The organism is Deltaproteobacteria bacterium (genome assembly GCA_023382265.1).
In the GTDB taxonomy this organism is placed as follows: Bacteria; JAMCPX01; JAMCPX01; order JAMCPX01; family JAMCPX01; genus JAMCPX01.
The window spans coordinates 1-97,502 of sequence record JAMCPX010000015.1 but is presented as its reverse complement, the minus strand read 5'-3'; the positions used below and the strand labels follow the sequence as shown (position 1 = coordinate 97,502).

The following is a 97,502-nucleotide window of genomic DNA, read 5'->3' as shown; positions in this document are numbered from 1 at the left end:
TCCGATACTAAACATCAAACATGAAAAGCGGAACAAAAGAACTGGATTGCTGCTTTCGCAGGATGACAATTTAATTATTGCATTTGTTTTACTTCTCATTACTTACTTCCATTCATATCTTTATGGAGTCCGTAAAATCTTTTAAATTTGATTTGATAGTACCATCGTAAACTGTCCAGCCAATTTGTAATTTCATTCCGCTAATTATGGTTTTATCATGTTTGATGTTTAGTATCGGATCTTTATTAAACAACTCTTTGATTCTTGATTTCACATTACCGGTTTCATTATTATCAATATCGTAAGCCGTATAAATGTCTACCTTTATGAGTCCTTTAAAATCATTATACATATACTCAAATATCGATACCATGTCATCATAGATATTTGCCCGATCATTATTAATAATGAGATTTATAAGTCTTATGATCTCGGGTGTAAAATCAATCCGTTTACAGACGTTAGTTAAGACCGCTGTTTTTTTTGTTTTATCCACAAACTCATCCAGGAAAAATCTTCTCAAATCATCATTATGTTTGAAAATATCCTCCAGCGCACGCAACTGCTGCACGTATAGATCTAAATTGCCGTTTCCCATGCCTATTTGAAAGAGGGCCTTTGCATATCTTTTACCTAAATTCATTTTAAATTCCTTATAAAGGTATCCGTGATTTTTTCTTGTGAATTTTTATCAATTGATCTCTCAATGTGTTCTTTTGTCAAATCATAAATCTGCTTTCTTACTTCTTCTGCAATCATCTCCTTTGCCTTCTCGACTTCGCCTTCCACCAATTGTTCCGATTCCTTTTTTAAACGCTCTATCATTGCATTGCCCTCCGCTGATATTGTTTGTTTTTCTTTCTCCGCGTTTTTACGCATATCATCCATAATCTCTTTTCGGGTTTGATCAAAACGATTCAACTGTTCTGCCGCATCGTTATACCTTTCTGTAGCCCTCTGTTTAAGATCCTGTGCATCATTAATAAGTTTTTCTATACCATTTTTTCGTTTCTTAAACATTTCCGTACCATGAAACCTCTTATAAAGATAAACAAATCCCGCGACCATTATAATAAAATTTATGGCAGACCATAACAGATTCATGGTAAAAAAGTTACCCTCTGCCCCGTATGCGATCGAGGGTATAAGCAAAACCGATGAAGCTATAAACCAGAGTATGCTCATTTCAAAAGTATCCTGTTTGATATCGCCGGGATCAATGTTTTTAAATCTGCACCGATTTTTTTTATTATATCATTTTTCTCTATATCTATAGAAGAGATCACTTTTTCAAGTTTTCCCTGAACCGTTTGATGTGTTTGTTTTATTATTTCATCCATTTGATTATTTGCAAATGTCAGCTGTTCATTCTTTATTTTTGCAGCTTCTTTTAAAGCCTCATCCAGCTTTTCCCTAAACATAAATTCAAGCTCTTCTGATTTTTTATTCAGCTCTTTCGCTTCTTCTATAGCTTCTACAGTCTTAGAACTGCGTTTTTTATAAACTATTGAAAACGGTTTGAAGAATAATAAATACAAAGAAATCCATACGATCAAAAAAATGATGCCCTGTATGCCGCTTAGAATAACATCTTTTAACGTTATATGCATTTTATATTTATCTCCAGCAATTATATTTATAAAGTAGGGGCGACCCAGCGGGACGCCCCTACTTTTGTTACAGAATGCAAATCGGATTGTCAAGATTTTTGCATATTTATTCTGTTTAACCTGAATTAATGAATCGAAAAATATAAAAAAAACAGCACATGAATGAAACACGGAGTCTTTTGCACTCCTTTTGCTTCACTTTTTTATGCCATCAAAGTTCTTTTATTACACCACTCTTCTGCAATGTGCTGATAATGTCAAAACCCTGCTGCGGATTTGGGTTCAGCAAAAAAGCCGAAGTAAGTATATCATTTTTGCCGTTAAATATCCTTGATATTTCTTCTTTTTCTTCCTCTGTATTAAAGTTATATTCTTGATTAATTTTAAACCGCTTTTTTAAATCCCCCACCATTGGTTCCAACCTCCTGATCTCATCAAGCAACCTTAATCCCTCCATTAAAATGGTTTGCGTATCGGTATTGATTCTTGGTTCCCCTACGACATCCTTGAATTTTATATCAAATTCCCCGTCCGTCAGACATAATATCCTGTATGCTGCGGATTCGTGGGTAATGTCACCATAATAAGCATCGATGATCTTACCCTTATCGAAAAGTAACCAACCGATTTCATGCCCGTCGTTTATCTGCATTGCACCCGATTTTCTATTCAATTCCAGCATCTGGATAAGTTCTGATATGGAGATATCGTGAAGATTACCAATGAACTTTGTCTTCCTATCTCCGTTAGCCTGTATCCTGTGCAAATTGACCAAACCGCTTGTAGTATCAGCAGTACTGGGTTTTAAATCTATTATCTTAAGTAAGAAAAGAGTACGAATAAACTTATATCCATCTTCAGGAATTATTCCACTTTTGGCAATCAGTTCATATACCGTCCTTTTTCCATTTATAAGGTTCATAATCCTGTTAAACGATGATGGAAATTTAAAATTTTCAACATTAAATATATTGTCAACAGTAAAAATTGCAATTCCTCCTGCTTTCTCTATACCTTCTTTTATACCGCCGATATCGTTTTTAGCGTTTATTCCTTCAAAGAGTATAATTGGGAATTGTTCTTTTATTGATGTGAGTTCTTTTATTCCGCTATGTTTTTCTTCTTTTGTATACTCCGCCTTTTCCCATGAAAACATATCAACTATCAATCCCTTCATATAATCCGATACAATTTGTTCGCGTGTATCATCATTTATCGCACCAAGCATTATTAAGGCTTCATCTATTTTCTTACCGGTTTTATTCATAATATCCGTTGCCGCATCTATTGTGCTTGCAGAGGCAATGCCCTGATTGACCAGCCATTTATCAAATCTATCGTCATCATTATTACTTATGGCAAAGACAGGATTACCTGCATCCCAGTAAATCTCTTTGATAATTCCGCCTTCTTTGTAAAAAGAAGTTTTTCCTGTCCATAATATGTGTGCAAGTTCCGATAAAACTTCTTCCACCGATGTAACTTGCTGCTTTTCAAGCTTCTCGCTTGGCAGTTCATAAGTTTCTGCTATTTTAATAAGCGATATAAAATCATTTTCACTTACTGACTTCTTAATAAGCCCGAATACACCCCATCGCTTCTTAACATCATCATACTTTGTTTCAGGAATATCGTTCATTAAAACTATAAATTTAGCGTCTCCGCCATGAGGGGTATTCTTCATACGTTTAACGAGCTGATAACCGTTCAAACCGGTTAGTAAGCTATCCACGATAACAAGCTTGTATGTATATTTATGTATAGCATCTAAAGCTTTAGTTGGAGAATCGGCGATATCGTAAATATAGCTATTGTTGCTTAATAGTTTTCCTAATTGTTCCCTAATATCTTTTTGCCACACAACAACTAAAAGCTGGTGTGATCTCATCATAACCTATATCCCTTTTTTAAAATAAATCCCCCGTTTTAGAGAAAAATTATATATCTTTAAAGAGAACTGGTCAAGTAAATAGAGTTTAGGTTTTTAATACTTCTATCAGTCTGTTGAATAATATTCTTGCTGGTAGAATACCCGGTATTACAAATATAAAAAATATCTGAAAAAATCAAAAACGTGATAAGAGCCCGGTCATAATATTTATAAAGATCCTTTACCCTTGTCTCCTACATAGGCTTTTAAAAATAACTTTAACCTTCCGAGATCAATATTTTCTATTCTGTCATTAAGATCTATATTAGCAGCATCACTCCATTTTTTAATTTCTTCCTGCGTACCTGTAGATTTTAAAGCATTTTTGAGCATCTTTCTCCTTGCATTGAATGCAGGCTTAAGTATGCGGAGCAATATTTTTTCTTCATCACATTCAAGTAACGGCTTATGCACTTTAAGCCTTATTACGATAGAATCAACATCGGGAACAGGGAGAAATGAATTTCTATCGACCGTTCTTATTATCTCCGCATCGTAATGCAATTTACGCATAATTGAGAGCAAACCATAATATTCATTATATTTTTTATTTTCAGGATCTGCGAAAACCCTTAATCCAACCTCTTTCTGAAGCATTATGACTATCACGGATACCAGTTTATGGTTATCAAATAGCATTCTTAATAAAGGGCTTGATATGTAATATGGTATATTCCCGGCTACTTTTACAGGCTTCTTAAAATATTCGTTAAACCTGAATTTAAGCATATCCTTATTAACGACCTTTAATACGTTCTCATCATGAAAATATTTTTTCATATATTCACTATACCTTTTATCGATTTCAACTGCTGTAAGATTTTGTCTGCCTCCTTTAAACTTTTTAAATTCATTTATTATAGCAGATGTTAACACACCGATTCCGGAACCTACTTCGACGATTTCATCATCCCGTAATATATTTAATGCATTTACGATATCTTTGACCACCTGCTCGTCAACGAGCAGGTATTGCCCGAGTGATCTGTGGGGCTGAAGCTCAAGTTCCTTCAGGAATGCGCGTGTTATTTGCATAGCCATCTATATTTATATTACTTACCTTACCAAGCTTGTACAATTGATACCCGAGAAATGCAATCATTGAGCCATTATCCGTGCATAAGTCTGTACGGGGTATGTACACATTAAAGGATTTTTTGTACTCGTCAAATAGCTGCCTTAATCTTGAATTGGCAGCCACGCCGCCGGAAACAGCAATACTATTTATGCCTGTTTGCTCCGCAAGAGCTATAGTTTTCTTAACAAGAACATTCTGCACTGCCTCCTGAAAACTTGATGCTATCAGTGTCGTATCTTCTTGCTTTAAAGGTTGCTCAATCTTTTTTATATGCCTTATAACTGCTGTTTTTATACCACTGAATGAAAAGTTATAATTATCTTTTATCATAAGAGCCATCGGGAATTTTATTTTTTTTTGTATCTTTGATTGCATTGAGATATTATCTATAACAGGACCGCCGGGATAACCAAGCCCAAGGCTTTTTGAAACCTTGTCATATGCCTCACCTGCTGCATCATCAACCGTTTTCCCTTTCAGCTCTACCTCACGGAAATCTTTTACGGTATAAAGCTCTGTATGCCCACCTGAAACAACAAGCCCTACGTATGGGAAATGTATGTCCGGGAATTCTATCATTGGAGAGAATAGATGAGCTTGAACATGATCAATGCCTATTAAAGGTTTATCGATCGCGTATGCAATCCCTTTTGCAAAATTGAGTCCTACAAGTACCGAGCCAATCAAGCCGGGTCCTATTGTAACAGCAATACCATCCACATCCTGCAATCTTATATGTGCTTCCCTGCATGCCTGTTCTGTTAGATGACCAATGGCCTCAAGCTGCATTCTTGAGGCGTACTCGGGAACAACACCCCCAAACCTGCCGTGTACTGTTATCTGACTTGAGATGATGTCAACAACGATCTTTCCGTCTCGAAGAACCGCAACACCCGTTTCATCGCATGAGCTTTCTATTCCAAGTATAATCATTTTATTCTTTATTTATACTGCTTAACTCTGCCGCTTTCATAGCCTTATTATTTCTATTGTCCTTATTATTATTCACTGCCGCATACATTCAATAAATGTGTTACGGACGTTCTGCCCGTCATGGGTAACAGCTATCGCATGATTCCACCGCCATCAACCACAATGGTCTGGCCTGTAACATAAGCCGATGAATCCGATGCAAGATATATTGCAGTACCGGCGATATCATCCGGTTCGCCCAATCTTTTGATTGCAAGTCCTCTCAGTGCCTCTTCTGCAATGATCGGGTCATTATAAAGTGCCTCTGCAAATTTGGTTTTGATTATACCGGGAGCTATGGCGTTCACCCTGATATTGATAGGTGCCCATTCCTTTGCGAGTACTCTGGTTAGCATAATGACGCCAGCCTTGCTTATACTGTATGCTCCGAGTCCAATATCGGGCTTGATGCCTGCAACCGATGCCATATTTATGATCACGCCTCCGCCTCTGTTCATCATGACCGGCATTACTTCTGCACTCAGAAAGAAAAATCCTCTCAGATTGACCTCAAATATTTTGTCCCATGCCTTTTCATCTACATTAATAATAGGACCAAATACCGGATTTGTACCCGCATTATTAACAAGGATATCGATTGTCCCATAATGTTCTATTGCCTTTCTAACGAGTGCTTTTATATCGTCCATCTTCCCGGCGTGTGCTGCAATTGCATACGACTCGCCGCCGGCTCTGTTTATGGATTGTGATACTTTATCCAGATCAGCCTGTTTTCTGCTTGAGAGCACTGCCCTTGCGCCGGCTTTTACAAACGCTCTCGCAATGTGTTCTCCAATGCCGCGGCTTGCACCCGTAATAAGCGCCACCTTACCATCAAGTCTGAATTGTGTCATTTTCCCTCCTTCGGAAAACAAAGCATAATAGAAATTGAGTTAAAAGTCATACTCTATAAACCCAAAAATGCAATAGAAAAATCTGCTTGTTATTTCAATACTGCTATATGCCTGCAGGATAACTCTTTAAAATTTCATTTTATCAAAAAGGACACAATAATTTAAGCCAGACATAAATGATCACTATATTGGCAAACGTTAAAGGTATTCCGAGCTTGATAAATTCAATAAAGCTGATTGCATTATCATGATTCTTTTCTGCATTCTGGATAATAATCACGTTGCTTGCAGCGCCAAGGATCATAAGATTACCGGCGAGTGTGCTTCCCGCCGCAAGCGCTATATAATTCTTAAACGATGGGTCTGTATGCATAAGTATAGGCAAATACAGGGCAACGAGCGGAACATTAGATATCAACTGGCTCACAACAATCCCTATGATGAGGATTGAGCCGATTGAGGTTATATTCAAGTCTTCGGTTGAAATCATTTTTTGAAAAAATCCCGTGTTCCATACACTCTTCATTAAAACGAACATGGCTGCAAAAAAAATAAGCGTATGCCAGTCAACATCTCTGAGTATCTTTAATCGTTTTTTGCTGAACATTAAAACTGGTAAAGCTCCCAAAATTGCAATATACGTAAGTCTGAAATCCATACCTCTTATTGTGTAAGATATAAAGATCTTTGATATGATAAGCACGGCAACTATGCATAATGAAACCTTGCTGAGTATCTTTAAATTGTGATCTTTAATGGGCTCTTGAGAATGATTTAATACCCTTTCGTGAAAATCTTCATTATAAAAATATCTTATTATGAGGTATGCCGTAAAAAGGCTTACAAGTGTTGGTATGAAGAGGTATTCAAAGAATACGGTGAACGGCTCTTTAAAATCGCCCTTTACGGCAATAAGCAGATTTTGAGGATTGCCGATAGGGCTAAGCATACTGCCTGTTGTCACTCCAAATGCAAGGGCAAACAAGAGCGGTTTTGAAGATATTTTATGTTTTCTTGCCAGATGCAGCACGACGGGCGTACCTATTATGGCAATAGTATCATTCATCAAAAATGCGGATGCAATACCTGAGATGAATAACACGTAGAGTAAGAGTTGAGCTTCATTCTTTGTCCTTTTGAACAATCCATAAGAGATGTGGCTGATATAACCGCTCTTCTCTAGAGCCTGTGCAATAACAAACATACCAAACAAAAAAAACATTACATCCATGTCAATTGCACTGACTGCCTCATAAGGCTTTATAGAGCCTGTGAGTATAACAACAACTGCACCGCCAAGCATTATTTGCCATATCTCAAGCTTTATGTTAAGAATATTCCTTACTGATATGAGTATAAAAACAATGAAAAGGACTACGATGGGGGCTTGATGCATATAAAATCAGTTAACCACGACTATACAATTGGCGAGTTTTTTTGTTCATTCAGCACCGTGATTCGTCTGCAACACCAGCACAATGGACCGGCTAAAACAGGGCGGTTCACCGAATCGTCCCTATAATAAAATATCAATGTTTGTGTCCTATATGGCTAATGTATTTGAGTTTTTGTTATAATAACTGTATGAAATACGAACTACGCCATTTAGCCTCTATACTCATGCTGCTCCATAACTGTGGAGCCCTGATAAAATAAGATTAACTCCCAGATATGTAAATATGACAAACAAAAATCCAATTATCGAAAAGATTGCTGCTGCTTTCCCGTGCCATCCCCAGCCGTATCTAAGATGCAGATAAACAAGATATACGAGAAATGTGATTAAAGACCATGTTTCTTTAGGATCCCAGCTCCAGTATCTGCCCCATGCATAATCAGCCCATGCAGCACCGGTTATAATCCCAATGGCGAGTAACACCTCACCAATCCCGATAAGTTTATAGCTCATGTCATCAAGTATATGAGGTGAAGGCAGATAAGACAGGCTCCTGCCGTTTGTATGCTTAATGTACCAGTCGTTTATTAAGTAAAATATTGAGGCACCAAATGCAACCGCAAATGCGGCATAACTGAAAAAGCTTGTTATAACGTGCGCAAAAAGCCAATTACTTTTTAGTGCAGGAACAAGCGGCTCTATCCTGTCACTCACATTTGGGGATAATGATGCGTAAGCCATAAATACAAACGCTGTAAGAGATATAGGAAAACCAAGCTTCCTGATCTTATACTTTAAATCAACAATGATATACATAAGTGCAATTGTCCACGATAGGAATATAAGAGATTCATAAAGATTCGTTATCGGTATATGACCATACTGAAGGTGATATGATTCAATCCATCGTGCTATAAGTCCTGCCGTTTCAATAAGCCACGCACTTATAAATACAACAAACCCGGCTATATCAAGGTATTTCTTTTTAAACACTAAACCAAAAAGGTATAAAAACATTGCTCCTATATATACAAAAGTTGCAATGCTTAACAATAAAGTATTTAAATGGGGCTGTGCGTGCATCATTTTATTTTACTCCTTTCTTAATTTCATTTACAAGATTGCTGAATTCATACTCAAAAGATACCTTGTTTCTATCCGAGACCCCTGCAATTAACAAGTTTCCTGTTTTTTCCGAAGATACGAATATCCAGATCCTTCGTCTGTAACCAAAGAAAGACATGATCAAACCGATGACAAGTAAGATTGCCCCGGTTGCCACATAATATGAACCCGGATCTTTTGCTACCTGTAAACCCGTATAGAAACTTGTATTAGCCTTTACAAATTGTATCTTATACCCGTCAATCGCTTCTGCCCCGTGAAAATCAGGATATTTTGCCAGATAGATTGTTGTGTTCTTTAGCTTATTACCTTTATAAACTCCAACAAGTATAGTTGGTCCAAACCCCTGGTAATTAGCCGAATAATCAAGTACCCTTATGTATGAGTTATTTCCTACGTGATAGGATTGATTGAGGTTAAGAAGCACATTATCTTTTTCATCATTTTGTTTATCATCTACTATAAGATCAAAATTACTCGCGCCTGTCTGGCCATAAGAGGCTTGATAAATCGTAATACCCTTGTATGTCAACGGCTGATTTACATCTATGACCTTGTGCGCAACCACATTTGAATTTATAAAAAGGCTGAGATCGCTCTTATAGGCTTTTGGGACACCCGAATTATAAAATTCAACATTAAACTTATTGCATGTGATTGTAAACGGCAGGTTGATCATCTTGCTGCCTCTTAAGGATTGGACTACTTTCGTCGAATCCCCTGGACTCAGATTAACATACCCGTCAAAACCATAAAATGCGCCGACAAGTACTCCTATGAATACAAGAATCAGGCTAAGATGTGTTACATAAGGGCCAAACCTTACAAATCGCCCCTTTTCAAGATATAAAAAATCACCATCTTTCGTGGTAGTATGGATTGGCTCTTTATATATCATTTTAAGCTTATTCTTAAGAGAATCAACAATCTGTTCAGGCTGACCTTCATACTTAATAGTTTGTTTGTCTTTAAATGAGTCAAACCCATTTAAAGGGATTTGTAACTTTGGATCGGAAAACATTTTAAAAATAGAAGGGAGCCTTTCCAGGCTGCATACAATTACATTTACAATTAAAAGTATCAGTAATAGCTCAAACCATAATGAATGATACATATCAAAGATATCAAAAAAATTCAGTATTCTATAACCTGTTTCACCAAACTGCTGAATATAGGCTTGCGTTGGCAGTCCCTGTTGAATAACAGTGCCGATAATGGACGTTGCCACTATCACAAGTATTATAAATACAGCTAATTTAACCGAACTGAAAAATCTCCATATTTCATCTAATATCTTATTAATCATTACCTTTTTCCTCTGGATTAATGATACATACCATTTTTTTTATTTAATTTTTTCTTATAAGGGTTTCCTAATTCAATGTCAATTAAAATTATTTCAATTGTCATTTAAAATTCAAAAATGGACTAATGTTTTACGGTATTAATTAGCTTATAAAGAAACTGGTATAAGGAAAACTTCTTGGTATTCATAATATCAAAATTCAAGATTTAAAGAGTCCATCTTTCAATGTTAACCAACAGAAGAGGGGTGGTGCAGACCCGCGGAGGGGACCGAGATCTGCACCGTTTTTTTAGTTGCGGAGGGGTTTATTATTCATTAACATGTACTGTAATCTATCCTGTGTCTTTTGCTGACCACACAAGCTTAAAAATGCTTCCTTTTCCAGATCTATTAAACGATCTTCTGTAACAATTGTTCCCGGCGGAACATCTCCACCGCTTATGACATTTATAAGTTTGTTGGCAATAAATTCATCATACTCCGATATATAACCGCCATCCTTAAGATTTCTTGCACCCAACTTTAGAGTAGCAATACCTTCCCTCCCTGAAACGGGAACATCGATCTTTGGCTTTGACTGTTTAAATCCTTCTCTTACCATTGCAAGTACCATTTGTTTTGCATCATATATCAAATTATCTTTGTTAAGAGTAATATAATCACTTGGTTTTAAAAATCCATACAGTTCCATTGCTTCTTTTGCGCTCATTGAAACCTTTGCCATACCTATGGTCTCAAATGTGTGAATAGCAGCTTTTATTGGATCCGGTTTTACAACATTATCACCAAGCGCCCTTAAGTATAACTCTTTTGTACCGCCGCCGGCCGGTATTACACCAACACCCAATTCAACAAGTCCCATGTAGAGTTCTGCATACGCCCTTATTTTGTGAGCATGCATACTTACCTCACAGCCGCCGCCAAGTACCATATTAAACGGCGCTGCAACAACTGGTTTTGGCGCATATTTCATCCTCATATTAACATTGTGTAATCCATCTATCGAAGCTTCTAATGACTTCCAGTCCTTATTCTGTGCTGCCATTAATATTAAAAATATATTAGCACCTGCGCTAAATGTATCACCTTCATTTGCAATAACCATACCCACAACATCTCTGCGTGATTCAATCATATCTAATCCATTATTCATCATCGCTATGATATCATCATCTATGGCATTCATCTTCGAATTAAATTCCACACATATAACACCATCCCCGATATCAATAATTCCGGCACTACCATTTTCTTTTAGAATCAAACCCTTCTTTTTATAGCTATCGAGAGATATGATATTATCTCTTCTTGTAATTGGTTTGTATGTATTTGTTTTTAGATCAAAATAATATTTTTCACCACCAACATCAACATAGAACCTTCCGTAACCCCTTTCTATTACCCTTTTTATGGTATCCGGAACCTTTACTCCTTCTTTCTCCATCTTTTCAATAGATTCCCTCACGCCGATTGCATCCCATGTTTCAAAAGGACCAAGTGCCCAGTTAAAACCCCATTTCATTGCATTATCAATATTAACGATATCATCGGCTATTTCTGGTATTCTGTTTAAAGAATAAACCAATGTATCTTTTGTTACTTTCCACGCAAATTTAGATGCCCGGTCATCTGCATAAGACAGTATCTTGATCTTTTCTTCCGGTGTTTCTGCATTCTTTGCCATACCGAGAGAATCATACTTGAATTTTTGAGAGTCCTTATATTCCATTGTGTTATAATTAAGAACAAGTTTTTTTCTTCCCTTTTCATCTTTTATTTTTTTATAAAATCCCTGTCCTGCCTTATCTCCTATCCAGCCCTTCTCTACCATTTTATTTATAAATTCCGGGACCTTAAACACATCTCTTTTCTCATCATTTGGGGTGTTTTCATAAACATTATCAGCAACGTGAACTAGTGTATCAAGACCTACCAGATCACCTGTCCCAAACGCAGCGCTTCCAGGTCTACCCATCGGCTTTCCGACTATTGCATCAACTTCATCTATGCCATAGCCTTCATCTGCCATTGTTTTCATGGTATCAAGCATTGAATAAACCCCAACCCTGTTTGCTATAAAATTGGGCGTATCCTTTGCAAAAACAACCCCTTTACCGAGTACATTTTCTGCAAAATCGTGCATAAATGCCACTACTTCGTTTTTTGTTTCATCTCCAACTACAAATTCAAGCAATTTCATATACCTAACAGGGTTAAAAAAGTGCGTTATCATGAAGTGTTCTTTAAACTCTTTACTTCTGCCTTCTGACATGTCTTTTAGTTTTATACCGGAAGTGTTGGATGATACTATTGAACCCGGCTTTCTTTTTGCTTCAATAAGGTCAAAAACCTTTTTCTTTATATCAAGTCTTTCTGTTACCACCTCAATAACCCAGTCTGATTGATTTATAAAATCAGGGTTATCCTCGATATTACCTGGCGTTATATATGAGATATCTTTCTGCGAATATATTAAAGCAGGCTTTGATTTTTTTATGTGCTCAATACCGGAAAGGGCAAGTCTATTCCTTACCTTTGGATCTTTTAATGTTAATCCTGCTTTTTTTTCGTCATCCGTGAGCTCTCTTGGTACTATATCAAGCATATATGAATATATACCAGCATTCGAAAGATGTGCGGAAATACCCGCGCCCATTACACCTGCACCTATTATTGTAACTTTTTTTATTTGATAGGTCATTATATGCCTCCTGTTTTTTATCTTTCTAAGATAGTAGCTATACCCTGACCACCACCGATACACATTGTGCCAAGACCTATGTTAAGGTCTCTCTTGATCATCTCATACAACAGTGTTGTAAGTATCCTTACACCCGAGATCCCAAGTGGATGCCCTAATGCTATAGCCCCGCCATTTACATTTACTATATTTGGATCAAAACCGAGTTCTTCTATCGACGCTATCGATTGAGAAGCAAAAGCCTCGTTTATTTCTGCTAGCTGAATGTCTTTTACATTCATCTTTGCCCTTTCAAGTATTCGTCTTGTAGCGTATATAGGTCCAAGACCCATAACCTCCGGCTCCAATGCCCTAACCGCTGTTGCCCTGATTTTTGCAAGCGGTTTTATACCAAGCTCTTTTGCTTTTGATGAGGACATCAACACCATTACAGCAGCCCCGTCATTTGTTGGCGAAGAATTACCGGCAGTAACCCTGCCATTTATCCTAAAAACAGGTTTTAATTTTGCGAGTGTTTCAACGGTTGTGTCTGCCCTGGGACAATCGTCTTTATTTACTAAAAAACATCCTTTGGGAACATTTTTACCGTCATATATATCGACATCACCAGTTTCCTGATTAACTGTTACAGAAACCATCTCATCTTTAAATCTTCCTGTTTCCTGGGCATTTATCGCTTTTACGTGAGAATTATAAGAAAACTTATCCATACTTTCTCTTGTAATATTATATTTATTTCCATATCTATCTATAACTTTCTCTGCCGTTTCACCCATTGATATGTAAACATTCGGCAGTGTAGTGCCTTCTTGAACAAATCTTATATTTGGTGTTGGTTTGTTGCTCGTCATTGGTATCATTGTCATACTTTCTGTTCCTCCGACAATAAATATATCACCGGCACCGCCCATAATTTCATACGCTGCTTTATGAAGTGCAGTCATGGCTGAACCGCAAAATCTATTTATTGTTGCCCCTGGCACTTCTATCGGCAGTCCGGCAAGGATTGAAGCTACCCTTGCTACATTCATCCCTTCTTCAGCCTCTGGAAATGCCGAGCCGCATAGTACATCTTCAATTCCCTTATAATCGAATGCTGGTAATTTTTTTAAAACAGCTTTAATTGCAGTAGCAAATAAGTCATCGGGCCTTGTTTTAACAAAAACCCCTTTTTTAGCTCTGCCTATAGGCAACCTTGCAGCTGCTACAATCACAGCCTCTCTACCATTATCTTTCATATTGCCTCCTTAATGAATGATTATTCATTCATAACCATGCATTTGTATACAAGTCAAGCTTATCTTAAATTTTATATTTAACCATATTGATAATGGTGGTATTGGACAGACTCAAATTATACAATCAATTCAATAGTACTTTTATTGCATATGCTACTATGAGAAGAGATTTCTGAAGCACCGATATGCGGATAAAAAATTGCCGTATCAGAATCTGGATAATGGATGGGATATAGCTGAGACCTTTTCAAGTGATGACATTGACATCACTCTTACCCCCTCGGCTCTCAGCGCGGTTAATTACTCCGATCTGAACACAATCGCCTGTACACCTTAAAAGTGATCTGAAAGCTGTACAAAAAAACCCACCCCCTATACTAAAGAATAGGCATCCTGCAGGGCATTAACCCAACTTCCTTAGCAAATATAATACCCAAAATGAGTATGAGTGATGTATGAATCCCGGTAGTTCTTATTTTCGGCCTTCATCTACTTGACGAAAGCCCAATATTGTCATACATTTGTAATACAAAGGAGATGTCTATGTCCAATAAAGTGGCTGTGTCCGTACGTTTGAACGTTTCTCAGATGGGAGAGGCGAGGAAGCTTGCGCGTCTTCTCGATATAAGTGAATCCGAGGTGCTGCGGCGCTCTCTTGAAAGAGGATTGCAATTCCTTGTTCAGGGCAGACCGGAGGATGAAGTTATCCATGAGCGTCTGGCTGCAATCAGCCTGAAGAAAAGCTCGTTTCTTTCCGAGGAAGAATTTCGGGAAAAGTACGCACGTAAAAAATGACGCCTTTCGATCTCCTTATATACCGACCTGCAGAAAAGGATTTCAAGCAACTGCTACGAGACAATCCCGATCTCCGTACCGATATTCTTGATAAAGCGTTCCACGCTATCAAAAATAATCCGTATACCGCCGGCCGCCCCAAAAAAGGGTATTTAAAAGACGTATACGCTTATGATCTTAAGAGTCGTAATGTTGCCTATAGGTTGTGCTATATTATCGAAGCGAAGCTACATACGGTTTTTATTATTTCTCTGGGAGTCCATGATCTTGCTTATCAAAAGGCCGAAAATAGAGTAATCGGTGCCAAACGTATGCTTTCAAACAAAAGATGATAAAGCAGCGGGGAATAAGGAGGCAGCTCACGAAACGGAAAGCTTCCTGGGGGCTCCCATAAGAAAGATTATGTCATCAAATGGCTTCCATATACTATACGGTATCAGTGAGGGCTCCACCAAGACCTCATTACCACCTCTTAAACATCCCATCCAAGGCGCTGCCCTGCCCGCAGATTGTCCCGCTTTTGATGCCGATTATCCTCCGTACTCGGAAAAATCCAATGATTCTTGACAATTATTAAGAGCTGTGATTGTTTGTAATTGTTAATTACGAATGTGAAAGCTACTCCATTCACCTCCGGAAACAGATTTTTTAAGTTTTTAAAACCCGGCAATGAGTTAAATATATAAATAATAATTAAATTTGGGAGGGCCTGATGAAAAGCTTTGCAGGTGTGCGGCACACACACTCACATACAGTAAAGTGTGCTGTTCTTGGGTTGTTTGTTAGTCTATTATTCTTTTCTGGTATAGCACAAGCTTCGAGTTACAGCGTTCTGGTAGGAGGAAGTATTCAATCAACCAATTCTTTCATTACCTACGGCGCAGGAGCAAATCTTCATACAAATGGAAATCTTAAAAACAATGGTCTGTTTAACGTAAGCGGAGATGTAGAAATTGTTGGTTCATTGTTCACTGCCAGTGGCACGCATCCTGTTGTTACAGCAGGCAATATTATTCTTCCCACACAATACCCGGTATGTATTGGGCACCAATAGATGTATGGATACATCCGAGTGGAACGTGTAATCAGTGCCGTGCTATTCCACCATTACAAACAGGTTCTGGCTCAGGGGGCTGGACATGTAATATATCTGACTCCTCTACAGGTCCTTACGATTTCTTGGTCTATATCTTTCTTATAGGGATATTTATACTACGGAGAAAGATATATGAAAAACAATAAAATATACCTGCTTTTGCTATTTATTGTTGTGGGCTTATTTTATGGATGTCCGTCTACGTATGAATACAAGCCTTCTCCTTTTATAATAAGTCTATGGTATGATGCGGGGGCAAACGAACTTTATGTGCTCAAGGGAAATAACATCCTTGTGTTTAATGATGCAAGCACAGCAAATGGTCATGTAACTCCAGCTCGTATAATATCTTTACAAATAAAACCTCCATCGACATCTTACTGGGGGCTTTGGAATTTGTGGCTGGATAAGGCATCGAATCAATTGTTTATTGCTTCTCAATATACTAATGAGATCTATGTATTCACTAATGCAAGCACAATAAACGGTAATATAATCCCAGCTCGTGTCATCTCTGGAACATCAATAAATGGCCCTAAAGATTTATGGCTGGATTCTAACTCTGATCAACTATATGTTGGAGAATCTAATAATAGTATTCTCGTATTTACCAGCGCAAGCACAATGAGTGGTGATGTAACTCCAGCTCGTGTCATTTCTGGGGCGGCAACTGAATTAAATTATCCTACAAGCTTATGGTTAGACTCTAATTCTGATCAGCTTTATGTAGCGTCTGGTTACTCCAACACCAGTATTCTTGTATTTACCCAAGCAAGTACGGCGAATGGAAACGTAGCTCCTGCACGCAGTATTAGCTCAACAGATTTTTACGGTTTACCATGCTGGATTTGGTTAGATTCTCTATCTAATCAGCTTTATGTGACATCTGGTTATGTCAGCGCTGGTGTTTTTGTAATTACAGATGCGACTATAGCAAATGGGAACGTAGTTCCTACTCGTAAGATTACTGCAACTCAAGTATTAGGGGGATTAGGGGGACCTTTTTGGGTTGATTCAACATCCGATCAACTCTATATAACCCATCAAGGTATCAAAGAACCCGGGAGTATTCTCGTGTTTGATAATGCAAGCACAATTAACGGCGACGTTACACCATCGCGGGTGATATACCCATAAAGTTTTTATAGGAGGCACTCATGAAAAGTTACATGCTCAAGCTGTTACCCCTGTTTATCATAGCCTTGTTCATATTGACAGGCTGTCCGGCCAGCCACACGTCCAGTAATGCACAAAACGTCAGGACCTTTTCTGTAGGTAATTTCCCCTTTAAAATTGCAGCGGATTCTTCGGGCAATGTGTGGATCCTTAATTACAAGGATAATACTGTTACAAAATTAAACGATTCACAGGGCGTTATCGGCACTTATCCTGTTGATCCATCATCTTCTAACCTTGCAATCGATGCACAAGGCGATGTGTGGGTAACAAGCGTTCAAAATAGTTCTATCAAAGAGCTAAGCTTTTCGGGAAGTACCATAGGGGACTACAATGCTGGCTTTGACCCTCTTGGTATTGCCATAGATGCGGCTGGTAACGAGTGGATAGCTAATGGAACTGACACGGTGACCGAATTGAATTCGAACGGTGGCCTTCTCGGTACGTATACTATGGGCGTCAATCCTGTTGATCTTGTGATAGATGCAAGGGGCGATATCTGGGTATCAAACACCGGAGATAACACCGTGAGTGTCCTGAGTCCTACGGGTACATCCCTGGGCACATTTGGTGTCGGTGTAACTCCAACTGAGATAGCAATCGACAGCAAAGGCAATGCATGGGTCGTGGACTATGGAGACAACACGGTTACAGGGATAGGCTCAGGCGGGATCACTTCAGGCACGTACGGCACGAACGCGGAACCTGACCATGTTGCTATAGACCCGTCGGGAAACCTTTGGATACAGGGGGACCATGATGTCATGGAGATGGCGCCTGGCGGTACGCCAATCGCAACCTATACCATGGGAACATGTCCGTGCGATATGGCAGTGGACTTCTCGGGAACCGTATGGGTGGTCGACAGTACCAACGACAAGGTTAACGCGTTAACCGCAGACAAGGGCATCGTCAGAACATATGATGTAGGGCTTGCCCCGGTTGGCATGGTCATAGATGCACACGGAAACGGCTGGGTGATTAACGCTGGTAGCAACACCGTGACAGAGCTTCTTGGCATTGCACAAGGTTCCCAGTATCGGCCTTACAAGGGCCCGCAGTGGATTGGCGGCGGAAACTGGTAATTACAACATCCTGCAGGCCTCGTGGGTCCTATTGCTGGCAGTTACTATCTTCTTGGAGGTAGCGAAATATGCAAAGCGGCACTAAGCACAGTTTTCTATGGGTATTTGTATGTTTCATTATGGCCATCTGGATGAAGGGCCTAGTTACTGTGGACCACATTCAATCGTTTTTTCCACTGGCGGTACTGCTTATTTATTAGGCTTCAACCAATTATTAGCGATCGATCCGCAGGGCAATATAATATTTATTAATGAGTTTAATGGGGGGGCTTTAAATCCAGAGGGGACGTTTTCAGACATGATAGACATTTCTAAGAACAATAACGATATATGGGAAGTCACTTCCGATTTTTACGGGTACCTTTCTATTTTAACGATATCTAACTCACAGAATAATTTTGTAACACAAACAACTACAGATTTTTATGAGTCAACCTCTGTAAAGGTTTCACCATCTGCGGATATAGGTTGGGCCGGCGGATTAAGCAGCACTAGTAATACCATGCTGGAGGCTTTAAATGTAAGCGGCCAAACTTTAACGTCCTTTACGGTGCCCGGAAATCCTACATCGTATAGCGGATGGATTTTTAACGTAGTGAAGATCGCAATCTCGCCTATCAACGGTACTGTATGCGCATGGTCACCCGGATATTTGTCAGGATACTCATTTACAGGACTTGTATACGAACCTTATCCTGTAAACATTTTAGAATCTTTTAGTCCATATATTATAGGTTGTGGTACAAACGAAAAATGGATAGTCGTAAATCCGATCACAAATGATATATGGATGGGGAACCCTGCTACAACAACCGTACTTGCGTTGTCGCCGAATGATGCTGTCAAATTTCATAAAAATCTTGATATCTATGTATCCACAATGGCTGTATCTCCCAAAACAGAGAATGTATGGATCGGAAGCAACAACAAGATAGATGTGCTTGATCCCTACGGTAGTCTAATCAAGCAATTAACTTTCAAGAACCTGAGATGTATTACCTATATAGCAATATCACCATTGAATGATACGGTATGGGTGGGCAATGAAACCAATACGTACAGTACTGATAAAAACATTTTTATCCTTGTTGATAATGGGAACATCATTAATAGTTTTCATGTGCCGGTCGCGTGTTTTGGGCCTATGGTGTAATATAGCCCCTAAGAAACTTGACTATAAGCTCTTGACACAGGCCGAGATTAAGATCGCGCAATTGATAGACAACTATAAACAATGCTCTCCTGTACCAAAAACGTCCGTTTTTGGTACAGTATTCACTGTCGTCTGACATCAGTACAATAAAATAATGACCTTCCTTCATTGTAGCTAATAACATTATATTTAATTTTAATATCGTCTTTATTTAGTGTCCCTTTCGGGGATGGTTGAAACCCCTCGCCTTCAGGCGAAGCAACTTTCAACGAAATGGGCGAAGACCATGAGCTAATATTCTTTGTTTCTTGTTTTAAAGCCGACTTCAAATCGGCAGACTTATGAACCCATCGGCTTAAAGCCGATGGTCATTGAGTTGTCAAATATATGTAGCGGTCAGTAACATATTTTACTGAAACGCATATTCAACCCATCCCTTAAAAGCAACATTCGTTTTTTGCATATATCATCGTAGGGCATGGGAAGTACACAAGCTTTGCAGACAGACAGTAATAATGGGGGAGGAAGCCCTCTTTTTTTTGGGGGGGTTATAATAATGCAGCTTAAAGCCTGGTTTTAGTGCCTTAAATTTGCTCACTTTTTGATCTGATTTTTGTCCAATCATAGGGTGCAGTCCATCTCTTTCCACAGAATTTACAAGACAGTGTAGCAGTTTTGGATAATCAAAATGAGGTTGTAGCAAAAACGGTAGCAGTATAGGGTTTACGAATGCAGGAATCAGCTAACTGTTTGAAAAAAAATGCGCCCGGTGGGATTTGAACCCACGACCTGCGGATTCGAAGTCCGACGCTCTATCCACTGAGCTACGGGCGCAATTATGATGAAATATACCATCAATCATAAAAATGCAACGGCGTTTGATATCTTACCCCCCATTTTTATCTTTGTAATAGAATTAATTTATGTATGTCCCATTTTTATAATCAATATAGCTTCAGATAAGAGGCAGAATGCACCATTTTCTATAAAACTTGCTTTTATTAACGTTTTAAATATAGGCTAAATATACATCTTAATTTCACAGGAAGGAGTTACTTATATGTCTTCAAAAAAGGCTATTGTAAGCGTATCAAACAAAAAAGGTTTGGAGGAGCTTAGCAAGGTATTAAAAGAAAAAGGTATAGAGATATTGTCCACGGGCGGAACTTCAAAATTTCTAAAAGATAAAAATATACCTGTTACGGATGTTTCAGAATATACGGGATTTCCTGAAATGCTTGATGGCAGGGTTAAAACACTTCATCCTATGATACACGGCGGCATACTTGCAATAAGAAAAAATGATGCACATATGAAATCCATTAAAGAGCATTCTATCAGCCTTATAGATATGGTGATCGTAAATTTGTATCCATTTAAAGAAACAACTAAAAAAGAAAACGCTTCTTTTGATGAGGTTATTGAGATGATAGATATAGGCGGGCCATCAATGATTCGTGCAGCGGCAAAAAATTTTAAGGATGTAATCGTCATAGTCGATCCAGAAGATTATCAATGGCTTATTGAACGTATCAGGAAGGATGACATTACAGAACAGGATAGACTCAGGCTTGCCACAAAGGCTTTTAATCACACGGCATCATACGATAGTTTTATCGCAAACTGGCTCAATCAAAAAATGGAAAAGGAAAATATAGAACACTTGCATCTTACTTTACAAAGGGTTCAATCCATGAGGTATGGTGAAAATCCACATCAAAAAGCAGGACTTTATACGGTCGTTGATTATGACAGCCTTGAGCCTGTGAAATTTGAGCAGCTGGGAGGTAAAGAGCTTTCTTACAATAACATACTGGACATGGATGGCGCCTATGCACTTTCTCATGAATTTGATAAACCCGCATGCATAATTATAAAGCATACAAATCCCTGCGGTGCTGCTATCGGCTCTACAGTTTCAAAGGCTTACGAGATTGCGTACAAAACAGATCCGGCATCAAGTTATGGAGGTATAATCGGGTTAAACAGGGAGTTTGATGAAGATACTGCTAAACTCATAGCCGATACATTTTACGAGGTTATCGTTGCCCCATCATTTTCAAAGCAGTCGATAGAAATACTGTCAAAGAAGAAAAATCTCAGGCTTATAAAAGTATACTCCTCTAATCTGATAGACAGGACTAAGATGGAACTTCGGCAAACAGCCTTTGGCACGCTCATACAGACAAAAGATGATATATCTTCCGATACTAGAAATGCAAGGGTTGTTACGAAAAGGGAACCCACAAAAGATGAATTAAGAGACATGGACTTTGCAATGAAGATATGCAAGCATACAAAAAGCAATACAATCATTATAGCAAAATCCGAACAGCTTATAGGTGTTGGAGCCGGACAGATGAGCAGGGTTGACTCTGCAAAAATTGCCCTGATGAAATCAAATATCAGTACAAAAGGTGCTGTTGCGGCATCCGATGCGTATTTTCCATTTTCTGACGGCTTAAATGTACTTGCGAATGGGGGTATTACAGCAATCATTCAGCCGGGTGGTTCTATAAGAGATGAAGAGGTAATAAGGGCAGCTGATGAAGCGGGTATTGCCATGATATTTACAGGCATAAGGCACTTTAAACATTAATTCACAAAATCGGTTAAAAACTAAATCAACCTTTTGGGATAATATGGAATGAGGTAATTATGAATATTCTCGTTGTAGGTTCCGGGGCAAGAGAACACGCTATAGTCCACAAATTAAAGCAGGATGGTATCAAAAATATTTACTGTGCACCTGGTAACGCAGGTATCGATGAACTTGCCACCTGTGTACAGATAAATCATGATGATATCAACGGACTTATAAATTTTGCAAAGGAGCAGCATATTAGCTTAACAATCGTCGGGCCTGAGATATCTTTATCTCTTGGTATTGTTGATGCATTCAATGAAAACGATTTAACGATTTTTGGACCTACAAAACAGGCCGCCATGATAGAGTCCTCCAAGTTTTTTGCAAGACAAATAATGCACAATTACCATATACCGCAACCAGGATTTGAAATGTTTGATAACTCCAATGAAGCTATAGATTATGTAAAAACGATATCTTACCCTGCTGTGATAAAAGCCGACGGACTTGCTGCGGGCAAAGGCGTTTCTATTGTTAATACAAGAGAAGAAGCAATTGCTGTAGTAAAAGCGATGATGGAACAGCGAATTTTCGGCGATGCCGGGAAAAAAATACTTGTAGAAGAGTTTTTAAATGGGGTTGAATCAAGTTATTTTGTCATATCAAACGGAAAAGGTTTTGTTAAATTAGGTAGTGCAAGAGATTATAAGAGATTAAACGATATGGATAAAGGACCGAATACCGGCGGCATGGGCTCTATTTCACCGTCCGACAAAATAACACCCGCAATGGAAAAAAAGGTGATTGATAAAATCATTACCCCTCTTATGGATGCGTTTAAACAAGAAAGTATAGTTTATAAGGGCGTAATCTACACCGGATTAATGATCGTTGATAACGAGCCGTATGTCCTTGAGTTCAATGCAAGATTCGGAGATCCTGAAACACAGGCAATCATACCGAGAATAATCAGCGATCTTTCAAGTATACTCGTTGATAGTGCAAAAGGCAAAACATTTACTGAAACAATAAAAACAAAAGAAGAAGTATCTGTGTGTGTTGTGATGGCTTCTAAAAACTATCCTGAACATCCGGAAACAGGTAAGATAATAAATGGGCTGAGAGACGCAGTAAAAAAGGATACTTTTATTTTTCATGCCGGAACAAAAAAAGAAAAAGGTTCTATAATAACAACAGGTGGAAGAGTGCTTGCTATCACGGGTATAGGTACCGATTATGAATCAGCAAGGGAAAAGGCATACAGATCCATTGGCAATATAGTGTTTGAAGGCGCGAATTACAGAAAGGATATAGGTTTATGAAATACACAGGTTTGATATTTAGTAATCATCAAGTGAATGTCTTCATTACCGGCTAATATTTTTTATGAGTAGTGGGTACATCGATATTCACTCACACATCCTTTCTGATATTGATGACGGCGCATCATCGGCAGATGAATCCTTAGAAATGATCAATGCCCTTATAAGTATGGGCTTTTCAACATCTTATGCAACGCCACACAACATGCCCGGCAGGGATCAAAGCGATCTGCACTTAAAGGCACAAACAAGGCTAAATGAGCTTTCAAAATGTCTGCAAGATAAAGGTATTAACTATGAACTTTTTTTAGGCGCTGAAAACTATTTCGACATGTCTGCGGACATTGAAAACTATGATGATTACTTTATCCCCTTGGGTAAATCTGGGGTATACCTTGTTGAATTTCCTTTTGTTGGTGATATAATAAATCACGTAACAAAACTCCATGAAACGGGATTAAAATGTATAATTGCACATGCAGAAAGATACATGAGCATTATATACGAGCCTGAAAAGGTATCCATGTTAAAGGATGCAGGCTTCATTATACAAATGAACCTTGGCAGCCTCATAGGATTATATGGATTGGACGTTATGAAAACAGCAAGATACTTATTAGAGAAAAATATGATTGATATTATTGCAACGGATACGCATAATTCCATACATATTAAAGAGCTTTTGAGGAAGGCATTCAAAAGGCTTAGTACATTTATTCCAGAAGAAGAACAAATAAGGCTTTTACTCGAGACACCGGCAAAACTTCTGGGGAATATAAAAATATGAACATTGAGAAAACCCTTAAACAGGATTCATCAAAGACCGATGAAGAATTGATAAGCCTTTGTAAGGCGGGTGATAAAAAATTTTACCATGTGTTAGTGGAAAGATACAAAGATATGATCTATAATCTTATATCCCGCTATACAAAAAATCCGGACATAGCAGATGAGATAACACAGGAGACATTCGTCAAGGCATGGAAGGCCATTAACAGTTTTGAGGGACGATCTAAATTTTCTACATGGCTAATAACAATAGCTGTAAATAGAGTAAAAGATGAGCTTAAATATAAAAAACGGTTCACCACTTTAGAATTCGACAGTATAAGTAATAATAATCCTTATGAATCGTCTAATGATATGAGAGGGCCTGAAGAGATGGTTATGAATAATGAACTCGGCGCACAATTGAAAAGTGCTATAAATAACTTGCCCGGCATTTATAAAGAGGCTTTTCTTTTAAGACATGTTGAATTATTGTCTTATGATGAGATTTCCGATATTACTAATACAAGTTCAGAGACTGTTAAAGTAAGGGTATTCAGGGCAAGAGATATGCTAAAAAAGATTTTATACAAAGAGGAAAAGGATGGATAACCGTATACACCTTTATATAGACGGTGAACTAAAAGGTACAGAGAAAGAGGCTTTTGAAAAAGCACTGAGCACCGACAGCGTATTGCGCGAAAATTATGAAAAGATGCTCGGCATCCTGCAGCTTATGCGTGATCAAAATTCAACATTAAAAGCCCCTGAAGGTCTTACGGATAAAGTTATGGCCGCAATAGAACAGGGATCATCAAGCAGTATTGTAAGACAATTATTAAAGATCGCGGCTATTATTTTAATAACGGTACTTGCCGGTACAGGTATTTACACTTATGTTCATGGAAGAAACGATATGATCAGGGTAACACTAAATGTAGTACTACCAAAAGCAAAAACAGTTGCTGTCCTTGGGACATTCAATAAATGGGGTGAAAAGCCCATAATGCTGAAAAAAGCGGGTAAAGGGTTATTCATTGTAACCTTGAAGCTGAAACCCGGTATTTATCAGTATGTGTATCAGGTTAATGGACAAAAGATTATATCCGATCCTCATGCAAGGATGTTTACGGATGATGGTTTTGGACAGGTAAATGCAATCCTTATCGTAAGAGCAAAAGCTTCATCAAGCCCTGTTTCATGATTGTTTAACCCAAAAAATGCAATAAGAGAATCTGTTCATTCTCATCAAGAGTATGATTCTCCTCCAAAGAAGATCAACCCTGTGATCCACCTTAAATTAGATGATTTTTTGTTTTAAACAAGGCACAGGGGCTTAAATTTTTAAGCCCCTGTAATTTCATTGCATTGGGGATTAATTTTTATTTTTATCCACGAGCTTTTCTTTCTTAAGCCATGGCATCATTTCTCTCAATTTCTGTCCGGTCTTTTCTGCAAGATGCTCTTCACCATTTCTTGTAAGTGCATTGAATACTGGTCTGTTCGCCTTGTTCTCAAGAATCCATTCCTTTGCAAAACTGCCGTCCTGAATCTCTTTAAGTATTTTTTTCATCTCACATTTAACATCGGCGTTTATAACCCTCGGACCTCTTGTAAGATCTCCAAACTGGGCTGTGTTACTCACCGAGTATCTCATATTGGACATACCTCCCTCGTATATAAGGTCAACAATGAGTTTCATCTCGTGTATGCATTCAAAATAAGCCATCTCAGGGGAGTAACCTGCATTAACGAGTGTTTCAAAACCACCAAGCATGAGCGATGTAACACCACCGCAAAGTACAGCCTGCTCACCAAACAAATCTGTCTCTGTTTCTTCTTTAAATGTTGTTTCTATAATGCCTGCCCTGCCTGCACCAATACCCGATGCATAGGCAAGCCCGATCTCTTTTGTATCACCGGATGGGTCCTGGTGTACTGCTATCAATGACGGCACTCCCCTATCCTTTGTGTACTCACCCCTTACAAGATGACCCGGCCCTTTAGGAGCGACCATAAACACGTTAACATCGGATGACGGAACGATCTGACCATAATGAATGTTAAAGCCATGGGCAAATGCAAGATATGCACCCTTTTTGAGGTTTGGACCTATCTCATTTTTATAAACATCAGCCTGCAGTTCATCCGGCAGCAGGATCATTATAACATCAGCCTGCTTTACGGCGTCCGCAACATTGTACACCTTAAATCCCGCGGCTTCAGCCTTTGCCCATGATTTACCTTCTTTTCTACCGCCTATAATAACATTCATCTTGCTGTCTTTCAGGTTGTTGGAATGTCCGAATCCCTGACTTCCATAGCCGATAATGGCTATCGTTTTGTTTTTAAGCGGTTTTATATCTATGTCCTTATCGTAATAAACTTTCATGCTACCTCCTTTTATATTCTAAATTTTGATTTTGTTAAATTTCGTTCCCATCTATGGGTCATCTTCCTCTTGAGCTGCCATTCCGGCTTTCATTGGGATTACAAGAAAGGCTAATAAGAGATATGTTGATCATGTTTATTGTCGTTTTAAGCTTTATCTGTTGACTTTGTCATTATGCTGTATGGATCTTTGAATGGCAACCTTGCCTGTTCTTACAATATCCTTTACACCAAGAGGGTTCAAAAGATTCAATACGGCATGTATCTTTTCTTCGTCACCTGTCAGCTCTATTACAAACGTATCTGGGCTTACATCAACGATCTTACCTCTGAATATATCAACAAGCCTTAATACCTCTGTCCTGTTTTCTCCGGATGCCGAAACCTTTACGAGAACCATCTCTCTTTCCACATGGTCTGTGATAGTGAGGTCGGTAACCTTTATAGTATTTATGAGTTTGTTTAACTGTTTTAAAATCTGTTCTACAATTTTGTCTTCACCGTTGGTTACTATCGTCATCTTAGATATGGAGGGATCCAGTGTTTCTGCAACACTTAAACTCTCTATGTTATAACCTCTGCCGCTGAACAACCCTGCAACTCTTGCAAGTACGCCGAATTTATTCTCCACTGTAAGCGATATTGTATGTCTCATCATTCACCTCTAAGCCAATAACATCTTTTTAAGTGCAGCCCCTGACGGTACCATAGGATAAACGTCTTCCTCCTCCTCAACATGAAAATCAATCAGTACCGGGAGTTTACTCTTGAGTGCTTCCTTTAATACCGTTAGAACCTCACCTTTCCTGTCCACTGAATAGCCTTTGGCACCATAAGCATCGGCGAGTTTTACAAAATCAGGCTTATGAGACATATCTGTGTATGAATATCTCTTGCCGTAAAAAAGGCTCTGCCACTGTCTGACCATTCCGAGATAGTTATTATTAAGGATCGCTACGACAACGTTCACCTTGTACTGCACGGCTGTTGCAAGCTCCTGAATGTTCATTTGAATGCTCCCGTCACCTGCAATATCTATTACCGCTGCATCTGGCATGGCAACCTTTGCACCGATGGCTGCGGGAAAACCATAACCCATGGTCCCGAGTCCGCCTGATGTTACAAAGGTCCTTGGTTTGCTGAACTTATAAAACTGTGCTGTCCACATCTGGTTCTGACCGACCTCCGTTGTTATAATGGCATTGCCCTTTGTCAATTCGTAAATCTTTTCTATTACAAACTGTGGTTTCAGCTTGCCGTTCTCCTTGTATGTGAGCGGATGGGATTCCTTCCACTGGTTTATAAGTGTCTTCCAGTTATTGATTTCTTTTACAAAGCCTTTAAGCCTCTTATTCTGCTTTAAAAACTTATTCATTTCAGAAAGGATGCTCTTTGCATTACCTACAATAGGTATGTCCACCTCTACGTTTTTACTGATGGATGTCGGGTCTATATCGATATGCACAATCTTTGCCTCTGGTGCAAATTCATTTATATCACCAGTTACACGGTCATCAAACCTTGCACCTATTGCCACTAGCATATCGGTGTGCGTAACAGCCATGTTTGCCGCATAAGTCCCGTGCATGCCTAGCATACCCAAAAACAAAGGATGCTCGCCCGGAAAGCCTCCAAGCCCCATGAGAGTATTTGTGACCGGTGCATTTAACAACTCTGCGAATGTAAAAAGCTCTTTTGATGCGCCTGAGCTTATAATACCCCCGCCTGTGTATATGACCGGTTTTTTTGAATCAAGGATCATATCTATTGCACGTTTGATCTGACCAGTATGGCCTTCATACGTCGGCTTGTAGCCTGGAAGTTCAATATCATCGGGATAAAAAAACTCAGTTGAATCTACCGTAACATCCTTCGGGATATCAACAACAACGGGTCCTGGCCTGCCTGTCCTTGCTATATAGAACGCCTCTTTTACAGTCTTTGCTATGTCCTTAACATTCTTAATAAGAAAATTGTGCTTTGTGCATGACCGTGTTATGCCGACGATGTCCGCCTCCTGAAATGCATCATTCCCAACCAGATTTGTAGGTACCTGTCCTGTAAATACAACGATAGGAATAGAATCCATGTATGCCGTAGCCAGACCTGTTACCGTGTTTGTGGCACCGGGACCGGATGTTACAAGACATACACCGACCCTGCCCGTGGCCCGGGCATAGCCGTCAGCCATGTGAGCCGCTCCCTGTTCATGCCTGACAAGAATGTGCCTTATATCGCTGTGGTAAAGCTCATCATATATGTACAGCACCACTCCACCGGGGTATCCAAAGATTGTGTCTACACCTTCTTTTTTCAGACTTTCCACAAATATCTTTGCGCCATTCATCTTCATTTTTATCTATCCTCTCAAGCTTTTAACACCGCACCCGTATTTGCAGATGTTACAAGCTTTGTGTATCTTGCAAGCCAGCCTCTTTTAAATCTGGGTTCCGGCGGCTTAAAACCTGACATCCTTTTTGCGAGTTCCGTTTTATTCAGGTCAAGTTCAATAGATTTTTTCTTTAAATCTATTATAATACTATCCCCATCTTTTACAAACGCAATTATGCCGCCGGCAGCTGCCTCAGGGGATACATGCCCTATGGAAAGCCCCCTTGTTCCGCCGGAAAACCTTCCGTCCGTAATAAGCGCAATCTTATCACCCATGCCCATACCTGAAATAGCGGATGTTGGGGATAACATTTCTCGCATGCCTGGTCCACCCTTCGGGCCCTCATACCTTATAATAATTGCATCTCCTTGCTTGATCTCCCGTTTCATTATCGCCTTCATTGCGAGTTCTTCAGAATCAAATACCTTTGCCTTACCTTCAAAATACTGTATAGCTTTATTTACGCCGGACAACTTTATAACAGCCCCATCCGGTGCCAGGCTTCCTTTTAATACGGCAATACCGCCCGTTTCTGAATAAGCCTTATTAAGCGGCCTTATAACATCATCATCATAAACAGTCCCTCTCCCGGCCATCTCAATAATTGACTGTCCTGAAACTGTAGGATTATCTTTTAACTTATCCTTAAGTCTGTTAAGTACGCCGGGAATACCGCCGGCATACTCAAGGTCCTCCATCATATAATCTCCTGACGGCCTTATCTTTGTTAGGCTTGGTGTTATGCTGCTGATCTCATCAAACAATTCAAGAGGAAGTTCAATCCCTGCCTCATAAGCAATGGCAGTAAGATGAAGCACGGTATTAGTTGATCCGCCGAGGGCCATATCAATCATAATGGCATTCTCGAAAGCATTTTTTGTTAAAATCTTCCTTGCTGTTACGTTGTTATTTATTAATTCCACTATCCGTTTACCCGTTTCATAAGCAATATGCCTTTTTTTTGATGATACAGCAAGTGCCGTACCTGCACCGTAAAGAGACATACCGAGTGCTTCTGTAATACATGCCATCGTGTTTGCAGTATAAAGACCCTGGCACGAGCCTTCCCCGGGGCATGCACCAATCTCCATAGCCACAACATCGTCATCCGTAAGCTCGCCCCTGTTGTACCTGCCTACAGCCTCAAATGCATCATGAACAAGATCCAGACGTTCATTCTTATATCTTCCCGATCTTCCTGAAAGCATTGGTCCTGCTGTCAGCACAATCGCGGGGATATCAAGCCTTGCAGCAGCCATAAGCATACCGGGCGTGATCTTATCACAGTTGGTGAGCAGGATCATTCCATCCAGCCTGTGCGCCTCTATCACAGACTCTATAGAATCGGCTATAAGCTCACGAATCGGCAACGAATAATGCATGCCTATATGACCCATTGCAATACCATCGCATATACCCGGAATGCCGAATAAAAAGGGTCTGCCGCCTCCTGCATAAACACCATTCTCAAGTGCCCTTTCAAGGGTTCTCATACCGACATGTCCGGGGATGAGATCGGTAAAACTTGTTGCAATGCCTATAAATGGCTTCTCAAATTCTGATCTTGCAACGCCAGCTGCGTGCAGGAGTGCACGATGAGGCAGCCTCTCTATACCTTTGAATTCATCACTTCTCATCCAATTTACTCCTCAATCCACTCTTTGAGAGTATCTCAAACATCTTATCCTTTCCCGATAGTTTTAGTTTTTGAATTTCTTTTCTCTCCGTATCATCTTCCGGAGAAAGATAGGGTTTTTTATCAAACTCTTTTAACCGTTTCTCATATTCTAAATGTTGTTCCCATAATTTTTTTATTTCCTGATTTGTCTCAGCAAGTTTTAAGATGATCAAACGTTCTTTTTCTTCCACTATTTATACCTCCTTTCTATTTTGTTTCTATCGTATATGAAAGTTATTTAATTATGTCAATTATAAAAATACAATGGCTTCAATCATGTTAATATATTCCCAAGATATTGGAACTTGCTTGACATTAAACAATGTGTATGTTTACTAATGCAAGATCATTAATGGAGAATAAATATGAAAAGAACATATCAACCGCATAACAAAAAAAGAAAAAGGACTCACGGCTTTCTTGAACGTATGGCTACACGTTCAGGCAGAGAAGTATTGAGCAGAAGGAGAGCAAAAGGAAGACATCAACTTACCGTAAAAATAGGTGATAAACCATTTTAAAGAAACTTGGTTTATCTAAAACAGAAAAACTAACATCTCATAATGATTTTGAGACAATAAAAAAGAATGGTAAAAAGCTTTACACATACAATTTTATTATTCTATACAGAAAGAATGATCTTCCTCTTCCAAGATTCGGGATTATAATAAGTAAAAAAGTAGGCAATGCAGTGAAGAGGAACAGGTTAAAAAGGCTGATAAGGGAATTTTTCAGGACTAATAAAGATAAGATTGCGGTTAGAGATTATGTGTTTATTGCGAAAAAAGGCTCTGATAAGATTAATTATAATGATATAAATAATGAATTATCGAAACTATTTACAAAAGCTAAATAAGCTAACGAGTCTCTTATTTATTAAATTGATAAAAGTATACAGGATTACAATTTCTCCATGGACGGGCGCATCCTGTAGATTTAATCCAACATGTTCTGTATATTCAATTGAGGCGATAGAAAAATACGGCATTGCAAAAGGTGGTTTTATGTCTATAAAAAGAATACTCAAATGTCATCCTTTCCATCCCGGCGGGAACGATCCGGTAGTTTAATATGGAAAAAAGAGTCCTATTAGCTATAGCCGTATCGTTTCTTATTATTTTTCTATATCAATGGTTCCTTGCTCAACAACAGCAAAAGACTGTCCAACCTCCTGCTAAAGCACAATCGGTTCAGCAATCGTCCAAACCATTAGCAAGCGAAGAGATTTCAAAAAATAATATCAAATCATTTTATAATACTAACCCAATAACAGGTAACATAATAACTGTAACTACCCCACTCTATCAGGCTGAGTTTTCAACCAACAATCTAACAGTTAAGCACTGGAAGCTGTTAAAATACAGCACTGGGTTGAACAAGAATAGCGGATCAGTTGATCTCATAGGCAGCATACCCGGCATAGTTTATCCAATGTGGGAGAGTTTTGAGGGCTCAAGTTTTTCTATTCCATCTTCGATTTATTACAGATGCTCTTCATCTGCAATAAATGTTTCTAAAAATGCCAGAGCAAGCCTCTCATGCTCATATAAAGGAAACAATGTCGATATAAAAAAGATAATATCATTCTACGGTAATTCTTACACAGCTACGGTTGAAATAGAAATTACAAATCTCTCTAAAAATCCTATCACAGAAAGGCTTGGCATTAACTGGAGCGGACTAACAGGTGAACTTGGTTCAAAATACGACATTTCCGACGGCATACTTTTGCTTAACAATTCAAGGGAAACCATAGAGGCAAAAAGTTTGGATTTATCGAAATCTTTTTACAATACTATAGATTGGTTTGGGCTTGAAAACAGATACTTTGTACAGGTCATTATAACAAACAACGATAATGAAAAAGCTCATCTTTATGTGGCAAGAACAAAAGGAACAATACAGGATAATATGATTCCATTATTATTTACCTATATTTATAATCCTGTAACAATCGCCCAAAATAAAACTTGCGAAAGGACATATCTTGTTTTCCTTGGACCAAAAGATATCAATGTATTAAGGAATGCAGGATTTAATCTGAGTAAAACTCTATATTTCGGCTGGGCAAATTCTATAGCAAAGCTATTTCTATATATACTTAAATTTTTAAATAACTTTATCCATAATTACGGCTGGACCATTGTTATATTTACGATATTGATAAAGATAGTTTTATTTCCGCTTGGTCAAATAAGCTACAAATCAATGAAAAAAATGCAAAATCTGCAGCCAAAGCTCAAGGAAATACAGGAAAAATACAAGGGCGATAAAGAAAAATTATACAGAGAAACTACATCGCTGTATAGAAGTAATAAAGTAAACCCTTTCGGCGGTTGCCTGCCGATGTTGATACAGATACCCGTTTTTATAGGATTATATGAACTACTTCTCAATTCTATAGAACTAAGACAGGCACCTTTTATATGGTGGATAAAAAACTTATCTGTCCCGGATACAATTGCTGTTATCAGTTTATACGGCGAACAAATAGGCATACACGTACTACCTTTGATTATGGGAGCTTCCATGTTCTTTCAGCAATTGTTAACGCCTATGACAATGGATCAAACACAAACAAGAATGCTGTTATGGATTATGCCTATAATGTTAACTGTAATTTTTTGGGGTTTACCTGCCGGACTTGTTCTTTACTGGACAGTAAACAATCTATTCAGCATAGGCCAGCAATATTATATATTAAAAAAATATTGATGAAGCATATTAGTATCTCCATACTTATGTTTTTTTTCCTGAGTGATTGCGTTTATACGCCCAAATGTACTCCGGTCCCGTCAAATGCAATGGATGGTCCTGTTTCTATGGTAATGATGCCCGGTAACATGCTGTACGTTGTAAATAGTAATCAAGATACAAAATATTGCTCAAGCTTTATTTCAAAGATATCCCTTTCAAATCCAATCAAGCCTGCTTATACCGGAGCAATAAAGTTAAACTACAATGGTTCTGATATATCTTTATTAGGCAGCTCATATCTTTCAGATAATGGACTTTTATGGATTACCGACAGATCAAATAATAGGGTTTTAATATTTGATACCTCTGTTAATGCAATCACCGGAAGTGTTGCGGTTGATCAGGATCCCATATCCATAACGTCGGCAGGGAACGTTAATGGAGATCAACTCTTACTGGTATGCGATATGGTATCAAATGATGTTTCTGTTGTTTCTGCATATCAGAAAAAAGAGCTGTACAGGATTGATCTTACAAATAACGGCTCAGGCGTTCTGCCGCTATTCGCTGCTGTTATACCATTCCCCATATCTGTTAATAACCAGGCACCTGATACGTACGGATATATAACACGGGGTGATGATAACAATATCTCGGTAATATCATTGAATGACCAGTGCGAGTTTAATCCAATGTATCCCAGTTCTGCCAGCCAGCCGGTATTTAATACTGTTACACCCGATAATACTGCAACTATGTCTTCTGTTAAAACCGTAAACTGCCAGACAAAATCAGAATTATGGACAATAACATTTAGTTCAGAAACTAATGATTTTGATGCCGAAGGTTCTGTTTCAGGTTTAATGCAAAAACACCCTCAGATAGGAATACCGTACACATCTGATAACGGTTATGTAAATTTTACCATATACCCTCCCAATCTTCCTTATAAAACGGGTGATAACTTTACTTTCTATACTACAGCTTCAACAGGTTTAATAAATATACCAAACCTTCCCGGCACAGGTACAGCTACTGCAATACCTGCAACAAAAGATGCTGTAATAACGCCTGATGGAACAAAGCTTTTCGTGAGCTATACAGGACTTGATAGTATCGTAGTCATCTCTACGGCGGATAATACTATTGAGAGATACATAAAAGTAGGAAAATCTCCTGATGCATTACTTTTAAGCACCGATGGATCCACATTGTACGCAGCATGCTTGAATTCCGGTTCAATATATGTGATCAATACGAATTCGGAATCCGTTATAGCAAGGATAGGTGTTGGCAACGGGCCGTTTGCAATGGCTTTATCACAGGATCAACGCTACCTTTATGTTTTAAATTATATCGATAATTCCATTGACGTTATTGACTTAAGTGATTTTTCACTTGTGGATACATTAAAATGATAAAAAAAATTTACATACTACCGGTGTTTTTAGTTTTATTGGTATCCGCCTGCTCAAATCCATCAACTTCCACAGGTAATTTCACGTATCCTTCAACAATGACAATTGGTTATTTACCTGTAACCGGCATCAGAACATTGTTTGTTGCAAACACATTTACAGGTACGGTCTCAGAAATAAACACATCAAACAATAGTGTTATACCGGTAACAACGCATTCAGGCGTTTATAATGCAATACCTCTTAATATGTACCCTGCGGCTGTTGAATTTAACAACGGGTATCTTTATGTTGCAGGTTTTACTCAATCAACGGGTCTGCTTGAAGCAATTAATCTATCAACAAATTCTGTAATAACTACAACCACACTTAAAGGATATCCTGTTATGAGTACAATCATAACAGGCACATCAAAACTGTTTGTGATTGATAGTTATAAAAATAGCTTTTACCTTGAAGCTTTTACTGTTGGTAATTTTATAACCCCAAGTGCCGGCAGCCCTGCTACTTTAACCTTTACACCATCTTCTATGACATTATCATCCGATAATAGTAAACTTTTTATTTCCTATATGCTGCGGCCTGTTATAGGCATATTCGATCCCGATTCGCTTAATCAGATATCAAATGTAACCGTTGATAATCCTGTAACATCTATGGAGGCAATGAATAATGGTAATACTATTTTATATGCAACAGTCCTATCGGGAACAAGCTATTATTTTGAAGCCATCAACACATCAAACTGGACAACGGCTTATGAATTCAGTGTTACAGGAATACCTGCAAATTTCGGGATATCAAGTCAGAGGTTTCTTCTTGACGATAACCATTTTTCGTACATAGGCGTAGTACCTAATGAAGATGGTTATATAACATTTCTGAATATAGATGACGGATGTAATATCTCAAATACAGCAAGCAGCTATAATGGTTTACAATTAACAAGCTCAGTACCTGCCTCAAACGCACCATCTTTACAATCAATAACAACAAACGATTGCACCACACAAACAGAGACATGGAGTATTGTGTATAGTTCAAATGAGAACAATTATTTTGTCACCGGTACAGCTTCCGGACTACAACCCTATCCTGCAAGACAGAGTTTATTCTTCGACAGTCTCGATGATTCGGTATCTTTTTATATATCTCCGGGTAAAACATTGCTTAACAACGGAGATGAATTCGTTTTAAATACAATAGCTGCAACGGGTATAAAAGCACTCATAGGGCTTGGCTTACCATCAAATGTATTGGTTGATCCTTTAACCAATCAAGCATACGTAACCGATATTTTATCAGATTCTGTTTATGTTATTTCTATTCAAACACAGGCTATAACAGCAACAATAAAGTAAACCTGCCCCATACATGTTTGTCCGTGGGCTATTCATACAAAAATGATTGGTCGTGCGATGCATAAGCTTAGCGGACTTTAACCCCGCATTTCCTGAGACGATCTATGGACGGATGATCCTTAAACCGAAAATATGGTCCTAGAGAGATTCGAACTCTCGTTTTCGCCTTGAGAGGGCAACGTCCTGGGCCTCTAGACTATAGGACCAAAAAATGGTAGATTAATACAAATACACTAAATATTATTGCATAGTCTTTGCGAGCAAGTAAAAGCAATCTACAGCTATTAGGGAATTGCTTCGTTATGGTACAAAGTGCCATTTTTTGCAATAACACTTCACCTAATCTCTATTAGTACCAGTATGATTGTTATAAGATTTTTGTCAAGAAACATGTAAAAGCCCTTTTGCATGGATACCGTTATAAAGCTTTTCTACTTCATTCAATACGTCGTGAGGCTTAATTGCGTCAAGACATTTTAAATCATGTTTACATCTTTTGGGAACGCATTTCCCGCACCCTGCATCCTTTTTTATCCATACATTTATCTTACTGCCGGGAGGTTCCCAACTTACCGGATCACTTGGCCCATGGATTGTTACGGTAGGTGTACCCATTGCAATTGCAATATGTTTAATGCCGTTATCGTTGCCAATGTGCATTACGGCAAGTTTTATCAATGCCCCAAGCTCTTTTATCGTGGGTGTCTGCGGAGAAAGATGCGGTTTATTTTTCATCATATAAATGATCTGCTGTACGTAAGCCTTCTCTCCTGGTCCCCACAAAAAAATGAGTTTTGCATGAAATCTTTCTATAAGCATATCTGAAAGCAACGCGAATTTTTCTGCATGCCATTGTTTATAGGCTCTTCTGCTTACAGGAGAGATAGTAAATATGGGACCGGGAATGGTATTTATGCTTTTTATGAATTCCTGGGCGAATATCCGTGCAGACTCGGGTATGAATAAGTCAAGGGATATGTCATCGCCGTTTATATCTATTGCCTTAAGCAGATCGTATTTAAAATTAACACTATACTTCGGTTTTTTATCTCTTTCTACAACATAATTGTATGCGTATCTCCTCAATCTTAAATCATAACCAATCCTATATCTTGCATTGGAGAACCACGTTATGAAAGCCGTTCTTGGATTTCCGAGAAAATCAAGCGCGAGATCAAAACGTCTTTTTCTCAAATTAAATAGAAACCGGGCATACTCCATCAAAGGAATGCTCTTATCAAGCAGGATGATCTCATTGAGATAATGATTAAAACTAAAAACATGGTAATCAGGTTTTGATGTAAGAAAGGCAATATAAGAGTCGGGCATTGCCTTTCTCAGGCTCCGTATAACCGGCGTTGTTAAAAGATTATCGCCTATCTGACCTGTATGTATGATAAGTATGCCTTTCACATCTTCCATGATAATACCTCAGCATAAAATTGTTCCGTTTTTTCAGCGAAGGTTTTTGCAGAATATCTTTCCTCTATCAAATTTCTCGCATTGTAACTAAAAAGTTCGTGCATCTCTTTACTTTTCAAGAGCCTTATAACAGCGTCGGCAAGACCTATAAAATCAGAGGGCTTTACGACAAAACCCGTTTTGCCGTTTTCTATCAATTCGCCAACAGCACCAACATCTGAACCAACTACAGGCACACCGCATGCCATGTATTCAAGCGTTATCCTTGAATGGTTTTCTGAACCGAGTGAACTAACAACACCTATATCAAGACATTCAAGAAGTTCATTTATGTCTTTTACAAAACCAAGGAATAGGGTTTTATCAATGACACCTGCTGATTCTGCCATATTTTTGAGTCTGTCTATTGATATGGTATCATCAATACCTGCAAGCACGAAAAAGACGTTTTTTATCTCAGCATCAATTAGATGTGCAGATTTGAAAAATATATCGTGTCCTTTTATAGGTGACCGCCTTGCTATATTACCGACTACGAGTGATGCCTCCGGTATATTAAATTTTTGTCTTTTAATTTTATTTTGTTTAACAGGCCTGAAATATTCTGCATCGACACTACCATGTATTACCTTTATTCTGTTTAAAGATATCCCGGCAAACGATTTAATATCTTCCAGTTCCTTTTTGTTTGTAACTATAACTCCATCAAGTGATCTGTAGGAAAGCCTGTTCAATAGATGGGGCTTAATCTTCCTGGCATCAATCCTGGTTTTTATAAGTTTGAAATCAAGCCTGAATAACAGCCTTGCAATAACGAACAGGCTTTGCGCATTGGCTGTATGAACATTGACAAGCTGTACGTCTCTATATATGCCCCTGAAAGCCTTTCTTATATTTAATAAATCTTTTAAAATATACCGCGGTTTAAATGTAAGTAAGGTGTCGATTTCAAGTCCGGTTTCAATTGCCTTTTTATGTGCCGGTGTATCTTTTTCACATATCACAATTATACCGTGCCCTCTTTTTGAAAGGGTTTTCGATAATGAAATACAGTACTCTGCCGATGCATTCCACCAGGGTAAATTTATCACTTCAACGATTTTCATGTTATTAGTCTTTTATTTTCTTTCCAATATAATATAAGGGCTTGGCCCTTTTCATTCCTGAATTCCAACCCGTCATTTTTTGCCTCCGGTCCTCTCCCATACCTTTGCATACTTCATCATCACATGGAAAGATGAAACAGCAGCAGCTATAAATCCTTGAATACCGTCAAGAAAACCCTTTTTCAACAAAAACATTTTTATGAACATGCCGATAGGATGGAATATTATATCAGTTATGTTTACCCGTTTATTTGTTTTTATGACCTCCAGAGCTGCAGAATCTGTAAAATAATTAAGCTTTTGTATATGATGGGCAATATTTCTGAACGACCAATGCAGTATGTCATGTTTAAGACTGCAAACACGGCCTTTTACAATCAAAGCATCGTGCGGCTCTACGGCTCCCCAGATACCGGCGCCCTTCTTTATTAGCCTGACTTTCCTATCGGGATACCAGCCCGAGTGCAGTATCCATCTGCCGAGATAGTATGTTTTCCTCGGCATTGAATAAGCATCACAATCCACATCATTGTTTCCCAGTACCCCTTTTATTTCATCCATAAGCAACTCCGACAGTTCTTCATCCGCATCAAGAGAAAGCACCCATTCCTTTGTTGCAAGTGATAATGCGTAGTTTTTCTGAGAAATAAATCCATCCCATTTTCTCTGGTATATTTTCTCTGTGTATTGCTTGCAAATATCTACCGTGCTGTCATTACTAAAACCATCAACAACGATGATCTCGTTTGCCCATTTTATGCTTTCAAGGCATCTTTTTATTCTATCTTCCTCATTATAAGCTACAATAACAACGGATAATTCTTTCATATAATATAATCTTAGAGTTTATTCTGAATATTTTGCAATTAATATGAGAATGCTTGTATCTAACGTATAACTTTTTCTCTGACAGTAGATACGGTTAAAACAGCCTCTTCTACTTCGTCCACGGTAATGCCTTCCATGCATACGCTATCGCCCTTGATACACACATCCGATCCGTGAAGTGAACACGGCCTGCAGGAAAGATCTTTTTCTATAACAATGCTGTTATGATTTGTCGGGAAAAAGCCGAACTCCTTTGTAGTTGGACCAAACAATGTAACAACCGGTATACCGGTTGATTCGGCAAGATGCATAAGTCCAGTATCTCCGCTTACAAATGCATCCATCCATGAGATGGCATAGATTATCTCTTTTAATAGATAACTTGATGTATCAAGGATTTTGGCATTTGACGACGAGTGCATCAATATATCTTTTTCCTGCTCATCTCCTTTCCCAAGAACAAAAACAACATCAAGTCCGTTTCGCTCAAACCAGTCACTTAGTTTAATATATTTTTTGATAGACCATTTTTTTGTATTCCATTTTGCACCCGGTGCTATCCCGATCACTTTATGTTTTTCTACACCCGTATTCCTCAGTATTTGGTATCCTCTATCCCGTTCGTATTCTTTCAATGTAATCCATGGAGGCTGGGGTATCTCTTCGATTCCAAAAGTCATAAGGTATTTTTGTACAACGGGCGGGAATGAAGATATCCTTATTTTTGTTTTTACAAACAATCTTCTTGAGATTGACCCTTTACTGTAATGTTTCTTCTTACCAGCTGCTATAAAAGGCATAAGCAATGCTGTTCTCAAGTTCTTATGAAGATCCGCAATTATATCGTATTTACCATCATTGATTAAAGATCTTAATATCCCTATGTTTTCATTTTTATGAAGATAGATCACTCTGTCAAAAGGATCCGGAGGAGTGAAAAGACCTTCATACTCGGCTTTTGTGGCAAGTTCCACAGATGCAGAAGGATACAAATGCCGTAACGCTATTGCAACAGGCATCGTAAGGATTACATCACCAAGTGAACTAAATCTAATGAGAAGGATCTTCATTTTCGATATTATTGTTCAATAAACAAGTTCGCCCAGAAGCTATCACTCTGAAAAACATACTCGTTGCAATTCCTGCACAAAGGTATCTCGTTAGCTTTACCTTCAAGATGAAGTTTTCTTAGTTTCCCGATTATTTCCCCATGCCATATCTCTTCGATACTCTGTTTCGTTACATCACCTATAATAATCGTGGAATTAAAATCCATACAACAGAAAGAAACCTTACCATTATAGTTTATCGTCATCTCTCTCCATAAATTTTTGCAGGGGAATGAAGGACGAACAAGTTGTTTATTATTTATATTTCTATCCGTAAATATCCCTGCCCATGTGTTGTAATTGTTTAAAAAGATTTCATCCGCCAAACCAGTCCACATTTTTTTAAATGATTTGATTTCATTATGTGTAATATCCATATCAATCATGGTAATAGAAAGTTTTATCTTTGAGTTATCTTGATTACGTTTTTTTATGAATTCCTTTACATTGTTAACAACCACATCATAATCAAGCTGTTTCCTAACGGCTTCATAAGTCGATTTTGCAGCACCATCAATATCTATGTTTATTCTGTCTATACCGGATCTCAAAAGTCCATCAGCGATTCCATTATTAAGCAGCTGTGCATTTGTACTAAGGTTTAGTTCAACATAAGGCAGTGTTTGTTTTATATACTTTGCCACCTCGACAAGTCTCGGATAAAGCAGTGATTCACCAAAGCCAAAAAGGTTCATCTTTTTTAGTGGTTTTTTATATGAATCTCTGCATACCTTTTCTACTATTTCTGTATTCATATTGCCTATTTTTCTTGTAAGTTGTTCCCTCGGGCACATAATACATCTTGCATTACACGCATTAGTTAATTCCAAAGAGATAAGTTTTGGAAATCTCAATTTTCTTTTAATAACGTATCTTCTAATCGGACCTTTTAATGGGCCAAACATGCTTACAATTCTACTGAATTTCAATCACACCCTCCAGATATTTGATAACATCCTGTACCTTTATTATATTCATACAATCATAATGTATACATTTATTATAACAATGATTTTTATCACATACAACATTAGGGCTTAATATTGAAACATTATCAAGTAAATACGGCGCCCATCGTACTTTTGATTGAGCCTTCAATGGTGAAAAAAGAGCTATGGTAGGTTTATAAAGTGCTGCTGCTATATGCATAGGACCTGTTGACGGCCCAACAACGGCTTTAGAGAAAAAAATGATTGTTTTTAATTGTTCCAATGATAAAACACAACACATATTTTTTATATATTGATCCGGTTTAAGCAGCCCCATAATAGTCTTTACGATAGGTAAATCAGCCTTACTTCCTGTTATAAGTACCTGTAATTTCAAATGTCTTGTTATTGCACCAATTAAAGATGCATAATTAACAGCACTCCAGTTTTTTGCAGAACCACCCATACCGGGATGGACAACAACATAACCAAAGGGCTTCAAACCATTATTCAAAAGAAACTTTTCGCAGCTATCTTTATTATCGGACAGATAAATGCGCGGTTTTATATTTATGTCTTCAATTCCAAGCGGTTTTAATAACATAAGGTTATACAATGCTTCATTGTGTTTAGACTGTTTTCGTTCCTGTTTTATAACATGCGTTAAAAGCATTGGAGAGTAAATCCTTGAACCAGGGCCTATTCGCATTTTTATCCCCGCAAGACTTATTGCAAGTGCAGGATAAAACGACATAAATAATTCAACTGCTATGTTTATCCCTTTCTCTCTTAGTGTGTCGGCAAGTTCCAATGTTCCTTTTAAGCCTTTGTGCACACCGGAAGGGCTGTACGTTATCATCTCATCAATAAAAGGATTTCCATTTAATATGTTTATTACATCTTTTTTTGCCATAACAATGATGTATGATTGAGGTATATGTTTCTTTAATGCCTCAAAAACAGGGGTTGAAAGTACCAGATCCCCAATTCTATCTGTCCTTGCTATAAGAATTTTCATATTATTTATACTCATCCTTAAAATAATAATTATAAGCCTGAAAAATGCAATAGGAAAGTCTGCTCCCTACTGCATTTTTGGATAAATCTATTTTTTACTTTATTAATCGAAAGCTTTATGCTATTCTGTCAAGATAAACAATGAAAATACTTTTTATAAGCGATTTTGATGGAACTATAAACAAACGAGATCTTAGCGAAGAGTTGGCCGTTGTCGTTAAACAGTATCCAGACTTACAGGACAAGATTTCCCAAGGTAAAATCGGGATCCCTGAGATTTACAGGAGACTTTTTAATCATGAGGGCTTATCGGCACAACCTTTAAAGGATTTTTACATAGAGCAAGCTGTTGTTGATGAATATTTCACATCATTTCTTAACTTTATAAAGTGTTATGATGCATCACATGTGATAATGAGCGATGGGTTTGATACATTTATAGAGGGGGTTCTTAAGAAGGCAGGAATAGATGAGAGCATTCCGATTTTTGCGAATAAAATCACGGATTATGATAATAGAGTTACCATTGATTTCCCGTATTCTTCAAAAGAATGTGATCTTTGTGGTGTTTGTAAACTGGATATATTAAAGGCAATGAAACCATATTTTGACAGGGTGATTTATATTGGAAACGGCTTATCAGATACATGTGCTGTTAAAGATGCCGATATCGTTTTTGCCCATTCCACACTCAAAACATACTGTAACGATAATAAAATTCCTGCTTTTTATTACAACGACTATAGAGATATTATAAATCGCCTTAAGAAGCCTGTAAAGGGTATTATCTTCGATCTTGACGGCACTCTTATAGATTCGTACGGACCAATATATGAAAGCTTTAACTATGCAATGAGGAAACTTAATCTGCCGGAATACTCGTACGAAGCTGTTTTAAAAACTATCGGCTTACCAATAGAAGATGTAATGTCGGGCATCAAAGGTATAGAAGATATTGACAGTGCAATAATGTTATTCAGAGAGAATTATGAAAAGATATACCTGGATAGAACCGTTTTACTAAAAGATGTAAAAGAAACACTTTCGAGGCTTTACAATGAAGGTTATATAATGGCTGTTTCAACAAATAAACGCGGCGAATCCGCACGTAATCTTATGAAGAAACTTGGTATCTATAAATATCTGAAATACGTTATAGGAATAGGTGACGGTTTAAAAGGCAAACCTTATCCCGATACTGTGGAGCGCATTATTAAAGAACTTAATTTAGAAAGGGAACAGACAGTATATGTCGGAGATTCTACGATTGATATTGAGACAGCAAGAAATGCCGGTATAGATGTGATATCAATGGCAACAGGACCTGCTGATTTTAAAGAACTTGCGCAGGCAGAGCCTGATTTAGTAATAGATCGGCTGAACAAATTACCTTTATTTGTTAAACCTATGGGTGATTATCGCATTAAGACTGACAGTTAACCCTAAGATGCATTTAAAGAAATGGACTTTTTTTATAAAATGCATATAATTTATGTATGAAGCTGCTCAAATGGATAATAATAATTGGAGTTATAATACTTGCGATAGTCTTTATAAAGGATGTAGCAGGTAAGAAAAGTACCGTATCCCGAAGAATTCAGGCGATAAACAACAGCAACACAAAAAAGGTAGAACAGTATACAACAGGGATTGGAAAAAATGTAGCGCGGAGAATCAACCAGGATACAAAACAGGCATATAAAGGATTGCCTACAGAACCTTAAAGCTTTTAGATCAAGCTCTGTAATTTTTTTTGGCTTGCAGATTCGGTATGTTTTACAAGGATGGACTTAAGGGTTATTCCAGACAGTGCCTCTTCTATTTGCTGCTTAAGAGTATACCAGAAGTCCTTGGTAAAACAGTTATCAGTCAATGGACAAATACTTGTATTAACAAAGCATTCCAGTGGGATAATCTCTTCTTCTACTGCCTTTAGCATATCTATGAGAGTAATATCTTCTGCATCCTTTAATGGAACATAACCTCCGCCTTTGCCTCTCGCTGTTGTTATCAAAGCTGCATTCTTGAATTTTAACAGCAGCTGTGCAAGATAAGCTTCATCTATCATTTCTATCTTTGCAATCGCTTTAAGGGATACCGGTTCATTGTCGTATTCGGTATACAGCCTCGCCATTGCCCTTACGCCATACCTTGCCTTTGAAGATATCCTCATATTTTGACCTTTATTTATATTTTTGTTTCTTGATTCGTATCAGCCCATGGAGGTGTCCACTGCTCATCAAGAAGCATTACGTTTACATCTCCTACACCTTCTATATCTTTAATTTTTGATTCAACACTCATTAACAGGTAATCTACTAGAGGACACCCCGGTACGGTCATGATCATGTCAACATTGATATTATTGCTATCATCTATATCCACTTTTCTTATAAGTCCGAGCGTTACTACATCCATTCCAACCTCGGGATCCATAACCGTCCTGAGAGCATTAAGAACATCTTCCTTTGTTACTGTAGCCATGCATTCTCCTTTCCCTGATATTTAATATACTTATAAAATCATTAAATATCAAGTTGGTAAGAAAATCCGTTAAACTATTTGCGCTCACTTCTTTTTTCTAAGCTGAAACCTCTTGTCCAGTCTCTTCATTGTTTCAACAATACCGCCATACTCAAGTTCGCTGTAATGCAGCATCGCCGGACCGGAAAAACCCTGTCTCCTAATCTCTAATGCCTTTTGAGAAACGTGATCCCTTATATAATCCCAGAATGGGTGATCAAAAACATCAACCGACTCTGTAAGCTTACCGTTTCTTACCGAAAATGCATGGCATGAAACCATTGGGGGCCCGTCAAAAAATGATGTAGGCGTATTGTGTTTAACAGGCATAAGAGGACCATTATGACTGCCTCTCATAAAACCTGCAACATAATGCCCTATACTGAAAGGTGACAGCACCTCCCCTGTTGCCGGAAAATTACCCTGCACACGAACAAGCATTATTGGATCATCTTTGCCTGTATAAGTCCCTGCTATATTGTGCAACCTTGTTGTACTAACCGATGCAGCCTGAGTACCATCGTAACGCGAATATACGGCTTCTACAACAAACCTCTGATTGTCCCTGAGGAGAGCTGCAATGCTGTATATCTCTTCCGGTGTTTCAAGTTCAATTACTCTGTCCGCCTTTATGTGCTCTACATCCATTATTACAAATTTAAACCCTTTGCTTAACACAGGATTTAGTATAAGTCCCGAACAATACATGGGGTCTATAAAAGAAAGATAAAGAGGCAAATTGTATGCTCCAGGATCTGTTTTATCTGCCGCAAAAAACAAGAACGGCTCCGCCTTTCTTTCTTCTATTTCCATCTCTGCGACAGCAGGTCCAAGACCTTTCACATTACCCGAAAATGCTGATTTTAATAGATCCTGTCCTGCCCCGTATAATCCCTGTTCTTTTGCAACTTCGGTACCTTCTTTAAATGCATTCCAAGCAAGCCTGTGTATCTTATCACTGCCTATTCCCTGTTCATGGGTCATTAATATAGCAATATCATCCCCTGTATAAGAGATGTAGGAATCAATAACAGTTCCGCTGCCTTCCGACCTGATATACTCCTTAACCCGGTCTATTATACTCCTGCTCGGTTTAATATGTCCACCTATACTGCCTATATCTGCCTTTATAGCTGATATCGTAACCTTCATTTAACCTCCTCAATATTTTTTAAATTTTTTATTTGTTCTATTACATAATTCCTTATCTGTGTATTGGACGGCATGTCTATCAATACCCTGCCATTCTTTATAACAGGTTTCATGAGTTCTTCAAGTCCTCCACCACATGACCTGCACCTTGTGTCATTTGATGGAAATAGAGAAACAAAACGAGAACCGCATTGTTTACATTTTAAAAGTGTTTTTCTCCCCGATTCCTTTCCTCTCTTGGCAATAGGCTTTTGCTCTATTGCAACTATGTCCATAGCAAAATCTATAACGGGAGAATTTGATATATAAGTGCCAACTCCAAACAGATCAACAACTTCTACAATTTCTTTTATTTTGTTTTCATCAAGCCCGCCGCTAACCATGATCTTTATATCTTTATAGCCGCGAATCGCGAGCTCCCATTTTACCTCATTTATAAGCTGTTTCATATTACCCCTTCTTGAGCCCGGGGTGTCAAATCTTATTGCGTATAATTTATCTTTTAAAGCCTCTGCTACCTTTATGGCTTCAAACTTTTCATCATTGAACGTGTCGATCAAAATGAGTCTTGGAACATTTTTGTCTATTAATTCATCAAAATATACAGTTGATTTTATAGTGTCCCCTACAAGTATGATCAGTGCATGCGGTATGGTACCTACAGGTTTTATACCTATTTTGCTGGCGCTTAAAACGGAGGCAACCCCATCACACCCGCCTATATATGCACTTCTTTCAACCATTGGTCCTATTGCCGGATGTGTACGTCTTGCACCAAAGCTATATACGGGTTTATTATCCGCAGCAAGTTTAACCCTTGCAGCATTAGTGGCAATACCGCTTGACTGGCATATTAAACCAAGGATTTCTGTTTCGTAAATACCAAAGTCTGTATAATTCCCTTCTACCTCTATAACAGGCTCAAATGCACCAAAAATACTTCCTTCCGGTATTGCCCTCACGTCGACAGGTTTATCTTTCAAAAGCTCTATTACCTCTTCTATTCCCGAAAAAATACCCCATTCCATATTAAGGGGTAAGCCTTTCGTTCTTATTTCCATTGATACTTGTTTTGAAAGACCTTTTGCATTAAGTATGATATTAGCTCTTTCAAAATATACATCAGTAACCCTGCCTTTCTTTATATCTTCTTCACTCGCTATATAAAACATCTCGCTCCTTTAAAATATGATATTCGATATTTAAAACATAGATGTAATAGATATTCAAGATCAATGTAAGGCAACTAATCCTGAACGGAGGATGGTTGAACCCCCCTCGCGATGCGAGGGTGATTGAGTATTGCATTTTTTGTTTAACAATCATATAAAATCCAAAAGATATTTAATAAACGTTTTCAGCCCGATGATTTTGAATAGATTTATAAACTTTTTTGGTCTTATATAGAACCTCATATATGCCTTACGTTGAAGAGCCTCGAGCTTTCTCCTGCTTATATTATTAAGCTCCAGAGATTTCCCGACCTGTTTGCCGTAATCTCTCCAATCATAAGAAATTATTTTAAGACCGCCCTCCCCTTTTTTTACCATATCTATTAATCCGGTGCCGGGGAATGGTGTGAGAATCGAAAAAGATGCCGCGTCCGGGTCCAGCCCTATTGAAAAACGAATAGTCTTTTTTATTGTTTCTTCGGTATCATAAGGAAGTCCTATAATAAAATTCGCATATATCTGTATGTCCGCTTCTTTTGTCCATTGAACCGCCTTCTCTATATCCTCGATCTTTAAACCCTTTGTTGCCTTATCGAGTATCTCCTGAGCCCCCGATTCTATACCATAAGAAATTACCCTGCATCCTGCCCTCCTCATCTTTACGAGCAATTCCTTATTAACAACATCTACCCTTGTCTCACATCCCCATTCTATCCTTTTGCTTAATCCTGTCTCTATAAGCCTATCGCAAATCGCAGATGTCCTTTTCATATTTAATGTAAATGTTTCATCAACAAAAAGGATCTGGTTAACTCCGTAAACATCGATATCTCGCTTTATCTCTTCAATCACGGATTCTATGTCCCTGTACCTTACTATATCACCGCCGGATCTATAGCAAAAAACGCAATCATATGGGCATCCCCGTGATGTCATTATGGGTAACTCCCTTAAATCATGGCTTATGAACGTGTAAAATGGTTTGTATATTTCCAGTTTGAATTCATTAAAATCTGGCATCGGCAGTGTGTTTAAATCAATGTAATTGTTATGTAAATTCACTATTACATTATCGCCTTCCCTGTATGCAAGCCCATCTATAGTCTTTAACTGCTCAATATTATTTTTGGAAATCGCATTCAATAGCTCCAATAACGCGTACTCACCTTCACCGTGAATAAGATAATCGAAGCTATCAAAATCCTTCAGTGTTTGTTCCGGTAAAGCGCTTGCATGATAACCCCCAATAACGGTTATAGTGCGTGATGATATTGATTTAACAATGCTCGCAATCTCATACGCATCATATATCTGTTGTGTTGGTGCTGTTAAACCTACGACATCGGGGTTTATCTCTTTTATTCTTTCCATTAAATTTTTTTTGGACAGTCTTTCTGCAATGGCATCTATAATATAAACTTCATAGCCGTTTTGTTTAATAACAGCAGACATGTAAGCTATACCAAGATAAGGAATTACTTGGGGTGCATGTGTATACCGTGATCCGCCCGATAAAAACTGAGGAATTATAAATAGCATCTTCATAGAATAGAAATAGTATTACTTACATTTTTTATTAAAAGCTATAAGAATTTATTCGGCTTGTCAAATCTGGTATAAGAACAACAATTTTAAAAATATTGTAAGTTGAACAGATTTAAGCATAAAGTATTTCTCATGATAAGTATTAGATTGATCTATAGGATAATTTATAGGAACTTTCTGGTTTGGACAAAATTTTTAAAGCCAAGTCTTGTTGCCAATCTTGGAGAACCTTTGATTTATCTTGTTTTAATGGGTTTTGGCATGGGTAAACTTGTGCACAAGGTAAACGGAATGAGGTATATAGATTTTCTTGCGCCGGGTCTTATACTCTCATCCACAATGTATGCTGCAAGCTTTGAATCTACCATTTCAAGTTATACACGGATGATCACACAAAAAACTTATGAGTCAATAATGATTACACCCGTAAATCTATCGGAGATAGTAGCTGGAGAAATTATATGGGGTATGATAAAAGGTCTCATTAGCAGCATATTCTTTATCACGATAATGGGTTTAATGGGATTGATACACTCATGGCTGTTTCTATTATCCCTATGGATTGTAATTGCAGACGGCTTGTTCTTTTCTGCGCTATCCATTATATTTGTTGGCATTGCGCATTCGTACGAGTTTTTTAATTACTTTTTTACGCTTGTTCTGACACCTCTATTTTTATTTTCAGGTATATTCTTTCCAATAAATACACTCCCTCATTTGATAGGTAAGATTGCAAACTATACTCCTCTTGTTCCAATGGTAATCTGTGTAAGGGATCTAAACTCAGGGATTTTTAATACCCATACCTTTATACTATCATCAATCACAGGAATGATAAGTATTCCAATGGCTATTATTGCGTACAAGCTAATCCGCAAAAGGCTTATAAAGTGATGTATCGAAAATGACAAACAACATTTTATAACACTATTTTAACATCAAGGTCGGTGGTCCTTAAGGACTACCAAGGCATAGAACCGCCTGTCTTTATCAGTACATAACGCCTGCTTGGAACTTGAGTCAGTATGATAGAATAAAGTATAATTAAATTTGTCTTTTAAAAATGGATTTAATTCACTATAAACTTTGAACTTCCAACTATTGCTTTCTCTACTCCGCTTTTTTGAGTAATATGATACATTTCCCCATGCAGAAAGTTTGGCTTTACCATTGACTTGATATCCACTTTTTGCTGAATCCATTACGCACATTTCTTTGCGATGGCTTTCTGTGTCAATCGGCTTTGAATTGGAATTACAATTTTATCATCTTCAATTTTAAATCTCGTTTGTTAGTCTTGCTCGGGTCTAAAGCTTTGATAAAAGTTGGTTCCCAAAAAGAAAATTGAGATGATTTATATTATCAAGTTGTCCTTTAAGTTGGTTGTAAGCGTAAATGGTAAAGTATGCCGAAACAATCGACAAGTCTGATTTCGACTTGATGTTGTCAATAAGAAATTGGCCGACTGAACCTCGGTTATGGTTGTCCTTAATTGATGAAAAGATTATGTTGTTATTATTGGACATAAGCCTCTTCGAGCTTTTAAATCCGTTCAATCAATCCTGATACTTGTTTAAAGAGATATTCATCCATAAACTCCTCATACCAAATACTTACCAAACTTTCTATAAATATATTTTTTTTGTGATAGCCAAGTGAAATGGCAGTAGTATACCCTGTTAAAGACAGGAGCGAAGGATAACAAGATAGCTTTTTAGTCGATTATTAGCTTACCAGGAATTTAGCCCTTTTTGTGAACCAGATCATAACTTTTAGGAATAGTAATGTTTTCCGATCATAAGGATACCACCACGGTTTCTTCTTAATCCATGCCCTGTCAACATGGATATGAATGGGTTCTACAAACTCCATTAGCCCTATATCTGAATGTGTCCTGCCGAACCCCGATTCTTTTGAGCCTCCCCATGGCGTTTCAGGTATACCATAAGTCATTATATGGTCGTTTATTGTTACTGTTCCCGCAACAAGCTGTCTTGCTATTGCCTCTGCCCTTTTTATATCCTTTGACCAGACACTTGCGGTAAGCGCGTACCTTGAATCATTCGCAAGCTTAATGGCATCCTCTTCCGTTTTAAACCCCATAATAGGCAGCACAGGACCGAATGTCTCTTCTGTCATGATCTGCATGGAATGATCAACATTGACAAGCACTGTCGGCTTGTAAAAATATCCATTAAGATTAGTTGGTCTATTCCCGCCTGTTAAGACCTTTGCACCCTTTGATTCAGCGTCCTTAACATGATTCTCTACGATTGATAGCTGCCTATGGTCTATCATAGGACCCATATCAGTACTTTCATTTTCAAGCTTATCACCCTGTCTTATTTCACCAGTATGTTTTATTACGAGTTCAACAAATCTATCCTTTATACTTTCATCAACATAAACCCTTTCAACAGATGCGCATGTCTGTCCGGAATTCATAAACCCTGACCAGACAGCACCCCTTGCAGACATATCAAGGTCGGCATCTTTTAATACGATCATCGGATCCTTACCTCCAAGCTCAAGTACAACGGGAATAAGATTCTCGGCTGCAGCGGCCATGATCCTTCTGCCTGTTGCTACACTGCCCGTAAAAATGATCTTTGACAGATCTGCCTTAACAAGCTCTGCCCCGATCTTACCGTCCCCGTAAACAATAGAGAATACACCATCAGGAAATCCTGCTGTATCAAGAAGCTCTTTTATCTTTTTACCTATCAAAGGTGTTAGTTCGGACGGTTTAAGTATGACCGTATTACCGGCAACAAGTGCCATGATGATCTCTGAAAATGGTATTGCAAATGGATAATTCCATGGACTTATAATGCCGATAACACCTACTGATTTATACATGATATAGCTTTTTTTACCCATGAATTTGAAAATCCTGATCGGGATCTTTTTATCGGAAAGCAGTTTCTTTGCCCTTTTTGAATAAAAATTTACAACATCTATAGAGGGATAGACCTCTGCGAGTATGGCTTCAAGATACGGTTTGCCATTTTCCTGAGAGATAAACCTTGCAACCTCCTCATAATGATCCAGCAGGTACGATGAAAGCCGATTAAAAAAAGGCTTCCTGCCGTCAAACCCGATAGCCTCCCACGCCTTTTGGGCTTTTCTTGCCTTTTGAACAATCTCCAGCAGCTCTTCCTTCGTTGTTACGTCAACATTGTCAATGGGTTTTAGTGTTGACGGATTTATAGATGCAATGTGCTCTGTCATTGTGCCTCCTTATTATAACTCAAGCTTTTTGTTATAAACTCTATGTGCTCTGAAACAGCTTCTTTACCCCTTCTGATAAGATGCTCTGCCTTATCAAATTCAAACTGTCCGATTCCATGAACACCGGGTCTTATTATTACATCGGCAAACCTCAGCCTCTCCATCCGGGTTTCATTGATCATTATTCTTATACTCTTCATAATTACCTCAAAAATATTCGTTGGAGATTTCATGAATTCCTCCTCATCCATCAGTTCAACTCCTATAACAAAATCCATACCATTTCTTTTAAGAATCTCGCAAGGCACATCCGCAAGCAATGAACCGTCGGCATATAAGTGCTTATTTATTTCGAGCGGCACATAAATACCCGGTATAGAGCTGCTCGCCCTTACAGCATCAGCAACGCTCCCTTTATCAAAAGCCTCTGCCTGTCCATTGGTCAGATTTACCGAGGGTATGTATAAGGGAATCTTTGCATCCTCGATCTTTACGTCTCCAATAATTTTTTTAATGATCTCTCCTATGCCTTCACTTGATGATAGCCCCATCCTTGGCAGCCTTAGTTTTATAATATCGGAGATACCAAGTTTCATTGCCTCTTGTTTTATGGTTTTTATAGGGACGTCAAATGCGTACAAAGATGCAATAAGGCTTCCTGCTGACGTGCCTGCTATCGCATTGATCTTTATTCCAAGTTCCTCAAGTGCTTCTAATACCCCTATGTGCGAAATGCCCCATGCAACACCCCCGCCAAGTGCGAGTCCGCACTTTTTTGCATGTTTTCCCTCTATAAAAAGTTTTAATCTTTCTTTTATTTCCTCAAATCTGCTCATAAAAAGATATTAAGATTAAATACCTGCATTTTTTTAAAAGCAACAAAAAAAATATGCTGTAAGATTGTAGAGAAATTCCACACAGCGTGGACAATCTCAACACTTATATCGTGTTATAGAGGTCATTATTCTCTACAATCTGCGCAATAGATTAATTAATGCTTACAAACTAAGATGTTACAAAAAAACCATATTATGGCACAATGTATGCATTATACATAGATAGCAAATAGAAAGAAGGTGATTAAAATGGAAAACAAAAGACAATGCCCTTTCATAAAAAAGATACTGGTAGAGTATTGCACTGCAATACCATTTAAGAAGATGATACCGGTGGATCAGATCAAAACCGATAGTTTATGCCTGGCAGGCGAGTATGAAAGATGCGCAGTATATTCAGAAGCGGCAAATAAAACGAGCGATCTTAAAAGGTTTAATCCTGAGATTGAAATAGTGAAAGGATTCATAATTAGAAAAAATTACTATTACCATCAAGCACATACATGGGTAAAGTTAGAAGATAAAAATATAGTTAAAATAGGAATAGATGATTTTGCATCTAAGCTGTTAAATGGAATTAATCATATTGATTTACCGGACACGGGGCAAATTATCAGGATGGGAGAGCCGTTTGCAAAGGTATGGTGCGGGAATAAAAGTGCAGACATTATTAGCCCGGTAAACGGAGAAATTGTTACAACAAATAATGGCATAAAAAGAGATGTGAGTTGTATAAGTAATGACCCTTATTCAGAAGGCTGGCTCATAACATCAAGGACAGATAATGATGATATGAGATGGTTAATGCATGCAGATATGACGGCAAAATGGACGGCTATAGAGTCGGAAAGGTTACGCAGTGTAATCGGTACGGAAATCGGAATAACTATGACCGATGGCGGTGAGATTAACAGGTTTTTAAGCACTGTTGAGAGCGAAGAAGAATGGCGTACGCTTGTTAAGGTGTTTTTGCTTAACAAGTAAAAAATTAAAAAAAAGGAGAATAACATGGTTGCTTTAATGGTAGCAATAACAATAATAGGTTTCGTGATGCTTGACCTTCTGGTCCAGGCGTTTGAAAAGAAACAGCTAAAGACAGCAGCACCCGCAAGGCTTGGGATAGCAGACTTCCGTGTGCCAATGAGCACGTTTTTCTACCCCGGTCATACATGGGCAAGGATAATGTCGACAGGCGAAGTCCGTGTGGGCATTGACGACTTTACGAGAAAGATTCTTGGTGAAATTGAGAAAGTTGAAATACCTGCAGCTGGGACAAAGATAAAACAAGGTGAAAAGGTATTTACAGTAAAACAGGGTGAAAGAGAACTGTCATTTACCGCACCTGTTGATGGAGAAGTTACGGCTATCAACGAATATTTGCTTACCAATCCTGCACAGATTCTTACAGAGCCTTACAGGGTAGGATGGATATTAGAGGTAAAGCCGACAAACCTCTCTACAAACCTTAAAGTATTAAAAATTGCAGAGGATGCTGTTGCGTGGTTTAAGTTGGAAGTAGCCAGATTCCGTAAGTTTGCACTTGGCGAGAGTGCATTACAGTATGGTATCGGTGAAACAAGCCAGGACGGCGGATGCCTAACAGAAGGTATGCTGAGCAGGATGGGCGAGAAGGCAATAGAGAAGTTTGAGAAGGAGTTTCTTGCTCATTAGATAAGAAGGGAAGGGAAATATGAGTAAAAAGGGTATACTGGTTGATATCACAAAGTGTATAGGGTGCGGGGCATGTGAAGAAGCCTGTAAACTTCGCAATGACCTGCCCCTTTCTTTAGACAAAGAGCTCTCATACGAAGCGTATACTGTTGTTCAGGAAAGACTACCCAACACCTATGTGAGAAGGATGTGTATGCATTGTGAAGAGCCGACATGCGTTTCGGTATGTCCTGTCGGCGCTCTTACGAAAACATCATCCGGGCCTGTTATATATGACAAGGATAAATGCATTGGCTGCAGGTATTGTATGTTTTCATGTCCTTTTCATGTCCCAAGGTACCAATGGGATAAGGTCGTTCCTCATATTGAGAAGTGTTATATGTGCTATGACAGGATTGAAGAAGGCTCTGAACCGGCATGTACCGCAGCCTGCCCGACGGGTGCGAGCATTTTCGGAGATAGAGATGATTTGATAAAAGAGGCAAAAAAAAGAATTACTGCAGAACCTGATAAATATGTAAACCATATTTTTGGACTCGAAGAGGTTGGAGGCACATCCGTTTTGTATATCTCAAATGTCCCATTTGAAAAGCTCGGCTATCCCTTCAATGTTGCCTTCCCAGACAAGCCCATGCCGATGTATACATGGGCAGCCCTCGATAAAGTTCCTACCGTTGTACTTGTTGGCGGAGTGGTACTGACAGGTATATGGTGGATTACAAGCAGAAGAGATGAGGTTAAAAAGTTTGAATTGACACACAAAGAAAAAAAGAAACTTCCCGGCAAAGGAGAAAAACAATGAATACAATGAGTACACTTTTATTAAAACTATTAAACCAAAATACGGCTTCCAAACAGGCCCCTGTTGATATCAAGCAAGAACAATTAAATGTGCTGGCGAACAGATTTACAAAACGCAGCTTTTTAACACCGAAGGTTTTGACAGGCGGAGCCATGTTTGCCGGCTTATGGTGGATAATAAACAGGAGAGAAAAGGTCAAAGAATCAGAACAGAAAAAAACCCGTTAGAAAGGACGCGGCTTTAAACTACACCTTTTCTATAAGGACTTAAAATTGATCATATTATCCCAGCCATAAATGGTGGGGCTTTATAACAGGGTAAAATGTTAAATAAAGGATTGAGAGGTATTTATGAAATTGCCAAAGATAACATTTTGGAGAATTGTGATAGCAGTAATATTGTTACTCGGAGTATACTACACCATTATCAGATTTACAAAGGGACTTGGAGCAGTAACAAACCTCAGCGATAACTCCCCATGGGGTTTGTGGGTTGGATTTGATGTCGTTACAGGTGTTGGTCTGGCTGCCGGCGGTTTTTTAATAGCCCTTACAGTTTATATATTCAGAATTGATAATTATAAACCCATACTGATGCCGGCAATACTCACAGGCTTTCTTGGCTATTCATTGGTAGCCGTAGGGTTGATTTATGATCTGGGAAAATGGTTTGATATATGGCATCCGCTTGTATTCTGGAACCACCACTCTGTGATGTTTGAAGTTGCATGGTGCGTCATGCTTTATCTCAGCGTGCTTACTCTTGAGTTCAGTACGGTTGTATTTGAGGGATTGGGTTTTCATCGTCTGGAAAAACTTATACATTCATTTATAATACCAATAGCCATACTTGGCGTGATACTGTCAACACTGCATCAATCTTCACTTGGTTCACTATTTTTGATTGTGCCTGAAAAATTATACAAACTATGGTACTCGCCATTACTGCCTGTATTCTTTTTTATATCTGCTGTATCTGTCGGGCTTGCCATGATTACTTTTGAAGCCTTTTTAAGCAGGCGGTTTCTTGGAAAGGGTCTTGAGCTTGATCTTTTAAACGGACTTGCAAGAGTGAATGTGCTTATAATGGTTTTTTACCTTCTCCTGAAAATATTGGATCTCGTTAATCGCGGGGCGATATCCGCCGTTTTATCCACAAATTTCAAGAGTATAATGTTTGATTTAGAAACCATGATTCAGATCATCGTCCCAGTGATCCTGTTACTGATACCTGCAGTTAGAACAAATACAAAGGGATTATTCATCGCATCGCTGCTTGTTATCGTGGGCTTTGTAATGAACAGGCTCGATGTTGCAATAACAGGGATAGAAAATCCTGCACTCGGTACTTATTTCCCCGCATTTGGTGAAATTGTGATCTCGGTTTTCCTTGTCACAATAGGATTCCTTGCATTCGCATTTACGGCAAAACACTTCCCGGTATTTGTTGATGAAAAACACACCGAAGAAGCGGAAGAAGAGGAGATCGTCAGAGGCTGATTAAGCTTTTTTACATTTATGAAAAGTACAAGGAGATAATTATGAAAACTGTATCGTTATTTATAGTAATGATGATTTGTATTGGCTTAAATGGCACGGCATTTGCCGAAAACAGCACCATGTCAATCAAAAAACACACCTACGTTGGCGTTGACTCGTGTGCCGGTTGTCATGAAAAACAATACAAAATATGGAAAAAAACTGCTCACGCAGCGGCTTATGATGCACTGAATGCAAAACAAAAAGATAACCCTGATTGTATTAGGTGTCATACAACAGATGATAGAAAGTCCTTACCCGGCGTGCAATGCGAAGCATGCCACGGACCCGGCAGCGATTATTCGGATATGGATACAATGAAGAACTTTAATGAAGTATGGAATGCCGGCTTAAACCGTAATGCTGCTGACACGTGTGTAAACTGTCATAATAAAAAGAGCCCCACTTTTAATGGTTTTGATTTTAAGACATTCTGGATGCAGATAATGCATTAACTATAGCATTTATTATGATATTGCTATAATAATATTGAAGAGGATAAGGTGGTATGTGAAATACAGGAATATAGGGTTCAAATTGATATTATACATAAGCCTTATCGTTATAGCGGTTTTCAGTACAGTAGTATATCTAAATATTAGAGATCAAAAAAAACAATTATTAGATGAAGTGATCAGAGGTGCCACCCAGTTCAGCAATACAGTAGTAAAAAGCACTAAGTATGACATGCTGCAGAACCAGAGACAGAATGTTTACAGAATTATTGAAGACATTGGTATGCAAAAAGGTATAGAAAGAGTAAGGTTTTTCAACAAAGAAGGCAGAATCATGTATTCCACTGATAAAAGGGAAACCGGAGTCATGGTCAATAAGAGTGCAGAAGCCTGCTACGCATGCCATGCTATTGGAAAACCGCTTGAGAAACTTAATACACCTAAGAGAACGCGCGTTTTTAGTCTTGATGGTCATAAGGTACTCGGCATGATAACACCTATATACAATGAACCCGAATGTTCTTCTGCCTCATGCCACGCTCATCCTGCACACAAAAAGGTACTCGGTGTTTTTGATATTACCATGTCACTTTCATCTATTGAACAGGAAATCCATGATATGGAGATAAGAATAATTATTTCAGGGGTTTTATCGGTATTCATTATATCAATCATTATATCACTTTTCATAGAAAAATTTATAGATACGCCTGTAAAAAATCTTGTAGAAGGCACAAAAAGAATAACAGAAGGTGATCTTACCCATCCCATTATCATCCAATCATACGATGAACTTGGCACGCTTGCCAACGCATTTAATGACATGATGTTAAAATTAAAAGAGGCAAAAGAAGAAACAATTAATCTTGTTCAAACGCTTGAGATTAAGGTAAACGAAAGAACTAATGAATTAAAAAAGGCTCAGGAGCAGATTGTAAGGGCCGAAAAGCTTGCCTCGCTTGGAAAGCTCGCTGCAACAGTGGCACATGAGATAAATAACCCGTTAACAGGTGTTCTTACCTATATTAAGGTTCTGCTTAAAAAGTTTAAACAGGGGAATTTATCTCCGGAAGATTTTGAAAAATCCATAAACTATCTCTCTGTTATGGAAAAAGAAACGCAGAGAACATCAAGTATTGTAAAAAACCTGCTTGATTTCTCAAGGCAGAGGGAGCCGCATTACAGGCTTGTTGATGTTAATTTATTACTTGATGAAACGATCGCGCTTATCAATAATATGATTACCATTCAGGCTATAACTATAAATAAATCTTTTTCAGCGATGCCTCTAACAATGGCTGATCCAGATCAACTCAAGCAGGCATTTATGAATGTATTGATCAACGGCTGCGAAGCAATGAAAGACAACAAAAAAGAGTTATATATTGAAACGGATAATAACGATAAAAACATCTTTATAACTATTAAGGATAGCGGCATAGGGATTTCGGAAGAAAACCTAAAAAAGATATTTGAACCATTCTTCTCGACAAAAGAAAAAGGTACCGGTCTGGGATTGGCAGTTGTTTATGGAATCATTTCAAAACACGAAGGTAATGTAGATATAGAGAGTAAAATCGGAGAAGGAACAACGGTAAAGATCACCCTACCCATTAAAAAGGCTATATGATATAATGGTTAAATGGGTTACATTTATGTCCAGCCAATAGGAGATCTTGATAAAAGTATAGTAGAGGTAACAGCAGAGATGGTGGAAAAAATATTAAACATACGGTTAAAGATCCTTCCACATATAGAAGGACCAACCTATGCATTTGATCCTATGAGAATGCAGTATCATTCTACAAAGATATTAAAGTATATCGTCACAAATCACAATTCATCGGCATTCAGAACCGTAGGTATTACAGATGTTGATCTGTTTATACCAATCCTTACCTATGTTTTTGGCGAAGCTCAGTTAGATGGTAGAGCCGCAATAGTTTCAACAGCAAGACTAAGACAGGAATTTTACGGCTTAAAATATGATAGGAACCTGTTAATTGAAAGACTGACAAAAGAAACACTTCATGAATTGGGGCATACCTTTGGATTCACACATTGCGAACTTGAGCACTGCGTTATGCACCTGTCAAACAAGGTAGCAGACGTTGATCAAAAAACGGATAAATTCTGTGCCAACCATCAGTTTCAACTGAATAAAAAATTATCGGAATTGGAGATGCAGAATGAATCGTAAACCGTGTATAATGATAGTGGATGACGAAGAAAGCGTAAGAGATTCTCTTTCTATATGGCTGGAAGAGGATGGATATGAGGTACTTGCTGTTGAAAGCGGTAAACGGGCTCTTGAAGAAATAACCAAAAAGGGGTGGAGTCTTTTACTCGTAGATTTAAAAATGCCGGAGATGGACGGTTTACAATTCTTGGCGGAGGTAAAAAAAATCCTGCCCGAGATACCTATAATAATAATGACGGCTTACGCAACTGTTGAAACAGCGGTAAAAGCCATAAAAGACGGGGCTTATGATTACCTGATGAAGCCCTTCGAGCCCGAAGAGATTTCCATGACTATCAAGAAGATCATGAAACAGCAGGAGCTTGAACAGGAAAACATATATCTCAAAAAAGAGCTTGCAAAACAATTCCAGTTTCAGGAACTCATAAGTAAAAATAAACGGATGCATGATATATTTGAGCTTGTAAAAACCGTTGCAAAAACGAATATTACCGTACTGATTCACGGTGAAAGCGGGACAGGCAAAGAACTTATTGCAAGGGCAATTCATGCAGAAAGCCTGAGGAAAGACGGACCATTCATAACTGTATCGTGTGCGTCACTTACCGAGACGCTATTAGAGAATGAATTGTTCGGACATGAAAGAGGCGCCTTCACAGGGGCTACAAGTACCGTAAAAGGCAGGTTTGAACTCTCTGACGGAGGGACTTTGTTTCTCGATGAAATAGGGGACATAAGTTTAAAGCTTCAAATGGATTTATTAAGGGTTATTGAAACAAAAGAATTCACACGGCTTGGTGGAACCATACCTGTAAAAACCGATGTAAGGATTATCAGTGCAACAAACAAAGATTTGATAAAGGCAATAGAAGAAAACAAATTCAGAGAGGATCTTTACTACAGGCTGAACGTCATAACAATTGAATTGCCGCCTCTTAAAGAAAGACCCGAAGATATACCTTTACTTGTTCAACACATGATAGAGAAATTCAATATAGAAACAAACAAAAGAGTAGAACGGGTAGATGAAGAGGCCATGGCAATACTTATGCAGTATCACTGGCCCGGCAATATAAGGGAATTAAAAAACGTTATAGAAAGGTCTGTTGTGCTTGCCAGGGACAACATCATCACGAAAAAAGAGATTGGGAATTGCATAAGGCTTGAACCCGATAAGTTGGAAAAATCTCAGGACATGTCTCTTACGAATGTCGAAAAAAAGCATATCTACAAGGTTTTAATGGATAATGGCTGGAACATAAGTAAATCGGCAGATATCCTCGGAATAGATAGGACAACGCTCTATAAGAAAATTAAGGAATATGAACTGCAAAAGAGTTAGCCGGCAAATGCAAGGGAAAGAGATGTGGAGGGGTAATGATATAGGAACCTTTTCTGTTGTATTTCCCCAGGATTAATGATAATAATATAAAAATGGCAGAGAGGAGAAAAAACTCATATAAAAACTTAACTTGCTATGATAAACATCATGGCCTCATTTTCTTTATAAAAAATCATTCAGTGCTTGTGTTTGTATTGTTAGTCTTTATCTATGGATGTTCCCGGTCTAAATCTTCATCAATAATAAGCAATCAGCCTTTTTCTAATATGCTGGGTATTTCCACACATCTGGATATGTGCAAAGACCCTTCTAATGCTGCCGATGCGGCTTCATGCACCTATCAACTGCAACAATTAGAATCAGCAGGCGTTGTTAATGTCAGGACAGATTTTACCTGGTCGCAGATAGAGCCTCAGCAGGATAATTTTGATTTTTCAGGATATGATAACCTCGTGAATGCCGTGCTGGACAACGGCATGCAGATTACGGCGATACTCGATTATGGAAATGCCTGGGCAGATTCAGAGGGCTCTAATGCGTATCCACCGGATGACCCTCAAACATTCGCCAATTTTGCCTATCAAGTAGCTTTACATTATAAGGGAAGGATCACAAGGTATGAAATCTGGAACGAGGAGAATACCGGGGCCTTTGGCATCGGTTTCTGGCCGCCGGACCCTAACCCTAAAGCGTACGGTCTCCTGCTCGAGGATGCCTCGAAAGCGATAAAGACGGCAGACCCTCATGACCTGGTAGTATTTGGCGGTGTCCTGATGAAGTCGTACGGGTTGAATTTAACCGGAGATACGTTTATAAACCAGGTACTGAGCTTATATCCTGATCTGGGTGATTACATTGATGCAATTGCCTTTCATCCTTACATGAATTATCCCCCATCAGTCGCACCCGATTTTAGTTCTACAACACAGCTCTCTCTTGATCAAATGTGCGATAACATTAAAGCCGTCTTAAAGAAACATAACGTATCAAAACCTCTATGGATCACGGAGGTCGGCTGGCCCACATATCCGCCGGTTGATCAATCCATGCAGTCAAGGTGGCTCGTTCGTACATACCTTGAAGCAACAGAACAGGGAATAACCGGTTTGTACTGGTATGATTTTATTGACGGAACAAATTGTTCCTTTCCCGAGCAGGAGTGTCATTTCGGACTTTTTAATTACATTACGTCGCCTTCATACACAACACCTCCGCAGCCAAAGCAGGCCTTTGGTTCGCTTAAGACAATGGCCGCCATACTCTCGGGTACGGTTTATAATAGTGACGTTTCATCACAATTTAAGCTTAAAGGTGCAAGGGCCATGTATTTTACATCGGCGGATAATACAAAAAAGGTGTGGGTGTTCTTTGCACAACACGGTACACCGTCTCAAACCATATCCGTTCCAATGCATCCGCTAACGTTCTATGACATATCCGGTACAACTTTTACACCTTTGACCGAGGAGAATACCTATTCATTAACCGTAACAACCTTCCCTGTTTATGCAGTTCAATAATTATTATGAGAAATTCGTGTGCCGGAACATTCACACGGTTAGAAAAAGTGGCATTTTACCTGATAATTTTATGGTGAGTTAAGAACGTATTGTATAAAATTTAAATAGCGGAGTTTCTTGTGAACCTACTAAAGACACCGGACGGCGTAAACCATTTAAATCGTGAAAGCTGTTCACAGTGTTGCTCCGGGGGCGGGATTTAAGCGCTCTCTTCCCCTGCCCTACCAACCGTTGCATTTAATTCTAACGATAGTTTCTGGCATTGAACCGCAAATCTGTAATATAAGATTTACAACAACCAAATTTGGTAGTAATAAAAATGGCTATGAGAGTATTCATAGCAGGCGGTACGGGTTATATAGGTACACATGTTGTAAAACAACTTATCAATGATGGATATAGTGTAAGATTATTTTTAAGAAAAGGTTCCGAATCAAACCTCGATAAACCCATACTTGAGAATGCAGAGCTTATGTATGGTGACATAAATGAACAGCATTTGCCCAACAATGCCCTTGAAGGATGTGATGCGGTTATCTACTTGATAGGCATTTTGAGAGAATCCACTTCAAGAGATATAACTTATGAGCTTGCACATGTACACGGCGTGAGACTAATACATGAACAAGCAGTGAGTTCAAGGGTTAAAAGGTGGATTCATATCAGTGCTAACGGGGTAAGACCAGATACGGAAAAAGGTTATATAAGAACAAAATATATTGCAGAAGAATTTATTAAGGCGCAGGCTCTGGATTATACAATTATCAGGCCATCGATTGTGTTTGGTGATGAAACAGCCTCTACTATAAACTTTACCAATACCGTAAAAGGTATTGCCGAGATGCTTCCATTTGTCGTACCTGTCATAGGTAACGGGAGGTACAAATTTCAGCCTGTACATGTGGATGATCTTTCAAAGGCTATCTCCATGATCATTACGGACCCAACAACATATCACAAGACTTACACTGCATGCGGAGCCGAAACCATTACCTATAATCAAATCGTGGATACGATTATAAAACATTTTGTTATTAATAAAAAATTGAAGCTTCACATACCTTTAACGCTTATCAAGCTATTTGCAAAAATGTTTGAACATTTAGAATCCTTTCCTGTAACTTCTGAGCAGGTAAACCTGCTTATTAAAGGGAACACATGCACGGAATATAACCTGATTGAAAAGATCGGGATAAACCAAAAAGGCTTTTCTTCTTATTACTAAACCTTATGCTTTCTCGTAACCAATGCCGCGGAGAATCAGCTTCATCCTGTTATGACAGTTTGTAGACATCATATAGGTTGAGCACGTTTTACACTCGGTACTTACTTTTCTGCATACAACCTTTATAAACATCCAGCACGGCTTGCTGCTATCCTGATATGCAGGGCAATTAAGTCGATCATTTCTTGAACAACCCTTTACCTCCCAGCAAGGTAATAGTGAAAATAGTCTCCTTATCCCTTCAAGATTCAGCCCTATCTTTTTTATAAGATCTCTTATACATTTTATTCTTACTATGTCTGCATGGGAATAAAATCTTCTGCCTGTGTGAGTTCTGTATGGTATAATAACACCCTCATGTTCATACATACGCAGTGTTGGGACAGCAAGTCCTGTTTTCTTTGCAGCCTCACCTATCGCATAAAGTTTTTCTATATCCTGAGTTTTATATATTTTATTTACTTTTTGCGTTTTAATAGGACCTTTCTCCTCTACACGTTTCTAAAATATGCACTATACACTTTTCTTATATCCTGGGTTTTTTCTTTAACCATTTCGAGGAATATCCTTCCCGCATACTGCCCTGTAAAACCCATTCTTAAAGCTACAGGATAGGCATCCTTTTCATTCATTGAAATACTTTCTACGGAAAAATCTCTATCTATACGCATTCTATTCTCAAGCTTTCTCAAAAACATATATCCGTCTTTTAATATATCCATATCCTTTTTACTTATATAGCCATTTTCCATTAACAGCTCAAGTGCAAGAAAAGTATTTCTTTCCATAATAACAGGTGAATCACTGCCGTATAATAGTTCAAGATATTGCACTATAAATTCTATATCCATTAATCCGCCCGAACCCTTTTTGAAATTATAGTATCCTGTATTGGAATTAACGCTCTTTTCCAGCTTCATACGCATATCGTGTATATCCATTTTTAAACTTTCATCCCTTTTTATAGAGCTAAATGCCTGCCTGACTCCATCAAACAATCTATTCAAAAGCACGGGAGGTCCTATAATGCCCCGGGCCCTTAGCAATGCCTGTTTCTCCCATGTCATTGAGCTTTCAAGGTGATACTGTATGAAGGCATCAATGTGTGCGACAAGCGGTCCGAGATTGCCTGACGGTCTTAGCCTTGTATCGATATTATAAGCATACCCGTTTTGCGTCGGCAGACTTATGGCTGTTATAAATCTCTGCACCACCTTTGAAAAATACTCCTGAGCCGACAGTTGTTTCGTGGTTGGCTTATCCGAGCCGTATATAAACACAAGATCGAGATCGGAATTATAATTAAGCTCTTTACCTCCAAGTTTACCCATACCAATCACTGCCATGCCATCGGTTTCCATATCAGGGATGGTTCCATAAACTGGCTTGAGTTCTTCCAAAACGGCAAGTAATGCCATATTAAGTATCACATCTGCAAGACTTGATAACTGTTCCGAAACCTCCATTATATTAAGATTCCCATTTATATCATTTATACCGATCCTCAGTATCTCCATGTTCTTAAAATCCCTTAGCAGATTAAGTTTATCTTCATAGCTTTTAAGTTGTTTATAGAGATTATGCAGCTCTTCATACATCTCGCCATAGCTGCGTTCGGTTATCGCATATCTTGAGAGCACGAGTGCATCAAGATTCTCAGGATATTTAATCAAAAGATGTGAAAGGTAATCAGACATACTAAAAAATTGAATAAGTGTAAAAAGTGTTTTAGGATTTTCTTTTAATAAAGAAAAGAAGATGCCTCTTGCCCCGATTCTCCTTATGAATTCTATGAGATGCTCAAGTGCCGCATCCGGGTCAACAGTCATCGACGTCTCTTTCAAAAAAACGGGCGCGAGCCAATTGAGCAGCCGTTTTGTCTTTTCGCCGTATCTTGCCGTTGGTATGCCTGCACTCAATATCTTCGTATACTCCATTGCCTTCTCCACATCTCTAAAACCCAGCTGTAAAAGTGCCGGTTTTATTTCTGCGTCGGAAACGTTGTGAATGAAAAGCCTTGTTACCTCATCAGGCCTTTTTGCCTCTATTACCTTTTCCTGCTCATAAAATAATTGCTGGAAAAAATTGCAAACAGATTCTTTAGCATGTTGAAGGCTTTCTTCCGCAATTCTGTCTGCGTTTGATGCAATCCTTTCCCCGGGTCCGAGTATACCTCTCAATACCCTTCTCTTGCTCTTATTGTCTTCCGGCATACTCTGGGTTTGGAGCATCTGATACTCCTGTATTCTATGCTCGAGTGTCCTTAGTAATATGTATGCATTTGTAAGTTTAGATGACACATCCGGTTGTATAATATCTAACTGCAATAATGCAGATATCGCATCGATCAGTGGTTTAACCCTCAAAGCTGCATCTCTCCCTCCTCTAATTAGCTGAATAACCTGGACCGCAAATTCAAGCTCTCTTATTCCACCACTGCCGAGTTTTACATTCCACGATTGTTCCATACCCCTTAAAAGAAACGACTGTATCTTATTTTTTATATCCTTTAATGCCTCAATAGTAGAAAAGTCGAGGTTTCGTCTAAAAATAAAATGCTGTATGTCCTCAAGGAATAAGTTTGTAAGCATTTGATCCCCTGCAACATGCGATGCCTTAATCATTGCAAGCCTTTCCCATGTCTCGCCCCATGATTCATAATATGAAACCATATAAGATAATGGTTGTATGAGTGTGCCCTTTTTACCGTCAGGCCTCAATCCAAGATCTACTCTGTAAAGAATCCCATCCTCTGTCTGCTCTGATAACAAACCCGTAAGCTGTTCTGCGAATTTTGTCAATATGCCGGACCCCATACGTTCATACAGATCATCTGAAACCATATATATGATATCTATGTCCGATGAATAGTTCAGCTCTTTGCTGCCAAGTTTACCCATACCAATTATTGAGAAACCTTTTGACAGGTCTATTCCCATTTTTGAAGAAAAATAATTTATTGTTTGTTTAAGTATCGAACTTGCAAGATTGGAAATAGCTAAAACCGTAGTTTTAAAATCTATAAAACCACAGAGATCATACATTGCTATTACGGATATCATCTTGTTTTTAAACTGTCTTATTCTTGACGGATAATCGGCATCAAAAGGGATACTACTCAATAAGATGAGGTATTCATCTTCCGTAATTACAGGTTTTTCTGATGCATCGACATTTTGAATTAAATATCTTGAAAGAACATGACTCGTACCCGATAACTGAATCAAGCACGGCAAATTTTTTATTGTTTTTAACCGGTCGTCTTTGATCAGTGAATGTATAAATTCAATCGCTTCTTCCTCATCAGGAGCAGAGAGAAGAGCATCCATAAAATCCTCAGGTGAGATGTACGCTGTAATCGCATCTGCTACCTTTATCAACTGTTCGGGAAACTCTTCGCTAACTTCTATACCTCTTGAGTTCATTATCCGTCTTATACTGATATATTCTTTCTGATCGATCGAATATAGCAATGCTTCTTTATCAGAAGGTGTCATATAGATTTCCTTATTCCTATTTTAATATCCAGTAGCAGTTTTTGAGTTGTTAAGCAAAGGGAATAAGCATAATTAAAGTCATGGATAAGACCCGCTTCCGGGTTTAACCAGTAAATCCAATAGAGCTGTATGGGCTTGATTAATCAAACCCATATGTTCGTTCAATCACGGTCTTCCCTATTTCTTTAAAAGATTTATAACCTCATTAAAACTGGAGCTTGTTTTATCAAGTATACTTGATGCATAGTCGATGTTATGGATACCTTTTGAAACCTTTACAAAGTAAAGGTTATACGATGCAGTTTTATATAATACCAATGCCTTATTATAGTTTGGAGCTGTCTTGGGCGTTGTATCAATAAGTTTTTTTGCAATTGCATATTTTGCGTCAGCATCGGAAATCATGGATTTTAACCCATCTTTCCATCCCTGATAAATCTCTCCATAACCTTTTCCATGGCATGCTTTACATCCAACAACACCACCTATGTACGTTTGACCGATAAGCCTTGCTTGAAGCTTGTTCTGAGTTGCTACCTTATGGCATGCAATGCATTTTACATTCGCTCTAAACATAGGGCTTGCGTCGCCTTTTATACCGATAGCACCCTTACCCATGTACATATCTTCCTGTGCGTTATGCATGTTTTTACTATGACAGATCGTGCAGTTACTTGCGTATTCAAGTGGTTTTGGAGAAGTTATTAAACCATGTTTTATCTCAAGATGGCATAAGGTACATGTAATCTTGTGTTTTGTAACATGCCATTTGTGTATAAATGTTGTATCGGTATAATACTTAAACCTTGAAGTGACATTGTGGCATGCGTAGCACCGTTCTTTGGGAACCGCTCCAGTGCCCTGAATTGCATCAAGATGACAGTAAATACATTTTATATTCGGGTTATTTTCTATAAAAGTCCTATGGTTATATTCTATCCCATTCACCAATATGGTTTTTCTTGGGATCTCGTGGCAGCCAAGACAATTATTTACGTTTTTATTATTGTTTGTCCTATTGTCTTGTGAAAAATGGCACAGAAAACATGTTTCATAAGTAACTTCAATGTGTCTGCCAACGACAATCTGAGAATGACAACTTGTGCACCTTAGTTTTACGGTTTTCAGTATTTTTTCAAGATGCTGTGTATGATTAAAGATAACACCTTTGGGGGTTACGACATAGCCTTGTAATAGCCTTGTTGAATGACAGCCTATACGCATACAACTTGCATCAGGTATATCTGCAAATGGTCTTGGATTATATGTTTTCGTGAAGTACCTGACAACCATGGAGAAATTCTGGATTTTATGCCATACGGCAGTTTTTAAGTTTTTAGTTGGAGGATAATGGCATTCTACACAGGGAACAAAGTTATGCGTAGATGCATGCCATGCATTATAATAAGGTATCATTATATGACAATTCTTGCAGAAGTTTGGGCTTTCACTATATCTTACAAAGCTTGCAAATATTACAGCGAATACAAATAATATTCCAATTATAGATGATATAATTTTATGAGCTTTAATAAAGCCCCTTAGTCCATTTTTTTTACTGTTATTTTCCATCATATCCATTTCAGAACCATTCCTTTTTTACAAATTTTAGTTTAATAATATGTATTGTTTTATATTTTCGCAAACAGGTCAAGAATAACTTTATGTTTTGTTTTCTTTAAAACGCTTTTATAAAGACGCTTAACTTTTTTTTATGCTATGTAACGAAAAAATCAAGGCGGAGATAAAATGCATTATTCATTAAAAACGTCTTCGCAAAAGAGTAACTTTTTTTTCTCTCTCGTATAAACCTACTTTTTTTACAGGCTTTATATAATATCATCTTTAATAATCCATTTCTTTTAACCATTTATACTTTTAAAGCTATAAAAATTTACAAAGGAGGATGTTATGAAGATATTTAAAAATGTTACATTATTTTTTGTTTCATTGATAATAGGGTTAAGTGTTATTTCAATATTCAATGCGCAAACTACGAGTACTGCGGCAACACAATGCCAACTACCACATACCGGTGCTGCTTACAATAGCTATCTCTATGCATTTGGTGGTTATCCCATTACTCAAACCTCTGGCGGAGTCTATACAACACAAAGTAGTTTTACCACTACAGTGGAATACACAAAGATATACCCATAAAGGGGTTTTATGATGAGGCTTCAGGTGATGGGAATTTATATGCGACACATTGACATAGAATATTTTTATTAAATTAAAATTGTATCATAACCTATACCTCCTTTTATATAAATCATTGAGATATAAATTACGAAAATTATCCATATTAAACTCCGCTTTTGAAATTTAAATAACACAAGTAAAACAGATTATGTTTTTTTAAAGTTGTCATAGCACTTTTGATATGATATTGAACAGTAGTTATTAAATGACTATCATACTAATGATAAGGAGGATAGATGTCATTAATTGAGATAAATGGGTTAAAAGTAGAGGTAGAAGGTAAGGAGATTATTAAAGGACTTAATCTTAGCATAAATCTTTCTGAAACTCATGTTATCATGGGCCCAAACGGCTCTGGTAAATCAACTTTATCTTATACCATTATGGGTCATCCCAAATACAAAATTACATCAGGCGATATCCTATTTGAAGGCAAATCCATTGTTGACATGCCTGTGGATGATAGAGCACGGCTTGGTATCTTTTTAGGCTTTCAGTATCCGATAGAGGTATCCGGGGTTTCTGTAGAAAATTTTTTAAGAACAGCTGTTACTGCAAAAGAAGGTAAGGATGTCCCTATACTTGCCTTTCATAAAACGATTTTAAAAAGGTTGAATGCAATGGATATTCCACAATCATTTCTTGACAGGTATTTGAATGAAGGTTTTTCCGGTGGTGAAAAAAAACGCAATGAAATACTTCAGATGGCTGTACTTTTGCCAAGATTCGCTGTGCTTGACGAGATAGATTCTGGACTTGATATAGATGCATTAAAATTTGTATCTGAGGGTATAAACAAGCTCATAAAAGAAAATAACTTAACCCTTTTACTTATAACACATTATCAGCGCATACTTGATTATATAAAGCCGCAGTTTGTGCATATAATGATGGATGGTAAGATTGCGAAGTCCGGCGGATATGAGCTTGCGCAACAACTCGATCAAACGGGTTATGAATGGTTAAAGGAGTTATAAATGGAAGAGGTCCGGGAAGTTGACAAAACCACAACACAACCTGCAGGATCTCCTTATGCATTTAAGACTGTAAAAGGTTTAAATGAAGATATCATAAGGGAAATATCGAAACAAAAAAGAGAGCCTGCATGGATGCTTGAAAAACGGCTTGAATCATACAGGATCTTTAAAGAAAAGCCTATGCCCAAGTGGGGACCCGACTTATCAAAGCTTAATTTTGATGAAATCATATTTTACATAAGACCCGAGGATTATAAGGCATTAAAATGGGATGACGTTCCGGAGCAGATAAAAAAGACTTATGATGCACTAGGTATCCCGGAGGCTGAAAAAAAATATCTTGCAGGACTCGTAGCCCAGTATGAGTCAGAAGCTGTTTATACAAACCTGAAAAAGGCATGGGAAGATAAGGGTGTTATTTTTACCGATATGGATTCTGCCGTCAGGGATTATCCTGACCTTGTAAAAGAATACTTTATGACACAATGTGTTCCTCCCAATGATAACAAATTTGCAGCACTTCATGGTGCCGTATGGAGCGGCGGTAGCTTTGTGTATGTGCCCAAAAACGTAAACGTAGAAATACCTTTGCAGACATATTTCAGGATGAATACAAAATCATCGGGACAGTTTGAGCATACGCTTATTGTTGTGGAATCCGGTGCAGAGGTTCATTATATAGAAGGATGCACTGCACCGAGATACAGTGTAAGTTCTCTGCACTCAGCGGTTGTTGAGATCTTTGTAAAAGCAAACGCAAGGGCAAGATATACAACCATACAGAATTGGAGTACGGATGTTTATAATCTCAATACAAAAAGGTCAATTGTTGAAGAGAATGGTATAATGGAGTGGATAGGAGGCTCAATGGGCAGCGGCGTAACAATGCTTTATCCTGCGTCAATACTCATCGGTATGGGTGCAAAGGCAGAGCATCTTAATGTTGCATTTGCAGGCAATGGCCAAAACAAGGATACAGGCGCAAAGGTAATACTCTTAGCACCAAACACGAGTGCAAGCGTTATTTCAAAGAGTATATGTAAAGACGGCGGGACATCTGTTTACAGAGGACTTGTGAGAATAGGTAAAAAGGCAATCGGTGCAAAGGCACACGTAGAATGTCAATCATTACTTCTTGATAACAAATCATCTGTTGATACGGTCCCCATTATAGAACAATTAAACCCTAATTCATCGGTTGGACATGAGGCAACTGTGGGCAAGATAGATGAAGAACAGTTGTTTTATCTTATGAGCAGGGGCATACCGAGAGATGATGCTGTGGCCCTCATTGTAAGAGGATTTATTGAACCAATCGCAAAAGAGCTTCCAATGGGTTATGCAGTCGAACTTAACAGGCTGATCCAGCTCGAAATGAAAGGCGCGTAACATGTCGATAAATATCGTTTTACCTCAATGGAAAAGATTTGATACAAAATTAATAAATCTTGCTGATTTGAATCCCGCATCCAATGGCAGTGCAGAAGCATATCGAGACTATGCAGATCATATTGCAAAAACTCTAAATCACGAATCTGTTATAGGTAATATTGACGGCTATATTACACGGAACGGCTCACATCTGAATCCTTATGTTTTATTAGATAAAATAGATGCAGAAAAACAAAGTAATCATCTGTTTAAACTTATGAAATTGGATACTGATAACAGGGGAAAGTTCCATTCCATGGATGATATTTTTCTTCAAATAGATAGGTCTTATTTGAATGGTTTTTCAATGCATGTAAAGTCAAGCCCTGACAAGCCTGTTGTGGAATTCGTTAAATCTACACAACATAATAGTTTAATGGTCCATCATGATCTTATTATGATTGAGCCGGAAACAAACATGACATTACTTAGAATTATAAAAACGGATAATACAGCCTTGATATTTGATAATGTAGAGGTTTATTTAGGCAAAGGCTCAACACTTAATTATGTTACATTAAATAAATCAAGGCACGATTCTTTTTATACTGCAATAAAAAGGGCGGTGGTTGGAGAGCATGCCAGGATCAACTGGTACAATATTGATCTTGAGGCTGTAAATACTGTTATAAGCACCCGTTCAATGCTTTATGCTCCCTACGGCGAAAGCAGAATGTTAAGCGTTATAATAGGCTCCGGAGATGCTCAGAAAGATGTATCTTATGAAACATTCCACAGAGCACCCCGGACGTCAACTTCGGTGCATGTTAGAGCAGCTATCAGGGATAATTCAAGACTTAATTACAGGGCATTAACATACGTAGCGCCCGGTGCAAAAAACTCAAAGGTAGAGCAGGCTGAAAAAGCCATCACCCTCGGGAATACGGCTCGTTTTGACGGCATTCCAAGCCTCTGGATAGATGAGGATGAGGTAGAAGCCTCACATAGTGCAAGCTCAGGTTCTGTTGATGAAGATGCAATGTTTTATATAAAAAGCCGCGGTATACCCCGCGATGAAGCGGAGAATCTTGTTGTTCAGGGGTTTATATCATCCGTTCTCAACAAAGAGCCAGTCAGCCTTTTATCAGGCTTGTTTTAACTTATACAATATTAAAGGCATGGGCTCACTATTTTAAACCTCTGTCTCAACCCTGCAATCCAGCAATTCCTTTTCATTAAAAACCTGGGCACTGAATTTTTCAATCTTTATACCGCCTTTCTTCCATTCGTTTGGCGGAAGTCCTGCTTTGATACACGTTTCACTTAAAAATGTGTCTCTATCCCATCCATACTCCGTTGCAACCTGCGGTAATAAAACTCCTCTGTAAAAACCCTTCGTAATATAAATACCATGCTCTCCTATTTTGATCTCGTCCGGGCTTTGTACTAACTGAAGTTCTGATAGGACAGAGATTTCAATATCAATATCTTGTAGCTCTTTAAATGTGACATTGCGAAATCTTGGGTCTTCAACCGCAGCAGCAATAGCCATTATCTGCACATTTTTACAGATTGGATCCGTAGAAACAAAATTACCGATACATCCTCTGAGTGTGTGATGCTTATTCAATGTTACAAACGCACCGGCTTTCCTTAAAAGTGCAGGGTTTGTTGTTTCATACTCCGGAATTTTTCTATCTTTTAAATAAGATTCCAGCGTATTCCTTGCGAGTATTAAAAGTTCTTTTTGCTCCTGTAAATTAAGCTCCGACATATCATTTACGGCTTTGGTCTTTTACCCGTTTTTTTATATTCATAATAATCCTGCAATACCATTCTGTGATCAAACGCAATATTATCGGGTAAGTCATGCTGTGTAAATAGTTTTAAAGACTTTGCATCATCCTCCGCTTTTGGTTCACCTTTAAATGGTCTCGCTATAAATACTGTTGTGATTGTATGGTACCTCGGGTCCCTTGAAGGAGCAGAGTATGTATAAAATTGTTCGATAAGACTTACTTCGAGTGATGTTTCTTCAAGAGCCTCTCTTTGCGCAGCGGTCTCAAGTGATTCACCATAATCTACAAAACCACCCGGTATTGCCCATCCGTAAGGCGGATTTTTTCTTTCTATAAGAATCAACTTATTATCCGTTTCAATAATAATGTCTACCGTTGGTACGGGGTTTTTGTACTCTCTCATGTATACCTGTTAACATTATATGTTGTCTTATGCAATAATTTGTAGTTAATGAAATAGTTAATTCAATCTATAAAAAAGGAAGAAAAAATGAATAAGACAATAATGTTTTTAATCGCGCTGTTAATTCTCACTGTTAACAGTTCTGTTTACGCAAATGTGTATGACACATTCGGTGTCGATTCAAAAGGTATTGCAATGGGTAATGCGCGTGCTGCTTCTGCCGATGATTGGACTGCAACATACTACAATCCCGCGGGTATTACACAAACAAAAGAATCAATGGGTGCACAATTCCTGATCGCCTTTGATCACCTATATACAAAGCCGTTCGGCTCCGGTCTTCAAAATACAGACGATACGAATATAGAAGGGCTTTCTGCCGGAATTACCCATAATTTCGGACTAAAATTTTTGTACGTGGGTATTAGTGTTTATACCCCTTTAGGGGATGTCATGCAGCAGATTGCACATTACCCGGATGCAAGTGAGGCGTTTTTTACAAATAAGCTTTATTTTGAGTTTCTTGAAAATACAACAGAGCAACAGATTATCCTGCCTACGATTGCACTCAAGATATTGCCTTACCTCTCAATAGGCGGCGGCGTATCCTTATTTATCAAGTCAATGACATACTCTTACGAGTACTTTCCCAATCCGCTTAATCAGTCAATATGGTATATGAATGTAGCTAATACGCAGAAGTATACCTATGTAGCAAACCTCGGTATTCTATTTAACCCATCCGATCGTTTCAAGGTTGGTGCCTCATATATGAGTGCAGACGATTTCCCTATAGTGGGAGCGGCTTATGTTCATATGCCACAATCGTTCAATATCCCGGGGCTTATATCAAATCAATTCACACAAACAATAAAACAGATACTGTTTTATACACCAGCTCACGCATCTATAGCTGTTATGTATAAGCCCATAGATGATCTGGAATTAGACGGCGAGCTTACATGGGTAGGATGGTCAGGTTACGTAGACAATCATGGGGTAAAGCCGCAGGATGAATCATACACTGATCCAAAAACAGGTGTTACCTATCCAGGCCAGGCGTTTGATGACATATATATACCGAGGATAGGGGTTAATTATAGGCTTAATTCTTCGTGGCGCATTATGGGAGGTTATTATTACGAGCCGACACCTGTACCTCCTCAAATGAGGAGTACCAACTATGTTGATAATGTACAAAATGTCATTTCAACAGGTGCAAGCTATATCCAGCCGTATGATGACGGATTTCTCACCTATACTGTCCATGTGCAGGGCATTATACTCGGCGACAGAAAAACGTACAAAAGCATAGCCGTCGATGCTGACCCGATAACAGCAGGCATCCAGAACCCAGGTTATCCCGGATATGAGAGCAAAGGTTATATAGTCGATACAGGGTTTGAGATATCTTATAAGTTCTGAGTTTAAACAATCTTTACAAGGCAATGATTTTGACTTTCTTATTTTCAAATGCGTTTTTAACGAAATTCCAATCTGTGACTTTTCCTGTGTTATATGGATAGCCATGTTAAACCACACCATCCTCCCATTACCAGAAGGAGGGCGTTGTAACAGTCCGTATTAGTTTGACATACATTTTCGATTTGTGTAAGGTATAAGACATATTTTTATATATGAAAAGATCACAATCAATCATGCATAAAATAGGCAGTACAACTGTAAAAACAGGCGTTTTCATAGGCAGTAAGGTTGTCAAAAATTACAACAAGATAGACCCTGATGTTATACGCCATCTTTTACAGATTCCCCTGCTAAGCTATTCGTTATTGGTTTCAAGACATGAAAAACTTGATCCTATCAAGTCCGACGGATATCCGCCGCTTATATTTGTTCATGGTTTTGGAGGAAACAGGGGAAACTTCCTTCTCATGTCATGGTATCTCCGGCTGCTGGGCAGGAGACGCAGTTATAAGATTCACTTTGATTCTGAACAATCTATCAAAAGTATGACCGCAGCCCTTGCACGTTTTATCAATGACGTTAGAAAGGTCACAGGAGAAAATCAGGTTGAGATCGTTGCCCACAGTCTTGGCGGCTTAATTTCGCGTTTAGCAATAAGCAAATACAGGCTTTCGCCTCATGTTAAAACACTAATAACTCTTGGCAGTCCGCACCATGGGACGTACTCTGCACGCTATGCAAACACGGCAATAATAAGGGAAATCAGACCGGACAGCAAACTCATAAAAGAATTAGAAAAAAAACACTGGCCAAAGGGTGTACGCGGAGTAACATTCTGGAGCAAAAACGATCTGATGATACTGCCGTCCGAGTCAGCTGCTATGGATGGTACTACAAAGATCGAGGCTACGCCATTTACACATTACAGTTACCTTATTGATCCGAAGAGCTGGGCTGCTGTAGGGAAAAAGCTTGAGAACCGATGATAAAGCTGCATACCTAACTGTACGCCGCTAAAATAAGCCTTCTGTCAGTACCTCTCAAACAATTCCTGCTTCACTTTTTTCTTTATTTGAATTATATAAATCCATATTGTTAATATGGAGGTTTTAATGGAAACAAAATTGTTTTCCAGATTAAAATTACGGGAACTTGAATTTAAGAACCGTATTTTTGTTTCACCGATGTGCCAGTATTCATGCGAAGATGGGCTTGCTACGGATTGGCATCTGGTTCACCTCGGCAGCCGTGCGGTAGGAGGAGCAGCCCTTGTTATTACCGAGGCTGCTGCTGTTTCACCGGAAGGCCGCATTTCGCCGTATGACCTTGGCATATGGTCTGATAAACACGTTCAGCCGCTTAAACGTATCACTTCTTTCATCAAAGAACAGGGTGCTGTACCGGGTATCCAGATTGCACATGCAGGACGCAAGGCTTCAACAGATGCTCCGTGGAACGGCGGGAAACCAATTGAGCATGGAGCAAAAGCATGGCAGCCGATAGGGCCCTCACCAATTCCTTTTTCCTACTCCTACCAGATACCATTGGAGATGACACAGCCTAATATTGATGAGGTATTATCCATGTTTTCATCCGCTGTTAGACGAAGTATTGAAGCCGGGTTCGAAGTCGTTGAGATACACATGGCACATGGTTATCTTCTGCATGAATTTTTATCCCCGCTTTCAAATCATAGAACGGACACCTACGGCGGTAGTTTAGAAAACCGTATGAGGATGCCTTTACAGGTGGCACAGTTGGTAAGAAAACTGTGGCCAGATAACCTTCCCGTTTTTGTAAGGGTTTCTTCAACAGATTGGGTTGATGGAGGATGGGACATTGCACAAGCAATAAAATTTGCTCATAAACTCAAGGAATACGGTATAGATTTGATCGACTGCTCAAGCGGCGGGCTTGTACCTTACGCAGTCGTACCTGAAGGCCCGGGATATCAAACACCGTTTGCTGCAGCGATAAGAAAAGAAGCCGGCATACCTACAGGGGCAGTGGGTATGATTACCGAGCCTTTTCAAGCAGAGCAGATCATTGCAACAGGTATTGCAGACGCTCTCGTACTTGGGAGAGAGGTATTGAGAAACCCTTACTGGCCATTGCATGCAGCAAGGTCGCTTAAAGCCGACGCATCATGGCCAAAGCAGTACTTGAGGGCAAAGATTTAACAGAAAAGCTGAAAATCCGATTTTCCAGGATCCATGCTAATTATTGTGGCTTATGGCTGTTATAGAGGCATTTTCATATAAAGAATCGCTGATTACCCATATCGGGGAAAGGCTTATTGAAAGGGCTGGAACAAATACAGACCTCTCAAGGTATGCCGTCATATTCCCCGGGAAAAGGCCGGACATTTACCTTGTAAACTACCTTTCGGATAGGCTAAAATCATCATTTTTCCCGCCGCACATTTTCACCATAACGGAATTTATGGACTATGCTGCAAATAATAATGTAAGGGAAATAGCATTATTGGATGCAGTATATGAGCTGTTCAATATCGCTAAAGGAATAGACCGAATGATAGAAGGTCATACTTTCAAGAGCTTTGAGGGCTTTGTTTTCTGGGGTATTGAGATATTCAAGGTAATAGAGGAGTTTGATGCAGAGCTTGTAGAAGATAACAATGTCAAATCCATAAACCTGCCGAATATGCCGGAGGGTATCGGGAAGCTGCTAAGCCGTTTCTCAAGTATAAGAAACGAGTTCCATCGCAGGCTTGATCGGATGCAACTTACAACAAGGGGATTGAATTATTACAGGGCAGCCGCAAATATAAAAGATAAGACCCTTGACGAATTTGAACATATATACTTTGCCGGGCTTATTGCACTTACAAAAGCAGAGTCTGAGGTCATAAAAACCCTGCTCAAAAATGAGAGAGCATCATTTTTTACTCAGATAGAATCGGTAGATGATACTGTTACAACCCTTAAACAGAGTCTTGACGCAGAGCTGAATATAAATAGCCCGTTAAACACTGAGCCGCCGAGAATAGTATTGTATGAAGCCTCTGATACGCATGAGGAGGTGGAATCCGTGTACAGCATACTGAAAGACAGCGATTCGAGTCTAATCAAAACGGCAATTGTTTTACCCGATGCAGGTACACTTTTATCGCTTCTGTCGAACGTAATGGATTATTTCCCTTACAACTACAATGTTACAATGGGCTATCCTCTGAAAAGAACACCGTTTTATACCTTGATCGACAGCATCTTTAATGCACAGGGATCCCGAAGGGATGATAAGGATTATTATGCAAAAGATTACTTAAGAGTGCTCAAACATCCCTATATAAAGGGCATGCATGATCAAATCATTAATGCAATTGTGCAGCAATTGGAAAGATATATCATAGACAATGGTAAAGTATTTCTTAAGTTGGAAGATATAGAAAACGAAAAACTTTATAATTATGCCATAGACGGTCTAAACCATACGGAAGAGAGATCAATTAGTACGGATACGATAAAATCGCGCATAAAAGAGATACATGGATTGTTTTTTAAACCATTTGAGCCTGATCGGCTGGCTGTTCGTGATTTCGCCGACTCCCTTGATAATGTTATCCAGTCCATTCTTAAAAACAGTCATGCGATACAGTATAAGTTCTCACCATCCTTTATAAAAGGTTTAATGGACATCATAGAGATATTAAGGCATTCGGGGTTTAAAGAAGAACAATTCGAAAAGCAAAGGATCTTCACTATGTTCAACAGCTACGTCGAGATGCAAACCATCCCGTTTAACGGTATTCCGTTAACAGGTTTACAGATACTGGGATTACTTGAAACAAGGATTTTGAATTTTGACAGAGTGGTTCTGCTTGATTGCAATGAAGGCGTTATACCATCGGTATCCAAGTATGAGCCTCTTCTTCCGTTTCAGGTTAAGAAGGCTCTTAAACTTCCGACATATACAGAACGTGAGCATGTTTTCAGGTATCATTTTAGAAGGCTTATCAAAGGCGCAAAAGAGGTATACCTCATTTATAGAAAGACAGAGGATGCAGAGAAAAGCAGATTCATAGAGGAAATAATATGGGAGGAAGAAAAACAGAAAAATAAGCTGGTCGTATTAAAAAATGACAACAAGGATGAATTGATTGGCAGAATAAGATTTGTAAAAAAGCAATTCAAAACAGAGATTAAGGATCAAAGTAAAGCGAAGATAAAAAAGGACCGTGTCATCATGGATGTAGTTGCCGGTATCATGGCACAAGGGCTTTCTCCAAGTGCCATAGACACGTACATGAACTGTCCTGTCAGGTTTTATTATAAATATGTCCTCGGATTAAAAGAACCTGAGGAACTCGGGGAGGATATCGAAGCAAAGAATATAGGCTCATTTATTCATGGAGTGCTTAAAGATTTTTATGAAAAGTTTAAACATGGCGTGTACACTTATAATGATGCCAGCGAAGAAGAGCTTGCCGGGCTTATCGACGGCAGTTTTAATAAAGCATTCAACGGAGAAGATAATGGAGAGTATTTCCTACTAAAGGCGATCATAAAAAAACTACTTTCCGACTTTATAAAAAAAGATTTTAATAAAAAACCATACATATTAGAACTTGAAACGAAAAAGTGCGCTGATTTTCCCATAAACGGCAGGAATATTAAACTCAAAGGTTTTATCGATAGGATAGATAAACGTGCTGATGAAATTTTTATAGTTGACTACAAAACTGGAAGTAAGGTACCCATACCCGGAATCACGAAATTACTTGAAATCAACAAACCCATTACCGATAGAGCAACCATGAAGGGACTCATAAAATCATTTCAACTGCCGGTTTATCTCTACATGTATAAATCATCAGCAGCATCGGTAAATTATGACCGGCTCAATGCAAGTCTATATATGGTAAAGGAGAATAAAGAGCACGTTCTGTTTACTAAAGGGAATAAAGAGAATATAATGAAAAACATATTAATCCCATCACTACAAAACGTTATCATGGAAATTCTGAATCAAGATATACCCTTTGAAAGGGATAACACTGATAAAGCTTTTTGTTCTTCCTGCCCGTTTGCTTCAATGTGCGGTTCGGTTTTATAATCTCCATACAGCGGAATGACTGAACTTTAAATTATTTTTTCTGTCTTCATAATTTTTACAATATTATCCACAACATTAACTTTTTGATTGATGATCCCGTAAGCCACATTACCCAGTAATCTTGCCTTATCCGGATCCTCCAAAAGCCCTTTTATTGCATTACACAATTCATTCTCATCATGAACCATGATCCCGCCTTTATTGTCCAATTGCTGCACAAGTTCTTTCACACTCTCTGTGTGTTGTCCGTATATTACGGGTTTCCTATGTATTATCGCCTCAATTAAATTGTGTCCCCCTACAGGCGTCATACTTCCACCGATAAAAATCACATCCCCAATGCTATAAATATCCGAAAGCTCTCCTATTGTATCTACAAGCAATACTTCCGCCTGCCCATTGGACGGCTTATTTAATATTGACCTTTTTATATATCCGAACCCTTCCTTTATAATTAAATCCTCTATCTCGGAAACCCTTTCTAAATGTCTTGGAGCTATGATCAAAGCAATGTTATTTATGGATTGCTTTAATAAAGAAAAACATCTGAGAACAATTGCCTCCTCATCTCTGTGAGTACTTCCGGCAATAATGATCCGTTTATTATAGAATAGCTTTTTTATATCTTTGGCGATGTAGGTATCGCTATTAATTGTCATGGCATACTTCAAATTACCGGTTACGTGTATTGTACCGTCTTCCGCACCAAGTGATAAAAATCTTGATTTGTCATCATTTGTCTGGACGCATAATATTGTAAATCTCGTTAAGAGAAACTTCATAATCGGCCGCATATACATGTAACCCTTGGATGCCTTTTTTGTTAATCTTGAGTTGACTCCTGTTATCTTTACTCCGGCTACAGATACGGACAATATAAGATTAGGCCAGATTTCGGTTTCAAGTATCACAAATGCCTTCGGCTTTACTCTTTTTACGGCTATAGTTGTAAATAATAAACTATCTATTGGAGCATAAGAAACAAAAAGTCCTTTTATATCAAGAGATGAACCGTATTTTCTGCCAGACGGGGTCATTGTCGTTAATAAAACATTGTATCCGAGAGAAATTAATTTTTTCAATATGGGGATAGATGCTTTTACTTCTCCTATAGATGCGGCGTGAACCCATATACAATTATTTATAGCGGGTAATCCGCCCATTCGCTCTGATATGTTTTTAAAAGAAGATGTATTTTTTATAAGTAAAAATGGGGCAATTATTATTATGCCTATAATTACCAGAACATTGTATAAAATAAAAAATGATATAACCATTACAGCACAATAGCTTCTTATTACAACACATTATTGTCAAGTGAATGAATACTTTTTTACCCCGTTAAAAAACACCAATAAATGGCGGGGATGATATAATGATTTTATAATTTCCTCATAGAGAGGGCACGGTTTAAAGCCGCGTCCTTTCTAACTGGATTTACTGCATCAATTATTTTATAAAAATAAAACCGTGTATAGAAAGATAGCTTTTAGCTTGACAGGCTAACAATGCTTTTCTAAAAGCATGTATATGGACGTTTATCCTATTGTACATAAAAATGCGATCTTCAATATAATAACTGATTACGATATAAGTTTTGTTGAGATCAGAAAGCTGCTGGACTATCTGCTTGAAGAGAACGCTTTTAACGGAGAATTGATAGACGAAAATGAACCGAGGCTTTATGAGATATATATCGGCTCGTATCATTATCTTGTTGATGTTGCAAAGTATGAAGTAGCGATATACAAGAGGGAGAGTAAAATAAAAAACATGGAGATATGAATATGTTCAGAATAACAAAGAATCTTTTTTATACGATCTTGATCGCATCTTCTTTATTGATGTCATGCACAAAACACCAATCAGGCAAACCTGTTTTAGAGCTTTATGTTATGAGTCATTGTCCTTTCGGAATAAACGCTGAAAACACAATCATTAGGTTGATGCCTGACTTTAAAAATGCTTTTAGTTTACGAATTCATTATATCGTAAGCAAAGACGTCAATGGCGATTTCACAAGTTTGCATGGACCACAGGAGCTTAATGAAGATCTTGTTCAGATAGCTATACAAAAGTTCTACAGGAATAAATTTTATAATTACTTACTATGTTATAATAGCACCATGAACGATGATAAATGCAGTAAGGATAATGGAATAAATAAAAATAAGATTACTTCATTTGTTAAATCCGGCTATGCCAGGCAGATGCTTGATAAAGATTTTACAAGCACAGAGAAACTCGGTATAAATGCAAGCCCTACCCTTTTTATAAATAATAACAGATACAAGGGACCCATGCAAATGGCACATTTAACAAGAGCCATATGTGCCGATTATGCAGCACTTCCCTACTGTAAAACATTAAAACCTCCTGTCAGTGTGAACGTTACCATACTCGAGGGAGGCTGGACAGATTTATACCATCCTAATATGATCAGCCAGAGTATTGGAAACTTTTTCTATAAATCCACTGTAAATGCTGTTGATGTGAAAACAAAAGAAGGAAAAGAGCTGTCCACAAAATTTAATATAAAAGAGGTCCCAGCTTTAATCTTCAGCGATGATGTAACGATGACGACGAGTTTTGGACTAATAAAAACGAGGCTGAAAGAGGTAGACGGCGATTATATAGATTATATGAATGATTTTGGATACAGGTATCTGCCTGCCAGACCTGTTGAAAAAAATCAAATCTCCATCTTTTTTAACCTCGATGATAAAGCAGCCATAAACGCAGCTGTATCTTTATTAAAACTACTTGTTAAGGAAAAAAAATACTATAATACCACATTACATGTTATGGGTATATCATACGATGATACGGAATTAATAAAAACCGTATCTGTCATTAACAGGGCAAATGGAATGGGAGTAAATGATCAGATCAATATGCTTGAAGCCATTTTAAAATCACCTTCCCTGAAGGATTTTAACAAGCAATACCGTGTTAAATATGCTGATTATAACGACATAATAAAAACCATACAGGCAAATAATAATACTGTAAAAGGTCTTGGCATAAAGCAGAATACCTTTATTATTCTGGTAGATAATACAAATCTGATAGCTCAGGCTAATCCTATGCAATCGGTTGGTATATTAGAATTAAGTCCTGTAATAGGAAAGCAGGGCATTAATTCATCCAGTATGCCTGGCGGCGGACAGTGCGCTAAATAAAAGATATGATATCTGGATTTTTTAAAGTAATAGCAGGCATTATAATATCAACCATAAGTACGTTCGGTTATGGCGGTATAATAATATTGATGGCAATAGAAAGTGCATGTATACCTCTTCCATCCGAGATTATACTGCCTTTTGCAGGCTACCTTGTTTTTATACAAAAGTTCCAGCTATTTTATGTCGCTGTCGCAGGAGCCTTTGGATGTGTAATCGGCTCAATAATTGCCTATGCTGCCGGTATATACGGAGGAAGACCTTTGATCGAGAAATACGGTAAATACATCCTGATAAGCAGACACGATCTCGATATGACCGATAGATGGTTCAACAAGCACGGCAATATAACAGTTTTTACAGGCAGGCTCTTACCGGTTATAAGGACATTCATATCACTGCCTGCGGGTATCTCACGTATGAATTTTTTTAAATTCATATTTTATACATTTACAGGTTCGTTAATCTGGAGCTTCTTAATCGCATGGATAGGATTTAAGCTTGGTCAGAAATGGGATACACTCGGACCATACTTTCACAGGTTTGATTATCTCATACTTGCAGCCGGTATCGTCCTTTTTACCATGTATCTTGTAAGACACATAAAGCATGTAACGGCAGATTAAGCCATGTATGAAGTTTTATGTCTATTATAACTCTTTGTACAGATTTTGGGACAGAAGACGGCTATACGGCGGCAATGAAAGGAGTCATACTCAATATTAATCCTAAAGCCATAATCGTAGATGCCACACACGCTTTAAAAAAGCATGACATTCTTGCTGCCTCATTTTCAATCAATACGTACTACAAATATTTTCCGGAAAGGACTGTACATGTCGCTGTTGTAGATCCAGGGGTGGGAGGTAAAAGGTATGGTATTGTCTTAAAAACAAAACAACATGTGTTTATAGGTCCCGATAACGGCATATTTACTTATGTTATCAAGACTCAACCTTATGCATGCTATAAAATAAAACCCAAAAGAAATATTTTAAACACATTTCACGGTAGGGACATCTTTGCTCCATTGGCTGCGGAATTATCCATAAAATGGGATAGAAGCCTGCTTGGTGAAAAGCTTGAAAAGCCTGTTTTGCTTGATATACCCGAATCAATAGTTAAAGAAAAAAGTATTACAGGTAAGATTATTCATATAGACCACTTTGGTAATCTTATAACCAACATTCAAAATGACATACTGCCTGAAAAACGTTCGGTTAGTATAACATTAAAAAGGTTCACAATAAACGGTATAAAAAAAACTTATGAGGAGTGTGAAAGGGATACACTATGTGCAGTAATTAACAGCTTTAATTTGCTTGAGATTGCGGTATACTCAGAAAGTGCTTTTAATAAAACAGCCTCGAGTATCGGAGATTATGTAGTGGTAAGATGGTTATAGAACACAAAATAGAGGCATTGATAAAAAGGGTAAGACGGGGTGACGTTTCAGCACTTGCAAGATCCATTACGTTACTCGAAGAAGGTCAGATCGATATAACATCTATTGTGCCTCTGATTGAGGAAGACAAAAAGTCTTATAAAATAGGATTTACAGGACCACCTGGTGCAGGGAAAAGCTCGATTATTGATTGGATAATTAAACACATACGGGCTAAAGGCGAAAAAGTGGGTATTATTGCAACAGATCCGTCAAGTCCTTTTACAGGAGGTGCAATACTTGGGGACAGGATAAGAATGCAGCATCACTTTCTTGACGCAGGTGTTTTTATAAGAAGCCTCGGTTCAAGAGGAGCTCATGGAGGCATATCAAAGATTACAAGCGATGCATCCATGCTGCTTGAACTTGCGGGTTACCGGTTTATAATCCTTGAAACCGTTGGGGTAGGACAGACCGAACTTGATATTATGAATATTGCGGATACTGTTGTAGTGGTGCTTGTTCCTGAAGCAGGTGATGTTGTTCAGGCAATGAAAGCAGGCATTATGGAGATTGCAAATATATTCGTTGTTAACAAGTCTGATCATACCGGTGCTAAAGAAATCATGAACGCACTTAAATTTATTATTGAAACCTCGGGTACTCCCAAAGAAACATGGGATACGGCAATAATACTTACCAATGGACTTGATGGGACAGGTATAAATGAGCTATTGGATGCCATCTTAAGGCATAAGGAATATATGGAAAAATATATCAAACCGGAATTAATCTTTAAAAAACGCATCAGAGGGCTTCAACAGATCGCCGTGGGTCATATTGTTCAAAATATAGAAGAAGCTATTGCAGGACTGTCTTCGGACGACTATGTTAACTCTCTAAAGGACCCGTCAATCAGCCTGTACACTATTCTAAACAGATTACTTAAGGATAAAAGTTTTCTTAAAAAGCTTAAATGATGATGCTATAATTATTAAAACAAAGAAGGGGAGTATTGCCTCCCCTCAATAGTAAAACGAGTTTCGCTATTTCGCTGGTGTTGTAGGTGAAGCGGGCTGTGCAGCGGTCGGTGAAGCAGGCTGTGCAGCGGTCGGGGTTACAGTCTCTACTGCAGGTGCAGATGGCTGCGTTGCTTCCTCTTTATGACAACCAGTCATTGCTACACCAAAAGCCAGAACAAGGGCTAATACCATTAATCTTTTCATAGTTCCTAATACCTCCTTTTTATATTTATATATCGCTGATATGCCACTAATATATGTTTGTCAATATTTACCTGTTTTTTTATTTGCCGTAATTTAATATCTTAAAAAGAATAAAAAAAGAACTCTCCGTTTTTTTAAAAGCTTAATTATAAGTAAAAATGGATGGTAAGATATGGATCATATACACAAAGATTATTCCCTCAAAAAATATATGCCTTCTACTGTTTTTAAATGAAATATATTATACAGTTGACTAAATCAACAGTAGTTGATAATAGTTAACAAAAAAGCGAGGAGGGCTATGAAGATAAACAAAAGAACCTTAATGTTTTTTGTATCAGCTCTGATGATGGTTTTTATATCTGTGTATGGGATGACTGATACAGATAAAGATGTAAATGTTTACATAGTTAAGCGTGGGGATACCTTATGGAGCATAGCATTAAGATTTAATGATAATCCATGGATTTGGCCTAAGTTATGGGAGCAAAACAAATATATTACGAATCCACATCTCATCTATCCTGGTGAATCAATATCACTTTTACCTGCTTCGGCAATCCCCTTAACGGCCATTACTGCACAGGGTATGACATCAACTACCATGTCTGCACAAGCTATTACACCTGGTGCAGTACAACCGTTTACCGAGGGTGTACAGACTGCTACTGGTCAAGAGGAGGAGCAGCCTTCAATAGAAACTGCTACCCCTTATAGCTCTGCATTTGTAACTACCAAAGAAAATACTTACATGTATCCTTCAATAGACTCTGCCGGGTTTATAACAGCACACGAGCTGATATCGGCAGGAGAAATCGTAGCTTCTTTAAACTCCGAAAAACATATATTCGGACAGCATGATAAGGTATTTGTAGATATCGGAAGCGGTTCTGGGGTCAATGTAGGAGATAGATTCTTTATTTATAAAACCGATGGTAAAGTTTATGACCCGGCATCCGATGATTCTCTTGGCTATAAGATAAAGATCCTCGGGATATTAAAAATTACAAAAGTGGACAATGCAAATGTATCTGAATGTGATATCGTAGAATCTTTTGACGTTATCAGAGTACATGATAAACTTCTTCCTTATGAGGAAGGCACAAAAACTATAAATATTACACTGGCGGCCGATCCGGTTCAGGGTTACATAGCTTACGGTAAGACCCGCAGTAAAATATATGGAGAGGGAAATATTGTATATATTGATAGAGGGAGTAATTCTGGTGTTCGGGTTGGGAACACATTCGTTATATACAAAGATAGAAAACCGGTAAAAGACCCTGCTACGGGCAAAGTGCTGCATCTTCCTAAAGAGGTACTGGGTAAATTACTGGTTATTGATGTTCAATCGGATACTGCAACCGCTATCATAACAAAAAGTGTAAAGGAGATTGAAATAGGTAATAAAATAATTGCCGATACTGCATCGAATATTATATGATGCCGCGAAGGATAAATAAGCCGTGGGGCTATGAACTCGTATGGGCTGAATCAGAGCTTTATATTGGTAAGCTGCTATTTCTTAAGGCAGGGACGCGTTCAAGTTTACAAATGCACAAGCAGAAAGATGAGACGATGTTTCTTGAAAAAGGAAAAGTGGTTATGGAGTTGCCTGATTCTAAAGATACCGAAAAAGTAGAATTAAAACAAGGCGAGAGTATAAGAATAAAGCCGGGAACAAAACACAGGATAAATGCAATAACAGACGCGTATATATATGAGGTATCAACATCGCATATGGATGATGTAGTTCGTTTTGAGGATGACTATGGGAGAACAAAATGAGTGTGTATGGTGTTATCATTGCCGGCGGACAGGGTAAAAGGTTGTGGCCACTATCAAGAATTTCAAAGCCAAAGCCTACACTTGCAATAGGGCGGGATAAACCTCTCATAAGGCAAGTCATGGAAAGACTTGAGAATGTTACAGAAAGGAAAAATGTTTTTGTTGTAACCAATGAAGAAGTCTTTGCACCCATTTATGATGCTGTAAAAGAATTATCAGTAGTAAATGTGATCACAGAACCGATCAGCAGGAATACTGCTGCCGCAATCGGGCTTGCAGCAATTCATATTACAGAACGGGAACAGAATCCTGTTATGATTGTAATGCCGGCAGATCATTACATAGAAGATGATAATAAATTATCCCTTCTTTTAAAGGCGGCAATTGATGCGTGTGAAAAAATAAACGGCGTCGTGATTTTTGGTGTAAAACCGGCATCACCTTCTACTAATTATGGTTATATAGAAAAAGGAGAAACATCTTCTTTAAAAGACACTCCGGGTCTTTACAGGGTCAGAAGGTTTACCGAGAAACCGGATATGCAACTTGCAGAACAATTCATAAAAGAGGGGTATCTATGGAATGCAGGCATATTTGTTGCAAAGGCGGACATAATGCTTGCGGCAATAAAAAAATATATGCCAGAGCTGTCTGATGCCCTTAATAGGATAAAAAAGCAGCTGAAAGGTCCTTATGAACGAAAGACGATTAAAGAGGAATATATAAAGCTTCAGGATTTATCAATAGATAAAGGTATTATTGAAAAGTTGGATAACGTGTACGTTATCGAAATGAATACCGGCTGGGCAGATCTTGGAAGCTTTGAACAGCTGGCAGGCATTGCCATTAAACAGGATGAAAAGGGGAATAGAAGGATTGGTAACGGCATTGATATTGGAAGCTCTAACAATATAGTTATGAACGAATATGGATTTGTTGTTACCGCAAACATATCAGATATTATTGTTATAGCATCTTCCGGTGTAGTGCTTGTTACAAAAAAAGGCAGTGATGAAACCATATCAAAAATAGTAAATATTCTGAGAGAGAAGAATCTTAAGGAATACCTTTAAAATTCTTGCTAAAATCAACTAATAGGACGATGTGGAATAAATGAAGGGATCTTTTTTTGATCTTTTAAAGAAAAAAATAACCGCACATGATGCTAAGGTGACGATAATAGGTCTTGGTTACGTAGGTCTGCCTTACGCATTGGAGTTTGCTAAAAATAATTTTCATGTGATTGGGATTGATCTTAATGAAAAAAGAGTCAACGCATTAAAAAATAATGAATCTTATATAACGGATATTGGTTCTGAAGAGCTTAAAGATATAAATGAAACCGGTTTTATAAGCTATACAAGTTCTTATGACAACATAGATAACACAGATGTGATTGATATATGTGTACCGACACCGTTGGGAAAATCAAAAGAGCCGGACATGTACTTTATAACATCTGCGGTTAAAGAGATAAAGTCGCATATATCAAAACCAAAACTCATTATATTAACAAGTACAACATATCCGGGTACAACAAGAGAATATGTTGTAGAAACGATTAAAGATAAAAATTATGTGCTTGATAAGGATTTTTTTGCAGTCTTTTCACCGGAGAGAATAGACCCAGGTAATAAGAGATACAAGCTACCCGATATTACAAAGGTTGTAGGCGGAGTAACGCAGTTTTCTACGGAATTGGCTCAGTTGTTATTTAAGCAGATTATAAGGAATGTTGTAACGGTTTCATCGGCAGATACGGCGGAGATGGTGAAGCTGCTTGAGAACACATTCAGAAGCGTAAATATAGGCCTTATAAATGAAATGGCTATTATAAGTAATAAGCTTGGCATAAATATCTGGGAGGTTATAGATGCTGCAAAAACAAAGCCTTATGGATTCGTGCCATTTTATCCCGGGCCTGGTATAGGCGGGCATTGCATTCCCATAGACCCTGTTTATTTAACATGGAAGATGAAGGTTTTTAATTATAGAACTCGGTTTATAGAACTCGCCACAGATATAAATAACGATATGCCTTTATACATAGTGAATCGTCTTGCAGAACTGCTTAACAAAAAAGGCAAGAGCATAAAAAACAGTAAGGTACTGATTCTTGGTGTTGCATACAAGAGGGATGTGAGCGATTTAAGAGAATCCCCTTCTATACCCGTGATTGAAGAGATCAGACATAGATATGGTAAAATTATGTACTGCGATCCTTACGTTGATAGAATAGAAGAAAATGGTTTATCTATGAAATCTACAAAATTAAACAAAAAAATTTTATCGGATGCTGATTGCGTAATTATACTTACCGATCATTCTGTTTATAATTACGATTGGATTGTAAAGTACGCAAAACTTGTATTTGATACAAAAAATGCTACTAAGAGTATTAAAAGCGATAAGGTTATAAAACTATAGCCAAAATAATGAGTAAACAATTACATGGAGCAAACAAGTAGATTCGGGGTAATCTCGCCCCCACAACTCTATTACATTTTTCAGTTAAATATTTTTATGATAAAGAGGAGAGCAAATGGCTAAATTCCTTGTTACAGGCGGTGCAGGGTTTATCGGCTCAAATATCACCGACAAATTGTTAAACGACGGCCATTTTGTAAGGGTGCTGGATAATTTTTCTACGGGTAAAAAAGAGAACCTTTTGAATGCGGCTTCTCATATGCACTTTGAACTGATGGAAGGTGATTTAAGGGATACAGATGTTGTTAGAAAGGCTACGGATGGAATAGATTTTGTTTTACATCAAGCAGCAATCCCGTCTGTGCAAAAATCCATTGAGGACCCTATTACAACAAATGCAGTAAATATAAATGGTACATTGAATGTGCTTAAGGCAAGCGTTGATAATAAGGTAAAGAGAGTTGTATATGCAGCGAGTTCATCTGCTTATGGTAATACCTGCGTCCTTCCAAAAAAGGAAAATATGATACCATTACCCCTTTCGCCTTATGCTGTAAGCAAGCTTACAGGAGAGTATTATTGCAATGTGTTTTCGCAGGTTTATGATATAGAAACGGTAAGTCTAAGATACTTCAATATATTTGGACCAAGGCAGGATCCAAAATCCATGTATGCGGCAGTAGTACCAAGATTTATAACAGCAATACTAAAAGGTGATAGACCCATAGTCTACGGGAATGGAGAACAGTCAAGAGACTTTACACACATAGATAATGTTGTTCAGGCTAATATAAACGCCTGTTCTTCTCCAGGTGTATCCGGGAAGGTCTTTAATGTTGCATGCGGCAATAGATACACATTAAATGAATTATTAAGTTATATCGAAGGAATAACGGGTAAGAATGCCAATCCTGATTATGAGGAAGAAAGAAAGGGTGATGTGAAGCATTCGCAGGGAGATATAGCAGAGGCAATCAAATACCTTGGTTATAAGGTAATTGTTGATTTTAAGGACGGACTTAAAAAGACGATTGAATACTTTTCCACCATTTAGATGAGTGCCCCGTCCGCACCCACAGGTGGATCGCACGAAACACACAGAAGTGGATTGCAAAACCGCCCCACCCTATTGCATTTTTTTGGTTAATCTTATAGACTTATGAACATGGGGATTGGTGTATGATGCAAAAGACATATAATCCTGTGAATAGAAGATATCTCACATTGTTTTATATCCTTGTGTTGCTTGCAATGCCATCTATAGGGTACACCACTGTATTATTTAATTTTGATCAGGATACATCTTCTGAAAGCATATCTGATCGGGTCACATCTTCTGAAGGCTTTGTCAAATGGCAGGGGCAAGACCCATTTTATACGCCGATTAACTCTCCTACCATCTTACAATCGCAACATTCTCAGCAATCCTATCCCATGAGTAAAAGACAGAGCATTGATGATAACCCGGATACCACTGCCATCATACCTAATATGACATCTTTTATCATTTACACTAAATACACTCTTTTTGAAGCAGTGATTCTTTTTAAACCAGAATATTTTGTCAAGGCTATCTTCCATCCACCTCCTGCAGCAATATAATACAAACACAGCAATTAAATTATCATTCCATCCTTGATACGGAATCCAATCTTTTAGTTTTCTGGATTCCTGCTTTCACAGGAATGACATAAGGAAACCCTGTAGTAGCTACAGGGAATTAAAGTTAAATCACAAAGGGAGATAAAAATTATGATAAAGGAAAACATATTTAAGATCGTATTAGGTTTATTAATAACAGGGATACTCGGCACAGCCATGCTTTCAGGGGGCTGTTCAGGTTCAAATGGTAAGAACGGTGCAGCAGGTCCGGCAGGAGCAACAGGCGGAACAGGACCAACAGGAACAACAGGACCAACAGGCATTGAGCCATTGATCACAAACATTACACCAATAGCATCTGTGAACACGATTGTAAAAATCACAGGCGTAAATTTCTCGACCACTCAAGGCACAGGCAAAGTTTATATGAACGGTGCTGACGCAGGCACAGCAATAAACTGGACCGACTCACAGATTACGATCAAACCACCGGCATCGCTGGTAACCGGTAACGGGCTTACACAAACGATCGTTACCAATGTAGCGGTAAACCAACTGGCAAGCAATGCGGTTGCGTATGAGCTTGTGCCGTCAGGAACTGTCCAACCGATTGATATTATGTTTGTACCCATGGCAATTACAGCTACGCCGGCCAACATGCTGTATACAACGGATGGCTTAGGCCATATCGCTCAGATTGATCAAAACGGCGTTGCACAGGTCATTGCAACAGGACTGAACAACCCCGTTGGCATAACATTCACCAACAATGTACTGTATGTAGCAGAAACAATAACAGATGGAAGCGGAAAATACTGGATAAAGATTGTAAACCCGGATAATGGCAAGGTGACTGCGTGGCGATCCCAGGCCTTAAAGCCATTCATGCTCACCAATGATAATGCAGGCAACCTGTACGTAACATATCCATCAAACGGCTCAGTGTATAAGTATACAATCAATGGGAGCGGCTCTCAGCCGACAGGCCTTGGAGCCGGCACGCTCACAAGCCCACAGGGCATATCGCAGATAAACGGCTATCTCTACATCGCTGCAGGCAATAACATAGCACAATACAACATCAGTTCGCATGCCTTGAATACTACATGGGCAACTGCTATATGCGCCGCTGGAAGTGCAGCAGGCGTTGTGTATTGGCAATCACAGAATGTGCTGCTTGTGTCGTGTCCAAATAATAATACAATAACCAAGGTAATCGGTGTTGGGACCGGGGCCGGCACTGTAAGTCAGGGCTTCACCACCAGCAATGGCTTAAATCCCATGGGCATGACCTTTGATACTAACGACAATCTGTACATTGCTAACAGCAATGATCTTGTGGTCTCAAAGGTAACATTCACCGGAGCCGGAGTTCCCGATACAATCACATGGTTTGCAGCAGGGCCTTATGGATATTATGGAAACATGGGAGCTGATAGTGCAGGCAATGTATACATATCCGTCTTTTATCAACGGCCGATGATTGTTAAGCTTACACCAGACAACAAGACATCCATCTATGCGACAAGCAATGCAATCCCCGGCGGACAGGTTTTAGGCTGCACCTTCAGCCCCAATGGGGTTTTATTGATGGCCGATGCAGGGGTTGGCAAAATTGAGACAGTACCGCAAGGCGGAGGCACCATAAGCCCGTGGCTTGATATTAGCGGGCTCGGCACGCCGTATGATGTGGCTGTTGATGGATCTGGTAATGTGTTTGTGAATATAGGTACAAACACCATTGCAAAGTATGATGCATCCGGCACACAGGTCAGCGCATCCTTTGTCTCCGGGTTGAGCGGATTCTTGCAACTTCTGACTCAGGGCAGCACGCTTATCATACCTGATTCAGGTGCATTTAACCTTAAGAGTGCATCCTCTGCAGGCAGCGGTCCGGTTGCACCCACAGTGCTGATGAACAACATTGGACTATATGCAGTATCAACTGGGCCATCCGGACAGTTCTACGGAACAGACAACTCAACAGGCGGCGCAAATATATGGCTTATAAACCAGGGTACAAGCTCTGCGTCATATGTGACAACATTGAATGGTCCTGCTAATCAGATTGCCACATTGCCTGACGGGAGCATAATTACCTCGTATAATGAGTATTTAAACAGGGTGTATCCATAGGATAGTTGAGAAGTTAAGATTGTAGGGGCGACCCGTTGGGCCGCCACGAAAAATAATTATGAAAGAGTTAAATGCAAGGGCGGGGTTTCCCCGCCCCACCCTATTGCATTTTTGAGTTAAACTCTAAGCCACATTCACATGCTTGCCCATTTAAAGATTATCAATAGCCCGTACAATTTCGCGTGTATATTTTTCGGCGCACACCACGCCGTACAAGTCGGCACAGTTCGACCCCATAGAATTACTGAGGTACGAATAGGTTTGCCCGACAAATACAATAGTAGCATGAATTGAGAAAGCCTCCCATTACCAAAAGGAGGATGGGTGGGGTTACGTTTTCTTAATCTTGAGTCTGCATCTTTGGGATTGACAGCCTGTGTATCCTATAATAAATTACAAGCATGAAACTTATGATTTATATCTTTTTATCCATTTTATTGCCTGCATCAATCTCGGGATGCTCAGGCAATAAAACAACTCCTGCTGTTAACCATACAACTGTCTGGTCAGACGGTACATGGCTCAGGGATACGCAGGGCCGGGTCATTATTATACACGGAATAAATGTAAGCCAGAAATTACCTCCTTATCTGCCGGACTCCCTACCTGCTACAGCAACAACCGCTGATGCTGCACCTTATTTTGCAAATATCAAACGGGCAGGATTCAATGCCGTACGGCTCATTATTATATGGGCAGGGCTTGAGCCGGCACCCGGCATGATTGATACAAATTATCTTGATCAGATCCGGCAGGAGGTTCAGATGTGCGCTGATGATGGCTTGCTCGTGCTTCTTGACATGCACCAGGACCTTTACAGCCAATCTCTTTGCTATGGAGACGGGGCACCTGCATGGGCATGTGACCTTGCAGGTTATGAGGTGAGCCAATGCAGTACAAGCAACTGGGCAACAAATTATCTGGTTCCAGCAATTACACAGTCTTTCCAAAACTTCTGGGACGACAGGCCTGCACCTGGTGGAATGGGTTTGCAAGAACATTATGCCATGGCATGGCAGCGTGTAGCAGCCTTGTTTGCAACCAACACCTCGGTACTCGGTTATGAGATAATGAATGAGCCTTTCCCGGGGCAGTACAACCTTTTTACAACGGACTTTGAAATTGAGGCACTTGTTCCATTTTATGAAAAGGTAGCAAATGCCATAAGAAAGGTTGATCCATCACATGCCATTGCTTTTGAGCCTTCTGTAACGATGACCAACCTTCTCCACAACTATAATACAGGCGTAAGCAGCACCACTTTTCCGAAAGATTTCGAAAACCTCATATTTGCACCACACTACTACCCTTTGAGCTCCGGAAGCAGTATAAACACTGCGGATATATCCTCCCTGCAGACAACGATACCCGAAATAGTCAATGTTAGCAGTACAATGAAGACCCCGTATATCATTGATGAGATGGGACTTGATCACAACGAGAACAACAGCGCCGCGTACATGACAGCACTGACCAACAAGCTCGACATCGAGCTGAGCAACTGGATGTTCTGGGCGTATAGCGATGCTTTTTTGTCCAACAATGGCACCGGCTTGATCCTGCTTGATTCAAACGGCGCAAACGACTTTCCTGTTATGGATATCCTGTCAAGACCATATCCTGTGCTTACTGCCGGAACACCGGTAAGTATAAGCTATCCAATAACAAGCGTACCTTCCACATTTACCACGACTACATTCACCTATATCTATCCTGAGTTTCCCAATTAGTGCGGTTTTTTGTTGATAAGGATATTTACGGAATTGCCAGAAATTTCGTCTTTTAATGTAATAGTCCACTTGTCTTTGAGTTCATCGACCACCTGTCTAACAGATTTACCTTTTTCTTGCTCAATAACGCGTGTCATGCACAACGCAACAAACACAATCAAAAAATGATATTGTATTGACAGTTCCTTACGATGATAAATTGGGCGGGCTTCTAAATCCGATTTTGCGATCCTAAAGGATTGTTCTATTTTCCATAAATCGTGGTATCGAGCGATCAGAAGCTGTTCTGATACATCAGTAATGTTTGTTTTGTATCCTTTTATTCCTTCAAGGAGTCGATGTTTCTCTATAAGTTTTTCATTGAGGATAAAATCCTTCTTGCCGATATCTGATAAAAACCTTAACCGCCTCATAGCTGCTGAAGGATTCTGCAAATAATACTGCGCCTTTAAAATCGCTTTGTCGTTATCTGCTTTATCTTTTCTGGCTCGTGCTGTTGAGTATTCATACAAGATTGCATCGTGCTTGATCACCCTTTTGTCTACCTTATCAAGTTTGTTTGCAATACTTCTTGCCTCTGTAATACTCAGATAACCACTCCGTGCGCCAACTATATAGTCAATACCAGCTTTCTCAAGCTCTTGAAGGTTGTTTTCACTGAGCATTCCTGCATCTGCAACAACAGTAAACTTTCTTATTGTATACCGCTGCTTCAAAGCGCTGATAATTGGTATAATTGTTTTACCCTCAAAGGTGTTTCCAGAAAATATATCGTAGTAGATTGGAAAACCAGTCTTGTCTACAACAAGACCAATGAGTATTTGTGGCTGATTAAGCTTATTGTCTTTGGAAAATCCATTACGCCTAAACTCATCTTGCGTAAAGGTTTCAAAATATAACGTTGTAACGTCATAAAATATGAGTGAAAAATCAAACTGCAGGTGGTCCTTTGCATACTGGATTGCTCTATTAATTACTTGTTCTTTCAGATTTACTAATTCTTCAAGCTGCCGGAACACCGTTGTCTTTTTGTACTGAATGTCAAAATATTTGTTCAGAAGCACAACAGATTTTGCTTTAGAGGCTGGTTCTAATACCCTGATAATGGCAAAATGCTTGAGAATCTCACTCCCCAGTTTGGAAAAGCCTATCCTTTCATATACCCCACTTAGATAAGCAAATGCCTCTCCAAGTGTACTCTTTTCAACCTGGATGCCTCTTGTAAACATGACTTCTTCTGAGTAGGCGTTATATTTCAGTTCCAACTGTTCAGCATGGGAGCGAATATACGCTCGCGCAATATTCATTAACTCAGAAATCTTCTCAGTGTCATGAGCTGAACCAATATGTTTTATGAGCTCAAATCGCTTACCTTTGTATCTGCCTATCTGTACGGCTGTTGCCCCAGAATGTGTCTTTACCTTCCGAATTTTGTCGTAGTGCGGTTTCACACTACTTTTTTACAGGTAACATGCTGTTAAATCAATACTTTTAATTTTGTATTGCAAAAATGGGAAACTCAGGA

General features: G+C 38.5%; 90 protein-coding genes and 2 tRNA genes. 52 read left to right on the top strand and 40 right to left on the bottom strand.

Annotated features, from left to right (window positions below):
* Window positions 1-112 precede the first annotated feature (112 nt).
* The 12 genes from atpH to M1381_03065 form a co-directional block, all read right to left on the bottom strand.
* Complete coding sequence (gene atpH / locus M1381_03120) at window positions 113-643, bottom strand: ATP synthase F1 subunit delta (protein MCL4478080.1); 531 nt, start codon at window positions 641-643, stop codon at window positions 113-115.
* Entirely contained in the window at window positions 640-1,185 is a 546-nt protein-coding gene (locus tag M1381_03115) for an ATP synthase F0 subunit B (protein MCL4478079.1), read from the bottom strand. Before M1381_03115 ends, atpH begins: the two co-directional genes overlap by 4 nt.
* Complete coding sequence (locus M1381_03110) at window positions 1,182-1,610, bottom strand: ATP synthase F0 subunit B (protein ID MCL4478078.1); 429 nt, start codon at window positions 1,608-1,610, stop codon at window positions 1,182-1,184. The genes M1381_03115 and M1381_03110 overlap by 4 nt, the downstream gene beginning before the upstream one ends.
* A 211-nt stretch (window positions 1,611-1,821) precedes the next feature.
* On the bottom strand, window positions 1,822-3,501 hold the full coding sequence (locus M1381_03105; protein MCL4478077.1) for a DUF4388 domain-containing protein: 1,680 nt from the start codon (window positions 3,499-3,501) through the stop codon (window positions 1,822-1,824).
* Between the two features lie 207 nt (window positions 3,502-3,708).
* Window positions 3,709-4,581: a 16S rRNA (adenine(1518)-N(6)/adenine(1519)-N(6))-dimethyltransferase RsmA gene (rsmA, locus tag M1381_03100; protein ID MCL4478076.1), complete on the bottom strand. Its 873-nt coding sequence runs from the start codon at window positions 4,579-4,581 to the stop codon at window positions 3,709-3,711.
* On the bottom strand, window positions 4,541-5,551 hold the full coding sequence (gene tsaD / locus M1381_03095; GenBank protein MCL4478075.1) for a tRNA (adenosine(37)-N6)-threonylcarbamoyltransferase complex transferase subunit TsaD: 1,011 nt from the start codon (window positions 5,549-5,551) through the stop codon (window positions 4,541-4,543). The genes rsmA and tsaD overlap by 41 nt, the downstream gene beginning before the upstream one ends.
* Window positions 5,552-5,682: 131 nt before the next feature.
* Complete coding sequence (locus tag M1381_03090) at window positions 5,683-6,444, bottom strand: glucose 1-dehydrogenase (GenBank protein ID MCL4478074.1); 762 nt, start codon at window positions 6,442-6,444, stop codon at window positions 5,683-5,685.
* A 142-nt stretch (window positions 6,445-6,586) separates the two neighbouring features.
* Window positions 6,587-7,840, bottom strand: coding sequence for an anion transporter (locus M1381_03085; GenBank protein MCL4478073.1), 1,254 nt, complete (start codon window positions 7,838-7,840; stop codon window positions 6,587-6,589).
* 222 nt (window positions 7,841-8,062) lie between these two features.
* Complete coding sequence (ccsB, locus tag M1381_03080; GenBank protein MCL4478072.1) at window positions 8,063-8,926, bottom strand: c-type cytochrome biogenesis protein CcsB; 864 nt, start codon at window positions 8,924-8,926, stop codon at window positions 8,063-8,065.
* A 1-nt stretch (window position 8,927) separates the two neighbouring features.
* A complete protein-coding gene (locus tag M1381_03075; GenBank protein ID MCL4478071.1) occupies window positions 8,928-10,271 on the bottom strand; it encodes a cytochrome c biogenesis protein ResB in 1,344 nt (447 codons plus the stop codon).
* A gap of 289 nt (window positions 10,272-10,560) precedes the next feature.
* Window positions 10,561-12,972 carry a 3-hydroxyacyl-CoA dehydrogenase/enoyl-CoA hydratase family protein gene (locus M1381_03070; GenBank protein ID MCL4478070.1) on the bottom strand — a complete coding sequence of 804 codons (2,412 nt, stop codon included), beginning with the start codon at window positions 12,970-12,972 and terminating at the stop codon, window positions 10,561-10,563.
* A gap of 17 nt (window positions 12,973-12,989) precedes the next feature.
* A complete protein-coding gene (locus M1381_03065; protein MCL4478069.1) occupies window positions 12,990-14,210 on the bottom strand; it encodes a thiolase family protein in 1,221 nt (406 codons plus the stop codon).
* Window positions 14,211-14,753: 543 nt separating this feature from the next.
* On the opposite strand from M1381_03065, the gene M1381_03060 reads away from it, so the two are divergent.
* The 6 genes from M1381_03060 (at window position 14,754) to M1381_03035 (ending at window position 19,515) form a co-directional block, all read left to right on the top strand.
* Window positions 14,754-15,005: a hypothetical protein gene (locus M1381_03060; protein ID MCL4478068.1), complete on the top strand. Its 252-nt coding sequence runs from the start codon at window positions 14,754-14,756 to the stop codon at window positions 15,003-15,005.
* Window positions 15,002-15,337, top strand: coding sequence for a type II toxin-antitoxin system RelE/ParE family toxin (locus M1381_03055; GenBank protein MCL4478067.1), 336 nt, complete (start codon window positions 15,002-15,004; stop codon window positions 15,335-15,337). The genes M1381_03060 and M1381_03055 overlap by 4 nt, the downstream gene beginning before the upstream one ends.
* A 380-nt stretch (window positions 15,338-15,717) precedes the next feature.
* Entirely contained in the window at window positions 15,718-16,059 is a 342-nt protein-coding gene (locus M1381_03050; GenBank protein MCL4478066.1) for a hypothetical protein, read from the top strand.
* Between the two features lie 174 nt (window positions 16,060-16,233).
* Window positions 16,234-17,238: a hypothetical protein gene (locus tag M1381_03045; protein ID MCL4478065.1), complete on the top strand. Its 1,005-nt coding sequence runs from the start codon at window positions 16,234-16,236 to the stop codon at window positions 17,236-17,238.
* 20 nt (window positions 17,239-17,258) lie between these two features.
* Window positions 17,259-18,362 (top strand): NHL repeat-containing protein, encoded by a 1,104-nt coding sequence (locus M1381_03040; GenBank protein ID MCL4478064.1) that lies wholly within the window; start codon window positions 17,259-17,261, stop codon window positions 18,360-18,362.
* Between the two features lie 109 nt (window positions 18,363-18,471).
* Window positions 18,472-19,515: a hypothetical protein gene (locus M1381_03035; GenBank protein ID MCL4478063.1), complete on the top strand. Its 1,044-nt coding sequence runs from the start codon at window positions 18,472-18,474 to the stop codon at window positions 19,513-19,515.
* A 761-nt stretch (window positions 19,516-20,276) separates the two neighbouring features.
* Here the strand turns inward: M1381_03035 and M1381_03030 are convergent.
* Window positions 20,277-20,349 (bottom strand) — tRNA-Arg (locus M1381_03030).
* Between the two features lie 226 nt (window positions 20,350-20,575).
* On the opposite strand from M1381_03030, the gene purH reads away from it, so the two are divergent.
* The 5 genes from purH (at window position 20,576) to M1381_03005 (ending at window position 25,396) form a co-directional block, all read left to right on the top strand.
* Window positions 20,576-22,114 (top strand): bifunctional phosphoribosylaminoimidazolecarboxamide formyltransferase/IMP cyclohydrolase, encoded by a 1,539-nt coding sequence (gene purH / locus M1381_03025; protein ID MCL4478062.1) that lies wholly within the window; start codon window positions 20,576-20,578, stop codon window positions 22,112-22,114.
* 59 nt (window positions 22,115-22,173) lie between these two features.
* Window positions 22,174-23,424 carry a phosphoribosylamine--glycine ligase gene (gene purD, locus M1381_03020; GenBank protein ID MCL4478061.1) on the top strand — a complete coding sequence of 417 codons (1,251 nt, stop codon included), beginning with the start codon at window positions 22,174-22,176 and terminating at the stop codon, window positions 23,422-23,424.
* Window positions 23,425-23,488: 64 nt separating this feature from the next.
* On the top strand, window positions 23,489-24,211 hold the full coding sequence (locus M1381_03015) for a hypothetical protein (GenBank protein MCL4478060.1): 723 nt from the start codon (window positions 23,489-23,491) through the stop codon (window positions 24,209-24,211).
* Entirely contained in the window at window positions 24,208-24,804 is a 597-nt protein-coding gene (locus M1381_03010) for a sigma-70 family RNA polymerase sigma factor (protein ID MCL4478059.1), read from the top strand. The genes M1381_03015 and M1381_03010 overlap by 4 nt, the downstream gene beginning before the upstream one ends.
* On the top strand, window positions 24,797-25,396 hold the full coding sequence (locus M1381_03005) for a hypothetical protein (protein ID MCL4478058.1): 600 nt from the start codon (window positions 24,797-24,799) through the stop codon (window positions 25,394-25,396). Before M1381_03010 ends, M1381_03005 begins: the two co-directional genes overlap by 8 nt.
* A gap of 171 nt (window positions 25,397-25,567) precedes the next feature.
* Here M1381_03005 and ilvC read toward each other — a convergent pair whose 3' ends face one another.
* The 5 genes from ilvC to M1381_02980 all read right to left on the bottom strand — a co-directional run bounded on the left by ilvC (window position 25,568) and on the right by M1381_02980 (window position 30,844).
* Window positions 25,568-26,584, bottom strand: coding sequence for a ketol-acid reductoisomerase (gene ilvC / locus M1381_03000; GenBank protein ID MCL4478057.1), 1,017 nt, complete (start codon window positions 26,582-26,584; stop codon window positions 25,568-25,570).
* A 153-nt stretch (window positions 26,585-26,737) separates the two neighbouring features.
* Window positions 26,738-27,238 carry an acetolactate synthase small subunit gene (gene ilvN / locus M1381_02995; protein ID MCL4478056.1) on the bottom strand — a complete coding sequence of 167 codons (501 nt, stop codon included), beginning with the start codon at window positions 27,236-27,238 and terminating at the stop codon, window positions 26,738-26,740.
* Window positions 27,239-27,247: 9 nt separating this feature from the next.
* Entirely contained in the window at window positions 27,248-28,936 is a 1,689-nt protein-coding gene (ilvB, locus tag M1381_02990; protein ID MCL4478055.1) for a biosynthetic-type acetolactate synthase large subunit, read from the bottom strand.
* A 14-nt stretch (window positions 28,937-28,950) separates the two neighbouring features.
* Window positions 28,951-30,612 carry a dihydroxy-acid dehydratase gene (gene ilvD / locus M1381_02985; GenBank protein MCL4478054.1) on the bottom strand — a complete coding sequence of 554 codons (1,662 nt, stop codon included), beginning with the start codon at window positions 30,610-30,612 and terminating at the stop codon, window positions 28,951-28,953.
* Window positions 30,602-30,844 (bottom strand): DUF465 domain-containing protein, encoded by a 243-nt coding sequence (locus M1381_02980; GenBank protein ID MCL4478053.1) that lies wholly within the window; start codon window positions 30,842-30,844, stop codon window positions 30,602-30,604. Before M1381_02980 ends, ilvD begins: the two co-directional genes overlap by 11 nt.
* A 174-nt stretch (window positions 30,845-31,018) precedes the next feature.
* Here M1381_02980 and rpmH point away from each other — a divergent pair, with 174 nt between their 5' ends.
* From rpmH to M1381_02950, 6 genes are read left to right on the top strand one after another with little or no spacing between them, the layout of a single operon-like run.
* A complete protein-coding gene (gene rpmH, locus M1381_02975) occupies window positions 31,019-31,174 on the top strand; it encodes a 50S ribosomal protein L34 (protein MCL4478052.1) in 156 nt (51 codons plus the stop codon).
* Window positions 31,175-31,230: 56 nt separating this feature from the next.
* Window positions 31,231-31,509, top strand: a complete 279-nt coding sequence (rnpA, locus tag M1381_02970) for a ribonuclease P protein component (protein MCL4478051.1) — start codon at window positions 31,231-31,233, stop codon at window positions 31,507-31,509.
* The gene (gene yidD, locus M1381_02965; GenBank protein ID MCL4478050.1) at window positions 31,475-31,723 is read left to right on the top strand and encodes a membrane protein insertion efficiency factor YidD; all 249 of its coding nucleotides are present in this window, start codon (window positions 31,475-31,477) and stop codon (window positions 31,721-31,723) included. The genes rnpA and yidD overlap by 35 nt, the downstream gene beginning before the upstream one ends.
* A 1-nt stretch (window position 31,724) precedes the next feature.
* Complete coding sequence (gene yidC / locus M1381_02960; GenBank protein ID MCL4478049.1) at window positions 31,725-33,368, top strand: membrane protein insertase YidC; 1,644 nt, start codon at window positions 31,725-31,727, stop codon at window positions 33,366-33,368.
* Between the two features lie 26 nt (window positions 33,369-33,394).
* On the top strand, window positions 33,395-34,768 hold the full coding sequence (locus M1381_02955; GenBank protein ID MCL4478048.1) for a YncE family protein: 1,374 nt from the start codon (window positions 33,395-33,397) through the stop codon (window positions 34,766-34,768).
* The gene (locus M1381_02950; GenBank protein MCL4478047.1) at window positions 34,765-36,129 is read left to right on the top strand and encodes a hypothetical protein; all 1,365 of its coding nucleotides are present in this window, start codon (window positions 34,765-34,767) and stop codon (window positions 36,127-36,129) included. Before M1381_02955 ends, M1381_02950 begins: the two co-directional genes overlap by 4 nt.
* 133 nt (window positions 36,130-36,262) lie before the next feature.
* On the opposite strand, the gene M1381_02945 is transcribed toward M1381_02950, so the two are convergent.
* The 7 genes from M1381_02945 to M1381_02915 form a co-directional block, all read right to left on the bottom strand.
* Window positions 36,263-36,335: transfer RNA gene (locus tag M1381_02945), tRNA-Glu, on the bottom strand.
* 175 nt (window positions 36,336-36,510) lie between these two features.
* Window positions 36,511-37,551, bottom strand: coding sequence for a glycosyltransferase family 9 protein (locus tag M1381_02940; GenBank protein MCL4478046.1), 1,041 nt, complete (start codon window positions 37,549-37,551; stop codon window positions 36,511-36,513).
* A complete protein-coding gene (locus tag M1381_02935) occupies window positions 37,539-38,657 on the bottom strand; it encodes a glycosyltransferase family 4 protein (protein MCL4478045.1) in 1,119 nt (372 codons plus the stop codon). The genes M1381_02940 and M1381_02935 overlap by 13 nt, the downstream gene beginning before the upstream one ends.
* A 72-nt stretch (window positions 38,658-38,729) precedes the next feature.
* Window positions 38,730-39,485 (bottom strand): glycosyltransferase family 2 protein, encoded by a 756-nt coding sequence (locus M1381_02930; GenBank protein MCL4478044.1) that lies wholly within the window; start codon window positions 39,483-39,485, stop codon window positions 38,730-38,732.
* A gap of 59 nt (window positions 39,486-39,544) precedes the next feature.
* Window positions 39,545-40,555, bottom strand: a complete 1,011-nt coding sequence (locus M1381_02925) for a glycosyltransferase family 9 protein (GenBank protein MCL4478043.1) — start codon at window positions 40,553-40,555, stop codon at window positions 39,545-39,547.
* A gap of 8 nt (window positions 40,556-40,563) precedes the next feature.
* Window positions 40,564-41,523, bottom strand: coding sequence for an SPASM domain-containing protein (locus M1381_02920; protein ID MCL4478042.1), 960 nt, complete (start codon window positions 41,521-41,523; stop codon window positions 40,564-40,566).
* The gene (locus tag M1381_02915) at window positions 41,510-42,541 is read right to left on the bottom strand and encodes a glycosyltransferase family 9 protein (protein ID MCL4478041.1); all 1,032 of its coding nucleotides are present in this window, start codon (window positions 42,539-42,541) and stop codon (window positions 41,510-41,512) included. Before M1381_02915 ends, M1381_02920 begins: the two co-directional genes overlap by 14 nt.
* A gap of 140 nt (window positions 42,542-42,681) precedes the next feature.
* Between M1381_02915 and M1381_02910 the strand changes: the two genes are divergently transcribed.
* Both M1381_02910 and M1381_02905 read left to right on the top strand, forming a co-directional pair.
* A complete protein-coding gene (locus M1381_02910) occupies window positions 42,682-43,980 on the top strand; it encodes an HAD family hydrolase (GenBank protein ID MCL4478040.1) in 1,299 nt (432 codons plus the stop codon).
* A gap of 56 nt (window positions 43,981-44,036) precedes the next feature.
* Window positions 44,037-44,264: a hypothetical protein gene (locus M1381_02905; protein MCL4478039.1), complete on the top strand. Its 228-nt coding sequence runs from the start codon at window positions 44,037-44,039 to the stop codon at window positions 44,262-44,264.
* Window positions 44,265-44,269: 5 nt separating this feature from the next.
* Here M1381_02905 and M1381_02900 read toward each other — a convergent pair whose 3' ends face one another.
* From M1381_02900 to M1381_02880, 5 genes are all read right to left on the bottom strand, one after another.
* Window positions 44,270-44,713 carry an Rrf2 family transcriptional regulator gene (locus M1381_02900; protein MCL4478038.1) on the bottom strand — a complete coding sequence of 148 codons (444 nt, stop codon included), beginning with the start codon at window positions 44,711-44,713 and terminating at the stop codon, window positions 44,270-44,272.
* A 14-nt stretch (window positions 44,714-44,727) separates the two neighbouring features.
* The gene (locus M1381_02895; protein MCL4478037.1) at window positions 44,728-45,024 is read right to left on the bottom strand and encodes a metal-sulfur cluster assembly factor; all 297 of its coding nucleotides are present in this window, start codon (window positions 45,022-45,024) and stop codon (window positions 44,728-44,730) included.
* A gap of 84 nt (window positions 45,025-45,108) precedes the next feature.
* A complete protein-coding gene (locus tag M1381_02890) occupies window positions 45,109-46,215 on the bottom strand; it encodes a fructose-1,6-bisphosphatase (GenBank protein MCL4478036.1) in 1,107 nt (368 codons plus the stop codon).
* Window positions 46,212-47,387 carry a nicotinate phosphoribosyltransferase gene (locus M1381_02885; GenBank protein ID MCL4478035.1) on the bottom strand — a complete coding sequence of 392 codons (1,176 nt, stop codon included), beginning with the start codon at window positions 47,385-47,387 and terminating at the stop codon, window positions 46,212-46,214. The genes M1381_02890 and M1381_02885 overlap by 4 nt, the downstream gene beginning before the upstream one ends.
* Before the next feature lie 150 nt (window positions 47,388-47,537).
* Window positions 47,538-48,932 carry a B12-binding domain-containing radical SAM protein gene (locus M1381_02880; GenBank protein ID MCL4478034.1) on the bottom strand — a complete coding sequence of 465 codons (1,395 nt, stop codon included), beginning with the start codon at window positions 48,930-48,932 and terminating at the stop codon, window positions 47,538-47,540.
* Between the two features lie 132 nt (window positions 48,933-49,064).
* On the opposite strand from M1381_02880, the gene M1381_02875 reads away from it, so the two are divergent.
* Window positions 49,065-49,826 carry an ABC transporter permease gene (locus M1381_02875; GenBank protein MCL4478033.1) on the top strand — a complete coding sequence of 254 codons (762 nt, stop codon included), beginning with the start codon at window positions 49,065-49,067 and terminating at the stop codon, window positions 49,824-49,826.
* 831 nt (window positions 49,827-50,657) lie between these two features.
* On the opposite strand, the gene M1381_02870 is transcribed toward M1381_02875, so the two are convergent.
* Together M1381_02870 and M1381_02865 are read right to left on the bottom strand one after the other, a co-directional pair.
* Entirely contained in the window at window positions 50,658-52,163 is a 1,506-nt protein-coding gene (locus tag M1381_02870; GenBank protein ID MCL4478032.1) for an aldehyde dehydrogenase family protein, read from the bottom strand.
* Entirely contained in the window at window positions 52,160-52,999 is an 840-nt protein-coding gene (locus tag M1381_02865; protein ID MCL4478031.1) for a patatin-like phospholipase family protein, read from the bottom strand. The genes M1381_02870 and M1381_02865 overlap by 4 nt, the downstream gene beginning before the upstream one ends.
* 249 nt (window positions 53,000-53,248) lie before the next feature.
* Here M1381_02865 and M1381_02860 point away from each other — a divergent pair, with 249 nt between their 5' ends.
* From M1381_02860 to M1381_02810, 11 genes are all read left to right on the top strand, one after another.
* Window positions 53,249-53,983, top strand: a complete 735-nt coding sequence (locus M1381_02860) for a glycine cleavage system protein H (GenBank protein ID MCL4478030.1) — start codon at window positions 53,249-53,251, stop codon at window positions 53,981-53,983.
* 24 nt (window positions 53,984-54,007) lie between these two features.
* On the top strand, window positions 54,008-54,670 hold the full coding sequence (locus tag M1381_02855) for a glycine cleavage system protein H (protein MCL4478029.1): 663 nt from the start codon (window positions 54,008-54,010) through the stop codon (window positions 54,668-54,670).
* Between the two features lie 19 nt (window positions 54,671-54,689).
* On the top strand, window positions 54,690-55,472 hold the full coding sequence (locus tag M1381_02850) for a 4Fe-4S dicluster domain-containing protein (protein MCL4478028.1): 783 nt from the start codon (window positions 54,690-54,692) through the stop codon (window positions 55,470-55,472).
* The gene (locus M1381_02845) at window positions 55,469-55,699 is read left to right on the top strand and encodes a hypothetical protein (protein ID MCL4478027.1); all 231 of its coding nucleotides are present in this window, start codon (window positions 55,469-55,471) and stop codon (window positions 55,697-55,699) included. The genes M1381_02850 and M1381_02845 overlap by 4 nt, the downstream gene beginning before the upstream one ends.
* A gap of 123 nt (window positions 55,700-55,822) precedes the next feature.
* On the top strand, window positions 55,823-56,971 hold the full coding sequence (gene hybB, locus M1381_02840; GenBank protein ID MCL4478026.1) for a Ni/Fe-hydrogenase cytochrome b subunit: 1,149 nt from the start codon (window positions 55,823-55,825) through the stop codon (window positions 56,969-56,971).
* A gap of 41 nt (window positions 56,972-57,012) precedes the next feature.
* On the top strand, window positions 57,013-57,465 hold the full coding sequence (locus M1381_02835) for a cytochrome c family protein (protein ID MCL4478025.1): 453 nt from the start codon (window positions 57,013-57,015) through the stop codon (window positions 57,463-57,465).
* A 55-nt stretch (window positions 57,466-57,520) separates the two neighbouring features.
* Window positions 57,521-59,095: an ATP-binding protein gene (locus M1381_02830; GenBank protein ID MCL4478024.1), complete on the top strand. Its 1,575-nt coding sequence runs from the start codon at window positions 57,521-57,523 to the stop codon at window positions 59,093-59,095.
* A 12-nt stretch (window positions 59,096-59,107) separates the two neighbouring features.
* On the top strand, window positions 59,108-59,665 hold the full coding sequence (locus M1381_02825; GenBank protein MCL4478023.1) for an archaemetzincin family Zn-dependent metalloprotease: 558 nt from the start codon (window positions 59,108-59,110) through the stop codon (window positions 59,663-59,665).
* Window positions 59,655-61,007, top strand: a complete 1,353-nt coding sequence (locus M1381_02820) for a sigma-54 dependent transcriptional regulator (GenBank protein ID MCL4478022.1) — start codon at window positions 59,655-59,657, stop codon at window positions 61,005-61,007. Before M1381_02825 ends, M1381_02820 begins: the two co-directional genes overlap by 11 nt.
* A gap of 293 nt (window positions 61,008-61,300) precedes the next feature.
* Window positions 61,301-62,527, top strand: a complete 1,227-nt coding sequence (locus tag M1381_02815) for a glycoside hydrolase family 5 protein (protein ID MCL4478021.1) — start codon at window positions 61,301-61,303, stop codon at window positions 62,525-62,527.
* A 325-nt stretch (window positions 62,528-62,852) separates the two neighbouring features.
* Window positions 62,853-63,752 (top strand): NAD(P)H-binding protein, encoded by a 900-nt coding sequence (locus tag M1381_02810; protein ID MCL4478020.1) that lies wholly within the window; start codon window positions 62,853-62,855, stop codon window positions 63,750-63,752.
* Window positions 63,753-63,755: 3 nt separating this feature from the next.
* Here M1381_02810 and M1381_02805 read toward each other — a convergent pair whose 3' ends face one another.
* The 3 genes from M1381_02805 to M1381_02795 all read right to left on the bottom strand — a co-directional run bounded on the left by M1381_02805 (window position 63,756) and on the right by M1381_02795 (window position 68,821).
* Window positions 63,756-64,121: a MerR family transcriptional regulator gene (locus M1381_02805; GenBank protein ID MCL4478019.1), complete on the bottom strand. Its 366-nt coding sequence runs from the start codon at window positions 64,119-64,121 to the stop codon at window positions 63,756-63,758.
* Between the two features lie 122 nt (window positions 64,122-64,243).
* Entirely contained in the window at window positions 64,244-67,249 is a 3,006-nt protein-coding gene (gene glnE, locus M1381_02800) for a bifunctional [glutamate--ammonia ligase]-adenylyl-L-tyrosine phosphorylase/[glutamate--ammonia-ligase] adenylyltransferase (GenBank protein ID MCL4478018.1), read from the bottom strand.
* Window positions 67,250-67,426: 177 nt separating this feature from the next.
* Complete coding sequence (locus M1381_02795; protein MCL4478017.1) at window positions 67,427-68,821, bottom strand: hypothetical protein; 1,395 nt, start codon at window positions 68,819-68,821, stop codon at window positions 67,427-67,429.
* Between the two features lie 339 nt (window positions 68,822-69,160).
* Between M1381_02795 and M1381_02790 the strand changes: the two genes are divergently transcribed.
* The 4 genes from M1381_02790 (at window position 69,161) to M1381_02775 (ending at window position 72,958) form a co-directional block, all read left to right on the top strand.
* Complete coding sequence (locus M1381_02790; protein MCL4478016.1) at window positions 69,161-69,409, top strand: hypothetical protein; 249 nt, start codon at window positions 69,161-69,163, stop codon at window positions 69,407-69,409.
* 278 nt (window positions 69,410-69,687) lie between these two features.
* A complete protein-coding gene (gene sufC, locus M1381_02785; protein ID MCL4478015.1) occupies window positions 69,688-70,428 on the top strand; it encodes a Fe-S cluster assembly ATPase SufC in 741 nt (246 codons plus the stop codon).
* The gene (gene sufB / locus M1381_02780) at window positions 70,429-71,817 is read left to right on the top strand and encodes a Fe-S cluster assembly protein SufB (protein MCL4478014.1); all 1,389 of its coding nucleotides are present in this window, start codon (window positions 70,429-70,431) and stop codon (window positions 71,815-71,817) included. It abuts the gene before it with no gap.
* A gap of 1 nt (window position 71,818) precedes the next feature.
* Window positions 71,819-72,958, top strand: a complete 1,140-nt coding sequence (locus M1381_02775; GenBank protein MCL4478013.1) for a SufD family Fe-S cluster assembly protein — start codon at window positions 71,819-71,821, stop codon at window positions 72,956-72,958.
* Window positions 72,959-72,991: 33 nt separating this feature from the next.
* Here the strand turns inward: M1381_02775 and amrA are convergent, their stop codons facing one another.
* Window positions 72,992-73,573 (bottom strand): AmmeMemoRadiSam system protein A, encoded by a 582-nt coding sequence (gene amrA, locus M1381_02770; GenBank protein MCL4478012.1) that lies wholly within the window; start codon window positions 73,571-73,573, stop codon window positions 72,992-72,994.
* A 5-nt stretch (window positions 73,574-73,578) separates the two neighbouring features.
* The gene (locus M1381_02765) at window positions 73,579-74,001 is read right to left on the bottom strand and encodes an NUDIX hydrolase (GenBank protein MCL4478011.1); all 423 of its coding nucleotides are present in this window, start codon (window positions 73,999-74,001) and stop codon (window positions 73,579-73,581) included.
* Between the two features lie 87 nt (window positions 74,002-74,088).
* On the opposite strand from M1381_02765, the gene M1381_02760 reads away from it, so the two are divergent.
* The 4 genes from M1381_02760 (at window position 74,089) to M1381_02745 (ending at window position 80,502) form a co-directional block, all read left to right on the top strand.
* Window positions 74,089-75,426, top strand: coding sequence for an outer membrane protein transport protein (locus tag M1381_02760; GenBank protein MCL4478010.1), 1,338 nt, complete (start codon window positions 74,089-74,091; stop codon window positions 75,424-75,426).
* Window positions 75,427-75,638: 212 nt separating this feature from the next.
* On the top strand, window positions 75,639-76,412 hold the full coding sequence (locus M1381_02755) for an alpha/beta fold hydrolase (protein ID MCL4478009.1): 774 nt from the start codon (window positions 75,639-75,641) through the stop codon (window positions 76,410-76,412).
* Window positions 76,413-76,538: 126 nt separating this feature from the next.
* Window positions 76,539-77,606 (top strand): NADH:flavin oxidoreductase/NADH oxidase, encoded by a 1,068-nt coding sequence (locus M1381_02750; protein MCL4478008.1) that lies wholly within the window; start codon window positions 76,539-76,541, stop codon window positions 77,604-77,606.
* 52 nt (window positions 77,607-77,658) lie between these two features.
* Window positions 77,659-80,502 carry a PD-(D/E)XK nuclease family protein gene (locus tag M1381_02745; GenBank protein MCL4478007.1) on the top strand — a complete coding sequence of 948 codons (2,844 nt, stop codon included), beginning with the start codon at window positions 77,659-77,661 and terminating at the stop codon, window positions 80,500-80,502.
* A gap of 26 nt (window positions 80,503-80,528) precedes the next feature.
* Here M1381_02745 and M1381_02740 read toward each other — a convergent pair whose 3' ends face one another.
* Complete coding sequence (locus M1381_02740) at window positions 80,529-81,779, bottom strand: hypothetical protein (GenBank protein MCL4478006.1); 1,251 nt, start codon at window positions 81,777-81,779, stop codon at window positions 80,529-80,531.
* Window positions 81,780-82,032: 253 nt separating this feature from the next.
* On the opposite strand from M1381_02740, the gene M1381_02735 reads away from it, so the two are divergent.
* The 5 genes from M1381_02735 to meaB are packed head-to-tail and all read left to right on the top strand — an operon-like array spanning window position 82,033 to window position 86,048.
* The gene (locus tag M1381_02735; GenBank protein ID MCL4478005.1) at window positions 82,033-82,287 is read left to right on the top strand and encodes a hypothetical protein; all 255 of its coding nucleotides are present in this window, start codon (window positions 82,033-82,035) and stop codon (window positions 82,285-82,287) included.
* Between the two features lie 2 nt (window positions 82,288-82,289).
* Window positions 82,290-83,684: a hypothetical protein gene (locus M1381_02730; GenBank protein ID MCL4478004.1), complete on the top strand. Its 1,395-nt coding sequence runs from the start codon at window positions 82,290-82,292 to the stop codon at window positions 83,682-83,684.
* Window positions 83,685-83,689: 5 nt separating this feature from the next.
* A complete protein-coding gene (locus M1381_02725; GenBank protein ID MCL4478003.1) occupies window positions 83,690-84,310 on the top strand; it encodes a DedA family protein in 621 nt (206 codons plus the stop codon).
* 17 nt (window positions 84,311-84,327) lie between these two features.
* Window positions 84,328-85,089 carry an SAM-dependent chlorinase/fluorinase gene (locus M1381_02720; protein MCL4478002.1) on the top strand — a complete coding sequence of 254 codons (762 nt, stop codon included), beginning with the start codon at window positions 84,328-84,330 and terminating at the stop codon, window positions 85,087-85,089.
* A complete protein-coding gene (gene meaB / locus M1381_02715) occupies window positions 85,080-86,048 on the top strand; it encodes a methylmalonyl Co-A mutase-associated GTPase MeaB (GenBank protein ID MCL4478001.1) in 969 nt (322 codons plus the stop codon). The genes M1381_02720 and meaB overlap by 10 nt, the downstream gene beginning before the upstream one ends.
* A 66-nt stretch (window positions 86,049-86,114) precedes the next feature.
* Here meaB and M1381_02710 read toward each other — a convergent pair whose 3' ends face one another.
* On the bottom strand, window positions 86,115-86,294 hold the full coding sequence (locus tag M1381_02710) for a hypothetical protein (GenBank protein ID MCL4478000.1): 180 nt from the start codon (window positions 86,292-86,294) through the stop codon (window positions 86,115-86,117).
* Between the two features lie 301 nt (window positions 86,295-86,595).
* Here M1381_02710 and M1381_02705 point away from each other — a divergent pair, with 301 nt between their 5' ends.
* The 8 genes from M1381_02705 to M1381_02670 all read left to right on the top strand — a co-directional run bounded on the left by M1381_02705 (window position 86,596) and on the right by M1381_02670 (window position 95,977).
* Window positions 86,596-87,738 (top strand): LysM peptidoglycan-binding domain-containing protein, encoded by a 1,143-nt coding sequence (locus M1381_02705; GenBank protein MCL4477999.1) that lies wholly within the window; start codon window positions 86,596-86,598, stop codon window positions 87,736-87,738.
* Window positions 87,735-88,082: a cupin domain-containing protein gene (locus tag M1381_02700; GenBank protein MCL4477998.1), complete on the top strand. Its 348-nt coding sequence runs from the start codon at window positions 87,735-87,737 to the stop codon at window positions 88,080-88,082. The genes M1381_02705 and M1381_02700 overlap by 4 nt, the downstream gene beginning before the upstream one ends.
* Window positions 88,079-89,155 carry a mannose-1-phosphate guanylyltransferase gene (locus M1381_02695; GenBank protein MCL4477997.1) on the top strand — a complete coding sequence of 359 codons (1,077 nt, stop codon included), beginning with the start codon at window positions 88,079-88,081 and terminating at the stop codon, window positions 89,153-89,155. The genes M1381_02700 and M1381_02695 overlap by 4 nt, the downstream gene beginning before the upstream one ends.
* Before the next feature lie 40 nt (window positions 89,156-89,195).
* Complete coding sequence (locus M1381_02690) at window positions 89,196-90,509, top strand: nucleotide sugar dehydrogenase (protein MCL4477996.1); 1,314 nt, start codon at window positions 89,196-89,198, stop codon at window positions 90,507-90,509.
* A gap of 115 nt (window positions 90,510-90,624) precedes the next feature.
* Window positions 90,625-91,563 carry an SDR family oxidoreductase gene (locus M1381_02685; GenBank protein ID MCL4477995.1) on the top strand — a complete coding sequence of 313 codons (939 nt, stop codon included), beginning with the start codon at window positions 90,625-90,627 and terminating at the stop codon, window positions 91,561-91,563.
* Between the two features lie 125 nt (window positions 91,564-91,688).
* Complete coding sequence (locus M1381_02680; protein ID MCL4477994.1) at window positions 91,689-92,111, top strand: hypothetical protein; 423 nt, start codon at window positions 91,689-91,691, stop codon at window positions 92,109-92,111.
* Between the two features lie 360 nt (window positions 92,112-92,471).
* A complete protein-coding gene (locus M1381_02675; GenBank protein ID MCL4477993.1) occupies window positions 92,472-94,247 on the top strand; it encodes a hypothetical protein in 1,776 nt (591 codons plus the stop codon).
* Between the two features lie 401 nt (window positions 94,248-94,648).
* Window positions 94,649-95,977 (top strand): glycoside hydrolase family 5 protein, encoded by a 1,329-nt coding sequence (locus M1381_02670; GenBank protein MCL4477992.1) that lies wholly within the window; start codon window positions 94,649-94,651, stop codon window positions 95,975-95,977.
* Here the strand turns inward: M1381_02670 and M1381_02665 are convergent.
* Entirely contained in the window at window positions 95,974-97,428 is a 1,455-nt protein-coding gene (locus tag M1381_02665) for an IS1634 family transposase (protein MCL4477991.1), read from the bottom strand. The genes M1381_02670 and M1381_02665 overlap by 4 nt on opposite strands.
* Between the last annotated feature and the right edge of the window lie 74 nt (window positions 97,429-97,502).

Coding starts and splice junctions, on each gene's coding strand:
- atpH (MCL4478080.1), bottom strand. CDS start 643: ATGAATTTAGGTAAAAGATATGCAAAGGCCCTCTTTCAAATAGGCATG.
- M1381_03115 (MCL4478079.1), bottom strand. CDS start 1,185: ATGAGCATACTCTGGTTTATAGCTTCATCGGTTTTGCTTATACCCTCG.
- M1381_03110 (MCL4478078.1), bottom strand. CDS start 1,610: ATGCATATAACGTTAAAAGATGTTATTCTAAGCGGCATACAGGGCATC.
- M1381_03105 (MCL4478077.1), bottom strand. CDS start 3,501: ATGATGAGATCACACCAGCTTTTAGTTGTTGTGTGGCAAAAAGATATT.
- rsmA (MCL4478076.1), bottom strand. CDS start 4,581: ATGGCTATGCAAATAACACGCGCATTCCTGAAGGAACTTGAGCTTCAG.
- tsaD (MCL4478075.1), bottom strand. CDS start 5,551: ATGATTATACTTGGAATAGAAAGCTCATGCGATGAAACGGGTGTTGCG.
- M1381_03090 (MCL4478074.1), bottom strand. CDS start 6,444: ATGACACAATTCAGACTTGATGGTAAGGTGGCGCTTATTACGGGTGCA.
- M1381_03085 (MCL4478073.1), bottom strand. CDS start 7,840: ATGCATCAAGCCCCCATCGTAGTCCTTTTCATTGTTTTTATACTCATA.
- ccsB (MCL4478072.1), bottom strand. CDS start 8,926: ATGATGCACGCACAGCCCCATTTAAATACTTTATTGTTAAGCATTGCA.
- M1381_03075 (MCL4478071.1), bottom strand. CDS start 10,271: ATGATTAATAAGATATTAGATGAAATATGGAGATTTTTCAGTTCGGTT.
- M1381_03070 (MCL4478070.1), bottom strand. CDS start 12,972: ATGACCTATCAAATAAAAAAAGTTACAATAATAGGTGCAGGTGTAATG.
- M1381_03065 (MCL4478069.1), bottom strand. CDS start 14,210: ATGAAAGATAATGGTAGAGAGGCTGTGATTGTAGCAGCTGCAAGGTTG.
- M1381_03060 (MCL4478068.1), top strand. CDS start 14,754: ATGTCCAATAAAGTGGCTGTGTCCGTACGTTTGAACGTTTCTCAGATG.
- M1381_03055 (MCL4478067.1), top strand. CDS start 15,002: ATGACGCCTTTCGATCTCCTTATATACCGACCTGCAGAAAAGGATTTC.
- M1381_03050 (MCL4478066.1), top strand. CDS start 15,718: ATGAAAAGCTTTGCAGGTGTGCGGCACACACACTCACATACAGTAAAG.
- M1381_03045 (MCL4478065.1), top strand. CDS start 16,234: ATGAAAAACAATAAAATATACCTGCTTTTGCTATTTATTGTTGTGGGC.
- M1381_03040 (MCL4478064.1), top strand. CDS start 17,259: ATGAAAAGTTACATGCTCAAGCTGTTACCCCTGTTTATCATAGCCTTG.
- M1381_03035 (MCL4478063.1), top strand. CDS start 18,472: ATGTTTCATTATGGCCATCTGGATGAAGGGCCTAGTTACTGTGGACCA.
- purH (MCL4478062.1), top strand. CDS start 20,576: ATGTCTTCAAAAAAGGCTATTGTAAGCGTATCAAACAAAAAAGGTTTG.
- purD (MCL4478061.1), top strand. CDS start 22,174: ATGAATATTCTCGTTGTAGGTTCCGGGGCAAGAGAACACGCTATAGTC.
- M1381_03015 (MCL4478060.1), top strand. CDS start 23,489: ATGAGTAGTGGGTACATCGATATTCACTCACACATCCTTTCTGATATT.
- M1381_03010 (MCL4478059.1), top strand. CDS start 24,208: ATGAACATTGAGAAAACCCTTAAACAGGATTCATCAAAGACCGATGAA.
- M1381_03005 (MCL4478058.1), top strand. CDS start 24,797: ATGGATAACCGTATACACCTTTATATAGACGGTGAACTAAAAGGTACA.
- ilvC (MCL4478057.1), bottom strand. CDS start 26,584: ATGAAAGTTTATTACGATAAGGACATAGATATAAAACCGCTTAAAAAC.
- ilvN (MCL4478056.1), bottom strand. CDS start 27,238: ATGAGACATACAATATCGCTTACAGTGGAGAATAAATTCGGCGTACTT.
- ilvB (MCL4478055.1), bottom strand. CDS start 28,936: ATGAAGATGAATGGCGCAAAGATATTTGTGGAAAGTCTGAAAAAAGAA.
- ilvD (MCL4478054.1), bottom strand. CDS start 30,612: ATGAGAAGTGATGAATTCAAAGGTATAGAGAGGCTGCCTCATCGTGCA.
- rpmH (MCL4478052.1), top strand. CDS start 31,019: ATGAAAAGAACATATCAACCGCATAACAAAAAAAGAAAAAGGACTCAC.
- yidD (MCL4478050.1), top strand. CDS start 31,475: ATGAATTATCGAAACTATTTACAAAAGCTAAATAAGCTAACGAGTCTC.
- yidC (MCL4478049.1), top strand. CDS start 31,725: ATGGAAAAAAGAGTCCTATTAGCTATAGCCGTATCGTTTCTTATTATT.
- M1381_02955 (MCL4478048.1), top strand. CDS start 33,395: ATGTTTTTTTTCCTGAGTGATTGCGTTTATACGCCCAAATGTACTCCG.
- M1381_02950 (MCL4478047.1), top strand. CDS start 34,765: ATGATAAAAAAAATTTACATACTACCGGTGTTTTTAGTTTTATTGGTA.
- M1381_02940 (MCL4478046.1), bottom strand. CDS start 37,551: ATGGAAGATGTGAAAGGCATACTTATCATACATACAGGTCAGATAGGC.
- M1381_02935 (MCL4478045.1), bottom strand. CDS start 38,657: ATGAAAATCGTTGAAGTGATAAATTTACCCTGGTGGAATGCATCGGCA.
- M1381_02930 (MCL4478044.1), bottom strand. CDS start 39,485: ATGAAAGAATTATCCGTTGTTATTGTAGCTTATAATGAGGAAGATAGA.
- M1381_02925 (MCL4478043.1), bottom strand. CDS start 40,555: ATGAAGATCCTTCTCATTAGATTTAGTTCACTTGGTGATGTAATCCTT.
- M1381_02915 (MCL4478041.1), bottom strand. CDS start 42,541: ATGAAAATTCTTATAGCAAGGACAGATAGAATTGGGGATCTGGTACTT.
- M1381_02910 (MCL4478040.1), top strand. CDS start 42,682: ATGAAAATACTTTTTATAAGCGATTTTGATGGAACTATAAACAAACGA.
- M1381_02905 (MCL4478039.1), top strand. CDS start 44,037: ATGAAGCTGCTCAAATGGATAATAATAATTGGAGTTATAATACTTGCG.
- M1381_02900 (MCL4478038.1), bottom strand. CDS start 44,713: ATGAGGATATCTTCAAAGGCAAGGTATGGCGTAAGGGCAATGGCGAGG.
- M1381_02895 (MCL4478037.1), bottom strand. CDS start 45,024: ATGGCTACAGTAACAAAGGAAGATGTTCTTAATGCTCTCAGGACGGTT.
- M1381_02890 (MCL4478036.1), bottom strand. CDS start 46,215: ATGAAGGTTACGATATCAGCTATAAAGGCAGATATAGGCAGTATAGGT.
- M1381_02885 (MCL4478035.1), bottom strand. CDS start 47,387: ATGTTTTATATAGCGAGTGAAGAAGATATAAAGAAAGGCAGGGTTACT.
- M1381_02880 (MCL4478034.1), bottom strand. CDS start 48,932: ATGAAGATGCTATTTATAATTCCTCAGTTTTTATCGGGCGGATCACGG.
- M1381_02875 (MCL4478033.1), top strand. CDS start 49,065: ATGATAAGTATTAGATTGATCTATAGGATAATTTATAGGAACTTTCTG.
- M1381_02870 (MCL4478032.1), bottom strand. CDS start 52,163: ATGACAGAGCACATTGCATCTATAAATCCGTCAACACTAAAACCCATT.
- M1381_02865 (MCL4478031.1), bottom strand. CDS start 52,999: ATGAGCAGATTTGAGGAAATAAAAGAAAGATTAAAACTTTTTATAGAG.
- M1381_02860 (MCL4478030.1), top strand. CDS start 53,249: ATGGAAAACAAAAGACAATGCCCTTTCATAAAAAAGATACTGGTAGAG.
- M1381_02855 (MCL4478029.1), top strand. CDS start 54,008: ATGGTTGCTTTAATGGTAGCAATAACAATAATAGGTTTCGTGATGCTT.
- M1381_02850 (MCL4478028.1), top strand. CDS start 54,690: ATGAGTAAAAAGGGTATACTGGTTGATATCACAAAGTGTATAGGGTGC.
- M1381_02845 (MCL4478027.1), top strand. CDS start 55,469: ATGAATACAATGAGTACACTTTTATTAAAACTATTAAACCAAAATACG.
- hybB (MCL4478026.1), top strand. CDS start 55,823: ATGAAATTGCCAAAGATAACATTTTGGAGAATTGTGATAGCAGTAATA.
- M1381_02835 (MCL4478025.1), top strand. CDS start 57,013: ATGAAAACTGTATCGTTATTTATAGTAATGATGATTTGTATTGGCTTA.
- M1381_02825 (MCL4478023.1), top strand. CDS start 59,108: ATGGGTTACATTTATGTCCAGCCAATAGGAGATCTTGATAAAAGTATA.
- M1381_02820 (MCL4478022.1), top strand. CDS start 59,655: ATGAATCGTAAACCGTGTATAATGATAGTGGATGACGAAGAAAGCGTA.
- M1381_02815 (MCL4478021.1), top strand. CDS start 61,301: ATGTGCAAAGACCCTTCTAATGCTGCCGATGCGGCTTCATGCACCTAT.
- M1381_02810 (MCL4478020.1), top strand. CDS start 62,853: ATGAGAGTATTCATAGCAGGCGGTACGGGTTATATAGGTACACATGTT.
- M1381_02805 (MCL4478019.1), bottom strand. CDS start 64,121: ATGTATGAACATGAGGGTGTTATTATACCATACAGAACTCACACAGGC.
- glnE (MCL4478018.1), bottom strand. CDS start 67,249: ATGACACCTTCTGATAAAGAAGCATTGCTATATTCGATCGATCAGAAA.
- M1381_02795 (MCL4478017.1), bottom strand. CDS start 68,821: ATGGAAAATAACAGTAAAAAAAATGGACTAAGGGGCTTTATTAAAGCT.
- M1381_02790 (MCL4478016.1), top strand. CDS start 69,161: ATGAAGATATTTAAAAATGTTACATTATTTTTTGTTTCATTGATAATA.
- sufC (MCL4478015.1), top strand. CDS start 69,688: ATGTCATTAATTGAGATAAATGGGTTAAAAGTAGAGGTAGAAGGTAAG.
- sufB (MCL4478014.1), top strand. CDS start 70,429: ATGGAAGAGGTCCGGGAAGTTGACAAAACCACAACACAACCTGCAGGA.
- M1381_02775 (MCL4478013.1), top strand. CDS start 71,819: ATGTCGATAAATATCGTTTTACCTCAATGGAAAAGATTTGATACAAAA.
- amrA (MCL4478012.1), bottom strand. CDS start 73,573: ATGTCGGAGCTTAATTTACAGGAGCAAAAAGAACTTTTAATACTCGCA.
- M1381_02765 (MCL4478011.1), bottom strand. CDS start 74,001: ATGAGAGAGTACAAAAACCCCGTACCAACGGTAGACATTATTATTGAA.
- M1381_02760 (MCL4478010.1), top strand. CDS start 74,089: ATGAATAAGACAATAATGTTTTTAATCGCGCTGTTAATTCTCACTGTT.
- M1381_02755 (MCL4478009.1), top strand. CDS start 75,639: ATGAAAAGATCACAATCAATCATGCATAAAATAGGCAGTACAACTGTA.
- M1381_02750 (MCL4478008.1), top strand. CDS start 76,539: ATGGAAACAAAATTGTTTTCCAGATTAAAATTACGGGAACTTGAATTT.
- M1381_02745 (MCL4478007.1), top strand. CDS start 77,659: ATGGCTGTTATAGAGGCATTTTCATATAAAGAATCGCTGATTACCCAT.
- M1381_02740 (MCL4478006.1), bottom strand. CDS start 81,779: ATGGTTATATCATTTTTTATTTTATACAATGTTCTGGTAATTATAGGC.
- M1381_02735 (MCL4478005.1), top strand. CDS start 82,033: ATGGACGTTTATCCTATTGTACATAAAAATGCGATCTTCAATATAATA.
- M1381_02730 (MCL4478004.1), top strand. CDS start 82,290: ATGTTCAGAATAACAAAGAATCTTTTTTATACGATCTTGATCGCATCT.
- M1381_02725 (MCL4478003.1), top strand. CDS start 83,690: ATGATATCTGGATTTTTTAAAGTAATAGCAGGCATTATAATATCAACC.
- M1381_02720 (MCL4478002.1), top strand. CDS start 84,328: ATGTCTATTATAACTCTTTGTACAGATTTTGGGACAGAAGACGGCTAT.
- meaB (MCL4478001.1), top strand. CDS start 85,080: ATGGTTATAGAACACAAAATAGAGGCATTGATAAAAAGGGTAAGACGG.
- M1381_02710 (MCL4478000.1), bottom strand. CDS start 86,294: ATGAAAAGATTAATGGTATTAGCCCTTGTTCTGGCTTTTGGTGTAGCA.
- M1381_02705 (MCL4477999.1), top strand. CDS start 86,596: ATGAAGATAAACAAAAGAACCTTAATGTTTTTTGTATCAGCTCTGATG.
- M1381_02700 (MCL4477998.1), top strand. CDS start 87,735: ATGATGCCGCGAAGGATAAATAAGCCGTGGGGCTATGAACTCGTATGG.
- M1381_02695 (MCL4477997.1), top strand. CDS start 88,079: ATGAGTGTGTATGGTGTTATCATTGCCGGCGGACAGGGTAAAAGGTTG.
- M1381_02690 (MCL4477996.1), top strand. CDS start 89,196: ATGAAGGGATCTTTTTTTGATCTTTTAAAGAAAAAAATAACCGCACAT.
- M1381_02685 (MCL4477995.1), top strand. CDS start 90,625: ATGGCTAAATTCCTTGTTACAGGCGGTGCAGGGTTTATCGGCTCAAAT.
- M1381_02680 (MCL4477994.1), top strand. CDS start 91,689: ATGATGCAAAAGACATATAATCCTGTGAATAGAAGATATCTCACATTG.
- M1381_02670 (MCL4477992.1), top strand. CDS start 94,649: ATGAAACTTATGATTTATATCTTTTTATCCATTTTATTGCCTGCATCA.